Source organism: Mesorhizobium sp. M0437 (assembly GCF_040321335.1).
Classification (GTDB): domain Bacteria; phylum Pseudomonadota; class Alphaproteobacteria; order Rhizobiales; family Rhizobiaceae; genus Mesorhizobium.
The window spans coordinates 1-112,283 of the sequence record NZ_JAMYRK010000015.1; the positions used below are offsets into that span (position 1 = coordinate 1).

Annotated in this window: 89 protein-coding genes, 18 pseudogenes and 2 riboswitches; of the genes and pseudogenes, 58 read left to right on the top strand and 49 right to left on the bottom strand. The window is 59.6% G+C overall.

The genetic code is table 11. The annotated features are described in order from the left end of the window. Together NKI72_RS12040 and NKI72_RS12045 are read left to right on the top strand one after the other, a co-directional pair. Positions 1 to 255: type IV secretory system conjugative DNA transfer family protein (locus NKI72_RS12040; RefSeq protein WP_352850181.1), on the top strand; the 255-nt coding region annotated here is incomplete at its 5' end. Between the two features lie 641 nt (positions 256 to 896). Beyond that, positions 897 to 3,431, top strand: coding sequence for a two-component system VirA-like sensor kinase (locus tag NKI72_RS12045; protein WP_352693030.1), 2,535 nt, complete (start codon positions 897 to 899; stop codon positions 3,429 to 3,431). Positions 3,432 to 4,245: 814 nt separating this feature from the next. On the opposite strand, the pseudogene NKI72_RS12050 reads toward NKI72_RS12045, so the two are convergent. Both NKI72_RS12050 and NKI72_RS12055 read right to left on the bottom strand, forming a co-directional pair. After that, positions 4,246 to 4,985: pseudogene (locus tag NKI72_RS12050) on the bottom strand (oxygen-independent coproporphyrinogen III oxidase); the annotation flags it as partial. Positions 4,986 to 5,892: 907 nt separating this feature from the next. Next, the gene (locus NKI72_RS12055) at positions 5,893 to 6,051 is read right to left on the bottom strand and encodes a hypothetical protein (RefSeq protein WP_352480533.1); all 159 of its coding nucleotides are present in this window, start codon (positions 6,049 to 6,051) and stop codon (positions 5,893 to 5,895) included. A gap of 149 nt (positions 6,052 to 6,200) precedes the next feature. Between NKI72_RS12055 and NKI72_RS12060 the strand changes: the two genes are divergently transcribed. Beyond that, on the top strand, positions 6,201 to 7,412 hold the full coding sequence (locus tag NKI72_RS12060) for a Fic family protein (protein WP_352850182.1): 1,212 nt from the start codon (positions 6,201 to 6,203) through the stop codon (positions 7,410 to 7,412). A gap of 52 nt (positions 7,413 to 7,464) precedes the next feature. Here the strand turns inward: NKI72_RS12060 and NKI72_RS12065 are convergent, their stop codons facing one another. Continuing rightward, positions 7,465 to 8,958: an NAD-dependent succinate-semialdehyde dehydrogenase gene (locus NKI72_RS12065; RefSeq protein ID WP_352693034.1), complete on the bottom strand. Its 1,494-nt coding sequence runs from the start codon at positions 8,956 to 8,958 to the stop codon at positions 7,465 to 7,467. A 123-nt stretch (positions 8,959 to 9,081) separates the two neighbouring features. Beyond that, positions 9,082 to 10,461 (bottom strand): aminotransferase, encoded by a 1,380-nt coding sequence (locus NKI72_RS12070; protein WP_352693036.1) that lies wholly within the window; start codon positions 10,459 to 10,461, stop codon positions 9,082 to 9,084. A 98-nt stretch (positions 10,462 to 10,559) separates the two neighbouring features. On the opposite strand from NKI72_RS12070, the gene NKI72_RS12075 reads away from it, so the two are divergent. The 4 genes from NKI72_RS12075 (at position 10,560) to NKI72_RS12090 (ending at position 14,546) form a co-directional block, all read left to right on the top strand. Next, the gene (locus tag NKI72_RS12075; RefSeq protein ID WP_352693038.1) at positions 10,560 to 11,441 is read left to right on the top strand and encodes a transketolase; all 882 of its coding nucleotides are present in this window, start codon (positions 10,560 to 10,562) and stop codon (positions 11,439 to 11,441) included. Then, positions 11,438 to 12,418 (top strand): transketolase family protein, encoded by a 981-nt coding sequence (locus tag NKI72_RS12080; protein WP_352850183.1) that lies wholly within the window; start codon positions 11,438 to 11,440, stop codon positions 12,416 to 12,418. The genes NKI72_RS12075 and NKI72_RS12080 overlap by 4 nt, the downstream gene beginning before the upstream one ends. A gap of 42 nt (positions 12,419 to 12,460) precedes the next feature. Further along, entirely contained in the window at positions 12,461 to 13,774 is a 1,314-nt protein-coding gene (locus tag NKI72_RS12085) for an aspartate aminotransferase family protein (protein ID WP_352693042.1), read from the top strand. Positions 13,775 to 13,862: 88 nt separating this feature from the next. Continuing rightward, positions 13,863 to 14,546, top strand: coding sequence for a GntR family transcriptional regulator (locus NKI72_RS12090; protein ID WP_023737066.1), 684 nt, complete (start codon positions 13,863 to 13,865; stop codon positions 14,544 to 14,546). A gap of 44 nt (positions 14,547 to 14,590) precedes the next feature. On the opposite strand, the gene NKI72_RS12095 is transcribed toward NKI72_RS12090, so the two are convergent. The 7 genes and pseudogenes from NKI72_RS12095 to NKI72_RS12125 form a co-directional block, all read right to left on the bottom strand. Then, the gene (locus tag NKI72_RS12095; RefSeq protein WP_352850184.1) at positions 14,591 to 16,384 is read right to left on the bottom strand and encodes a hydantoinase B/oxoprolinase family protein; all 1,794 of its coding nucleotides are present in this window, start codon (positions 16,382 to 16,384) and stop codon (positions 14,591 to 14,593) included. Between the two features lie 30 nt (positions 16,385 to 16,414). Then, positions 16,415 to 18,475 (bottom strand): hydantoinase/oxoprolinase family protein, encoded by a 2,061-nt coding sequence (locus tag NKI72_RS12100; RefSeq protein ID WP_352850185.1) that lies wholly within the window; start codon positions 18,473 to 18,475, stop codon positions 16,415 to 16,417. Positions 18,476 to 18,492: 17 nt separating this feature from the next. Beyond that, positions 18,493 to 19,482, bottom strand: coding sequence for an ABC transporter permease (locus tag NKI72_RS12105; protein WP_352693046.1), 990 nt, complete (start codon positions 19,480 to 19,482; stop codon positions 18,493 to 18,495). After that, the gene (locus NKI72_RS12110; RefSeq protein WP_352693048.1) at positions 19,475 to 20,449 is read right to left on the bottom strand and encodes an ABC transporter permease; all 975 of its coding nucleotides are present in this window, start codon (positions 20,447 to 20,449) and stop codon (positions 19,475 to 19,477) included. Before NKI72_RS12110 ends, NKI72_RS12105 begins: the two co-directional genes overlap by 8 nt. Then, entirely contained in the window at positions 20,446 to 21,948 is a 1,503-nt protein-coding gene (locus NKI72_RS12115) for a sugar ABC transporter ATP-binding protein (RefSeq protein ID WP_352693050.1), read from the bottom strand. Before NKI72_RS12115 ends, NKI72_RS12110 begins: the two co-directional genes overlap by 4 nt. A gap of 74 nt (positions 21,949 to 22,022) precedes the next feature. Then, positions 22,023 to 23,093: a TMAO reductase system periplasmic protein TorT gene (torT, locus tag NKI72_RS12120; RefSeq protein WP_352719583.1), complete on the bottom strand. Its 1,071-nt coding sequence runs from the start codon at positions 23,091 to 23,093 to the stop codon at positions 22,023 to 22,025. Between the two features lie 476 nt (positions 23,094 to 23,569). Beyond that, positions 23,570 to 24,072 (bottom strand): annotated as a pseudogene (locus tag NKI72_RS12125) (ISNCY family transposase); the annotation flags it as partial. A gap of 367 nt (positions 24,073 to 24,439) precedes the next feature. Between NKI72_RS12125 and NKI72_RS12130 the strand changes: the two are divergent. Continuing rightward, positions 24,440 to 25,192 carry an SDR family NAD(P)-dependent oxidoreductase gene (locus NKI72_RS12130; RefSeq protein ID WP_352693054.1) on the top strand — a complete coding sequence of 251 codons (753 nt, stop codon included), beginning with the start codon at positions 24,440 to 24,442 and terminating at the stop codon, positions 25,190 to 25,192. Positions 25,193 to 25,203: 11 nt separating this feature from the next. Here the strand turns inward: NKI72_RS12130 and NKI72_RS12135 are convergent, their stop codons facing one another. Continuing rightward, complete coding sequence (locus NKI72_RS12135; RefSeq protein ID WP_352693056.1) at positions 25,204 to 25,881, bottom strand: GntR family transcriptional regulator; 678 nt, start codon at positions 25,879 to 25,881, stop codon at positions 25,204 to 25,206. A 376-nt stretch (positions 25,882 to 26,257) separates the two neighbouring features. Between NKI72_RS12135 and NKI72_RS12140 the strand changes: the two are divergent. The 9 genes and pseudogenes from NKI72_RS12140 to NKI72_RS12180 form a co-directional block, all read left to right on the top strand. Further along, positions 26,258 to 26,406: pseudogene (locus tag NKI72_RS12140) on the top strand (IS630 family transposase); the annotation flags it as partial. Between the two features lie 313 nt (positions 26,407 to 26,719). Further along, positions 26,720 to 27,931, top strand: a complete 1,212-nt coding sequence (gene hemA, locus NKI72_RS12145; protein WP_352719579.1) for a 5-aminolevulinate synthase — start codon at positions 26,720 to 26,722, stop codon at positions 27,929 to 27,931. A gap of 570 nt (positions 27,932 to 28,501) precedes the next feature. Further along, a complete protein-coding gene (locus tag NKI72_RS12150) occupies positions 28,502 to 29,806 on the top strand; it encodes an ATP-grasp domain-containing protein (RefSeq protein ID WP_352693060.1) in 1,305 nt (434 codons plus the stop codon). Positions 29,807 to 30,029: 223 nt separating this feature from the next. Continuing rightward, positions 30,030 to 30,146: riboswitch (TPP riboswitch) on the top strand. 103 nt (positions 30,147 to 30,249) lie between these two features. Then, entirely contained in the window at positions 30,250 to 32,085 is a 1,836-nt protein-coding gene (gene thiC, locus NKI72_RS12155) for a phosphomethylpyrimidine synthase ThiC (RefSeq protein ID WP_352850186.1), read from the top strand. After that, positions 32,082 to 33,083: a glycine oxidase ThiO gene (thiO, locus tag NKI72_RS12160; RefSeq protein ID WP_352850187.1), complete on the top strand. Its 1,002-nt coding sequence runs from the start codon at positions 32,082 to 32,084 to the stop codon at positions 33,081 to 33,083. The genes thiC and thiO overlap by 4 nt, the downstream gene beginning before the upstream one ends. Continuing rightward, positions 33,052 to 33,249 (top strand): sulfur carrier protein ThiS, encoded by a 198-nt coding sequence (gene thiS / locus NKI72_RS12165; RefSeq protein ID WP_352693067.1) that lies wholly within the window; start codon positions 33,052 to 33,054, stop codon positions 33,247 to 33,249. Before thiO ends, thiS begins: the two co-directional genes overlap by 32 nt. 1 nt (position 33,250) lies before the next feature. Beyond that, the gene (locus NKI72_RS12170) at positions 33,251 to 34,024 is read left to right on the top strand and encodes a thiazole synthase (RefSeq protein ID WP_352693069.1); all 774 of its coding nucleotides are present in this window, start codon (positions 33,251 to 33,253) and stop codon (positions 34,022 to 34,024) included. Continuing rightward, the gene (locus NKI72_RS12175) at positions 34,021 to 34,626 is read left to right on the top strand and encodes a thiamine phosphate synthase (RefSeq protein WP_352850188.1); all 606 of its coding nucleotides are present in this window, start codon (positions 34,021 to 34,023) and stop codon (positions 34,624 to 34,626) included. The genes NKI72_RS12170 and NKI72_RS12175 overlap by 4 nt, the downstream gene beginning before the upstream one ends. Then, on the top strand, positions 34,617 to 35,378 hold the full coding sequence (locus tag NKI72_RS12180) for a hydroxymethylpyrimidine/phosphomethylpyrimidine kinase (protein ID WP_352693128.1): 762 nt from the start codon (positions 34,617 to 34,619) through the stop codon (positions 35,376 to 35,378). The genes NKI72_RS12175 and NKI72_RS12180 overlap by 10 nt, the downstream gene beginning before the upstream one ends. A gap of 21 nt (positions 35,379 to 35,399) precedes the next feature. Here NKI72_RS12180 and NKI72_RS12185 read toward each other — a convergent pair whose 3' ends face one another. Then, positions 35,400 to 35,573 (bottom strand): hypothetical protein, encoded by a 174-nt coding sequence (locus tag NKI72_RS12185; protein WP_352693073.1) that lies wholly within the window; start codon positions 35,571 to 35,573, stop codon positions 35,400 to 35,402. Between the two features lie 224 nt (positions 35,574 to 35,797). Between NKI72_RS12185 and NKI72_RS12190 the strand changes: the two genes are divergently transcribed. Next, positions 35,798 to 36,073, top strand: a complete 276-nt coding sequence (locus tag NKI72_RS12190; protein WP_352693075.1) for a hypothetical protein — start codon at positions 35,798 to 35,800, stop codon at positions 36,071 to 36,073. An 8-nt stretch (positions 36,074 to 36,081) separates the two neighbouring features. On the opposite strand, the gene NKI72_RS12195 is transcribed toward NKI72_RS12190, so the two are convergent. The 3 genes and pseudogenes from NKI72_RS12195 to NKI72_RS12205 all read right to left on the bottom strand — a co-directional run bounded on the left by NKI72_RS12195 (position 36,082) and on the right by NKI72_RS12205 (position 37,921). Beyond that, a complete protein-coding gene (locus tag NKI72_RS12195; RefSeq protein ID WP_352693076.1) occupies positions 36,082 to 36,363 on the bottom strand; it encodes a hypothetical protein in 282 nt (93 codons plus the stop codon). Continuing rightward, a complete protein-coding gene (locus NKI72_RS12200) occupies positions 36,363 to 36,563 on the bottom strand; it encodes a hypothetical protein (protein WP_128290069.1) in 201 nt (66 codons plus the stop codon). Before NKI72_RS12200 ends, NKI72_RS12195 begins: the two co-directional genes overlap by 1 nt. A 402-nt stretch (positions 36,564 to 36,965) precedes the next feature. Next, a pseudogene (locus NKI72_RS12205) lies at positions 36,966 to 37,921 on the bottom strand (IS1595 family transposase). Between the two features lie 103 nt (positions 37,922 to 38,024). On the opposite strand from NKI72_RS12205, the gene NKI72_RS12210 reads away from it, so the two are divergent. The 5 genes from NKI72_RS12210 (at position 38,025) to NKI72_RS35430 (ending at position 40,338) form a co-directional block, all read left to right on the top strand. Beyond that, a complete protein-coding gene (locus tag NKI72_RS12210; RefSeq protein ID WP_352693078.1) occupies positions 38,025 to 38,267 on the top strand; it encodes a DUF6471 domain-containing protein in 243 nt (80 codons plus the stop codon). A 199-nt stretch (positions 38,268 to 38,466) separates the two neighbouring features. After that, positions 38,467 to 39,003 carry a DUF7931 domain-containing protein gene (locus NKI72_RS12215; protein ID WP_352693080.1) on the top strand — a complete coding sequence of 179 codons (537 nt, stop codon included), beginning with the start codon at positions 38,467 to 38,469 and terminating at the stop codon, positions 39,001 to 39,003. 30 nt (positions 39,004 to 39,033) lie between these two features. After that, positions 39,034 to 39,675 (top strand): hypothetical protein, encoded by a 642-nt coding sequence (locus NKI72_RS12220; RefSeq protein ID WP_352693082.1) that lies wholly within the window; start codon positions 39,034 to 39,036, stop codon positions 39,673 to 39,675. A gap of 226 nt (positions 39,676 to 39,901) precedes the next feature. Further along, positions 39,902 to 40,144: a hypothetical protein gene (locus tag NKI72_RS12225; RefSeq protein ID WP_352693083.1), complete on the top strand. Its 243-nt coding sequence runs from the start codon at positions 39,902 to 39,904 to the stop codon at positions 40,142 to 40,144. Then, a complete protein-coding gene (locus NKI72_RS35430; protein WP_502898264.1) occupies positions 40,141 to 40,338 on the top strand; it encodes a hypothetical protein in 198 nt (65 codons plus the stop codon). Before NKI72_RS12225 ends, NKI72_RS35430 begins: the two co-directional genes overlap by 4 nt. Here the strand turns inward: NKI72_RS35430 and NKI72_RS35435 are convergent. The 4 genes and pseudogenes from NKI72_RS35435 to NKI72_RS12240 form a co-directional block, all read right to left on the bottom strand. Further along, a pseudogene (locus NKI72_RS35435) lies at positions 40,314 to 40,912 on the bottom strand (IS256 family transposase). The gene NKI72_RS35430 and the pseudogene NKI72_RS35435 overlap by 25 nt on opposite strands. Continuing rightward, positions 40,846 to 41,166, bottom strand: coding sequence for a transposase (locus NKI72_RS35440; protein WP_502898265.1), 321 nt, complete (start codon positions 41,164 to 41,166; stop codon positions 40,846 to 40,848). The pseudogene NKI72_RS35435 and the gene NKI72_RS35440 overlap by 67 nt, the downstream one beginning before the upstream one ends. Before the next feature lie 622 nt (positions 41,167 to 41,788). Then, entirely contained in the window at positions 41,789 to 42,076 is a 288-nt protein-coding gene (locus NKI72_RS12235; RefSeq protein ID WP_081726247.1) for a hypothetical protein, read from the bottom strand. A gap of 598 nt (positions 42,077 to 42,674) precedes the next feature. After that, positions 42,675 to 42,962 carry a hypothetical protein gene (locus tag NKI72_RS12240; protein ID WP_352567760.1) on the bottom strand — a complete coding sequence of 96 codons (288 nt, stop codon included), beginning with the start codon at positions 42,960 to 42,962 and terminating at the stop codon, positions 42,675 to 42,677. A gap of 331 nt (positions 42,963 to 43,293) precedes the next feature. Here NKI72_RS12240 and NKI72_RS12245 point away from each other — a divergent pair, with 331 nt between their 5' ends. Further along, positions 43,294 to 44,949, top strand: a complete 1,656-nt coding sequence (locus NKI72_RS12245; protein WP_352693085.1) for an MFS transporter — start codon at positions 43,294 to 43,296, stop codon at positions 44,947 to 44,949. A gap of 32 nt (positions 44,950 to 44,981) precedes the next feature. Continuing rightward, positions 44,982 to 45,531: pseudogene (locus tag NKI72_RS12250) on the top strand (ABC transporter transmembrane domain-containing protein); the annotation flags it as partial. Here NKI72_RS12250 and NKI72_RS12255 read toward each other — a convergent pair. Beyond that, entirely contained in the window at positions 45,506 to 46,105 is a 600-nt protein-coding gene (locus tag NKI72_RS12255; protein ID WP_352492847.1) for a cold-shock protein, read from the bottom strand. The pseudogene NKI72_RS12250 and the gene NKI72_RS12255 overlap by 26 nt on opposite strands. A gap of 642 nt (positions 46,106 to 46,747) precedes the next feature. Here NKI72_RS12255 and NKI72_RS12265 point away from each other — a divergent pair. Continuing rightward, complete coding sequence (locus NKI72_RS12265) at positions 46,748 to 47,710, top strand: NUDIX hydrolase (RefSeq protein ID WP_352693089.1); 963 nt, start codon at positions 46,748 to 46,750, stop codon at positions 47,708 to 47,710. A 7-nt stretch (positions 47,711 to 47,717) separates the two neighbouring features. Here the strand turns inward: NKI72_RS12265 and NKI72_RS12270 are convergent. Further along, positions 47,718 to 47,993: pseudogene (locus NKI72_RS12270) on the bottom strand (transposase); the annotation flags it as partial. 655 nt (positions 47,994 to 48,648) lie between these two features. Further along, positions 48,649 to 49,418, bottom strand: a pseudogene (locus tag NKI72_RS12275) (isopentenyl transferase family protein). Positions 49,419 to 50,067: 649 nt separating this feature from the next. On the opposite strand from NKI72_RS12275, the pseudogene NKI72_RS12280 reads away from it, so the two are divergent. After that, positions 50,068 to 50,406 (top strand): annotated as a pseudogene (locus NKI72_RS12280) (PIN domain-containing protein); the annotation flags it as partial. A 227-nt stretch (positions 50,407 to 50,633) separates the two neighbouring features. Here NKI72_RS12280 and hemN read toward each other — a convergent pair. Beyond that, positions 50,634 to 51,974, bottom strand: a complete 1,341-nt coding sequence (gene hemN / locus NKI72_RS12285; RefSeq protein WP_352693091.1) for an oxygen-independent coproporphyrinogen III oxidase — start codon at positions 51,972 to 51,974, stop codon at positions 50,634 to 50,636. A gap of 517 nt (positions 51,975 to 52,491) precedes the next feature. On the opposite strand from hemN, the gene NKI72_RS12290 reads away from it, so the two are divergent. The 8 genes and pseudogenes from NKI72_RS12290 to NKI72_RS12325 form a co-directional block, all read left to right on the top strand. Further along, on the top strand, positions 52,492 to 52,857 hold the full coding sequence (locus NKI72_RS12290; protein WP_352693093.1) for a hypothetical protein: 366 nt from the start codon (positions 52,492 to 52,494) through the stop codon (positions 52,855 to 52,857). Between the two features lie 162 nt (positions 52,858 to 53,019). Further along, positions 53,020 to 54,180 carry a porin gene (locus NKI72_RS12295; protein WP_352693095.1) on the top strand — a complete coding sequence of 387 codons (1,161 nt, stop codon included), beginning with the start codon at positions 53,020 to 53,022 and terminating at the stop codon, positions 54,178 to 54,180. Between the two features lie 14 nt (positions 54,181 to 54,194). Then, positions 54,195 to 54,403 (top strand): annotated as a pseudogene (locus NKI72_RS35445) (bifunctional hydroxymethylpyrimidine kinase/phosphomethylpyrimidine kinase); the annotation flags it as partial. Between the two features lie 403 nt (positions 54,404 to 54,806). Further along, on the top strand, positions 54,807 to 56,339 hold the full coding sequence (locus tag NKI72_RS12305; RefSeq protein ID WP_352693099.1) for a Fic family protein: 1,533 nt from the start codon (positions 54,807 to 54,809) through the stop codon (positions 56,337 to 56,339). Positions 56,340 to 56,354: 15 nt separating this feature from the next. Then, on the top strand, positions 56,355 to 58,124 hold the full coding sequence (locus NKI72_RS12310; protein ID WP_352693101.1) for a prenyltransferase/squalene oxidase repeat-containing protein: 1,770 nt from the start codon (positions 56,355 to 56,357) through the stop codon (positions 58,122 to 58,124). 203 nt (positions 58,125 to 58,327) lie between these two features. Then, positions 58,328 to 58,414 carry an N-6 DNA methylase gene (locus NKI72_RS12315; RefSeq protein WP_352549373.1) on the top strand — a complete coding sequence of 29 codons (87 nt, stop codon included), beginning with the start codon at positions 58,328 to 58,330 and terminating at the stop codon, positions 58,412 to 58,414. Next, a pseudogene (locus tag NKI72_RS12320) lies at positions 58,399 to 58,890 on the top strand (phosphomethylpyrimidine synthase ThiC); the annotation flags it as partial. The gene NKI72_RS12315 and the pseudogene NKI72_RS12320, both read left to right, overlap by 16 nt. A gap of 3 nt (positions 58,891 to 58,893) precedes the next feature. Next, a pseudogene (locus NKI72_RS12325) lies at positions 58,894 to 59,388 on the top strand (FAD-dependent oxidoreductase); the annotation flags it as partial. 819 nt (positions 59,389 to 60,207) lie between these two features. On the opposite strand, the gene NKI72_RS12330 reads toward NKI72_RS12325, so the two are convergent. Further along, positions 60,208 to 60,678, bottom strand: coding sequence for a hypothetical protein (locus NKI72_RS12330; protein ID WP_352719565.1), 471 nt, complete (start codon positions 60,676 to 60,678; stop codon positions 60,208 to 60,210). Between the two features lie 326 nt (positions 60,679 to 61,004). On the opposite strand from NKI72_RS12330, the pseudogene NKI72_RS12335 reads away from it, so the two are divergent. Continuing rightward, positions 61,005 to 61,136, top strand: a pseudogene (locus tag NKI72_RS12335) (ATP-binding protein); the annotation flags it as partial. Positions 61,137 to 61,270: 134 nt separating this feature from the next. Here NKI72_RS12335 and NKI72_RS12340 read toward each other — a convergent pair. The 8 genes and pseudogenes from NKI72_RS12340 to NKI72_RS12375 form a co-directional block, all read right to left on the bottom strand. Further along, a complete protein-coding gene (locus NKI72_RS12340; RefSeq protein WP_352693105.1) occupies positions 61,271 to 63,430 on the bottom strand; it encodes a hypothetical protein in 2,160 nt (719 codons plus the stop codon). 636 nt (positions 63,431 to 64,066) lie between these two features. Continuing rightward, positions 64,067 to 64,789 (bottom strand): LuxR family transcriptional regulator, encoded by a 723-nt coding sequence (locus tag NKI72_RS12345; RefSeq protein WP_352549318.1) that lies wholly within the window; start codon positions 64,787 to 64,789, stop codon positions 64,067 to 64,069. A gap of 131 nt (positions 64,790 to 64,920) precedes the next feature. Next, positions 64,921 to 65,288: pseudogene (locus tag NKI72_RS12350) on the bottom strand (transposase); the annotation flags it as partial. 139 nt (positions 65,289 to 65,427) lie between these two features. Then, positions 65,428 to 66,516: a hypothetical protein gene (locus NKI72_RS12355; RefSeq protein ID WP_352693109.1), complete on the bottom strand. Its 1,089-nt coding sequence runs from the start codon at positions 66,514 to 66,516 to the stop codon at positions 65,428 to 65,430. A gap of 180 nt (positions 66,517 to 66,696) precedes the next feature. Further along, entirely contained in the window at positions 66,697 to 68,061 is a 1,365-nt protein-coding gene (locus NKI72_RS12360) for a hypothetical protein (protein ID WP_352693111.1), read from the bottom strand. 9 nt (positions 68,062 to 68,070) lie between these two features. Next, complete coding sequence (locus NKI72_RS12365; protein ID WP_352719562.1) at positions 68,071 to 71,625, bottom strand: S8 family serine peptidase; 3,555 nt, start codon at positions 71,623 to 71,625, stop codon at positions 68,071 to 68,073. Between the two features lie 203 nt (positions 71,626 to 71,828). Further along, positions 71,829 to 72,335: a lysozyme family protein gene (locus tag NKI72_RS12370; protein WP_352549327.1), complete on the bottom strand. Its 507-nt coding sequence runs from the start codon at positions 72,333 to 72,335 to the stop codon at positions 71,829 to 71,831. Then, complete coding sequence (locus NKI72_RS12375) at positions 72,292 to 72,987, bottom strand: acyl-homoserine-lactone synthase (protein ID WP_352549329.1); 696 nt, start codon at positions 72,985 to 72,987, stop codon at positions 72,292 to 72,294. The genes NKI72_RS12370 and NKI72_RS12375 overlap by 44 nt, the downstream gene beginning before the upstream one ends. A 393-nt stretch (positions 72,988 to 73,380) precedes the next feature. Here NKI72_RS12375 and NKI72_RS12380 point away from each other — a divergent pair, with 393 nt between their 5' ends. The 11 genes and pseudogenes from NKI72_RS12380 (at position 73,381) to NKI72_RS12430 (ending at position 82,495) form a co-directional block, all read left to right on the top strand. Then, a complete protein-coding gene (locus NKI72_RS12380) occupies positions 73,381 to 73,947 on the top strand; it encodes a hypothetical protein (RefSeq protein WP_352549331.1) in 567 nt (188 codons plus the stop codon). A 29-nt stretch (positions 73,948 to 73,976) separates the two neighbouring features. Continuing rightward, complete coding sequence (locus tag NKI72_RS12385; RefSeq protein WP_352719598.1) at positions 73,977 to 74,144, top strand: phosphatase PAP2 family protein; 168 nt, start codon at positions 73,977 to 73,979, stop codon at positions 74,142 to 74,144. A gap of 169 nt (positions 74,145 to 74,313) precedes the next feature. Further along, positions 74,314 to 74,524, top strand: a pseudogene (locus NKI72_RS35450) (IS1 family transposase); the annotation flags it as partial. A 31-nt stretch (positions 74,525 to 74,555) separates the two neighbouring features. After that, positions 74,556 to 74,849: a hypothetical protein gene (locus tag NKI72_RS12395; protein WP_352549333.1), complete on the top strand. Its 294-nt coding sequence runs from the start codon at positions 74,556 to 74,558 to the stop codon at positions 74,847 to 74,849. Between the two features lie 391 nt (positions 74,850 to 75,240). After that, the gene (locus tag NKI72_RS12400; RefSeq protein WP_352693132.1) at positions 75,241 to 75,513 is read left to right on the top strand and encodes a M10 family metallopeptidase C-terminal domain-containing protein; all 273 of its coding nucleotides are present in this window, start codon (positions 75,241 to 75,243) and stop codon (positions 75,511 to 75,513) included. A 690-nt stretch (positions 75,514 to 76,203) separates the two neighbouring features. Next, on the top strand, positions 76,204 to 76,557 hold the full coding sequence (gene tnpB, locus NKI72_RS12405) for an IS66 family insertion sequence element accessory protein TnpB (RefSeq protein WP_352693118.1): 354 nt from the start codon (positions 76,204 to 76,206) through the stop codon (positions 76,555 to 76,557). Positions 76,558 to 76,626: 69 nt separating this feature from the next. Further along, positions 76,627 to 77,022: pseudogene (locus tag NKI72_RS12410) on the top strand (transposase domain-containing protein); the annotation flags it as partial. Further along, positions 76,986 to 77,792: an IS66 family transposase gene (locus NKI72_RS12415; RefSeq protein WP_352693134.1), complete on the top strand. Its 807-nt coding sequence runs from the start codon at positions 76,986 to 76,988 to the stop codon at positions 77,790 to 77,792. The pseudogene NKI72_RS12410 and the gene NKI72_RS12415, both read left to right, overlap by 37 nt. Before the next feature lie 1,033 nt (positions 77,793 to 78,825). After that, entirely contained in the window at positions 78,826 to 80,163 is a 1,338-nt protein-coding gene (gene glyA / locus NKI72_RS12420) for a serine hydroxymethyltransferase (RefSeq protein ID WP_352693120.1), read from the top strand. Between the two features lie 54 nt (positions 80,164 to 80,217). Then, complete coding sequence (gene metK / locus NKI72_RS12425; protein WP_352693122.1) at positions 80,218 to 81,393, top strand: methionine adenosyltransferase; 1,176 nt, start codon at positions 80,218 to 80,220, stop codon at positions 81,391 to 81,393. A gap of 109 nt (positions 81,394 to 81,502) precedes the next feature. Further along, a complete protein-coding gene (locus NKI72_RS12430; RefSeq protein WP_352850189.1) occupies positions 81,503 to 82,495 on the top strand; it encodes an adenosine kinase in 993 nt (330 codons plus the stop codon). A 32-nt stretch (positions 82,496 to 82,527) separates the two neighbouring features. Here NKI72_RS12430 and NKI72_RS12435 read toward each other — a convergent pair whose 3' ends face one another. Beyond that, positions 82,528 to 83,190, bottom strand: coding sequence for a transposase (locus NKI72_RS12435; protein ID WP_352542143.1), 663 nt, complete (start codon positions 83,188 to 83,190; stop codon positions 82,528 to 82,530). A gap of 289 nt (positions 83,191 to 83,479) precedes the next feature. On the opposite strand from NKI72_RS12435, the gene NKI72_RS12440 reads away from it, so the two are divergent. Together NKI72_RS12440 and NKI72_RS12445 are read left to right on the top strand one after the other, a co-directional pair. After that, on the top strand, positions 83,480 to 83,731 hold the full coding sequence (locus NKI72_RS12440) for an MFS transporter (RefSeq protein WP_352458261.1): 252 nt from the start codon (positions 83,480 to 83,482) through the stop codon (positions 83,729 to 83,731). Positions 83,732 to 83,793: 62 nt separating this feature from the next. Then, on the top strand, positions 83,794 to 84,627 hold the full coding sequence (locus tag NKI72_RS12445; RefSeq protein WP_352515945.1) for a helix-turn-helix transcriptional regulator: 834 nt from the start codon (positions 83,794 to 83,796) through the stop codon (positions 84,625 to 84,627). A gap of 317 nt (positions 84,628 to 84,944) precedes the next feature. Here NKI72_RS12445 and NKI72_RS12450 read toward each other — a convergent pair whose 3' ends face one another. Then, complete coding sequence (locus tag NKI72_RS12450; RefSeq protein ID WP_352468275.1) at positions 84,945 to 85,199, bottom strand: hypothetical protein; 255 nt, start codon at positions 85,197 to 85,199, stop codon at positions 84,945 to 84,947. A 555-nt stretch (positions 85,200 to 85,754) separates the two neighbouring features. After that, positions 85,755 to 85,955: riboswitch (cobalamin riboswitch) on the top strand. Positions 85,956 to 86,050: 95 nt separating this feature from the next. Between NKI72_RS12450 and metE the strand changes: the two genes are divergently transcribed. Continuing rightward, a complete protein-coding gene (metE, locus tag NKI72_RS12455) occupies positions 86,051 to 88,396 on the top strand; it encodes a 5-methyltetrahydropteroyltriglutamate--homocysteine S-methyltransferase (protein WP_352850191.1) in 2,346 nt (781 codons plus the stop codon). Between the two features lie 98 nt (positions 88,397 to 88,494). Here the strand turns inward: metE and NKI72_RS12460 are convergent, their stop codons facing one another. The 3 genes from NKI72_RS12460 to NKI72_RS12470 are packed head-to-tail and all read right to left on the bottom strand — an operon-like array spanning position 88,495 to position 90,935. Further along, positions 88,495 to 88,713 (bottom strand): FMN-binding negative transcriptional regulator, encoded by a 219-nt coding sequence (locus NKI72_RS12460; RefSeq protein ID WP_352452617.1) that lies wholly within the window; start codon positions 88,711 to 88,713, stop codon positions 88,495 to 88,497. 34 nt (positions 88,714 to 88,747) lie between these two features. Further along, positions 88,748 to 89,650, bottom strand: a complete 903-nt coding sequence (locus tag NKI72_RS12465; RefSeq protein WP_352755793.1) for a dihydrodipicolinate synthase family protein — start codon at positions 89,648 to 89,650, stop codon at positions 88,748 to 88,750. 52 nt (positions 89,651 to 89,702) lie between these two features. Continuing rightward, the gene (locus NKI72_RS12470) at positions 89,703 to 90,935 is read right to left on the bottom strand and encodes a trans-sulfuration enzyme family protein (RefSeq protein ID WP_352755791.1); all 1,233 of its coding nucleotides are present in this window, start codon (positions 90,933 to 90,935) and stop codon (positions 89,703 to 89,705) included. 82 nt (positions 90,936 to 91,017) lie between these two features. On the opposite strand from NKI72_RS12470, the gene pdxR reads away from it, so the two are divergent. The 3 genes and pseudogenes from pdxR (at position 91,018) to NKI72_RS12485 (ending at position 93,677) form a co-directional block, all read left to right on the top strand. Further along, positions 91,018 to 92,514, top strand: coding sequence for a MocR-like pyridoxine biosynthesis transcription factor PdxR (gene pdxR, locus NKI72_RS12475; RefSeq protein ID WP_502896193.1), 1,497 nt, complete (start codon positions 91,018 to 91,020; stop codon positions 92,512 to 92,514). Between the two features lie 159 nt (positions 92,515 to 92,673). After that, positions 92,674 to 92,751: pseudogene (locus NKI72_RS12480) on the top strand (MOSC domain-containing protein); the annotation flags it as partial. A gap of 218 nt (positions 92,752 to 92,969) precedes the next feature. After that, positions 92,970 to 93,677, top strand: a complete 708-nt coding sequence (locus tag NKI72_RS12485) for a B3/B4 domain-containing protein (protein WP_352755788.1) — start codon at positions 92,970 to 92,972, stop codon at positions 93,675 to 93,677. A 1,039-nt stretch (positions 93,678 to 94,716) separates the two neighbouring features. On the opposite strand, the gene NKI72_RS12490 is transcribed toward NKI72_RS12485, so the two are convergent. Together NKI72_RS12490 and NKI72_RS12495 are read right to left on the bottom strand one after the other, a co-directional pair. Then, positions 94,717 to 95,772, bottom strand: a complete 1,056-nt coding sequence (locus NKI72_RS12490) for a cytochrome-c peroxidase (RefSeq protein WP_352850198.1) — start codon at positions 95,770 to 95,772, stop codon at positions 94,717 to 94,719. Between the two features lie 776 nt (positions 95,773 to 96,548). Beyond that, on the bottom strand, positions 96,549 to 96,797 hold the full coding sequence (locus NKI72_RS12495) for a DUF982 domain-containing protein (RefSeq protein WP_352542153.1): 249 nt from the start codon (positions 96,795 to 96,797) through the stop codon (positions 96,549 to 96,551). Between the two features lie 612 nt (positions 96,798 to 97,409). On the opposite strand from NKI72_RS12495, the gene NKI72_RS12500 reads away from it, so the two are divergent. Beyond that, positions 97,410 to 97,880, top strand: coding sequence for a Ros/MucR family transcriptional regulator (locus tag NKI72_RS12500; RefSeq protein WP_352452644.1), 471 nt, complete (start codon positions 97,410 to 97,412; stop codon positions 97,878 to 97,880). A 227-nt stretch (positions 97,881 to 98,107) separates the two neighbouring features. Here NKI72_RS12500 and NKI72_RS12505 read toward each other — a convergent pair whose 3' ends face one another. After that, positions 98,108 to 98,320 carry a cold-shock protein gene (locus NKI72_RS12505; RefSeq protein ID WP_023679670.1) on the bottom strand — a complete coding sequence of 71 codons (213 nt, stop codon included), beginning with the start codon at positions 98,318 to 98,320 and terminating at the stop codon, positions 98,108 to 98,110. 377 nt (positions 98,321 to 98,697) lie between these two features. Between NKI72_RS12505 and NKI72_RS12510 the strand changes: the two genes are divergently transcribed. From NKI72_RS12510 to NKI72_RS12520, 3 genes are all read left to right on the top strand, one after another. After that, on the top strand, positions 98,698 to 98,946 hold the full coding sequence (locus NKI72_RS12510) for a hypothetical protein (protein ID WP_352496304.1): 249 nt from the start codon (positions 98,698 to 98,700) through the stop codon (positions 98,944 to 98,946). A gap of 1,406 nt (positions 98,947 to 100,352) precedes the next feature. Continuing rightward, positions 100,353 to 101,699: a M16 family metallopeptidase gene (locus tag NKI72_RS12515; protein WP_352755844.1), complete on the top strand. Its 1,347-nt coding sequence runs from the start codon at positions 100,353 to 100,355 to the stop codon at positions 101,697 to 101,699. Positions 101,700 to 102,259: 560 nt separating this feature from the next. Then, positions 102,260 to 103,717, top strand: a complete 1,458-nt coding sequence (locus tag NKI72_RS12520) for an NAD-dependent succinate-semialdehyde dehydrogenase (RefSeq protein ID WP_502896195.1) — start codon at positions 102,260 to 102,262, stop codon at positions 103,715 to 103,717. Positions 103,718 to 104,090: 373 nt separating this feature from the next. On the opposite strand, the gene NKI72_RS12525 is transcribed toward NKI72_RS12520, so the two are convergent. From NKI72_RS12525 to NKI72_RS12555, 7 genes are all read right to left on the bottom strand, one after another. Then, positions 104,091 to 104,417, bottom strand: coding sequence for a hypothetical protein (locus tag NKI72_RS12525; protein ID WP_352755785.1), 327 nt, complete (start codon positions 104,415 to 104,417; stop codon positions 104,091 to 104,093). 129 nt (positions 104,418 to 104,546) lie between these two features. Continuing rightward, complete coding sequence (locus NKI72_RS12530; RefSeq protein WP_352850194.1) at positions 104,547 to 106,544, bottom strand: class I tRNA ligase family protein; 1,998 nt, start codon at positions 106,542 to 106,544, stop codon at positions 104,547 to 104,549. Positions 106,545 to 106,879: 335 nt separating this feature from the next. Next, complete coding sequence (locus NKI72_RS12535) at positions 106,880 to 107,659, bottom strand: phytanoyl-CoA dioxygenase family protein (protein ID WP_352755781.1); 780 nt, start codon at positions 107,657 to 107,659, stop codon at positions 106,880 to 106,882. Between the two features lie 45 nt (positions 107,660 to 107,704). Continuing rightward, positions 107,705 to 108,259, bottom strand: a complete 555-nt coding sequence (locus tag NKI72_RS12540) for an FAD-dependent oxidoreductase (protein ID WP_352850195.1) — start codon at positions 108,257 to 108,259, stop codon at positions 107,705 to 107,707. Continuing rightward, the gene (locus NKI72_RS12545) at positions 108,166 to 109,470 is read right to left on the bottom strand and encodes a lysine N(6)-hydroxylase/L-ornithine N(5)-oxygenase family protein (protein ID WP_352755777.1); all 1,305 of its coding nucleotides are present in this window, start codon (positions 109,468 to 109,470) and stop codon (positions 108,166 to 108,168) included. The genes NKI72_RS12540 and NKI72_RS12545 overlap by 94 nt, the downstream gene beginning before the upstream one ends. 246 nt (positions 109,471 to 109,716) lie before the next feature. After that, positions 109,717 to 109,866 carry a hypothetical protein gene (locus NKI72_RS12550; protein ID WP_352755775.1) on the bottom strand — a complete coding sequence of 50 codons (150 nt, stop codon included), beginning with the start codon at positions 109,864 to 109,866 and terminating at the stop codon, positions 109,717 to 109,719. A 730-nt stretch (positions 109,867 to 110,596) separates the two neighbouring features. Further along, positions 110,597 to 110,848: a hypothetical protein gene (locus tag NKI72_RS12555; protein ID WP_352755773.1), complete on the bottom strand. Its 252-nt coding sequence runs from the start codon at positions 110,846 to 110,848 to the stop codon at positions 110,597 to 110,599. A 64-nt stretch (positions 110,849 to 110,912) separates the two neighbouring features. On the opposite strand from NKI72_RS12555, the gene NKI72_RS12560 reads away from it, so the two are divergent. Then, positions 110,913 to 111,593 carry an OmpW/AlkL family protein gene (locus tag NKI72_RS12560; RefSeq protein WP_352618645.1) on the top strand — a complete coding sequence of 227 codons (681 nt, stop codon included), beginning with the start codon at positions 110,913 to 110,915 and terminating at the stop codon, positions 111,591 to 111,593. A gap of 377 nt (positions 111,594 to 111,970) precedes the next feature. On the opposite strand, the pseudogene NKI72_RS12565 reads toward NKI72_RS12560, so the two are convergent. Beyond that, positions 111,971 to 112,168, bottom strand: a pseudogene (locus NKI72_RS12565) (ArdC-like ssDNA-binding domain-containing protein); the annotation flags it as partial. Positions 112,169 to 112,283: the final 115 nt, after the last annotated feature.

Genomic DNA, 112,283 nt, shown 5'->3' on the forward strand with positions numbered 1-112,283 from the left:
CCGCTATTGCGTCCCGAACAGGTTCGGCTGCTCGATGACGACTACGAGATTGTTCTCATCAAAGGTCTGCCACCATTAAAATTGAGGAAGGTGCGATATTTTTCGGATCGCATTCTGAAACGCATCTTTGAACGCCAGACAGGCGCCCTCCCGGAGCCGGCGCCCTTGACGGGAGCAGAGGAGGCGCTCTCCGCAGAATCTCAACTCGATGACCCGCTGTGTGAATTGGCGCAGGACTTTGACGATACAGTTTGATGTGAGGCTAGTATGAACCCGCGAAATAGTAATCCATCGCGTGTAACAGCTTTGTCGCAGGTGCAGGACGCCGGCTTGGAAGACGGGCAAGCGGTCCAGGCCCGGCGAGTGGGCTTTGAGCAGCACGTGTCCGAGGCGCTCCGGCCGCTGTTCGATGGTCGAGCTGACGAGCCGCCAACCAATCCAGAGGAGCTTCTGCGACTGGAAAAGGGGTTTCGCGAGGTGCTTCAGCGAGGGCAGGATCATCAAGCCGCCTCGTCTTTTTTCAGCGATCCAAGGATGCCCGCTGGACGGGATGACCCCAAGGGAAGCGTGTCGGACGCTTTCGCAGCAGCCGGCTCTAGGCACGCCGGAGTTGAGGCCGCCGCCCCGCCAGTGTTAGCTGCCAGCCAACAGCAGATCCGGCCCTCGCCAGTTGCGTTTGACCGACCGGTATCATCCTCGGCTGCTGCAGGCGTGCGCTTGTATGCCCCTTCGATGATCTCTCGGAAGACCAGTTCCGAAAACTGCGATCAGTTGCCCGCCTTGTGCTGCCGCCTCGCCGTCGAGGTCGAAACGCCCGCGAATCAATGGAAGGTCAGCGGGCCATCGGGGCAGAGTGCAACGGCGTCTACACCGCCTATTTGAGGGGAGAGGTACACTTGGCTTTCCTGTTCCAGCAGCATCCGGCCGCACACCGACGCGATGGGGAGCTAGAATTCAAATCGGACCTTCGCAAGGCACGCACCGCGGATCAAACGCCGTTCGTTTGGGAAAAATGGCTCAGTACCGACAAAGCTTCTGTAATGGCCCTAGTGGCCTCGGTTGCGCTCTTGGTCGCGATACAGTGGCAAGACCCCCAGATCAACGAGGCGGTCCTAAGCGAACTGCGGACGATTCAGATCAACTACGCATTGCTCCAGCGAGACGTCGCCCGCGCCGACATGGTATTGGACTTCCGTTCCGTTGCTTCTACCGGGCAAGCATTAAAAAGGAACCTCCAAAACTACCAACGCCTTGTTGAGATTTCGCCCAATGAGAGCTCCGGGGTGCACTCCAGGTTGGTTGCACAGCTCAAAAATTCCCTCGAAAACACAGAAGCTGCCATCTCGGCCTCGGCCGCGCAAAATGAGCTTCTGCAAAGCTCTCTCGTACGCTTTGCTCGCTCGGCTAATCGCCTTCGGGGGGGAGTGTCGAACAGGCCTGAATTTTCCAATCTGATCCTTCAATTTTCGGCCAGACCGGGATTCAGCCTCGCATTACAAATCGATCAGTCTCTCCGCCGACTTCCTCCTAGCCAGGACCAAGTCACGGAGGATGTTGCCCGCGAGGGCCGCGCTATCCTGTCCTCAATGTTGAGGTTGGACCGCGCTGTCAATCGGATCCCATCCTTCGACACGTTCGCCAAGGCTGCCGAATTGGAGCGAGAACATCTGAAAGCCTACAGCTTCGCCAGCGCGCAAGCGCAGCGTACACGACTTTTCTTTGGCTTGGTGTCCATATGCCTCTGCTTGTTTGCGACCATTCGAGCCTCCACGCTGCATGTGCGGACGAACCGGTTGGAAAGGCGGTTAGAGCTTGAAGCGGCGATGAGTGAGATCGAAGCTTGTTTCATCGACAGTCAAGCAACGAAGGCTTCGCGGCGCTTCTCCACCGAAGCAGCGCTTAGACTCATTCAATGCGTTTTCGATGCGGATCAATGCGCGCTTGCTCTGGTGGATCCGAGTATCAGCAGGAATACCGAGTACTTTGTCGCGAACAAGCGCATGCGCGTCTGGAACGCCACGCTAATCAATGAAGTCGTCTCACTTGTACACCCGGAACAGCCAGTGTTTCGCGTCGTTCCCGCGTCGGAAGTGGTTCGGACTGCCGTAGGCACTACCGGTGTTTGTCAAATTGTTGGTTGCAGGGCCTCCGATCAGCAGGCTGCGGTTTGTATCCTTGTTTTTGAAGGAGATCGCTCACCACCCTCCACAGACGACCTCCTGGTTCTGGCGAGCGCTACTGTGCGTTTAGGCAACCATCTTGAAATGCAACGTGTACACACGGAACGTAACCTTTTTGAGAGTCGATGGGAGCATGCGGAAAGGCTGACGGCTGTCGGCACAATCGCAAGCGGCGTTACACATGAATTCAATAATGTTCTAGGAGCAATAGTCGGCTACGCAGAGATGGCTAAAGGTCTTGTGCGTCGCCCCTCGAGAATTCGGGGCCACATCGGCCAAATTATCTTGGCCAGCAACCGAGCCAAACTGATTATTGATCAAATTTTGTCACTAAGCCGAAATCGGAAGCGCGTGACGATGCCTTTCGACGTCTCGGAGAGTGTAATGGATCTCGCGCCATTGCTGCGGGTTGCACTTCGTGTGGATGTTCAGTTGAACTTCAAGATCAACGAGTGGCAAACGGTGATCGAGGGCAGCCCGACCGAGATACAGCAGATCCTTATGAATCTATGCAAGAACGCGTCGGAGGCTCTCTTGAATGAGGGCCGTGTCGAGATTAGCGTTTCTCGCGCTCACGTCTGTCAAACGAAGCCCGTGGCTAAGGGCACCTTGAAACCGGGAGATTACGTTCTCCTCTCCATCAGCGACGATGGCCAAGGAATCGCAAGTTCGGTGCTTCCGCATATCTTTGAGCCCTTTTTTACCACGCGCTCTCGCGTCGGCGGGACCGGACTGGGTCTTGCTGCAGTGGACCGCCATGTGAGCGCGCTCGCAGGATGCCTTGACGTCACCTCGGCTGTTGGCCGAGGTACACGCTTCGATCTCTACTTACCGGCCTGCGCTGAGGAGCAGGTCAGAGCTGATAGCGCTTTCGGCCCATGCGATGGATCACTTGGCAACGGAGAAATCATTGCAGTCGTTGACCCCGATCCAGCAGCGTTGGAGATCTACAAGGATAAGATCGCCGCGCTGGGTTATAAGCCGGTCGGCTTCGCGACCTTCGAGAGTCTTTGCGACTGGATCGAGAGCGGGAAGGCAGCCGACCTCCTAATTTTCGATAAAGCGACTTTCCTCGGGCCAGGACAGCCCGAAGCCGTACGTACCACCCTGATGACGGTGCCCATCATCGTCGTTGGTGGAAGCGACCCCATGCCGATCACATCTGGTAATCAGACCTTCGTCCTTTGGCTAGCCAAACCGGTCTCGTCCAGGACGATGGAGCATGCAATTCGTAGGATGATAATGGCATGATGCCGCCGACGCGCTCAGGATACCGAGCTACCGAGGCAGTCGGAGGCGGAGCCGGCTGGGATCCAGCAAATACAAGAGCGTCGGACGATCTCTGCGCACCCGGCTCATGGCGAGTTCCCCTCGAACACTGTCGTCGGCTTCCGCCCAAGGAAGGGCTCCCCGACCACGGCAAACCTGCCGCCGTGCTCGTTACCGTCAAGGACAAGTCGCCGCGCGATGGGGTCTGCGGGCCTCCATCCTTGACAAGTCACTGCGCGCTGGCGGCGACAGGCGACGGGTAATATAAGGTCGGGACGAGGAGATGGTCGCCAATCGGTCACGCAAGATGGTTGACGAAATGACTCGAGAGCAAAGCTTGACAATCATCGCCCCATTCACGCCAGACTTCTCCTGTGCGTTCATCATCGGCTACGGCTCCTCGCTGCCCCGACAAGGCTATCGCCGCCCGGCCGGGCAAGCGATATCCCAGGTTCCGACGTGTTCCTTTCATGCTAGATGGACCTAGGCCCGGCAGGGCGGGAGCATGAGGCTGGGTTCTCGGTCGCGGATCTGTGAGGCAAGCACGGGGTAAGCGACGGCTCGACCCACCATTGGGAAGGCCGGCTTCGGCACGGAGGTGCGGCCTCGGCGTTGAGAGGCATCGGATCGGGTGTAGCAGGACTTTCGAACTAACTGCCGACAACACACTGGATAGGCTGTTCTCGTCGTTCGGTCCAGTTCACCAACGCCTATGTCGACATTTTACGGCGCTTCACTACTAACCGGGCACCGCACGATGGCAGCTCGTTCTCTCCGGCAAAAGATACTCCCTGTGTTAGCTTCCGTGTGTGTGCTTGCCCTCACCTGCGGGATACGTAAGGCCATCGCTAAAAGCATCGAATGCGGCAGCGACAGCGCGAATCCCAAAGCGATGCTCCCGCCGTACGCGGACAAAACCGTTTTCGAAGTCCACTATTCCGTCCTTGGCCAGCATCGCCAAGCGCTCATCTGAACCGCGAAGACGGATCGGATCAGATCCGTGGGCGACACAGATTGCCGGCACGTCAGCCTCGAAATCGCACATTAATCGCTCGATGATTGCGGCTCGCACGCGGTCGTCGTCTGTGAGGCGATGGCCCTTCGATGTCGCCAGTCGGCCAGCTGCGATGTGCCGGATGTAGAAATCCCGTGTAACTTCGTTTTGAACGTACCCTGGCCGATGCGGCCGATAGCCGACGCGCCGAAACCGATCAGGGTTCTGCAGGTATCGGCAGAGTAGCCCAACGAGTTACGTCGCAGGCGACCTGTTTCCTGTGCCAGCGCGAGCTCGTCGTGCGGCAAGGCGAAATGGTCGAGCCCGATCTCCCGGTAGCCGGCGGCAACCAGCGTCACGGCGACAGCCGCATGCTGTTCAGCGCGGGCAGCGCTGTGGGGAAGAAATTCCGCCTCGATGAGGCGCTGGTTCTTTATTTGGGATGGGATATGCGAGTAGCCGAACAAGGCAAGCCGGTCGGGGCGCATGGCGACCGCTGCCCTCGCCGTCTCGACCCACGACACCACCGTTTGACGCGGCAGGCGTCCCATGGTGATAACAAACCACCTTGCCGCTGAGCTCGCCTGTGTCTTTGCGTTATGCCAGTCCGTTCCGCTTAGATGTCTTGGCTGTTCCCGCCGAGACCTCACGCGCACCGTTTTATTCCCACCATCCCTCCCCGTCAGCTCCGCCTGGGAAATTCTGCCAGCTTGCCGGATCCGACGAGATAATGCAGCGCTGGGACGGACTTTGCTCGCCAGCTAGCGACCGTGGTGATCTCTGCCAAAAGGACGAGGCCATGAACGCGATCGGCGCTAACGGTGGCGGTTTGTATAAGCCTTGGGGTGGGAACTGGGCCTTCTATGCTGGCGCCACATACAAGCTCAACGAGACAACTTCGTTCTACCTTCGGCTCTCCCGGTGACCAGCTCTCAGTAGCGTCGCGGCAAACGTTGCCTATGGGCTTCTTTTCGATTTCACAGCTACGGCCACTCCAAACTCAGCAGTCGGCAAGATGGAAGGCTCCAACGGGAACTGCCCAATGCGAACAAGAAGAGCAGTGTCGGCAGTAATCCTGCGCCTCGAACGCTCATCCTAACGCCGTGAAGCGTTGAGCTCCGAGGTTGAGCAGACCAAGCCCGCAACACGCTCCAAGAGAACGGCGCATAGAAGCCATACGAGATTGCAGCCTAGCCTCGGGGCCGGACGTTGTTTCATATCAGACCGGTGGGGATGAAGCCTGCCATCCAGCACCCGGTCAGTTTCAGGTCAAACTTGAACTCCCAGTCGGGTCAGAACGCGATCAACTGGCAGTCCGGGCACTTAAAAATGACAAATGGATCGCCTGCTTTTGGGCCATCCATGGGGAATTCGGGCGCGAGAGAACAAGCTCACACAGCATAAGCGAAGCTCCAGGCGAATGTTGCGCTGGCCGAGGCAGAACCATGTTTAAAGCTGCCTGTTTTCCACCTCGAACCTGTCTGAGTCCGGCCGATCGTCATGGATCGGCCAAAGCATCGGCCAGATGGCTCCCTCAATTACGGTTTGTGCATAGTTGTCAGTGCGATAGGCCTGCCGAACATCGGCCATGATCATCATCGGCAGCATCGATTTGTGTCCAAGCCTGGCAGCGGTGGCAGTGCCGAGGCCCGCAAGTCCGCATGCCGACGATCGGCCAGAAGATCGGCCAAACAATCTGGTCAACTGAAAATTTAGGTTAATAATCATGCATTTGGCGGAACCCAAGATCGGCCAATATGGAAGAGAGCGTACAGCGCATCGAACCGGCACGCCTACCCGATCTATCCGAAACTATCTCGGATGCGCTGGTAGAGCTGTCGGCGACGTCGGCTGTTTTGGGCAAAAGCCTGCACTCGCGTACCGCAGCCAACCTCGCCCATCTCGTGCGCATCATGAACACCTACTACAGCAACCTGATCGAAGGCCACGATACGCGCCCGCGCGACATCGAACGGGCGCTGGTCGGAAATTTCGATCGAGACGAGAACCGCCGCAATCTGCAGCTCGAGGCGGCCGCGCACGTTCGCCTGCAAGCCGAGATCGACCGCCTGGCTGCCGATGGGCAGTTGCCGGAACCGGCATCGGTAGGTTTTCTTCGATGGCTGCACGCGGAATTCTATCGCGATGCCGAAGCGCCCATGCTGACCATCAAGGGTGCCGGCCGTGAGTTCGTCACGGCGCCAGGTGAGTGGCGATCGAAGCCAGAGCATGATGTCGCCATCGGCCGGCATGAACCGCCTTCGAGCGATCGCGTCAACGATTTCATGCAATACTTTGCCATGCGTTATCGCTTCGTTAAGCTGGGCAAGGCCGGACGCATCCTGACCATTCCTGCCGCGCATCACCGCTTCAACTACATTCACCCGTTTCCGGACGGCAACGGACGCGTCAGCCGATTGATGAGCCACGCCATGGCCCATCAGGCCGGGATCGCCGCGCACGGGCTGTGGTCGATCTCACGAGGCTTGGCACGTGGCGTGAAAAGCCGAACGGATTACAAGAGCATGATGGATCATGCCGATATGCCCCGCCAGGGTGATCTCGACGGACGTGGCAACCTCTCCGAACGCGCACTCGGCGATTTTACCTTATGGTTCCTGCAGGCGTGTATCGATCAGGTGAGCTTCATGACCGGACTGTTCGATCTCGACACGTTGGCCAAGCGGCTGTATCGGCATGTGGAGCGCAGTGGTCTGAAGCCCGAAGCCGGCCGCCTCGTGGAGGAAGCGCTCACGCGCGGTGAGTTTGACCGCGGCGAGGCATCCCGTATTAGCGGACTACCCGAACGTACGGCGCGTCGAGTGTTCAATGACGTAATCGCGCTCGGACTATTGGCGTCGGAAACGCCAAAGGGCCCAGTGTCCCTACGCTTTCCGGCGGACGCTCTGGACGCGCTGTTTCCGAAGCTTTTCCGGAAACGTAAGAGCATAGGGCGCACACGATCTTAGGTCACTTCTCCTCGGAACCAGAAAGATTTTCACCGGATCACCCGCGGGTTCGTCATTCCGCGTTCTGAGACGCGGGAAAAGCCGGCGCACTAGAGCCGAGGCCGCCGATGCAGACATATTTGGTGTCGAGGTAATCCTCGATGCCCTGATGTCCGCCTTCCTTGCCGAGGCCCGATTCCTTGACGCCGCCGAACGGTGCCTCCGGCGTGGTGATGAGGCCTTCATTGACACCGACCATGCCATATTTCAGCCCTTCCATGACGCGGAAGGCGCGGCCGAGATCGCCGGTGTAGAAATAGCAGGCGAGGCCAAATTCGGTGTCGTTGGCAAGCGCGACGGCTTCCTCTTCGGTCTCGAACTTGAACACCGGTGCGACCGGGCCAAAGATCTCTTCCTTCATGAAGCGCATCTTGGGTGTCGCGTTGGCGATGACCGTCGGCTGGAAGAACGAACCGCCGAGCGCATGGCGCTTGCCGCCGGCAACGATCTTACCGCCCTTGGAAGTCGCGTCCGCGATCAGTTCCTCGACCTTCTCGACCGCCTTCTCGTCGATCAGCGGTCCCTGCTGCACGCCGTCCTCGAGGCCGGAACCGACCTTCAGCCCGTTGCTGGCGGCGGCGAGCTTCTCGACGAATTTTTCGTAGACGCCAGCCTGGACCAGGAAGCGGTTGGTGCAAACGCAGGTCTGACCGGAATTGCGATACTTGGCGGTGATCGCACCGGCGACGGCACGCTCGATGTCGGCGTCATCGAAGACGATGAACGGCGCGTTGCCGCCGAGCTCCATCGACACCTTCTTGACGGTGACGGACGACTTCTGAATGAGAAGTTTTCCGACCTCGGTCGAGCCGGTGAAGGTGATCTTCGACACCAGCGGATTTGCGCAGATCTCATCGCCGATCTCGCTGGCCGAGCCGGTCAGGACATTGATGACACCCTTCGGGAAACCGACCTCCTCGGCGAGCGCGCCCCAGGCAAGACCCGAGTACGGCGTCTGCGAGGCGGGCTTTACGACCGCGGTGCAGCCGGCGGCGAGCGCCGGGCCGAGCTTGCGGGCCAGCATCGAGGACGGAAAATTCCACGGCGTGATAGCGGCGATGACGCCGACCGGCTCCTTGGTCACCAGAATGCGGCGATCCGCCCAGGGTGACGGCACCACGCCGCCATAGGTGCGGCGGCCTTCCTCGGCGAACCAGAGGATATAGGCCGCGGCCGAGCCGATCTCGCCCTTCGATTCGAACAGCGACTTGCCCTGCTCGATGGTCAGCAGTTCGGCCAACACGTCCTGATTGTCCATCATCGCGTCATGCAGCTTGCGCAGCAGCTTCGAGCGCTCGAGCGCGGTCGTCTTGCGCCAGGTCTTGAAAGCTTCTGCAGCGGCTTCGATGGCGCGGCGGGTCTCGGCCTTGCCCGACTTCGGCACGGTGCCGATCTTGAGACCGGTGGCCGGGTTGTTGACGTCGACCGTCAGTCCGCTGTCGGCCTGCACCCACTCGCCGTTGATGAGATTGGCCTGGCGCATGAAATGGCTGGTTTTCTGAAGCATGGTCTGGCCTCCGTTCGGATAAGACAATCAGGATCCTGTATGCTGGCTGCGGCTCGCGCTTGCCCAAGCGCCTTTCGCGCGGCCGGCCCCTCCAGCGATGTCTCGCCGCCTCGCCGGGCGGGTTCATGCCGACTGGTCAGTCCGCGCATGGGCCGCCGCGGTCTCATCAAGAGCCGCGCGAATGCCATCAATCATGTAATCGATCTCTTTAGGGGCGATGACGTAGGGCGGGCAGATTGCCAGCACGTCGCCCATGTTGCGGATCATGACTCCGTGCTCGCGGCACCGCCGCTCGACATCGGTGCCAATTCGCAGCTCCGGCGCAAAGGCGCGACGGGTGGCGCGATCCTCGACGATCTGGATCCCCGCTATAAAACCGCGGCCGCGGACCTCGCCGACCAGTGTATGGTCGTTGAGCGCGTCCGCGAGCGCTGCATGCAGATAATCGCCGAGACGGCGCGCCTGGCTCACGAGATCGATCTCGCGGTAGATCCTGATCGCCTCGGCGGCGACGGCGGCTGTCACCGGATGGCCGGAATAGGTGAAACCGTGGCCGAACACGCCGACCTTGTGGGCCTCATCGGCGACGCACTGGTAGACCTTGTCGGAGATAATGACGCCGCCAATGGGCAGATGACCGGATGAAAGCCCCTTGGCGACCGACAGCATGTCCGGTTCCATGCCAAAAGTCTGGCTGCCGAACCAATTTCCGGTGCGTCCGAAGCCGCAGACCACCTCGTCGGACAGCATCAGGATGTCGTATTTGCGCAGCACCGCCTGAACCTTTGGAAAATAACCCTCCGGCGGTACCAGCACGCCGCCGGCGCCCATGACTGGCTCGGCGATCATCGCGGCGATCGTCTCTGGCCCCTCCGCCAGGATCAGGGCCTCGAGTTCCTGGGCCAGGCGCGTGGCGTAGTCATGCTCCGCCTCGGCCGGCAGACCGTCGAGATAGTGAAATGGCCGCGCCGCGAATATGACGGGAAGCGGCGGCAGGTTGAAGGACTTGTGCATATGCGGCAGGCCACTCAGCGCCGCGCCCATGATCGTACTGCCGTGGAAGGCGCCAAACCTGCTGATGATCTTGCGTTTCTCCGGGCGCCCCCGCGCGGCTTGGTAGTACCAGGCGAGCTTGACCATCGTATCATTGGCTTCGGAACCGGAGCCGACCAGAAAAACGCGCGCGTTGTCGAACGGCGCCAACGCGGTAAGCTGCTCGACGAGTTCGACGGTGGGCTCGTTCGAGCGGTGGTTGAAGGTGTGGTAGACGGCGAGCTTGCGCATCTGGCGGTCAGCAGCGACAGCCAGCCGGCTGTCGCTGAAGCCAAGCGAGGCGCACCAGAGTCCGCCCATGCCCTCGATATAGCGGTTGCCCGCGTCATCCGTGACGGTCGCGCCTTCGCCGGCCACGATCGTCAACGGACCATGATCCTCATGCAGGCGTGGATCGGTTTGGGAATGAAAGTGCCTGGCCATGTCCAGCACGCGCGATTCGTTGTTCATCAAAATTCTCCTTGCGACCAGATAGGCGGTTGCTTCAGCGACAAATATCTTATAACTTATAAGTTGTCGAGAAAAAATGATCCCGAGAGTGACGTCCAATGGCCAACGCACCCACTCCTTCAAACAACACCCTGCCACCCGACGCGGAGCGGATCGCCCTGTTGCGCGACAGGGCAGAGTTCGTCCGCCTCGAGACGCTGCGTCTCATCCAGATCGCCAAGGTGGGCCACTATTCGTCGGTGTTCTCCTGCGCGGAAATATTCGCCACGCTCTACTACGATGCGATGCGGCTGAGGCGCGGCGAGCCGCAATGGCCGGACCGCGACCGCTTCCTTATGGGCAAAGGGCACGCCGCGGTCGGCCTTTATCCGCTGCTGGTCGACTGGGGCTTCTTCTCCAAGGACGTTCTCGATGGCTATACCCGGCTCGGCAATCCGCTTGGCGATCATCCCGACATGCGCAAGGTGCCCGGCGTCGATTTCAGCTCCGGCTCGATCGGCCATGCTTTGTCCGGCGGCCTCGGTATGGTGCTTGGCGGCCGTGCGGCTGACCGGCGCTTCGATGTCTATGTCCTGCTCGGTGACGGCGAGATGCAGGAGGGCCAGGTCTGGGAAGCGGCGCTGTCTGCCGCCCACCATAAGGCCGGCAATCTGATCGCCATCGTCGATCGTAACGGATACCAGCTCGACGGGCAGGTCGACGACATCATCGGCATCGAACCGTTGGCCGACAAATGGGCGGCGTTCGGCTGGCAGGTGCACGAGGTCGATGGGCACGACGTCGTCGCTCTCGCGACGCTGCTGCGACAGTTGAAGGCCGAGGCAGACCGCACCCGGCCCGTCTGCATCATTGCCAAGACCTCCAAAGGCAAGGGCGTTGGTTACATGGAAACCGAACCCGGCTGGCATCTGGGCTATCTCGCGCCATCGGACGAGGCCCTGGCCGCCGAAGAGATCAAGCGTGGAGGCAAAACACAATGAACGGCCCGATCGATACCAACTCCTGGCAGTACCGCCAGATCAACGCGCGCGCGCCTGGCCTGAGTTACCTGGCCAATGCGCTCATCGATCTGGTCGAAGACGGTTATCCGGTCGTGGCCGGTACGGCCGACCTTCAATATTCCAACGGGCTGGTGCGGTTCGCGCAACGCTTTCCCGAACGCTTCACGCAATTTGGCATTTCCGAGCAGAACATGGTTTCGGCTGCTGCCGGCATGGCCAGCACCGGCGCCATGCCGTTCGTCGCTACATTCGCTTCTTTCCTGGCGCTGCTGTGCTGCGAACAGATCAGAACCGACGTCGCCTATTCGGCGCTGCCGGTGCGGCTGATCGGTCATCATGCCGGTATTTCACTCGGCTTCTACGGCACCTCCCACCATGCGACGGAAGATCTTGCCATCATGCGAAGCATCGCCGACCTCACGGTCGTCGCGCCGGCTGACGGCCCGCAACTGGCGGCCGCCGTCAAGGCGTCTGTCAATCATGCCCAGCCAATCTACTTCCGCATTGGCCGCGGCCAGGAACCGCTGGTCTATGAAGACGACGGCGTCGACTTCCAGTTCGGCAAGGCGATCGTTCACGGCGAAGGATCGGACCTGACCATCATCGCCTGTGGCTCGATGGTCCATCCCTCAAGGGAGGCTTACCGCGCGCTGCGTGCGGCGGGCAAATCCGTCGGACTGATCGACATGCATACGGTGAAGCCACTGGATACGAAGGCAGTGCTCTCGGCCGCGGCTCACTCCCGCTTCATTCTAACCATCGAGGAACACAATATCCTGGGCGGTCTGGGCGGCGCCGTGGCGGAAATCCTGGCGGAGGCGGGCAGCCCGGCACGGTTGATACGCCATGGCATCCGCGACGAATACAGCCTGATTGCGCCGCCAACGCATCTCTACAAGAACTACCGGCTGGACGCGGCGGGAATCGAGGCCACCGTTCTTGAAGCCCTCGGCTGAGCCGGCGGACAACCATAGCCATGCACGGACACGGACATTCCGATGACCGATCAGAATAACACGGCCCGACTCATCGAGCGCGCCGGTGCGGTGATGCCGGGCGGATTGCTCAGCCCGAGCCGCAGGCTCGGCGCGCCGCATGTATTTGCCCGGGCGCAGGGTGCGTTTCTCTACGACGTCGAGGGACACCAGTACACCGACTTCCACTGCGGCTTCGGCGCCAACGTGCTTGGCCACTGTCATCCGGCGGTGCGTGAACGCATCGCTGCGGTCTCCCAGGACATCGATCTTGTCGGCGCGGGAACGATGCGGCTGGAGATCGAGGTGGCGGAGGCGCTGGTCGACTGCATCCCTTGCGCGGATCTCGTCGCCTTCTGCAATTCCGGATCAGAGGCGACCTATCACGCCCTGCGCCTTGCCCGCGCCGCCACCGGTCGCAAGCGCATCATCAAGTTCCAAGGCGGATATCATGGCTGGCACGACTATGTCGCCATGAACGTACAGTCGCACGCGCAGGCGATCGGCAAGTACGATCCCATCAGCGCCGGCATCCTCGAGGATGCCGCCCGTCACACCATCGTGCTGCCTTACAACGATGCCGGCGCCGTCGAGGATTATCTCAAGGCCAATCCGGGCGAGGTCGCGGCGATCATCATCGAGCCAATCGCTCACAATATGGGGTCGGTGATCGCGACGGATGTTTTCCTGCGCGAGCTGCGTCGCCTGACCAGCGATCATGGTGTCGTGCTGATCTTCGACGAGGTCATCACCGGCTTTCGCCACGCGCTCGGCGGCTATCAGTCGATCGCCGACGTCACGCCTGATCTCGCGACCTTCGGCAAGGCGGCCTCCTCAGGCTATCCCGTTGGCGTGGTGGCCGGTCGTCGCGATCTCATGGCGCTCGTCGGCCGGACCGGGGAAGGATCCGTGTTCATGGGCGGTACTTTCAACGGCACGCCGTCGACGCTCGCCGCCATGCAGGCGACGATCGAGGAGCTGTCGAAACCAGGCTTCTACGACCGCCTGTTTGCCCTCGGCGCTTTCATGCGCACGCAGCTGGATGGCATTATCGATCGCCTCGGCCTGCCCGCGCAGAGCGCCGGGTTTGGCTCGGTCTGGCTGATCTATTTCCTCAGCGGTCCTTACCGCGACTACCAGGACTTGCTGGGCAACGACGATGTCTTCGATCTTGCATTCCGCAGAGAGATGGTGGCGAACCGGCTGATCGGCCAGCCGCTTCCGCTCAAGCGTCTCTACCTGTCAGGGAGCCATGACCGGGCGACAGTCGAGAAATCGCTGGATATCATCGAGACAATCCTGCGCAAGCTCTCCGCTGGGAAACCCGCCAGCTCCTAGCCATGTTTCGCAACGGACTTATAGGATATAAGAGCGTCTCGCACTATCCGTTGTCGATTCGGTGCGGCCAAGATTGCAGCGGTGGACCATGAGCACGATGCAGCCAATCGAGCAAGGCAGTCTGTCGGCGAGAACTTATATCTCGCTGCGCGAAGCCCTGATCGCCGGCAATTTCCGGCCCGGCGAAAGACTGTTGATGCAGGATCTGGCGCAACGGCTGGGCACCAGCGTCACGCCTGTGCGCGAGGCCTGTTTCAGGCTCGTCAGCGAGCAGGCGCTGGAACTGCGGTCGGGGCGGTTCATCACCGTTCCAGAGCTGACCCGGTCGCGTTATTGGCAGGTCCGGCTCATTCGCATCGCGCTCGAGGGACTAGCGGCCGAACTCGCCGTCGAGCATGTTTCGGAGAAGGACATTGCAAAACTGGTCGAGATCCATCGCGATTTCGTGGCCGGCGAAACGTCCGGCGACGCTGACCGCGCCCGTCGCGCCAATCGTGAATTCCACTTCGGCGTCTACCGCCTGTCCAAGATGGATATGCTGATCGCCCAGATCGAAAGCCTGTGGGTCTCGATGGGCCCTATCCTCAACGTGTATTATCTGCAGGCCGAGAACGATTACATCGGCGCGGAGGAGCACGAGACGCTGATCGAAGCGTTCCGGACCCGCAACAAGAAGGTGGCGCGTAAGGCGATCGAACGCGACATCGTGCGCGGTGGCATGAACCTGTTGCGGTACTTCGACGAGCAGGACGCGGCCGCCAAGCGGGCGTGATCGAAGCCGCCGGTCATTTGCTGGCGACCTCTCTTCGCGCTGGCTCAGGCCGCCCGAAGGCGCGCGGTGGCATCCTGGTCGACGACCCAGACGCCCTGTTCGGCGTCCAGCACCAGGGCCACCTTGTAGGATTGGCGAGCCGCTTCGCTCGTCAGCCAGCCGCGGTCAACGCTGGCCGCGACACGGCGGACATCGCGCTTGGTCGGGTCGCCATAGCCACCGCCGCCACAGGCAACGAACTCGATGCGCTCGCCGGCGCGACACGCCTCCTCATGGAACGCAGGCAATTCCACCAGCTTGCCGTCCGTGCCGCGCTTGGCGCTGCGACTGGCCTTGGCGTCACCGCCGCCGAGCACGCCGCGCGGCGGAAAGGTTGTGCCATCGGCCGAGTAGACCAGTGTCATCTCGTGGTCGACGGGATAGAAGACACCGCCCACCGCGGGAGCACCCTCGAACTCGCCAATGCCTTGGGTATCCGCCACCACGCCGCGCGATTCAATGATGATGGGATACATGGATTCGTCCACCTCCACGGAATCCAGCGCGATCAGGCCGCCATTCGCCGGCCCGCAATATGTCAACCAGCCGTCATAGCCGTGACGCGCCCCGCCGCCGGCGTAGCCAATGAAGACCTGGTTGACGTAGGGCTGCCCGTCCTTGAACGGATCCTTGCCTGAAATCACCCCGATCCCCGCCGGCAGGTGCGAGCCGCTCTCGGCCTGGCCATAGGGTTCTCCCATCGTCGAGAACACGCAATTGCCGGCGATGATCAACCGGTCGTTGACATTGGTGGTCGCCACCGAGGTGCCTACGGGGTAGCGGGGTTTGCCAACCACGCTTCCCTCCCGCATCAACACCTTGATCCGGCTCTTGGCGCCCTCGTTGTGCGGGATGCCGTCGTCGAGATTGTTGAAGACGCCAATGCGGCACGAGCCCGTGCAGGTGTTTTCCGACAGATTGAGACCGCCAGGGACGTTGTCCATGTTGTCACGCACATCGACCGTGATCTCGCCGGCTTCAGGGTCGACATCGATGGTGATCCTGACCGGGATGCCCTCCTCCGCCACGCCGGGGACCGGGTCATGGCGGACCTCGTAGGAGAACTTGCCCTTCGGCAATTTGGCGATTTCGGCGATGGCGCGACGTGCACCGTAGTCGAACCAGTCCTCGACAAAATCCAGCAGCGTGTCGCGGCCGTATTTTTCAAGCAGTTCCAAGAGACGGCGTCGACCGGTCCTGCAGGCGCCGATCTGGGCTCGCACGTCGCCCAGCCAGATGTCTGGAACACGGTTGCGCATCATGCCGATGCGCAGGATGTCCTGCTTCTCCCGGTGCTGTTCGACCACACGCACGCAGGGAAAGTGGATGCCTTCCTCATAAACGTTCTTGGCAAATGGCAGATAGGTCGAAGGTGTCGGCGCGCCAGTATCGGCGTGATGGGAAAGCGCCACGGCCCAGAACAGCGGCTTGCCGTCGAAAAAGATCGGCATCGCCATGATCAGGTCGGCATGATGGGTGCCGCCAGTGTATGGGCAGTTGTTGAGGAAGATGTCGCCGTCGGCGATATCGTCGAACAACTCCGTTATCGGACGGGTCGCCAGATCCATCGACATGACGTGGATCGGCAGCGCGTCCTCGGTGGAAACGAGGCGGTGATCATAGGTCAGGATCGCACAGCTCAGGTCGCGGGCGTTCTTGATCACCGCTGAGCGGCTGGCCCGCATCACGACCAGCGTCATTTCCCGCACGACGGCCTCGAACCGGCTTTTCAGAACCGACATCAGAAACGGATCGACGCGGCGCGTTGGTGTCTCCAGGCGAATGACAGGTGAATTCATTTTGCGGTGCCTTGTTAGCGAAGGTTGGAGTCAATCGACTGTCACGACAATGTTGCCTTGCGGGTCGACGCGCCCACGGTGTCCGTCCTTGAGGAAGGCGGTGAACGTCGTCGCCTCCACCAGGCAGGGGCCGTCAAGCGCCGCCCCCGCGCCCAGCTGGTCCATGTCGTAGACGGGCAGAGAACTCGTCCGCCGGGTTTCATGCAAATAAGCTGGCCGATGGGCCTTGGCGACCGGCGACGTCGCCTGGTCGGCCAGCCTGAAGTCCTTCCAGGCATCCTGATTAGCCCGCTTGCCGACCGCGCGCAGCTTCCAGTTGGTGAATTCGACGACGTCGCGATCGGATCTGATCGAATAGATGCGTTCGTGCATCTGATGGAACGCTTCGACCAGACTTGGGAGTTTTTCCGCTTCGAGGCGCGGCTCATTGGCCTCGAAATGGACCTCGATCTCCCAGGACTGGTACTCGTAGCGACCAAGAAAGGAGAACTCGAAACGCCGGAGATCTGGCTCAACACCAGCCTGTTCGAGGAATGCCTCGCCCGACACCTTCAACCGCGCCAGGATGTCGGAGACGCCAGCGGCGTCGAAGCGCCGGGTCGAGGTCAGGAAAACCGCGCTTTCCTCGCGCGTGATATCAGAGATCAACCCGCCGAACGCGCTCAACCCAGCCATGAAGCGCGGGATCATGTAGCGTTTCAAGCCCAATATGTCGGCCATCTCGGCGATGTGGATGGCGGTCGCGCCGCCGCCGCAGACAAAGAAACTGTCGTGTGGGTTTATGCCCTCGCGAATGGTGATTTCCTCGATGGCCCCGACCATGTTGTGGTTGCTGGTGGTCTGGATGGCGTAAGCCGCGTCGAGCAGCGGGATGCCGAGCCGCGTCGCGATGCTCGCGACCGCTTTCTCGGCCAGTTCGCGGCTGATCTTGATCCGCCCGCCAAGAAAATAATCCGGGTCAATGATGCCGAGCACGACATTGGCATCGGTGACCGTCGGCGCGGTTCCGCCCGCTCCGTAGCATGCCGGCCCGGGCCGCGCGCCAGCGCTCTGTGGACCGACCCGCAGCAGGCCGCCATCATCGACCCAGGCAATCGACCCGCCGCCGGCGCCGACCGATCTCACATCCACCTTCGCGATGCCGAGCGAGTCGTCGTGGATCATGCTGTCCGGGGTGACGATGATCTGGTGGTCACGCAAAGCCGAGACGTCGAAGGTGGTGCCGCCCATGTCACCGACGATGACGTTGGCTTCGTCGCTCAGCGCCAGCGCCGCCATCGGCGCCAGCGTCGGCCCCGACATGACGCTGTAGATTGGCCGCCGCAGCATCTCGGCGGGAGGCATCATTCCACCGACGCAGTTGGCCAGCAGCAGCTCGCCCTGGAAACCAGCCTGCGAAAGTGCTTGCCGCAAGTCCTCGATATAGGTTCGCACGATCGGATTGATCGACGCGTCGATAGCGGCCGCGATGATGCGCTTGTACTCGCGCGACATCGGATTGACTTCATGGCTAAGCGTCACCGGGATCTCCGGCCATGCCTGCGCGATGATATCGCGCACCGTCGTTTCATGGATGGGATTGACGACCGACCAAAGCAGACCGACCGCTATCGCTTCGACCCCATAGCGCCGGAAGTCGGCTATCGCCGCCTCGACATCGGATCTCGACAGAGGCGTGAGCTCCCGCCCGCGCGCATCGACGCGGCCCCGCGCCGTCTTCGTCAGGTGGCGCGAGACGTAAGGCTCCGGATAGTCGAGCCGCCACTGGAAGGCGCCCTTGCGCGGGCCCTCGCGCAAGACGAGGATGTCCTGATGTCCTTCGTTGAGGATCAACCCGACCTTGACGGTCTTGCGCTCGACCAGCGCGTTGGTCGAGACGGTCGAGCCGTGTACGATCAAGTCGATCTTGGTCATGAACGTCGCGGGATCGAGCCCGTATCCGGCCGCCGCCACGTGCAGCACGTTGATGAACCCCTTCTCGAATTCGCCGGGCGTCGTCGGCGATTTGAAGATCGAGATTTTCCCACCGGGCTCGGAAACCAGGCAATCGGTGAACGTTCCGCCGATATCGATGCAGACTTGATAAGCCATTTATAGGTCCGAAGCTGTTAGCGTTTCTTGTGATCGCGGCCCAGTATCAGGCTGGCCAGAATGATGAGGCCCAACAAAACCTGCTGGAGATACCCGTCGACCTGCATGAGGTTCATGGCGTTGGAAATGACCGTGATGAACAGGGCACCCAGCAGAGCCGCGGTGACGCCTCCCTCGCCGCCGGTCAGCCGCACGCCACCAACCACCGCCGCCGCTATCGATTCCAGGGTCAGGTTGCCGCCGAGATTGGGCTCGCCCGATCCGGTGCGCGCGGTGAGCAGCATGGCGCCAATCGCGGCCAGCAGCGAGCAGACCACGTAGTCGATCGCAACGACACGTCCGGTTCGAACGCCCGCCGCCTTCGCCGCGCGAGGATTGGCGCCGATGAGATACAGGCCGCGGCCGAACACGGTGAAGCGCAGGACCAGGAACAGCAGTGCGAAACACAGCGCGGCGAACAGGATGGGCACCGGAATGCCGATCAGCCGTCCCTCCGCCAAGGCGTCCGTGAAGGCCTCGGGAATGCCCGGCACGGGAAAGCCGCCGCTGACGGTTGACGCCAGTGCCATGACAATGTTGGCCATGCCAAGCGTCGTCACGAGTGGATTGATGCCGACACCGGCGATGAGGAAGCCGTTCAGCCCGCCGATAAGCAGCCCGACGCCAAGGCCGGCGACGATTCCCCACAGGATCGGCATATCGCCGCTTCCGGTCATCACCATCGCCGATATGACGCTGACGAGCGAGACGGTAAAACCAAGCGAAAGGTCGAAGCCGCGCGTCAGCAGCACCATGGTCTGCGCCATGGCAAACAGTGCGAGATAACTGGTCTGGATCGCGATGTTCCAGAGATTGCCGCTTGAAACAATACGCGGGTCGAGCAGACCGAGAACCAGCAGGGCCAGGAATACAAGCCCCGGCAGCTTGGCCTGCGCCGCGAACTGGCGGATGTCCGGGCGAGCGCGGTCAAGAACAACCGGAGCCGCCATGTCTGGACGATCAGACATTGGCCCGCCTCCCCTGAACAATTCGGTCGAAAGCCAGTGCGCCGATGAGCACCGAACCGAGAACCAGCGTCTGGAATTTGCTGTCGATCTGCGTGAGGTTCATCGCATTGGCGATGATTGAGAGGCACAGCGCCGCCATGGCGACGTTCTCGGCGCGGCCTGAGCCGCCGCGCAATGAAACGCCGCCGATCACCGCCGCTGCGATCGTCTCCAGTCCCAGCGTGCCGCCGATCGTCGACTGGCCAGAACCGATGCGAGCGGTGATCAGGACGCCGGTGAGCGCGGCCAGGAGACCGGAGACCACATAGGCGGTAATCAACACGCGGTGAGTCCGCACGCCCGACAGCCGGGCGGCGCCGACGTTGCCGCCGACGGCGTAGAAGTGGCGCCCGAGCGCGGTCCGACGCTGCAGAATGATGGCGATGGCGATCACCGCGATCGCCAGCAGCAAGACCGGCGGCAGGCCAAGCACCTGGCCTCGCCCGATGGCATCGACGAAAGCGTCGGAAACGCCATAGATCGGGATGCCCTGCGTGTAATAGAGCGTAATTCCTGCGACGATCGACAACGATGCCAATGTCACCATGAAGGGTGAGAGGGAAAGCCGCGCCACCAGCGTGCCGTTTACCAGGCCAACACAAGCGCCGCTGGTCAAGGCCAGCGCCACTGGGACCAGCAGTTGGACCCCATTTGCGTCGGGCATCGCGGCCATCGCCGCGGCCGTGACCACGGACGCCAAGGCCATGGTGGCGCCGACCGACAGATCAAAGCCACCGGTGGTCATGACGATCATCTGGCCGATCGCCGGAATCGCCAAGAAGGAAAAATTGCGCAGGACGTTGAGGATGTTCAGGCGGTTCAGAAAACGCGGTTCGACGATCGCGGCCACGGCCGCGACCGCGACCAGAAGCAGGATGACGATCCCGCCGGTTTCCAGAAAACGGCGCCGCAGCGTGTCAGGGCTCATGCCGCCTCCGTGGCGCCGGTTTCGGCGTCGAAATAGTGACGCAGCACCGCGGCCTCGGTGATGCCGTCGTCTTTGAGTTCGGCGACAATGCGCGCTTCGCGCATGACGTAGACGCGGTTCGCCAGGTGAACGAGTTCTGGCAGTTCGGACGATGACAGCAGAATGGCCGCGCCGTTCTCGACCAGGGTCTTCATAAGCCGGTAGACCTCGCTTTTGGCGCCGACGTCGATGCCAACCGTCGGTTCATCGAAGATATGGACCGAGACCGGGCGCATCAGACCGCGCGCCAGCACGAGTTTCTGCTGGTTTCCTCCCGAAAAGGACGACGCCGCGCGTTCGGGCGCCATCGGTCGCAGACCCAGGGTCTTCAACGGCGCGGCTATCGCCCGGCGCTCGCGCCACGACTTGAGCAGTCCGGCCTGGGACAGTCTCGGGTCGTCGAGCGCCGCCATGGTCACATTCTCGCGGCCTGGCCGGCCAAGCGCCAGTCCCTCGGCGCCGCGATCGGCCGGGTAGTAACAAAGTCCAGCACGCAACATGCTGTGCGGCACTGGCGCTCTGACCACCTCGCCATGGAGTTCGATCTCACCGGACGTCACACGCTCCAGGCCGAATACGGCTCGGCAAAGTTCGCTACGACCGCAGCCAACCAGGCCCGCCAGGCCGACGATTTCGCCAGCTCTGACCACGATGGAGGCATCGGATAGGGTGCCGGAGACACTGATCCCCCTGGTCGCCAGCACTATTTCGGCGGGGCGCTGGCTGATTGACGGATAAAGTCGTTCGACCGGCTGGCCGACCATCATCTCGATCAGCGTCGCGTCCGATGCCGCGGCGATGGCCACGGTGTCGATCTTGCGCCCTCCTCGCAAGACCGTGACACGGTCCGCGAGCCGACGGATCTCGGCCATACGGTGCGACACATAGATGATCCCGACACCCCGTGCCTTGAGGCCCGCGATGGCGGCGAACAATTTTTCCGCTTCACCGTCGGTAAGCGACGCGGTCGGTTCGTCGAGGATGAGTATCTTGGCATCCGAAAGCATGCCTTTGGCAATCTCGACCATCTGCTTTTGCGCCCGGGTCAGCGTTTCGATCTTGCTGTCCAGCTCGACGTGGAAGCCAATGTCGCGGAAGCGTTCTTCCGCGCGGGCACGCATCGCGCGCCGATTCAGGAAAAGCCTTCCTTTGATCTCGCGTCCAAGAAACAGGTTCTCCTCGACCGTGAGGTCGGGGACGAGACTGAATTCCTGGAACACAGCCGCGACGCCCGCATCGCGGGATTTCTGCGGGGTCAGCGCGGAAACGGTTTGGCCGTCGATACGGCACGAGCCTTCGGTCCAGCCATAGGTTCCCGCTATCAGATTGATGAGCGTCGACTTGCCGGCGCCGTTTTCGCCGAGAAGGGCGTGGACCTCACCGCTCAGCAGTGTGAAATCAACGCCGTCAAGCGCCACCACACCCCCGAAACGCTTCGTCATACCCGTAAGTTCAAGCATCGCTGACACCACCGAACTCGAAGCTAAAAGGGCGGCAGGCCAAGGCCGAGGTCTACCGCCCATCGAAGATGCGACTATTGTACCGAAAATTCAGGCTTCCACCCATCGGGCGCGAAAATCTGCGTCGGGTCGATTTTGTCGACGTTGTCCTTGGTCACGATACCCGGCGCGACCAGCAGAACCTTCTCATAGTCCTTCTTTTCCAAGGCGCGCACCGCGAGGTCGACGCTGATGCGGCCCATCATCACCGGATACTCGGCGGCAAAGCCAAGCACCTTGCCTTCCTTGACCAGCTTCAGCATCGTCTGGTTCTCGTAAGACGACATGATCACGACATCGTCGCGGCCAGCGTCGGCGACGGCGCTGACGGCCGCTTCCGCCGCAGCAGCCCCGCCCCAGATGACATTGAGATCGGGATAGGTCTGCAGGGCGTCCTCGACGAGGCGCAGGCTTTGCGGAACGCCGGGCTCACCATAGAGCTCGGCCGCGAGCTTGATGTTGCCGGTTTTGATGCTGTCGCGAAAGCCCGCCATATAGCTCTCCGCCCAACCCGATCCCTGCGGACCTGGCAGGCCGATCGCGGTCGTCTTTTTGTCGCCGAGGTACTTCTTGAGGTACTCACCCTCCTGAAAACCCTTCTGGTAGGTATCGGGAGTGATGCGCGCGGTGATCGGAGTTTCCAGAATGGGATTGGCGACGGCGATCTGGACAAGGCCTGTGGCGTCGCCCTCCTTCAGCTTGGCCGCCAGACCGGCTTCCGAGATGGCGGCGACGAGGATACCCTGGGCACCGGATGCGACGCAATCGTCGTATTGCGACAGCTGCTTGGGCAGCGCGTCATAGCCGCCAGCCTGCAGGACCGTCACTTTGACACCCAGGCGCTTTGCTTCCTCAACAATACCGTAGTCCACCGAGACCCAGTAGCTGTCCTTGAGGTGCGGAAACAAGACGCACAGGTTCCAGGGCTTCTCGGCCTTTTCCAGCGGCACATAGTCGAGTGCCTCGACTTTTTTCAGATCGCCGCCTCTGGCCGCGTTGATCTTGAAGGGCCACCAATCCTTGGCCTGCGCGGCGTTGGGCAGGACGGCCACGCCGGTGACGAAAGCCGCCGCGAGGATGGATCGGAAAGCGTGATTCTTGGTCATGTGATTCCCCATTTTCGTGTGTTCCCGGGTCCGGAGCCGGCGATTTCGCCGGCTCCGCGGTCTGCCTTGGGAGCAGAGGCTTGCTGGCGGATCGTAGTACCGTCTAGGCGAGTTCGCCTTCAGGGCCATCCGCGCCGTTGTTCATTTTCACAGTGCTACTGTACTACTTATAAGTTATAAGTCAATAGGGTTTTCATTAGCCGGTGCTCAGCCGGGAAGGTGTCTTCAATCGCGGTTTCGCTGCCTCGACCGGGATCACAATCCATTTGACGAAAGACGAGGTCGGAGACAGCAGCCATGCAACTGGCCTCGGCGATGTGGGCTTCCTCGCGACCGACCGGTATGCGGCTTGTCGATCGAGTTGCCTGACATCAAGCGCCGGCGAATAAGTCAAAGCGATCAGCGTGGCCTTCGAATACAGAGCCATTGGTCAGCAGCCGCACTTCGCTATCGACCAAATCGTCATAGGGTCTTTAGGGAGGAGATGTGCCCAGTGCATTCGCGTGCTGCAACAGCCGCGCTGAACCGCACGGCAGCGTGCCATAACACGCTGCGGTCGGATGATTGTTGAAATGACGGTTCCCCGCGCACGACCGTGCCGCTTTCCAACTTCTCTCGTCTGGCGCTTGCCAGCCTGAGTTCTTCCTAGAGGTCGGCGCCCGGATTGCGGGTGTTGTCTTGCGACTTCATTCTCCCGGCAGCCGGGCAAAGGCCCGCAACGTGGAGGCTTCTAAATGGAACGCGGGTTCCCGATGCTTAGTGGGTGGTGCTGCTTGAGCAGGGGCAGGGCAGCACAGCCTCCGCCGGCAAGCCGTCGCGGCCGGTTCCCTTGATAGCGTGCCGGCGCAAGGTCCCGCGTCACCAGGCTCGCAAATCGCGATGCACGTCCAGCCATTGCGACATGGTTTTGTCAGCTGAGAGGCCGATCCCGTGTGCCGCGAACAGTCGAAACACTGATTGGGGGTGTGCGTTCTTGGCGTTGTGCAGCACTTCTGGCATTACTGGCCTTGCGGGGATGACGAGTCGGTCATGCGACAGTATGGATGTCCCCATCGGAATAGCCGGTCCGCCTTATCGGTCGTCACACCCGCATATCGCTCCGCTTCTAGGGAACACCCCATCACGCGAGGAAAGACATGGCCACATGCGCAGTGTCGCCAATCTAGCCGTTGGACCGACGGCCCGGCGCTTGGGCCAGTCCACCGGCTTTAACCTGCGTCACAACTTGATCCACTGATCCTAGGAGACGACAACGTTGTTCGTCATGATTTGATGGGGCGGGGATTGGCCCAAAAGCGAGCCCCACAAACTGTGCGGTTGCCAAATGCGTAATGGAGTGAATTGGAATGATCATCGTAACAGGCGCCACGCACGGGATTGGGCGGGCCTGCGTGGAGAAACTTGCGTCTGCCGGTTCCAGAGTGGTGGCGACCGGCCGAGATGCAGAAGCGGGCGCGGCGCTCGAACGCGCCAATCACGGTGTCACGTTCGTTGCCGGTGACATCATCCGTGAAGACGATTGCCGCCGTGTCGTCGACCGTGCGCTTGAACTTGGCAACGGCCGGCTCGCGGGGCTCGTGAACAATGCCGGCATGTCGAAGCGCATTGCCTTCGCCACCGCCACCCAGGACGATTGGGATGAGGTCCTTGCGGTTAATGCACGCAGCGTCTTTTTCTTCATCCGTCATGCGCTGGACGGCTTGCGGCATGGGAGGGGTTCAGTTGTCAACATGGCCAGCATCGCCGGAAAGACGGGCGAAGAAGGGCTCGCTGCCTACTGCGCCTCGAAGGCCGCGGTCATCGGGCTGACGCAGGCACTCGCGCTGGAGTTCGGCGAGGAGATCCGCTTCAACGCTGTCTGCCCCGGCCAGATCGAAACACGCATGATGGGCAACATCATAAGCGATGCACTGCGCAAGAAGCAGCTCGAACTGCGGATCCCTGCCAACCGCTTCGGTGCCCCTGAAGAGATCGCTGATGTCGTCGCTTGGTTACTTTCGAGTCAATCGAGCTATGTCAACGGCACGGTGGTGACTGTAGACGGCGGGGAAACAGCCGGCCTGCGCACACCGCGCGTCGCGCAAATCGATGGTGCTTAGGGCAATTCAGCTCAGCCGGAGCCGCGCTCGTCGAAATAGCGCAGAAAACCATGTGAGCCTCGCTGGATGTCGTTCTCGATCGCCTCGCGGGCCCTCTTCCTGTCGCCAGCCCTCAAGGCCTCGATGAGATGGTCATGTTCTTCCGCGCCGGTGTACCCGCGCGGAATTTCCCGATCGTAAACGTTAAGGATTGGACCCATCGAGGCCCACATGCTTTCGATCTGTCCGATCAGCATCGGCATACGCGACAGGCGGTAGACGCCGAAGTGGAAAGCGCGATTGGAGGATCGCGCTTCCTTGATATTACCGGCCTTATTGCTCTCTACAAATGAGGCGCGGAAGGTCTCAAGCTGTTCGAGATCGGGGGGGGCAAAATGGTCGGCAGCGTGTTCTGCCGCAAGCCCTTCAAGTGCCACGCGGATCAGCTTGATCTGAATGTAGCGGGCGCGGCTGAGGTCTGGCACCGCGGCGAACCTGCCGGAGCGCAACTCGAGCGCCTGCTCGCTGACGAGCCGCAGACAGGCTTCGCGCACCGGCGTAATGCTGGTTCCGAGCTGCCCGGCAAGATCCTGCATAAGGAGACGGTCGCCCGGCGCGAAATTGCCGATGATCAAGCCATCCCGCACCTTGCTGTAAATCCGCGCGGACAGGCTGCCCATCTCCTCAGGCTGCATCTTCATAGGGCCCATGGGACTCCCCTCGCCTCTGCTGCAGATGTACGGAAATGTCCGATTGACGCGTTTTATAAGTTATAATCGCTGTCTATATTTTGTTATTCAGCAGCAGACAAGTACGTGTACGTTAATTGTCTGCAGCAAACATGTCCGTTTTCATAATTATTTGTGAAATTATTGTTTCAGCCATATAAAAAACAAGGAACCCCTTCTTTTCCGATCCTGATAATGGAATGTGACCAAAGAAGAAGGCGCGATCTCATCTGCGTGGCATGAGATGGTGTGCGAGAGATGATGACATCTGAAGGAGCCGGGAAGCTTACATGTCAATTTCCAGTCTGATGGGCAGAAAATTCCGATTCTGAGGCGACTCCGAACCGGCTGGACCGACGATGACGTCGGCACCGTCGAGATGATCCGGCAGGCCAGCAAGTCCAAAAGCTGCGTATGGCGTTGGCAGAGCGTTTCGCCGCCGAAGGGCTTCAAGGGCTGTTGCGCGACAAGACGCGGCCCTCGCGCATTGCGGCTCTTGGGCCCGAAAGCCCGCCGAGCGCAGCTCTGACAAGGCCGCGACAGGAATCGAACGACGACTGGCCAGAATTATGAAATCCCTTGCGACACTATGCAATTCAGACATTTCAGTAACAAATGGATTTAACATTCTCTTCACTTGCACTTTGGGGCGCGTTACCCGAATTAGCTGGAGCGCCCGAAACCCCCGCAAGATCAAGCGCGTAGTCGAAATCCAATCTTGCTGGTGCTTGTCGAGGGATGCGACGCGATGGGCCGGCGCAGGTGCGCTGTGAAGCAGCACTGAGCGCGCCGAAGAACGGCTTCCCAACAGGAGATTGATTTGGATTATGTGCAGTATTTCGCCGGAAGAATCGAGCAACTCAAAGGCCGTGGCGGGTATCGTGAATTTGCCGATCTGGAGCGTCAGTCTGGCAACTTCCCAAAGGCCTGGCTCAATAGGCCCGACGGCCGAAAAGAGATAACCATTTGGTGCACTAATGATTATCTCGGTATGGGGCAGCACCCCAAAGTGCTATCGGCAATGAAGCGCGCCATCGATGCCAACGGCGCAGGATCGGGAGGATCCCGCAACATTGGTGGCACCAACCATTATCACGTGTTGCTCGAGCGGGAGCTTGCAGGTTTCCACAATAAGGAAGCAGGATTGATTTTTGTTTCCGGCTTCAGCTCAAACGATTCATCATTGAGTACATTGGCATCTTTGATGCCGGACACAATTATTTTTTCTGACGAGCACAACCACGCTTCAATTATTAGTGGATGCCGCAACAGCCGGGCCGAAAAGCGCGTCTTCCGGCATAACGACGTTGCGCATTTGCGGGAGCTTCTGCGCAGTGTAAATCCTGCAAGACCCAAGATCATTGTTTTTGAATCGGTATATTCAATGGACGGTGACATTTCACCGATCAAAGATATCTGTGACATGGCGGACGAATTTGGCGCAATGACGTTTCTGGATGAAGTTCATGCATCGGGAATGTACGGTCCGAAAGGCGCCGGCATTGCCGCGGAACTTGGCATCATGGATCGTCCAACCATCATCGAAGGAACGCTAGGTAAGGCGTTCGGCTCGATGGGGGGTTATGTGACCGGACCTGCCTCCATTGTTGACAGCATACGAAGCTTCTCGATAGGTTTCATTTTCACCACGGCGCTTGCGCCAGCCCTAGCGGCTGGTGCGCTGGAAGCGCTGCGCCATCTTCGCGATTCAGATTCAGAACGAATTGATCTGCACCGGAAAACGAAACTTTTAGTCGGATTGCTGAAAGAGGCGGGCATCCCCGTCATGCCGACCCGAAGCCACATCATTCCTGTGCTTATTGGTGATCCATTCCGTTGCAAGGAAGCGTCCCGCCAGCTTCTAGATCAGCATGGAATATACGTTCAGCCAATTCTGGCGCCGAGTGTTCCGGTGGGAACCGAGCGGTTCAGGGTGACGGTTACGCCTGCCCATAGTACGACAGATATTCGGACGTTCGTCGATGCGCTCAGGCAGGTTCTGCAGCGGGACAATCTTGGCAAGGCTGCCTAATGTAAATGCTGGGAACGACAGGGCGCGCAGCCTCAGACCTGATTATATCAGCCGGGCTCGCCGAGGTGGAAGCGGCGGTCCGCGATCCGGTTCTGACGCCCGATCGCATCTTCGAATGTCATCGGAAAGCAGTTCCGTAACCCGCAATGACAGCTTTCGCGATCTTAAATGATGTGACTCCATGATTGAATGGGGCCGTTTGACGACTCGCTGCTTACACATCGGGCCGGTTCCAGATTCAGGGCTCACCATGAGCCGGTATGACCAGAGCGCATGTTCTTGTGCTGCGAGTTTGATGTGGCTTGGCGTGCCCTACCCGAGGGGTAGGTCACGCCCAGGCCCACGGGATCACACACCAACCCCAGCTAACCTGGTTTGAACGGAGCAAGCCTCCGACGCCGCCCTAATCAACAACGCTGCAACAGATCCTTCAAATCAATTTACAAGATTTTTACAACCGTCAGTCGTTGACAATGGTACGGCACCGCGAGTCTGAGGTCCGGCACGGCCATAAAAGTGACGCCGGTACCCTCGGACCGCCGCCAGCACGCAACATCGGGATTAACAGCAATGGTAAGAAGAAGAGCGCTCATATTGGTCGAAGGCCATAGGGGTACTGGTCAGCTATACGTCCAAGCGGCTCAGTGTCTTGGTCTTCATCCAATTACTCTGACGGCTGATCCACCTCGGTACGACTATCTTTCGGCGGAAAACGTTGAGGCAATCCGTGTCGACACTGGCAATCTCGAAGCGTTGGTCCGCGAATGTTCGCGGCTGCGTGCTACCCACGACATTGCTGGCATTACTGGCTTTGCCGGGGACCATGAATCGATCTATGCGACAGTTGGCAAGCTTTGCCGGCATTTCGATCTACCGGGACCGAACCCTGAATCGATTGAACGAAGCTGCGACAAATTCAAGCAACGCCAACTCCTCGCGCAGGCCGGCGTTCCAATACCGGCCTATCGGTTGGCAACGAATGCGGCGGAGGTAGAAAGCTCGGCTGCAGAGATCGGCCTGCCCGTGATTCTTAAGCCGGCAGTAGGCAGCGGCAGCATCGGTGTCCGATTGTGCCGCAGCCTCGAAGACGTAGCCGAACATACGACTTATCTATTGGGCGGAAAGCACATATGGCGGTCTACACCGAAAATACTCGTCGAAGAATTCGCACAGGGCCCGTTCTATAGCATTAATGTTATGGGGAATGAGGTCGTTGCGATTTGCGCCAATGACTTTGGTCCCCTCCCCCATTTCGTCATTCGTGAGGTGACCTATCCGGCCCTGCTGACTGATCAGGAGCGTGAGCGCATCGCCGATGTTTCGCTGAGCTGTTTGCGGGCTCTCGGCCTTGGCTGGGGGCCAACTAACATTGAACTCCGGTGCACGAAACGCGGTCCAGTTGTCATTGAAATCAATCCGCGTCTTAGTGGCGCGCCCGACCCTCAGCTGGTCCAGTTAGCTTACGGTGTCGACCTCGTAACCGAGCACATCAAGCTTGTCATTGGCGAGGAATGGGATCTGCGCAAAAAGCATTCGCATACTGCGGCCGCGCGATTCCTGCTTCCTGATCAAGATGGCACCCTCGACTGGATTGGTGGCGACACTCAGGCAGCTGCTATATCAGGTGTGGCCGAGGTCAAATTGAATGTTGAACCCAAGACACCGATCGTCAGGAAGGGGGATTTCCGAGACTGGATTGGACATGTCATTGCCACTTCGCCCAGCCGTGCTGAAACCGAGGGCGCCCTTCAGCGAGCGGTCGACTTGATCGATTGGTCGATCACCCCTTTTCCGGCGACAATAAGAGGTGATCGAGAGCACGATGTTTGTGGGGCGTTCGGGCGGCCCACCAGTTCTGTTCCGATCAGGCGTTGACGGCTTAAGATCCTTGAAACGCAGCAGTTCCGTCTACGTCAATGTCACATCAAGTTTGACGAGGCAAATGCAGCTTTGGCCACACCTGCCCTATCTCCCGCGGAACTTCTCCGCGACCCATGGCGAGGCCGTCGGCCCAATTTGGGCCCAATTTGATTGCCGCCCACCGCCGCCGCAGGACGAACATGCGCTTGACAAGACAACGCCGGCCCGTTCAACTTGAGGCATTCACCAGGGGAGTCCCGGCAAGGGGCTGAGATACTGCTGGCTTTCGCGGCGCAGTGACCCGTTGAACCTGATCCAGTTCATACTGGCGTAGGGACGGTGCAAGCGCTCTGCGGGAGTTCACGCCCGAGGTCCTGTTTCGGCAGGTCGACAGAAGCGTCTTTTCATCCTTCCGGCACAGAACTGGGTCTCCAATGCATGAGCAAAGGAGCCTCAAGATGAATGCCCTCACCCCAGCCGTCTCAACGGGACCGCTGCCTGCTTCGCGTAAGATCCACAAGCCCGGTGCCATCCACCCGCAGATCAGGGTGCCGATGCGCGAAATCTCCGTCCATCCGACAGCCGGCGAACCGCCCGTCACCGTCTACGACCCGTCGGGCTCCTATACCGATCCGGCTGTCGAAACCAGCATCCAAAAAGGCCTGGCCCGGCTTCGCCACGAATGGATCTTGGCGCGCGGCGATGTCGAGGACTGTGACGGCCGCCACGTCCGGCCGGAGGACAACGGATTCGCGACGGGCGAACGCCTGACGCCAGAATTTCCCATCCGCCACCGACCGCTCAGAGCCAAAGCAGGCAAGAGGGTGACGCAGCTTGCCTATGCACGCGCCGGCATCATCACACCCGAAATGGAGTTCGTCGCCGTCCGCGAGAACCTTGGCCGCGAGATCCGGCGCGGCAAGCTCGAGCGCGACGGCGAAGCCTTCGGCGCGGCGATCCCCGACTTCGTCACGCCGGAATTCGTGCGTGATGAGGTGGCGCGCGGACGCGCAATCATTCCCGCCAACATTAACCACCCAGAGAGCGAGCCGATGATCATCGGCCGCAATTTCCTGGTCAAGATCAATGCCAATATCGGCAACTCCGCTGTCACCTCCTCGATGGCCGAAGAGGTCGAAAAGATGGTCTGGGCGATCCGCTGGGGCGCCGATACGGTGATGGACCTGTCGACCGGCCGCAACATCCACAACATCCGCGACTGGATCGTCCGCAACTCGCCGGTGCCGATCGGCACGGTGCCGCTCTACCAGGCGCTCGAGAAGGTTGGCGGCATTGCCGAGGATCTGACCTGGGAGGTGTACCGCGACACGCTGATCGAACAGGCCGAACAGGGCGTTGACTATTTCACCATCCATGCCGGCGTGCGGCTGCATTACATCCCACTGACCGTTGACCGGGTCACGGGTATCGTCTCGCGCGGCGGCTCGATCATGGCAAAATGGTGCCTGCACCATCACCGGGAAAGCTTCCTCTACGAGCACTTCGCGGAGATCTGCGACATCTGCGGCGCCTATGACGTCTCCTTCTCGCTCGGCGACGGCCTTCGTCCCGGCTCGATCGCCGATGCCAACGATGCGGCGCAGTTCGCCGAGCTGGAAACGCTTGGCGAGCTGACGAAGATCGCCTGGGCGAAGGATTGCCAGGTGATGATCGAGGGGCCTGGCCACGTGCCGATGCACAAGATCAAGCAGAACATGGACAAGCAACTCGCCGTTTGCGGCGAGGCGCCGTTCTATACGCTTGGCCCGCTGACGACCGACATCGCGCCGGGCTACGACCACATCACCTCCGGCATCGGCGCGGCGATGATCGGTTGGTTCGGCACCGCCATGCTCTGCTACGTCACGCCCAAGGAACATCTCGGCCTTCCCGATCGCAACGACGTCAAGACCGGCGTGATCACCTACAAGATCGCGGCGCATGCCGCCGACCTGGCGAAGGGTCACCCGGCGGCGAAGATCCGCGACGACGCGCTGTCGCGGGCCAGATTCGAGTTCCGCTGGGAGGACCAGTTCAACCTGTCGCTCGATCCCGAAACAGCGCGGTCCTTCCACGATCAAACCTTGCCCAAGGAGGCGCACAAGCTGGCGCATTTCTGCTCGATGTGCGGACCGAAATTCTGCTCGATGCGAATTTCCCACGACATCCGCGCCGAGGCACAGAAAGAGGGCATGGCGGCGATGGCGGCGAAATACCGCGAGGGCGGCGATCTCTACGTGCCGGCGGACGTGACCGGCGCGCCGCTCATACCTCAGCCACGTGAGCCATCATGAAGGTCTTGGTCAAAGGGGCCGGCGTTGCCGGCCTCACCGTCGCCTTCGAGTTCGCCGCACGCGGCGCGGTGGTTACCGTTGCCGAGACAAGGCCTGCCCTTAGCGGCAATGCGTCGTGGTTCGCCGGTGGCATGTTGGCGCCGTGGTGCGAGCGTGAAAGCGCCGAGCAGCCGGTGCTGGATCTCGGACGCGACGCCGCCGACTGGTGGGACGCCGCAACGCCCGGCTTGGTAGCACGACGGGGAACGCTGGTCTTGGCCGCGCCGCGCGATGCGCGCGAGCTCGACCGGTTCGCCAGCCGCACGACGGGCTATCGGCGCGTCGAGGAAGATGAAATTGCCTTGCTGGAGCCCGACTTAGGCGGCCGCTTCCGCCGCGGATTGCTCTTCCCCGACGAGGCTCACCTCGACCCACGCCCGGCGATGGCGGCACTTCATGACAAGCTTGCGACCATGGGTGTCAAATTCCACTTCGGCTGCGACGCCCGGCCTGTTTCGGGTTTCGCCCGTCAGATAGACTGTATGGGAATGGCAGCGGCCGATGACAGGCTGCGCGGTGTTCGCGGCGAAATGCTGATTCTTCGCACGCCTGATGTCTCGCTGTCGCGGCCGGTCCGTTTGCTGCATCCGCGCTTTCCGCTTTATGCCGTGCCCCGCACCGATCACCGTTTCATGGTTGGTGCGACGATGATTGAAAGCCAGTCCGCCGGACCAATCACGGCGCGCTCCATGATGGAGCTTCTGGGTACCGCCTATGCCCTCCACCCGGCCTTTGGCGAGGCCGAGATCGTTGAAACCGGTGTCGGCGTCCGCCCAGCCTTTCCCGACAATTTGCCGCGCGTCGAAACGAACGGTGAAATCATCGCGATCAACGGGCTCTATCGTCACGGTTTTCTCCTGGCTCCCGCCATGGCGCGCCGGGCTGCCGACCTGGTTTTCAGTCAAGACAGAACCAAGGAGCTTGCTCATGAAACTGATGGTCAACGGCGAAGCGCATGAGGTTGCCGCCACCACGCTGGCCGGGCTGCTTGCCGCGCTTGACTATGAGGGCGATTGGCTCGCGACCGCCGTCAACAACGACCTCGTGCACAAAGCCAGCCGGTCGGAATTCCAGTTGAACGACGGCGACCGGATTGAAATCCTCTCGCCCATGCAGGGAGGCTAGCATGTTCGACCTTCTTGGAACGACGCTTCCCTCCCGACTGCTTCTCGGCACGGCTCAGTATCCTTCGCCGGCCATCCTTGCCGATGCGGTCAGGGCATCGGGCACGGCGGTGGTGACCGTCTCGTTGCGCCGTGAGATGGCAGGCGGCAGGGCCGGCGAAAAATTCTGGTCGTTGATCCGATCGCTCGGCGTCAGAATCCTGCCCAACACTGCTGGCTGCCACTCCGTCAAGGAAGCTGTCACGACTGCGAAGATGGCGCGCGAAGTTTTCGGTACCAACTGGATCAAGCTCGAAGTGATCGGCAACCATGACACGCTGCAGCCGGATGTTTTCGGCCTGGTCGAAGCCGCCCGCATCCTGTGCGAGGACGGCTTTGATGTATTCCCCTACACCACCGACGACCTCGTCGTCGCCCAGCGGCTCCTTGCGGCGGGCTGCAAGGTCTTGATGCCCTGGTGTGCACCGATCGGTTCCGCCCTCGGGCCGGTCAACATTCCGGCCCTGCGCTCAATGCGCGGGCATTTCCCGGGCGTTCCGCTGATTGTGGATGCGGGGCTCGGACGGCCGTCGCACGCGGCGACTGTCATGGAACTCGGCTTTGACGCCGTGCTCCTGAACACGGCGGTCGCCAGGGCGGCCGATCCGGTCGGCATGGCGCGCGCGTTCGGCAAGGCGGTCGAGGCCGGTCGTGAAGCTTTCAGCTCCGGAATGCTCGAACCGCGCGACGTCGCCATACCATCGACACCGACCATCGGCAGGGCAGTATTTTCATGAAGCTCGATCCCTTCTACCTGATCCTCGACAGCGCCGCCTGGATCGTACGGCTGGTGCCGCTTGGCGTTAAGCTGGTTCAGTTGCGCATCAAGGATAGGGACGAGGCCACGTTGCGGACGGAAATCCGCCGCGCGAACGGCGTCTGCGCGGTCCATGGTTGCCAACTGATCGTCAACGACCATTGGCGCACGGCAATCGAGGAAGGCTGCGACTTCGTCCATCTCGGCCAAGAGGATTTGGCTGCGGCCGACCTGCTGGCGATTAAGTACGCCGGATTGAAGCTCGGGCTCAGCACGCACGATCATATCGAACTGGAAACGGCTATCGCTGCCGAGCCCGACTATATCGCGCTCGGCCCCATCTATCCCACCATCCTGAAGCAGATGAAATGGGCGCCGCAAGGGCTCGAGCGGATCAGCGAGTGGAAGCATAGGGTGGCGCCGATCCCATTGGTCGCCATCGGCGGCCTCAACCCCGACCGGCTCGACGGTGTCTTCGAGGCCGGTGCGGACACCGCGGCGGTGGTCACCGACATCACGTTGAATGCCGATCCCGAAGCGCGCACGCGAGAATGGATCGAAAAGACAAAGCCATGGCGCTGAGGCGAGAACCGCATGTGCTCGTGGTCGGCGGATCAGACTCCAGCGGTGGGGCTGGAATTGCACGCGATATCGAGACGCTCTCCTCCATGGGCGTGCGCACCTGCCTTGCTGTCACCGCGCTAACGGTGCAGACGCACCATGCGGTCATGGAAATCCACTCTATGCAACCCGGTCTGGTGGCCGGTCAGATGCGTGCGGGGTTGCAGGCCAACAAAGTGGCGGCCATCAAGCTCGGGATGCTCGCCACGGTGGAGATCGTCATTGCGGTTGCCGGAGTGCTGCGCGAAAATCCGCAGGTGCCGGCAGTGCTCGACCCGGTGCTGGCGTCGACGTCAGGCCGGGCGCTCCTGGAAGCCGGCGCCATCGCCGCCCTGAAATGCGATCTGATGCCATTTTGCCGTCTGGTCACCCCCAATCTCTTCGAGCTGGCACTCCTTGTTGGCTCGGAGCGGGCAGTGGATGAGGACGGCGTAGTGTGGCAAGGCCAAGAATTGCTGGCAGCCGGCGCGCGGGCTCTGCTGATCAAGGGCGGCCATGCATCGGGACCGCAATCAACCGATATTCTGTTGCGCCCCGATCACGAACCAGTCCGCTTTGACACGCCGCGTCTTGCCGCATCGATGCGCGGGACGGGCTGCATGCTGGCCAGCGCGATTGCAGCGCATCTGGCGAAGGCGCAATCAATCGAGTACGCCGTGCGCCAGGGCAAGCTCTTTGTGTTAGAAAAGCTTCGGAAAACCCCAGCCGAATAGCCGTAGAGCCGGCTCAAGCGTTCAGCGGCTGACGCTGAAATGGAAGCCGTAGCCCTCCTGCCCTTTTTTCACAGGGCGTGACGGGATGAGGCCGCTTTGCAGATCGGAATTCAGCGGCGCCGAGACAAGCTGCCCTGCCAGGCCGGGAAAGTCACGGGACTCTTCCTGCGGCGAAGCGCACTGCCAGTCAGGCATGGGGATGCACTTGTGCGGTCTTATGTAGCAAACGCACCAACTTCCCGCACGACTTAAAGGGTCGGTTCCCATAAAATCCGGGGATGCCGAGAGTAGCGCCCACCGTCCGTTCCACCCGATACCAACACGCTATCAATACGCTGGTAGCCAAGCGATCCGAGATATCCGGCGCGATCCGGTTCAAGGGTGCGGACCTGGCTCACCAACTACAGCACATTGACGCGGTGCTGCTCATCCTTGGCTACAAGGGCGATCCGTCGCTTATCGTGCCGCTACGGCGCACGCCAAGCCGCTTCCGCAAGGGCGAGCTTTACCGGCTGATTCTCAGGCATGAAGCGGAAGGCAGCGCGTCGAACCGGGAAACCGCAACGCGTATCGCTCAGGCGAAGGGATGGGATACCGCGCTTGTGAAGCCGCTCATGAATAACATCAAGACGGCGAAGGGCTGGCGACGGCGGCGGGCCGAAGCGGTCGGCCATGACAGCCGACCGCAGGAGTAGAAACTATGTCAAAGTTTCATATCGCTGATGAAGCGATAGGTGCGATGTGGGACGGGGTTGCCAGAGAACTTGACGTTCTTGCTCCCTCGGAACGCGCCGCTCAGGCTTTTCTGAAGACCGCGCGCCATCGCTTCCTCGGCATGCTTCGTGACTTCCCTCACGACGTTTTTGAGTGTGTCACTGCGCCCGCACCGGGGACACGCAATCACGTCATGGTCCTTCGCATTCGCGGGTCCTTCAAGGTCGACCTTGCAAGAGCCGCAAAGAAGTTTCACGGAACTACTAGCCATTAGGCAGCCCTCCTTTTCGAAGCGGCGACCTGTTCGGCACCTGCGTGTTTCCGCCCTTTGAGAACGTCATTCACGCGGCCCGGATTGACGCCATAGACGGCGGCAATGTGATGCTGATATTGCCCAGCCCAATGACGTAGCCAAACGTCGACTGCATCATCATATGTGAGCTGGTATGGTGGTTTATTGTCGGTCGTCATTATCCTAAACTCCTTTTAGGACGCTTGGACGACTTGACAGCGAGTCGATTGCGAGTAGGGTCCCGCGTGTACATACGACTAGCCGCAAGCCGTCCAAAGCACTGCGGTTACCGATACGGAGCCGGGGTCGGAAGCCCCGGCTTTGTCGTATTGGGCGAAAGGATTCTTCCCCTCACGAGATGGATAAGAGTCTCGCGGCCTGCCGGAGTCAAGGCAGCGGCAAATGCACCCTGCCACATAATAGTGTGGGTGCAAAAAAGCTATCTAGATTCAAAGGCTTGGCTGGTTTCCTCCCACCGCGCCCGTTTTGCGATCTTCGCATATTTTGCGCCGTATAGCCTGATTCTGGCCGACTCGTCTAGATTGTGCATTGCACAAAGTGCAACCTGATTCGACGCCAGTCTAGCGTTGCCAGTAGCCAGCCCAAACGCGACTCACGGAATGATTGAGCGCACCACCAAGCAGAGCGAAGGCATTGCCACCATTTGACCGGCGACGGTGATCTTCAAGCCATGCGGCATGATTGGCGTACTGGTAGAGGTAGCGGTGCGAAACGTGGTGGTGCTGACCGGCGACCATCCGACGAAGGCGGCTGAAATAGCTCTCCACCATGTTCGTATGCTTGCCGTGGCCGTCGCTGTAGCTTTCCGAGTGATTGATGCGGGTCGAAGCGTAATCAGCTTCCAGCGCGTCCCAATGATTGGCTTCGTCCGCGAACAGCTTGGAACCGGCCAGCATACGAGCGCGGGCGATTTCGACGCCTTCGGCTTCGCGATGACGGACAAACGTCAAGGTGCGGCCAGCGCGCTCGCGCAGGGCGATCACAACGCGGCGGAGGTCTGACTGGTTCTCCTTCATGCGGCGGTCCTTGCGGTCCTCTACGCGGTTCTCAGGGCGCACCACGCCGCCGAATAAGCGCCATCAATCTCGACCTCGCCTTCAAGGGTTTCGTTCTTGGTTTCAGCCCACAGGACTTCGCGCAGCTTGTGAGCCAGCACGAAGGCTGTCTTGTATTGAACGTCCAGATCGCGAGAGAACTGGACCGCCGACATGCCTTTGGCACCGTTGACGAACAGGCAGATCGCGGCGAGCAGATCGACAAACGACAGCTTGCGCGAGGCGAAGATTGTGCCGCTCGTAACCGAGAACTGCGCACCGCAAGCGGCGCACTTGAACTTGCGACGGGTCGGAATGTCGTAATGATCCAAGCACCCGCATTTCGGGCAAACAGGCTCGCCTTGCGTCGAAGCCCAACGAAGGCGCTTGAACGTGTCGTAAGCCTTTTCCTCGCCACCCTTGTAAATCTCCTTCAGGGAGAGGGTGCGGCTTTCGGCGGAAAGGAGGAAGTGTTGGGCCATTGTCATCATATCTGGTGATATTGGCCACCGTATATGCGGGCTTGTATCGCCAAATACATGGGCTTACATCATCGAATGTGATGATATTTTTTGAGGCGAGGCTATGGCACGTAAGGACGACCCGCAGACCGTCGAATACGAGACGAAAGCCAAGAACCTTTTGAAGTCAGAGTTGAAGCGGAAGGGCGTCACCTATGCACAGCTTGCCGAAAAGCTGGCGGCGGTCGGCATTCATGAAACGGAACGCAACCTGAATAACAAGATCAGCCGTGGCGGTTTCACCGCCGCATTCCTGTTGCAGTGCCTAACGGTCATAGGAGCCGACACCATCCATTTCGACTGGTGATTTCCCTGAGAATCTGTCAAGCGGTCTTTTAAAGTTTCCCACAGCGTTCGCGGCGTTTCGCACAGGGACCGTCTAACCTTCTGTATTTATTGACGAAAAGTTAACAACTCGTCTGTTGACAAAGACTCAGTTTGAATTATTCTCGCGGAGCGCGCGGCGGAACAAAAGACCTTCAGCCTCGTTGGGGGTGGTTATCACAATGAATGCTTACCGAGCACGCCTTAGACTAGCGGCCGCCCTTAGGGACGGCAAGCCAATTTACAATGGATCGCAGGACCATGCGTCAGCCATAGTTGAAGCTATGTTTGAACACGCAAATGAATCTGTGTCTATTCTTTCTGGCAAGCTTAATCCGCGCGTTTACGGGCAGAGCGAAGTTATAGAGCAGGCCTCTCTATTTTTGGCTGAGCCCGACCACAAGCTGAGGGTTCTGGTCGAGGACGGCTCTGAATCAAGCATTCAAGACCATCCGTTTTTTGAAAAGTTCATTGCCTATAAGAATGTTGAGGTGCGCGAAGTTCCCGCTGCTTATCAAGACTTGTATAAATTCCATTTTCTAGTAATGGATTCGGACAGCTATCGATTCGAGGCGGATAAGAGCGAGTGTGTCGCCGTTGCCGTCTTCGGAGATAAGGCTGGGGCGAAAAACATTGCAAATATTTTTGAAAGTTTGTGGGCCCCATCCACACCCATTGGCGCCTCTAGCCAGTCAGAAGCCATTAGGTCCGTCGCCTAGTAGCTGCTTGCACTGTGGGGCGTAGCTTTGTTGGCAGAGTGCGCCGCAGCAACTTCACTCGCACCAATGCTAGAGCCGGTTGCCGGCACTGCGTTGGCGGTAAACGTTGCATATCTGGCCCTTGTTAGATTCCGCTACCGAAGCAAAATACGCGATCACGCCAAGCAGAAAATTGAGAGCTTCCGAGGCGAGGACGGGCAGATTGCTGCAAACATATGCGACAACTTGTGGTTCCAGCGCGTAGCGCGGCTTGGTAGCCTATACGACAACGATGAGGACATTCCGGAGCCAAAGAAACGGCAAAAAATGCCAGATGGCTTTTGGGGTAAGTTCTATTCGAGCGTTTTCGAGTTTCACAGAGACGTAAAGGCGGTATCCGCCCTAGGATGTTTCTGTGCTTTCGTCCTCGCCGCTGGGACGGCCACCACGGTCAACCAATGGCTGTGGATGAACTGTTTATTTTCTACAGACTGGATCTGGATTTCGTTTTACCTGACGCTCCTAAGCGGCTTAGTCCCGGTTATGTGCGCACTCAGCGGGAAGAGAGTTGTTAAATGGGCTGCTGGCTACACGAACGAATGTGTTGGAGGCATAGGACAGCTTCTCAAAACCGAAGTGCAACAAGCTAAGCTTCCAGTGCTCCCGGTCGAGAAGGCAAAGGGCCCACGCTAAAGGCGCTTGGTGCGTTTGCTACATAAGACCGCACTTGTGCCTCCTGGCGAGTGTGAGGCCGCAGGAGCGAGGCATTTCAGCGCGGCGGGGGCCGCCGGATCTGGCCCCGCAGTGCTGGAGCAAAGCAAAGGCCGGTTTGAGACGATTCCGGGGATTTCTACGAGGCTGCTCGCGACGCCGGCATTGAGTTCAACAGCTCCTGAGCGGCATACGCGACCAAACCCGGTTGAGTGTCACCGCAGGGATGTTCCACGAGTGGGACAAACAGCTGCGGGACTGGCTGGTCCGCGAATTACGAAACTGGCATCGAGGGGATACGGCAGCTGCGAAGGTCTGGTCAGCGGATTTCGCCGAGATTGCAGACCTCCTGGAAAGTTTCGGCTGGAAAGTCCGAAGCACGGACTACTTCAAGACGCTCGATTCGCGCCGGTTGGTGGTCAACGTCTACAAGCACGGCGCCGGAAAATGAGCTATGACGGATTTTGGGTGACGGGGTTGATCAAGCGGCGCTTTGCGGCTTCATTTGATGACCTCGATCCCGTCCTGGAACCTCGCAACTGCGAGCAGTTTCGGCAACTGATTTTGTCCCTTCAATCGATGCCAGTATTTGGCGGCGGCCATGACGAGCTTGAAGACCATCAGCCTGGCGGTCTTCGACGATAGGGAGCCGTTCGTGTGTACCGTTCGGCGGCGAACGGTGCAAAGACGCTCTCGATCGGGTCCGACGTTTGCAGTTGATCCCAGTGTTCGACGGGGGAATCGTAGAACGCCAGCAACGTCTCGCGATCCTTCTTCAGGCAGTCGACCGCCTTGTTGTACTTCGCGCCGTATTTCTCGGCGAACACTTCGATCGCCATTTCGGCTGCTGAGCGTGCCGGCGCGCCGTAAATCTCGCGCAAATCCGTCTTCATGTCGGCCTGCACCGAGAGCGGCACCTTGTTCAGGACGTTGGCGGTCTTGTGCACCCAGCAGCGTTGGTGCCTAGTGCCGGGAAAGACCTCGTCGAGCGCCTTCCAGAGCCAAGCGCGCCATCGCCGACGGCAATATCGGGCGCGATCTTCAGGCCACGCCGCCTCACGTCGACCAGCAGCTCGCGCCAGCTTTGCGCACTCTCGCGAATGCCGGTCTGGAAGCCGACGAGTTCCTTTTTGCCCTCGGGCGTGGCGCCGATCAGGACCAGCATGCATTCGGCTTGGTCTTCCATCCGCGCCTGCAGGTAGACCCCGTCCGCCCACACATAGATATAGCGGCGCGCCGAAAGATCGCGCTTTTGCCAACGCTCGTAATCGGCGTTCCACTCAGCCGCGTGATCACCGAGGGTGAAAGGTTCGGCGCGTCCTTGCCCACAAGCGCGCTCAGCGCTTCCTGAAAATCGCCCGTCGAAACACCGCGCAGGTAGAGAACGGGAAGCAGCGCATCCAGACTTCGCGCCCGACGCGCCGATTTCGGCAGGATCGATGAGGCGAACCGCACCCGATCAAACCTCGCCATTCGCGCCGCGATCCCGGATCTTCACCCGCCTGACTGGCACCAGACCGATGCCCGTCTGGATGCTCCGCTCCGGGGCTTAGGAAACTCTATGCTCACGCAACAGGCGATGACCGGCCTCGCGAATATGGAAGTCCTCGTCCTCCCGTAAACGATGTGCCCAAGTAATGATGTCGTTTCTGCCCAGGAAGGGCTCCTTCAGCAGTGAGATTACCCTTTCTCGCTTTCCCGCCACTGGGCTGTCGTACCACGTCAGAAGTCGCGCAAGTCGATCAGGCGTTAGTAATTTTGGCCGTTTCAGCAGTAGGTCTAGAGCGGATAGACCCAGTCGACCATCGACTATCGCCTCAAATATGCGCCCGGCGGCCATTGGATCTGCTTCAAGGCGCTTATCTAGATGTTCACGCGCCAAAGTGGACACTTCGCTACGGCGATCCCCACTTAGCGCAATCAATCGATCAAGCTGTGGTGGCTTTAGAGAGCGAAGATCGCCCTTAGCAGGATGTGTCTCGGCGTGGGCGGAACAACGTTGTTTTCCTGTGTGGGACGCTCAGTCGTGACCCAATGTTCATATCCCGCTTCAAGCGTCTCGGTAAGTTCCGTGCAACCTTGTTCGGCGCCGCAGTTATTGAGGCGGCCGGCTTGGAAGCAGTTCCTTATGGCCCTCATGCATAAACCAGAGCACCCGTTTGAGATGACTGCGAAGGGCCTTACGGGCGCGGATGGGCTCTTTGACCGGATCGATACCCAGTACATCCAGCGCCATCTCCTCTTCGCTGGCACTGTCGGCGCAAGCGTCCATGAGCTTCAAATAGAGCTCGAAATGCTTGTCATCATATGCGGTTAGGCTTTCCGACCAGGGGACTTCCGTTGCAATGGTTGGATCAGGCGTTGGGCGCGATCTGCTTTTCATCCATGTCTCGCTTTGGCGATGAACCAGGCCCCCGTTCCAATTCAGAATATCTCCATCTAGCGCACTTTCAACCGTTCTCGGCCTTCTTCGGACAGTGCCCAATCGTTGCATATGGTCGTGGGTTCCAAATTGGCGCGCGGCTGCTCGCGACCAATACATCCTCAACTTGGCGAGGCGATGTAACGCCCGGCTGAACCAGAATGGCGCGGCTATTGAGCATCGCCGATTGGATCGAACCTCTTATTTTAGCTTCGCGATAATCTTGTCTGGATGCTTGCAAGCGTCCATCATGCCGCCGTACATACGCTTAAGGATCTCGCCCATCACCGTACGAGCAGCAAACATTTCCAAACTCGATCTTGCAACTTGAGGCTTTGCGTTACTGCATAGCTGCATTGCACAAAGTGTGTTTGCGCATTGCACAACTTTTAGCCATTAAGCTTACAGCTGATGCACGCGATGGTTTCCTCCCATTCCATCGTATCAGCTGTTCCCCTCTGAAGGTTTTGACTTTACACCTAAAGGGCCTCGGTTTTCCGATGGCCCTTTTTTTTGGCGGTCGCCACGTCGTCAATTGCAACGCGGCGCGATCGCCGGTTCAGCCATCAGACTTTGGAACCATTTCTGCCCGGCCAATCCCTCCCGACAAAAGTCTGATCTTCACCAGCCTTCTACGGGCAAGCGTTCGCGCCAGGAGTTCAAAGCCGCGTCCGTAACATTCGACAATGAAAGCCAATGTCATCAGGTCGAGCAGAAACTCGTCAATCGCATGTGTGAGCGCATCAGACTTTTGTTCGAATTGAAGTAGCAGGGCGCGGGCGTCTTCGATCGCGGCGTGGCAATCGTCTGCGTCAAGCAGGGAATTGATCCTGTCAAAGATCTGCAAGCGTCCTCACTTTTCGGAAGCCACACTCAGCATCGAACGCCGCTGATGAGTGAGTTTCCAACAAAAGAACAGGGTAACGTTTCGCGAAAAATCGCTCGGCAGCGCGTCGAACGAGCATGATGCCTCAAATGACATGTGAATTCCGGCTCACCAACATGTCGTCGAAGGCGAGTGAGCCGGCCCATGTCTGCGTCCCGGCCGCCAGACCACTGGTCAGGAGGAACTGTGGCCACATCGTCGGAGACAAATGGGTCCATCTATTCTTCCAGCCGCCACGGTTCAGCCTAGATTACATGGGAAGCGACAATAACGGAAAGCAAAGGATCGCAAAATGAGTAGGGTGGCTGGATCAAACGAAGATTTGGCTGCACCAACGACCTTTGGGCCACTTCTGCAGCCCACCTTTCGCTCGATCTGGCTCGCCACGCAGGTTTCAAGCCTCGGCTGGTTGATGCAGACTGTCGCCATCAGCTGGCTGATGGCAACGATCTCGACTTCCGATCTGATGGTTGCGTTGGTTCAGGCTTCATCGAACCTGCCCGCCTTCGTCTTGTCTGTCTTCGCCGGGGCTCTCGCTGACAATTTCAGCCGGCGCCGGGTCATGTTCGCCGGTCGGTGCCTTATGGTGACTGCCTCCGCGATGCTGACCGCATCGGTGGCGCTGGGCTTTGTCAGTCCGTGGATGATCCTCGGCTTCAGCTTCTTGATCGCAAGCGGCGGTGCTCTCAATGATCCGGCCTGGCAAGCGTCGGTTGGCGATATTGTGGATCGACGAGATGTTCCCGCTGCCGTCACCCTGCTTTCTGTTGGATTCAATACCGTCCGGACTGTGGGCCCGGCGCTCGGCGGCATTGTAGTTGCCTCGTTTGGCCTTATGGCGGCATTCGCGGTGACCACGCTCACCTATTTCGTACCCTTGGCCACTATTTGGCGCTGCAAGTGGAAGGTTCGTTCTTCCCCTCTTCCACGCGAGTCGATGAGGACGGCGATCTATGACGGGCTGCGCTTCACGGCGATGTCATCGGAAATCAAGGCCGCGATCGCGCGCGGAACCCTCTTTGGCTTGGCGAGCATCGCCATACTCGCGCTGCTGCCGGTGGTTGTCCGCGACCAGCTGGGAGGAGGCCCGCTCGCCTATGGTGCGCTCATGGCCGGCTTCGGGACCGGAGCCGTCTTCGCTGGCCTCTCCAACAGCCTGTTCAGACGGAGCTTGTCGCAGGAGCGGCTGATGAGGCTCTCCTGCGTCGCCTGCGCGGCGTGCTCACTTTCCCTGGCACTGACAACTTCGATCGGGGTGGCGGCAATTGCACTCGCTTTGGGCGGCGCGGGCTGGGTCACCGCCTGGTCAGGGGTCGGTGTGAGCGTGCAGCTGGCAAGCCCGCGCTGGGTCGTGGGGCGCACCATCTCGATCTACTATGCTTTGATAGATGGTGGCATCGCGCTCGGCAGCTGGGTGTGGGGCACGGTGGCCGAAAACCATTCGCTGGCCCTGGCGCTGGAGGGTTCCGCTGCCTCCCTGATGTTCGTCGCTGCAGCCGGCGTTCTGTTTCCTCTTCGCGAGCGCCGCGACTCAGAGCCCGATCCTCTGGAGGAATTCGATGCCCCGGCTGTCGCTCTCAATCTGAAGCCGAGAAGCGGCCCGATCGTGGTCAAGATCGAATATCTGATAGCCGAGAGAAATGTCGAGGCCTTCCTCGACCTCATGCGGCAGCGGCGTCATGTACACAGCCGCGTCGGTGCTCGGAACTGGACGCTCCAGCGCAACCTTCAGAAGCCTATGCAGTGGACAGAAACGTTCCGAACGCCGACCTGGACCGACTACCTTCGCCTCAATCATCGTCTCACGGAAGTAGACAAGGAACTGGACGAGCGTGTCTTCCAGTTACACGCGGGAGAGAAAGCGCCTCAAATGACGCTTTCGATTGAGCGGCCGACAAGCTCGGCCCGGAAACCCGACCAGTCAATCCTTCACCTTCCCCGTCATTGAAGCCTGACCTTCCCATATCTGGGCATCAGCGATCGTTAAAGATCCGGGTGATGGATGAGAATCTCGGCGGCATCCGTGTCGTGCGTGCCTTCGCCGCGCAGCCGCACGAGCTGGAAAAGTTCGACCGCCCCAAGCAGGACGCGCCTTGATCTCGCCAATGAGCGCGTTGACATCCGTGTCGGCAACACCAGCGCCATGAATTTCTCGTTCCTGACCGCCATGGGCCTGGTGCTCTGGTTCGGTGGCCAGAAAGTGATCGCAGGTCAAATCAGCGTCGGCACGCTGGCCCTGTTGCTCCCCTTCATGACCATTCTACAGATGCCGGTGCGCTAGCTCGGATTGATGGTCAACTCGTTCGCGCGCGCCTCGACCTGCGGCACGCGGCTGTTCGAGTTGCTCGACGCCGAACTTGACATCGAGGACGCGGCGGGCGCCAGGGATCTCGTCGTCACCGACGGCGTGCTGCGCTTCGACAATGTCGGTTTCTGCTACGCGGGCTCGGGCGACCGCCCGACGCTCTCCGGCATCTCCTTCGAGGCGAGCAATGCATCGCCGTCTAGGCAAGGCGAATGCTCCGGACTTCCCAGCCTTTCTTGCCTTGCCCGCATTCGACAAACACCTTCTGTCCCGCCACCAGCACGCTGAGCCCTGAGCGCGTCAGGGCGCTGGCATGAACGAAGACGTCCTTCTCACCGTTGTCAGGAGCAATGAAGCCGAAGCCCTTTTCGGGTTTGTACCACTTGACCGTGCCCCCGCTCTCCAGCTGCGCACCGGTTTCAACGAAGGTCCCTCCAGCGACGCGCGTATGTGACGGAGTTTTCGCGCGGTGATCGCCGATCTCCAGCACCTGCGCGACTTGATGACCTTTTGGACTTTTTTCGACCGTGATCTTGAGAGGCGTTCCCGCGGCAACATCCCGGCTTCCGGCCGCCTCTAACACTCGCACGTGCAGATAGGCCTCCGTGCCGTCCGACAGTTTGACGAAGCCAAAACCCTTGCTGACTGTGAACCACAATACCTCCGCATCGACAGGATCTGCCGTCACGGTCGGCGGGCGCTGAAAATAGCTTGGCTCGGAAGTCCGTTCCGAAAAGGAAACGGGGTCATCGTCATAGCGATGCCGGCGTGGCTCGCGATGGTCTCGATATTTGCCCATGATCATCTCGAGTGGCATGGATGGCGCACTGCGCTACCGTCAAGATAATCTCAATCGGGCGACGCGTTTATGTCAAAAAGGCCGTGAAGACCGCAGCTGTGCCCGGCCTATCGGCCGAACCCTTTGAAACTAGATTCATTTCCCCTGAAACAATAGTGCCGGCGAGTCGATTTACTGACTCGCATAGGTTGTGTTGGAGCGAGAGTGCGATGATGCTGGCGCGGGCGCACTGGAAGGGCTTTATCAGGCATTGCGGAAAGCCTGCTCCGGGTTTCTTCAAAAGGAACCGAACGGCGGTCGACGACCATTTGCGCCGGCTCCAGGCCACGGGGCAGGCCTGACCGTGCATGATCATCATCTCCAGCGTCACGCCCAGCGTCGACGCCAAACCGTGGAGAACCATGCCGCGCTGTCGCCGACGAGAACAACGTCGCAATGTCGATCGACGAGCTTTGAATCGGCGCACTCAATGGGCCTCCTTCCCCAAGCACGGATGTCGCGTTGGCACTTTTTGTGCAACTGCGAAGAGCTAAAATCGCCACGACGGGTGGTGTTGACGCGCCGACAATTATCAGACAAAAACGGAATTCAATCGGTTCAGCCGCCTACGCGGCAGGGCTCTGCTCAACGACGTCGGGGACCATGGACGATCGCGCAAAAGGGATTAGGAAAGGCGGAGCTGGAGGCAAGGCCAACGACGTCAATGCGGACTTGATCGCCGTTGTGGTCGCCATGGACAGCAGCGCCCCCTGCGTTCTGACCATCCCGCAGGCAAACGCCCTGCCCTCCGGCCCGTTCGAGCTTGCTCACCGTTCGCTGCAGTCGGGCCTCAGGGGATGGGTGGAACAACAGACCGGCCAGCCGCTCGGCTATATCGAACAGCTCTACACCTTCGCCGATCGCGACAGGGTTGGCGCTGACGACCGCGTGGTCTCTATCAGCTATCTGGCGCTCACCCACCAAGACGAAGCTGGCGACCCGGCCGGGCGACACTGGGGAAGCTGGTACGACTATTTCCCGTGGGAGGATCACCGCTCCGGCACACCGGCGGTCGTGTTGGACGAATTGCGGCCGCGCCTGATGGAATGGGCGGATGGCACTGACGACGGTACGACACGCCTCGACCGACGACGGCGGGCGGCGATCGCCTTCGGCTTTGACGACCGCCCTTGGAACGAGGAACTCGCGCTTCAACGTTATGAGCTGCTCTACGAAGCCGCCCTGGTGGAGGAAGCAATACGCGCCGGACATTCCGCTGCGCCCACCTCGGTGTCGGGCAGATCGATGATCGCCGATCATCGTCGCATCCTGGCGACCGGCATTGCGCGGCTGCGCTCCAAGATCAAATACCGGCCGGTCGTATTCGAACTGATGCCGCCGGTCTTCACGCTTTTGCAGCTGCAGCGCACCGTGGAGGCGCTTGCCGGCAGGCTCGTGCGTAAGCCGAACTTTCGCCGGCTGATCGAGCAGCAGGAGCTGGTCGAGGAGACCGGTGAGACAACCTCGGAAACCGGCGGCCGGCCGGCGCAACTTTATCGCTTCCGTCACGCCGTTCTCGACGAGAGGGTGATAGCCGGAACAAAATTGCCGCTCTCGCGGGCTTGACCCGCCTTGCGCCAGCAGCCCTGAGGATGTCGCGGACGGCTTGGCCCTTGTGAGAACCGGGATTGTCGAGAATGACGATGTCGCCCGGCTTCAGTGTTTTGTTGAGTTCGGTTTCGACATAGACGCGAAAGGCCTGCGTATTGATGGGTCCGTCAATGACCCAAGGCGCCTCCACCCGATCATGCCGCAGCGCGGTGATGAAGGTCATCGTCTTCCAATGGCCATATGGTGCGTGGGCCATCAGCCGCTTGCCGCGCACACCCCAGCCGCGCAACGGCGCCATGTTGGTCTTGACCCATGTTTCATCCAGGGAGACCGGGCGCGTAGGGTCAATGCGGGTCTGATAGTGCATCCATTGCGCACGCCCGCGCATCAGCTTTGGCTTGAGCTGCTCGGCCGGCAGAACGGTTTTTTTGAAGCTCTTGCCCTCGCGGTGCAGGAAGCGACCGACGCTCGCAGGAGACCACGTTCAGCCAGTGCCGCCGTCAATTGATGAAGCGTCATGTTGGCATCTCGCTCAACCTCGCCCAGGACGAAAGCACGGTGCTCCCCGTCGATCAGGCCGATGACCACCCATCTTGCCGGGTGCCGCACTGCCACGGCGACGCTTGCGGCCTCGGGCGTTTCCTGGGCGAAGGCGGTGGCGATGAAAGCCGAGACGACGCCACAGACTGGGCTGGCGGATAGTAGTTCGCGAGTCAGCCACGGTAGCGGTCGCTACGAAGCGCGCAGCACTTTGTCATCGGTACATTCCGTCCCATGCCTGAAATGAGCAGTGCAGCCATGTCGCCTCCTCCGCAGTCACCGTGGCGAAAGCAATCCTTCCGCTGCCACACGGACCTAATGTCGCCTGGCACTAGCTTGCTTCAGCAAACCACTTAGCGCAATTCTCAGGAGCTACCGTGCCCGCACCGCAGGCGAGGTCCGGGGAGGCTTGCTCACTCAGTTTCCCATTCTGGAAAGTCGCGTTCTTGCCAACGCGCATATTCGAGATATTCTCTCGCAATCGCCTCTACAAGATCTTGTTGGAGCTCTTTGCGAAGGCACGGCATTTCGCTGATTGCCAAGCTGTGCTCTCTCGCAAAACGAATGGCGCAACGATATCCGTCAACGTCTTCCAAAGTGGGACGGACTGCATCTTCCTTCCACTGATCCGCAAGTTCCTGCAGCAATGAAGGTTGTCCTTCTCTTGTGACAAACATGTCTGTGACCCGACGCTTGGCTCTCTCCAGAAAGGCGTCCGAGTTGCCGAGCCGCAACCGCCTTACATGCCACCGAAAAGCGCCATCCCAATGCTGACTCGCGCCATTAAATTGAGAAGGGAGATCGAACCGCCTTCGAGGATGAGCCCCGGCTGGGAACTACGCTCATCCACTTGCATTATCAGCTTACGATGGGCGGTCTCGGCGTCGATTATGCCCGCGGTTAGCGGGCGCGAATCCAAGTAGATCCGCTGGGTAGATTGCAGTTCGGAATCCGAGGGACGCCCGCTGCCGGTGGCGATTTGAGGACAGCATTGTACACGATCCAGCGCAATGACCGGCCATCCGGTCTCTCGTGCAATTTGGATTGCCGCGTCTGTTTTGCCGCTGCAGGTCGGCCCGTAAATCAAATAGATTAGCATGTGTATGCCGCTTAGGTTATCGGAACTAACCGCCCCCCAAGCACAAGATACTCGGTAGGCTTTCACCGGACTTGTCGCAAACATTTTGACAAGCGGCGATTATGCCCTGAAACGACGCCATTTTCGAACTTTGTGAAGTCCGAAAGGGCGCAAGCAGCCCGTTCTGGTCGTTCAGTCCAGTCACCAACGCCTCTGTTTGACGTTTGACGACGGTCCACTTAGCACATCTCATGCCGACCGTGACGCAACGCGGCACCGCAGGATGGTGACCTCGTTGTCTCCGGCAAAAGATCCTTGCGCGTCTTGGGTTAATCGAGGCGGCGGCGCACGGGCGCCTTATTGTCTCGGAACATGGCCAGGAAGGCGGCTGATCAACAAAAGTGGAAGACGGTGTCCCGACGACCTCACCGATTTGTGAGGCGACCGAGGATCTGCCCGACATCGTCGATCTCGTCCTCGAGGTGGGCCGTGTGCCGGCCGCGCCGCCAAAGCCTCCTCCCCTGCCGGTCCGGCTGGAAGCCTCGTCGAAACGGCACAGGAGTACACCAAAGCCGCCAGCGCGCAAACACACAGACCGCCGGCGGAAGGATTTGGCGCTTTTTGCGTGGCGTCCGCTCCGATTCCCCGGAAGGGCAGCTGGCTGCTGTTTTCTGGGCACTCGCTGCGCATCGCCGCTGCGCAACGCCGAACTGGACATCGAGCGGCTACGCGATGAACCGCATGGTCTGCCATTGTGAGGCTCTTGCTCGACACTAATGGCCTCTCCGAGGTGACGAGGCCGAGCCCTGACGCGCGCGTGCTGGAATGGATCACGGGCTCGATGAAGACCGCTCATTTATCAGCGTTGTGTCGATCGCCGAGATCCGGCGCGGCGCTGCCCTCATGGACAAAGGTCGGAAACGTGACGCACTGGCCGGATGGCTCGCCCGGGACCTGCCGCAGCGCTTCGAGCCGAGAGTCCTGCCCGTGGAAAACTGGTTGTCCTGGCCTGGGCGACCTGACGGGCCTCGCGAAGCGGCGTGGCCGCGGTCTGTCATCGATGGACGGGCTGATTGCAGCCACCGCGATTTCCTGACCCATCACATGGCGGGGATATTCATGCGCTGACGGCGAAACACCCAGATGCCCCGCACCTACCACGATCAATATGGAAACGCCTCGGTGGCAGCCACGAGGTCGATGTCATTGAAGATGAGATGAAATAGGCGGATCAGCTCTGCTTTTCGCATCCTTGACGCGCGCTTCATGACAGGCCTCGGCCGAGGGCGTCGAGTTTAGCTTCCGGTTGGATGCTTGCCCTCACCTGTGGCTATGCCTACGGCCATCCCGATCGAGAAAAGCATCGAACGCGGCAGCGACAGCGCGAATTACAAAGCGATGCTCCCGCCGTACGCGGACAAAACCGTTTTCGAAGTCCACTATCCCGTCCTCGGCCAGCATCGCCAAGCGTTCAGCTGAATCGAGAAGACGGATCGGATCAGATCCGTGGGCGGCACAGATTGCCTGCACATCGGCCTCGAGATCGCACATTAGTCGCTCGATAATTGCGGCTCGCACGCGGTCGTCGTCGGTGAGGCGATAGCCCTTTGACGTCGCCAGACGGCCAGCTGCGATGTGCTGGATGTAGGAATCCCGTGTAACTTCGTTTTGGACGTACCCCTCGCCGACGCGGCCGATAGCCGACGCGCCGAAACCGATCAGGGTTCTGCAGGTGGTGGCCGAGTAGCCCAGCGAGTTACGCCGCAGGCGACCCGTTTTCTGTGCCAGCGCGAGCTCGTCGTCCGGCAAGGCGAAATGGTCGAGTCCGATCTCGCGGTAGCCGGCGGCAATCAGCGTCGCGGCCACGGCCGCATACTGTTCGGCGCGGGCAGCGCTGCCCGGAAGAACTGCCTCCTCGATGAGGCGCTGATTCTTTATAAGCGACGGGATGTGCGCATAGCCGAACACCGCAAGCCGATCGGGGCGCATTGCGACCGCCGCCCTCGCGGTCTCAACGCAGGACTGCACCGTTTGATGCGGGAGACCGAAGATGAGGTCGAAGTTGATGCGGCTTACTCCATGCCGGCGCAGCATTTCCACGGCAGCCGACGTCTGCGCCTCACTCTGAACCCGGTTGATTGCTTTTTGAACAATGGGATCGAAGCTCTGCACGCCGAGACTCACACGGTTCACGCCGGCTGCTCCTAAGGCCTCGGCCATCTCGGCCGTGAACGTGCGCGGATCAATCTCGACGGCAACCGTAGCTGTTTTCGTGAGAGCGAAGCGGCGTCGCAGGAACTCCATCAGAGCCAGGAACTCGGCTGGTCCTATGAGAGACGGCGTTCCGCCGCCGAAATGCATGTCGCTCACGGGCAGCGTCTGCGGCGCTCGCTCCGAGACCAAACGGATCTCGTCACGCAGGGCCGCCAGATAGTTGAGGATCGGCGCATCATGGCGGGTGATGGTGGTGGGGAAGCCACAATACCAGCAAGCTGATCGGCAGAACGGAACGTGGAAATAGAGCGACACCGGATGGTCAGCCGGCAGGTTCCTGAGCCATTCCTCATAAGCCTCGGCGCTGACCGCCCCAGAGAACTCCGACACAGTCGGATAGATAGTGTACCAAGGCAGGCCGGCCTCGCGATATTTTGTGGTCTGCAACAGTTACCGTCCCATGCTGATAACCGCCAACCTTACCGCTGCGCTCGCCTGTGTCTTTGCGCTATGTCAGTCCGTTCCGCTTTGGGCTCGAAACTTGTATTTCTCAGCAATAGCGGCCGTTCAGTCTTGGCTGGACGGTCAGCGACTGGCCATGGCTGTTCCCGCCGCGACCCTCACGCGCACCGTTTGGTTCCACCATCCCTTCCCTTCAGCCTGGGCCTGGTCGACTAGATTCTGCTGAGCGCGGCTGCCGCATCCAACGAGATAACACGGCGTTGGGACCGGACTTTGCTCGCCAGCTAGCGCAGCCCCATAGTGATCTCTGGCATCTCGATGAGCTCGTTGTGTGAATTGCTGGCAAAGAGCACTAGCTGTGGCGCGCCGTCTATCAGGACGAGAGGCTGCTCGACGCGACCGTCAGGTCGGCCGCAATGCCAAGGCCGGCGCGCCTACTGACTCCGTGGTGGAGGCAAGGCTGCGCGTCAGCGCGTGATTACCGATCATCGCGCTCGCCAAAATGACGGCGTCGTACCGAGCGGTGCCGCCGCATGATGTCTCAACGTCGGGGCTCACAGCAAACAAAGCTGTCGCCATTGAACGAAACTGTCGCGAAGCGAACAGACGAACCGTAGCCGAAACGTTTGCCGTTCGTGCTTGGGTTGATCCGCAAGGCAAAAAGGAAGGAAGAGCGAACCAAGGTCCGCCGGCACACTTGAGCTTCAAGCCGCAGCTGCGTCGTCAGGATGGCACGTCATTTGCAGTAGAAGCCTTTGTGACGGCCCGCCCACAACTAGCGGAGATGACGGGGATGATTTGTACAGAAATGTTGGATGGAGTCGTTTCGGCGATTATTATTTTTGTAATAACAATCGCATGTTTGTAACAATAACACCCAATAATATTCTCAATTTCTGATGAATATCTGGCGTGACGAGCGCATCAAAACTGCTCAAATTCAACTCGATGCGCATCGTTATCGACTGTTTCCTTAGCAAGAGTTCATCACTGACGTCCATTCCTTTTACTCTTTGAACGGAGATCAACAATGAACATTAGGAGCCTCCTCCTCGGCTCAACTGCGGCACTGATTGCCGTTTCCGACGCTCGCGCCGTGACCGCCGTTGCCGAGCCTGACCCGACTGAGTACGTTAAAGTCTGCGACGTCTACGGCTCGGGCTACGTCTACATTTCAGGCACTGAGACCTGCGTGCGCATCGGCGGCTATGTCCGTTACGACGTCGGCTTGGGCCATGTCGGATTGGTTGATCACGCAAGAACCTCGGATGTGAGGACTGGTGAGGATCAGGGCACATGGCAAAACAACACGCGCTTCACATTGAAAACTTGGACCGGCCAGGAGACCGAACTCGGCACGTTGAAGACCTACACCGAAACCCGCATGAACTTCGGCAACCGCGGCGCTTCGGTTTCGGACAGTTCTCGGCCCTATGCCTTCAACGGAGACAGCACCTTGACTTTCGCCTGGATTCAGCTTGGTGGCCTCCGAGTTGGTAAGGACTGGTCGGCCTTCGACATGTTTATTGGCGGCGCAGGTGACGTACTCAACCAGACGCCGGTTCCGTACGGCCCTTTCGATACCAATGTGGTTCAGTACTACTTCGACGCCGGGAACGGCTTTTCGGCCGTGGTTTCGCTCGAAGAAGGCTCGGGCGTGGTCGGCACAATCGACAGCTACGCACCGCACGTAGTCGGCGGCTTGAAATACACACATGGCTGGGGCGCGATCACCGGCGTTGCCGCTTATGATAGCAACTACGAATCGGTGGCCGCCAAGGTCCGTGTCGACATCAATGTCACCAACGAACTGTTGCTGTTCGGAATGCTCGGCTACGGTTCCAACGGCAAGCTCAACGACGACTCCACGAACGCCATCGACGCTCATGGTCGCGGCTTCTATAAGAGTTGGGGCGGGAACTGGGCTTTCTGGGCTGGCGCCACTTACAAGCTCAACGAGACAACTTCGTTCAACCTTCAGCTCTCCGGTGATCAGCTCAAGAACCATGGTGTCGCTGCAAACGTCGCCTATGCGTTTCTTCCAGATTTCACAGTTACGGCGGAACTCGACTATGGCCGATACGGTAACTTCGCCGTCGGCAAGGTGGACGGCGCTTCCAACATGAATTGGACCAACGCCAACAAGAAGAGCAGTGTCGGCGGAATCCTGCGTTTCGAACGCTCATTCTAACGGATGAAAGGGCGCTGAGGCAGGCATCGCATGTACTTGTCGTCGGCGGATCGGACTCCAGTGGGGGTGCCGGAATCGCGCGCGATATCGAGACGCTCTCCTCCATGGGCGTGCGCAGCTGCCTTGCCGTCACTGCGGTGACGGTGCAACACACGACAGCGTCACGGACATCCTTCATCTGCAACCCGGTCTGGTGGCCGATCAGATGCGTGCAGCGATCTCGCGGGCGTCGCGGCGTAGTGAGCGCGGGCGCGGCCGTGATGATCGTGGCGGGAGGGAGAGGTAAGGAGCGTCTTTCCTTTGAGAATTCGCGTTTACGGGTACCCACGATGCACAACGGGCGAGTTTTTCAAAGAGGCGCGTCCTCCTTCGAAGCGCTTCGGAGGGCCAGGCTCTAGGCTCGCCCCGAGCCCCTGCGTAGCCTGCGGGGGAGCTGGGTCTCGGCCCATCCGGGTAACGATCCTTCGCGCGGCTATGGAAACGATCGCATTTGCCGATTATCGCATAAAAAACTTGTTATCGCACGACTAAAAAAACTTGCAACTCCACAGCATCATTGACTTGTCGCCTATCAGCACTATACACTTGTAATCGCACAGCTCCTAAAAACTTGCAAAGGCACAGCCATGGCCAAGCCCCATGAAAAACTCGCTGTATCACTGGCCGTCCTCAAAGAGCTGCAGGAGGGTGGGCGGCGCATATTCAAATCAGATGAGCTGACCCGCGTCCACCGGGAGCGGCTGCTGCAGAACGGGTTCCTGCGCGATCTTATCAAAGGCTGGCTCATGTCGACCGGCCCGCAGGCACAGCAGCAAGACACCACCCCCTGGTACGCGAGCTTCTGGGAGTTCTGCTCCCTTTACTGCAATGACCGGTTCGGCAAGGACTGGTTCCTGTCACCGGAGCAGTCGCTGCTTCTGCACGCGGAAGCGCCCACTATTCCGCCTCAGGTGGTGGTGAACACCCCCAAAGGCACGAATAACAAAATCGACCTGCTGTTCGGCACTTCGCTCTATGACCTCAAGGTCAAGGAGATGCCGGCCGAACTGACAGAGAAAAACGGCCAGCGCGTGTTCACTGTCGAGGCCGCCCTTACCCGGGTGCCGGAAGCGTTCTTCCAGCGCGCCCCTGTCGAGATGCAGATCGCCATGGCGTCGGTGCGCGACGTATCAACCGTTCTGGCCCTGCTGCTTGATGGCGGCCATTCCGCCGTGGCGGGACGGCTTGCGGGGGCCTTCCGTCGCGTAGGACGCGACTCCTTTGCCGATGAAATCGTGGCCGCCTTCAAAGCCGCCGGCTATGACGTGCGCGAATCCGATCCGTTCGCGGGACAAATTGGACTGACAACCATTGCGGCGGGCGTACCGCCGTTGGTCGCCCGCCTGCGCGCGATCTGGCAATCGCAGCGCGAAGCCATCATCGAGATATTCCCGAAGGCACCCGGACTGCCGTCCGACAAAGACGCCTATATGAAGTTCGTCGAGGATATCTACGAAAGCGACGCCTACCATTCGCTGTCGATAGAAGGGTACAGCGTCACCCCGGAACTCATCGACCGGGTGCGCGAGGGGAGCTGGAATCCGGAGATTGATGAAGAGGACCGCAAGAACCGGGATGCGCTTGCCGCGCGTGGCTACTACCTCGCATTCCAGAAGGTCAAAGACTCTGTTGCCGCGATCATCAACGGCAAGCCAGCCGGCGCGTTGACGCGGGACACTCACCGGGAGTGGTACCGGGAGCTGTTCGCGCCGTCAGTGACCGCCGGCATCCTCAAAGCCAGCGCGCTTGCGGGATATCGCAATCACCCTGTGTACCTGCGCGGCTCGCAGCACGTGCCGCCGCGTACCGAAGCGGTGGCCGATGGTATGAATGAGCTGTTCGACCTGCTGGAGGCGGAGAAGGAGGCCTCCGTGCGTGCCGTGCTGGGGCATTGGCTTGTGGGCTATGTGCACCCCTATCCGGACGGCAACGGACGGATGGCGCGGTTCCTCATGAACGCGATGCTGGCTTCAGGCGGTTACCCCTGGACAGTCGTCAGAGTCGATGACCGGAAGGCCTACCTCGCAGGGCTGGAGGAGGCGAGCGGCAATATGAATGTGAAAACATTCGCCGCCTTTCTCGCCGAACGGGTGAAGTGGTCTATGGAGAAGGCGGCGTGAGGTCGGTGGTGTGCCATGTTTAACTTGCTTGTCTCGGGCCACGGCGAGTGGTGGGAAACGCCGCCGTTCACGTCAACCATTGACCGGTTCAAGGAATATAGCGGCGCCGAGGCCGAGGCTATCGACCTCGCGCGCCCTGAAACATTGCGCCGGCTGGAGGAAATGCCGGCGCTGTTGATGTACGAAGTCGGGGCGGGAGGCCCGCACGCGCGCGTGGTCCGGCACGGCCGCATACGCAATATCGTTCGGCGCGGACACGAACTGGCCTTCACCTTCGAGCCCGATCCGGAACATGCCTTTCTCGACCGGTCAGCCGTGTTGAGAATTGCGGACCGGCTGGGCATTCAACAGTTCGAACAGCACCGTACGCACTGGGCGATCAAGGATGGTGACATTCCGGCCGAGCTGATTGCCACCGGCACCGCTGAACGGGCGCAGCGCACCGTTGCCGTGGTTGCGGCAGAATATGTAGAAGCGCGCCGCGAGGGACGAAGGAGAGAAGCTGCCGAACTGGCCGAAGAACTGGAGGATTTTCCTCCCTCGCTGGAGAAAGCACTGTCGCTCGTGCCGGCGCGTATCCTTCAGCAGCCGACACCCGAATTATACCCGATCCTTGGGATAGAGCCCCGCACGCCCGAAGGCCGCAACGCCGTCGTGGCCGTCGTCGCAAGGGATCACAATGGGCAGGACTTGCCTGCCGACTGGTCTTATTCGCTGGCGTGGTTCCTGGACCTTTACGGCAGCGCGACGGAAGCGGGGCGCCTTGACGGCGCGCTGGCCGAATGCGCAACGCATATGATCGCGCTCGGCACTGGCGAGGGAGAAGCCGCCGCCCCGGTTGAAGATATCGGCTACGCACTCTGGCGCTGTTCGCGAAGCCCGAAACTTATCGGCGATCTGCGCCGGGAAATTGCGGTCCTGACTGATCGCCTCGTGCGCCGCCAGGAGGGTGGGGGCTACTGGAATGAAACTAGAGAAGGGGTTCCCCGGCCCGGCCTGCGCGCCACGGCCCTTGCGACAGTCGCCCTTCAGCGGCTTGGCGATGACCGCTACCACGACGCAATTCGGAAAGCCGTGTCATGGCTGATCACACAAGTTATTCCTGACACGGGCGCGCTTCCGCGCGACGCGGGCGACGACGATCCCGAGGTCATCGCCACGACACTCGCGATGGAGGCTATTCGCCGGTCTGATTTTGTCGATCACGTGCCCCACGTGCTGGCGGCTGGAGATGCCTGGCTGGTCTCCGGTCAGACCGTGCTGGGAGGCTGGCAGGCAGAGCCGTGGGCAGAGGATTTTGTCGCGGCCTTGGTGCTTGAATATCTTGCGCGCCAAAACGAGATGCTGCCGCAGGTCGATGGCTTTCTCCTGATGGCGCGCGACTTCTTCCGCAAGGCAGAAGAGCTGCAGCTGGAAGGCGGCGCCAATAATCGGCGGCTTGCTGCAATAGCGACCGTGCATGCTGTGGAAATGTTCCTTTATGGGCTGTTTGAGCGGCGGGAAGATTTGGCGCTGTCAGCCTTCCGCGAAAACGGCACTGAGACGCTCGGCCCCCGGGAAGCGCTCGGCGCTCTGCAGGCTGCGTTGCAACGGATCGGGGTGCTGCACGCGCCGCAACGGCTGTCCCACCGCGACAATCTGAGTGCGTTGGTCGGGCGGCGTGACGGGATCATCCATCGCGCTCACGAAATTAGCGAAGCGGAACTCAGAGACGGGATGAAGCATGCCCGGCGCTTTATTGAAAAGTATGCCCGGTCGCTGCTCGACTTGAATCTGTTGCAGTGAATGTACGTGATTGAGGGGGATGATGAAAAGAAGCGATATTCCAAAGGATGTTATGCCGGCTATTCCGCAAGGCCGCGGAAGAATATGGGGGCAGCGATGCCCCGGCGACATGGCCCCGGATGTGCTGATGACCGGACGTTACCAGTTCGGCAGCAACGAGCGCCGATGGCGACGACATTCTCGGCGATGCCTACGAATATCTGATGCGCCATTTCGCGACTGAGAGCGGAAAGAGCAAAGGCCAGTTCTACACCCCCGCCCAAGTCAGCCGCATGTCGGCGCGGCGATGATCGGTTGGTTCGGCACCGCCATGCTCTGCTACGTCACGCCGAAGGAGCATCTCGGCCTTCCCGATCGCAACGATGTCAAAATCGGCGTGATCACCTACAAGATAGCCGCCCATGCCGCCGACCTGGCGAAGGGTCACCCGGCGGCAAAGATCCGCGACGAAGCGCTGTCGCGGGCCAGATTCGAGTTCCGCTGGGAGGACCAGTTCAACCTGTCGCTCGATCCCGAAACAGCGCGGTCCTTCCACGATCAGACCTTGCCCAAGGAGGCGCACAAGCTGGCGCATTTCTGCTCGATGTGCGGACCGAAATTCTGCTCCATGCGCATCTCCCACGACATTCGGGCCACGGCGCAGAAGGAAGGCATGGCGGCGATGGCGGCGAAATGCCGCGCAGGCGGCGATCTTTATATGCCGCCGGTGGAAACGCCCGCGGTAGAAAAACAGGCCTCAGTGCAGGAAGATCAGGGGGCGCGCTGAGCCATGCGCCGCATTCTTGTCAAAGGCGCCGGTATGGCAGGCCTCACCGTCGCCCATGAATTGGCCGCGCGGGGTGCATCCGTCACGGTTGCTGAAATTCGCAGCCAGATCGGCGGCAATGCCTCCTGGCTCGCCGACGGCATGCTCGCCCCTTGGTGCGAACGCGAAAGCGCCGAGGAGGCGGTCGTCACTTTCGGCAACGTTGCAGCCGACTGGGGCGTCGTCTTCCTTTTCGAGACGGGCGAGGTCGGCCTTTCCGGCTTTGATCAGGTGATCGACTGCGCTCATCCGGCGTTCGGTGAGGCCGAAATCGTCGAGACGGGAGTGGGTGTGCGCCCTGCCTATCCCCACAATCTGCCGCGGGTGAAGCGCTGGAAGGACGGCACGATCACGATTAACGGCCTTTGCCGGCATGGTTTCCTGCTTTCACCGGCCATGGCCGAGCAGGCTGCCAGCGTTCTCTTCAATTCATCTGCCGACAAGGAGCCTGAAAATGAGCTGATCGTCAACGCTGAAGCGCTTGAAGCCAAGGCAACGACGCTCGACGCTCTTTTGAAGGAGCTTGACTATGAGGGCGGCTGGCTCGCCACAGCGCTCAACGCAAGCGATCCGCGCTTGACCTGGTCTCGGTCCGTGCCGCCACCGCGTCACCAGCCTTTTCGACTTTCTCCGCCAGAGCAATATCACAGAGCGATGAAAGCGACGCGAGCCAAGTCACTGCTTCACGCTACTACCTTCGCCTTCCCTCACTGATCCCCGAAAAGGTATCCCGAGGTTCACCCAGCGCGATTTGTCCTCGTTCTGACAAGTCCGCTTTCAGCCTATCGAGCGCAACACGGGCCGCAGGCAGTGCCGTCTCCGAACCGTCTCCGAACAGACAGTGCAGCGGCCGCCATGCATTTGGCTCTGCGAGATGAAAGTCACCTTCCGTCGCGCTTGGGACTCCGATAACAAGGTTCTCGGGCGAACCGAGGCGCGGGGATAAAAGCACCGGCGCCCACAATGCCCGGATGTGATGAGCTCGGCGAGGAAAGTCACTACGGTCGTGTCCCATAAGGTGGTGTAGCTCGGCGGTTACGAAGCTGCTCGCGAGCGCGCCGTTAGTAGCGCTGTAGCGAGTGAGCGGCGTGTCGGTGGTCATCGGCGCTTTCCGGTAGGGTTTGGTTGTTGACGCCAACCCCATTTCGGAAGGACCACCGATGACCGACGACATGATGAACCTGCTCACGCTCGTGGAGAAGACCCCGGATGTCGCGAAGAGGAGACCCATCCGGAAGATATCCTCGCTTTGATATCTAAGTCGAGATCAGGTTTCTCTCAGTCGAGCCCGAAATACTTCCGCAGGGAACGGTGCGTCATCTCGCGGACCGCATAGCGGCCGACGGCGCGATTGCCGTCCCAATGCCAGTCATCGTTCCAGCCGAGCATGAACGCCCGCTTGTTCTTGGTCACCGTCCGAGTCCGGATCGTTGTCCTTGACTGAAAATGGGAGATGTTGTCGATGCCCGCGTCGTTTAGGAGCGAAGCGTCGAGCACAGGACCGTGCTCTGCGATCACACGCAGGCCCAGCTTGGTCTTCTCTTGGGCCGCCTCCATCCAAAAGCGGATTTGTTGTTCGTCTAGTTCTACAACATCGGTCATGTCGATGCCTTCATAGTCTGAGACAGCCGCGGCTGGATTGTCGACGATCAGCGAATCTAGCCCGTTGAGATTCAAACGGGCTAAAATTTCGGCGCGCGCTGAGACGCTCAGCTTGGCGAAGTCGGCTAGGTCTAGTAAGATTTGCATGTTGTACCTTGTGGCTAGTTTGGATTCGCCTTTGGTCGGGCAAAATAGAATCTAGCTACGGCAAGATCCGCTGTCAACAGCTTTGTGCCGAGGCATGATGGATTTTTGGTATGGCAACTTTGGAGCCTTGTCCGGCTTCCGGACAGGGCTTTGGAATTTCTGACATTCAAGATCCGTTTGCAAGCGACAGGGCTGTCACGCAGTGAGATCCGGTTCTCGGACTCCTCCATGGCCCAAAGAGGGCAACATCCAACCGGCGGGCGATTCATGCTGATGTAGTAAGGCATTAAAAACTTTAATCGAGCACATTATCCTCTGGTCGGGCGCCGGGGTCAGGAAAGTCGATGCTCGCCGAGCGGCTGCCGTCGATCCTGCCGTCGCTGGCGCCCAGGGAATTGCTCGAAGTCTCGATGATCGCCTCCGTGGCCGGCGAGCTCGGTCGAAGGCAAGCTGACCGACCGGGGGGACGGTTGCGTGCTTTGGTTATCCAGTCGACGTCGTAACCGTGAGTTTTGAATACATTAGGGGAAGATGGCGAAGCTGCCGGATTTCGCCTGTAAATGACCGCTGGTGGGCAAAACTCCGACTACGACTAGGTACATTTCGCCGGAAACCGACAGCGTGACGATAAACGGTCTAGTCCCGCCGTTTTCGAAAACTCCGGAAAAGGTCGTGTAAGCGCGCTGGCAGAGTACAGGAACCATGAATCCAAGATACCCCCTCGCCCCGCTGATTTCCATGAAGGAGAACTGCCAAGCCCAGCAGAAAGCCGGCAGCCGGTCCGCTGTCCCTGTTCGCGCTGCTGCTGCTGCAAGCAAAGATTAAGATTCTTAAAACAGCGAACCAAAAACCTTCCTTCCCCGACTTGGTGGTCCCGCTGAAAGCAAAAGGCAACATCAGGTGGGCTCTCGGCCCAGCTAGCTAAATCCGGAGTCGCGGCTGTCGAGAACTGAACCCATCCGTATCGCCATTCAGTATATTCGTCTTTGAACTTTACAAAGGAATATTCGCCTGTCTCAGCAAGTATTCCCTGAATATATCTGACATCTGCTTTGCCGAAGGCGGCATGGTCCCCGGGGGAAAAAAATAGCTCCAGGGAACCGGTACTCGTCAAACCAGCCGTCTGTCGAAATGCTTCGCCACTCATTAGCCCGGCAGCACTTCCCACTGTGGCGCCCTGCACCTGCGCGGCTTCCTTGGTGAGGCTTTGCCAACTAATCCCAGGCCGGAACAGGGACATATATAAAATATGAGCGGGATAAACATAGTTCGCCTCACTCGACGAAAGCCGTTTCATAAAGCCCCTCGCGGCGGCTAGAGCTGTAGGGCCTACTGGACCGACACCTTTCGCCCTGTTGAAGTCCCCATTTATAGCAATAAGCGCCCGCGCATAGTCTAACAACGCAACATCCACTCTTAAGCTGGCGGGCAGGCATCGAGTCGCAGCCACACCATCGGCGTATGCGGTGTCAATCTCAAGATCATCCGCCCTCGACGTCTTTTTTGCGTAAAATTTATCCGCCACACGGTTGTAATAAAACTGGAGAGCGCCATACCTAAAGTACTTGAGCCTCTCGACGCTTTCCGCGTCGCATGATTGTGAGAATAATTGGCCCCCTTCAATTTGTTGAAATCCGAGAGCAAATCGATCAACAGGAAATCTCTGGGTGAGGCGCCTTGCTTGATAGCGCAGCGTAGGGTCGGGGGAATTCAAAAAAGAAATCAGCAACCGATAATCGGAGTCATCAAATAGTCTAATCAATTGGCTAAGATCTCTGATCCTGTATCCTGGTGTCAACTCGCGCTGCTCGCTATTAATTAGCTCCACTAAAATGTCCAGGACCGCCGCGCGGGCTCGATCCGTGAGATGTGTGTCCCTTAGACTTTTCCTCAACTCCGTGCTGTAATGCGTTCCGTCCTCGCTCAATCCCTTTTTTGCTTCAGCGGCGTTCCTTTCGTCGCTCCCGATCAAATCATTCAGCAGAGATTGATAGTCCTCTTCGGCTGCATATGCGGATCCAATCCAAAATCCGTGAACCAGAGCGAATGATTCAGTTCCTGGGGAAGAAAGGCTTCCCAGTTTCTCCGTCTCTAGAGGAGGAGGAATGGGAAACTCCGACGGTTGACCAACGAGAGGCTCAACGAGAGGCGCCAATTGCTTCAGCCTCGTAAGGCTCAACATGACGCCGTCGGATTCGATTTTGTTCTCGACCGATTGGCTAGGCGAGCCCGGATGGGTTGAAGATCTTAGGCAATTTGATACGGCGTAGCGGGCTGCTTCGGCATCTCCGACGTACTCAGGGTTAAATTTGACGATTATCTTTGGGCTTGCTTTCCATTTCTCGAGAAATGAGGTTTCCTTGAGCTCCTCTTCTTTTGAAGCAATTTCATTGTGCTGGTATTCTACAACATCTATCCGACATTCCCTCGATTTCTCGAAGCGCAGCAATAGAGTAGAGTCCCGCCGGCCGAGCGGAGTTTCATCAAACCTGATGACTAGGATATCATTTCGCCGTTTCTGCACCCAAAAATCCGCTGGAAGCTCTGTCGCTACCAAGCTTTTAGGAATATCCTGAATCTCAAGTTGAAGACCCACCTGTGCCCCACCGCGACAGAAGGAATCATAGGTAAAAAAGGAAATTAGGAACACTGTAACTAAGCCGGCTATACCGCCAACTGCGGCGTAGCCAAATTGCCCAATTGGGAGCGTGCCTTTCGCCCCAATTTCTCCGCCTATGAATGCGCCCGCCATAGCTGTACCCAAGGCGAAGAACGCAGTGAGTGGGTAGAATGCGTTACAGACAATCTGCGGCCCTCCATCTGCAGCCCTAACAGCAATGTAGAAGAAGCCTAGGAGAACAAGACCACCGAAAACTGCTCCTACAACGAGGCGCCAAGGCGGTCCTGCTGGCAAAGGTCCTCGTTCAATTGCGTCAAGAGCGGGATCAGTAGACTGGTCGTGGTCCGGATTTGTCATTTCAGCCCCCTTGCCAAAACGTATTTCCGCTCACGAACGCCGGCGGAAAATACGCTTGGCGGCCTAAGGTATATTAGCATCCCGTTATTTTATTGTCGATACGAGAACTGTCCTTCGCATCTTTGACATAGTGGGCGATGACTCTCGCCTGTCCGTTCCTGCTGCCGCGTCGTGAGAATGCCGGCAACCAGCCCCTTGGTTCCGAGGGCAGGATTGAGAAAGATTCTCGCTGCGTCTGAGCAGGCGGCGAAACAGCGATTCGACGGGGGACGAAAGACGTAGCATAGAGATGCTTGTTCAGCGCATTGACGATATGGGCTTCTATCATGGCGCGATCCCCCGATCGTTCTCGGAGGGATAGTCGCAGTCGCGCTAATATACGTCACCTGTCCGATCGGACAGTTGACGCGCTCAGGGATGGATCAAACGTCGCCGCACCGCCTCAACGACAGCTTGCGTTGTGGTGCCGACGCCAAACGCTTCCCGAGCCCTTGTGGCGTGCCATTTGACGGTGCGCTCGGCGAGGCCAAGTATCTGGGATGTTTCCGAAGAAGTCTTGCCGGCTGCGGCCCACAAAAGCACCTCCCTTTCCCGATCGGTCAGAAGACCTTCGTCGCCTTCATCGTCGTTCGACAAAGCCTGGATCGACATGCCCGCGTATACCGCCATGGTCACCAGTTGCACCTGATGGCGCGGCGACAGGGTGCAGGACTTCGCGGAAGACGCAAACGAGAGCACGGATTGCCAGTGATGAACGCTGAGCATCGGCACGGCGAAGCCGCTCGAGATGCCAAACTCCGTCGCCTCGCCGGCAACGCGACGTGAGCCCTCCGTATCTGACCACTTTGCCGGGACTTCGGCCCAAAGAAATGGCTTCAGCGTTTTTGCTGAATAAATGCAGACGCCGTCGACAGACGCATGCTCGGCTTCGATATAGCGTTCGAACCAGCCGGCCGGCCAGCCATTCAGTTCCACCATCGGCGCAAGTTTCTGCCCGCCAAGGGGGACGCCGCTCAGGATGAGATGTTCGAAGCCGAGCTTTCGCACGGTCTCAAGCAAATCGGCCAGCAGCGGCCCCGTTGCCGTGTGTTTCCTGCAGCGTTCGATAAAGTCGAACACGTCTGAATCGAGCATGCCAGAGACTCCCGCCTCTATGCCACGATGGAAGTGTAACCTAATTTAGAAGCGCCGAATATACTATTATGACGTGCACCGTTTTGTCAGCATCAAAGAGAATTGAACTGCGTCCATTGATGAAATTGTTCAAATTGTCGTGGCTGCCGTGGGGAGCGAATAGCTTGGATGGCTCGCAGGATCGACACGTCCCACTCACCGCATGTCTCCGCCACCAGCGTTTGCGGCCAGACCTCACAGTTTCGGAGGATCGCGTCCTGCAGCATCTCCTTGTCCAATGACAGGTCGGCGACCAGCTTCCTCAGCTTGCCGTTCTCGTCCTCAACTGCTTCAGCCGCTTCATCTCCGTCGGCAGCAGTCCGTCGTATTTCTTTTTCCAGTTAATGTACGTCGCCTAGCTGATTCCCGCCCGCCGACAGATCTCGGCAACAGGAATCCCGTCCGCTCCCTGCTTCAGAATAAACGCCTTCTGCGCGTCCGAAAACTTCGATGCCTTCATCGTTTTCCGCTCCTCCCAGCCAAGGGACATTACCGCAGAAAACTCCACTTTCGAACGGTCCAGTTTTCAGGAGTCACAGCAGACGAAGAAAAGCAACTGATATGCTGATACAAGGATCTATCTTTTTGGCAGCAGCAATCTACTCGTGATCTGCGGCCTTCGCGCGCGCCTCTGTTCTGTCGAGGGTGTCCGGCACAAGCCGTTCTGAGAACCCGGCAAGGAATGACCAGACAAGAAGTTTCGCGAGATCGGCAGTTGGGCCTAGAATTGTTAGTCCGCTTGGATCCATTATTTTGCTATGTGTGGAAGAAGGAGAAACTCCACTCTCAGATGCTTGCCATACAACATGCTCTCCAACGGAGATGTTTCCCAAATCTGGAAAGGCGGCACCGCCGATAATGCCACTTCGTAGGAGAAAATAGAAGATGAATGCGCCAATCATGCCGTACAGGAGACGCACGTATAGCATCCGTGGCTGATATTCAGTCATGACGTCCTCAAACCCAAATGTCTGGATATTCATCTGGAACCTCATAACTCTACTAAAGTATGCACCGAGGATTCCAAACGCGGAAACCATGCCAAGACCGAAAATCGGGCTAGAGGAGAATAGCCTGTGTCCTTTCGCGATATCGCCTAGCGCCATGGGGTTACCGTCGGATTGCAACGAGAAGATTAGGAAATAGAGAAGCAATGGCAATACCGATATAGCCATTACGCACAGCCCGAAAAAGAAAAGGCGCGATGCCGTCTCGCCTCGAAGCCTTCTGTTAAATCGATGGTTGATAAACCATCTCTGGAGATCGTCAAGAAGCGCGATATAAGCTGCTCGCTTACGTTGCAATGCAGTATCGTTTTCATCTGACCCATCGAATATCCTTGCATTATTCTCGTGTTGAGCCAGAGTTGCTAACTTACGCGATCTCGCCAACTGAATCAGAATCAAGAATTCCGTCGTTAGTTGCGGCTCAGCAAGCACCAAACCAATCGTCTGTTCGGCGGCGTTCAGCTTGTACCATTCCTCCGCACCCGACTTCCAAACCAGAGGGTCGGGAAAAAGTTCGTCTATTGCGACCTGTGCTGCGGGATCTGCCACGTTGGATCGCGTGGCCTTCCAGATCGTCTGAAGCGATAGCCATTCGTGGGCGAGAATTTCGTTCTTCTCCTCTGGAGCGCTGCCCAAAAGCTTGTGTTTGATGCCACGTAAGGACTGAAAGTTAATAGACATTCGACCACCCCTTGCCTTGAACAAACCGGGTAATATCTCGTTGCCCGCACCTCGGCGACTGCCTCTGCCTGGCTAGTTCCGCCAGCGATCCGGCATAAGCCGTTCGCCCGTCGCAGCATCGGCAAATCAAATTCCCAGTGAGGCAATTCCGTCCTTCGCCGATAACGGTCATGCCGACCGCTAAATCGAGATATCAAAGTAGAGGCCAGTGCTGGCGATGCCTGGAATTGGCCGCGCCGGCGTTTCGTCGATACGCACCACACCGACTTTTGCCATGGCTTTGAGCGCCTCTAACAAGGCCGGGAGCGGCATGTTGCCCCAATTTTTGTCCAGGGCCATCTGATGGTTGACCGGAACTGCCGCTACAAGCAGGTTCTTCATTAGGTCGAGGCCTTTGTCGCGCAGAGTGGCGTTGTGGCTGCCGTGATGGCCGACCTTATAAAAGATTGTGCGCGCCAGCAGATCCGGGCCTGTAACCCGTTTCCCGTCCACGTTCCATGAGAGGTCCTGCCACGACAGCCAATTGCCCACTTGGGCGTCCGCGACGAACAGAAGCACTTCCCGATCGGCAACGAACTCGATGGCCAGCACCAAGCTTGTGTTGTTCGTGGCGCTGTCGAGCGCCAGCGCCAGTTCCGAAGCGCCGTCTAGCCAGGCTGTGTCGACCATGCGCCACGCCGGTGCGTCCTCGCCCCGCCCCCAATAGCGCCGACGAAAGAAGTCCATGCCCCTGGCACTGGCAAACGGGATGGGGCGCAGGCCGTCGAAAGGCGAATTGCGGTCCTCGGCGGAGAGGGCGCTCGCCACGTCAGCGGCCGGCAGATGCGCAGAAACGCCATAGGTCTCGGGGTTTCTGGTCGACGGCAGGGTGCGACGGATCTGCTTGGCATCGGTGGGTGGGCCAAGGATGTAGAACCGAACGTCAGGATCGGAAAGATGAACTGGATCGTCAGCTGGGCGGCAATAGCGCACATCGGCCTTCGCCATAGCTATTTTCAGGGCATCCTCGGTCGAATGGCCTCCCGCAGCCCCAAAAAAGCCCACCAACGCATCGATCTCGGCCGCTTGGTCGGCGTCTCCTGCCATGGTCATGGCCGATCCGGCCAGTCTGAGGGCGCTGATGGCCCTCTTGCGCTCATCCCGGAGCTCGTTGGCGAGGCGGTCATTGGGATCTTCTGTCCATGCCACCCAGACCTTATCGACGTTCAGTTTGGCAAAAGAGTCTTCTGCCTGGATAAAGCCGGACAGATGGTCCCAGTGCTGGTGTGTCGCCACTAGCAGATCAATGTGGGAATCGGTCTCCTCAAGCACATTGTCCATCACTTGCGTCATGATCTCGCCAGCCTTTTTGGTGCCGAGTATCACCCCGCAATCAATGAGAATCCGGTAGGGGTCGCCATGCTGCCTCGCCAGCGTCACGAGGAAGCAGTCTCCGAGACCCTGCCGATACATGCGAATTTTGCCCCGCGCAGCCGTCGGCGATCCGGCCGCATCGGCCCCCTTGGGCGGGGCGGCACTGAGCTCTGTGGTCGATTTCCGTGCCATGTCGCGCCCCTAGCTCATGCCGTGAAGGAAGGCGAACGGCTCCCTGCCCGCCGGTGGCCCACCGAAATAGCAAGCCCGCAGGTTCTCGTTCATGCGGCTGCGATAGTCGCGTTGGGTTGCGATCCGGCCGGCGCCCATGAGTTTCTTGGTAACAACGTAGCGGACCGTGGTGGACTTGAGGTCGATAAGGAGCGTGCAGCCTCCGCGATAGCTGGTGCCATCGCGAATGGCTGGGCGCCAGGTCTGAGTGATCTCGACGACAAGATCGGTCTGGCTCTGTCCGTCTGGTCCGACACGGCGTGCCGGTCGTACCGAATGCACCTCGATGCCCCCGATGGTGCCGTCAATTGAGATGCCGTCAGCAAGCGGAATGGTTTTGGGACTGGTCTCTCGAACGAAACCGAGCGCCGTCAGTTGTTCATCCGAGACGTGCTCGCGGGAAACAAGCCAAGCGTGAAAGATCGCTGCGTTATGTTGCGACGCTTCGTAGGCTTTCTCGCGGTCACCGTCCAAGTTCCAGGTGAGTTCCATCTTGCCGAGCACGCTCGCAAGATTGTCAAGGCCCAGCACTGGAGGGTCCCATACCAAGTTGGCGGGGGATAAATGGCGAACGCCAGGTGGCAGAATCCCCCGGTCGCGGAAAGCAGCTGCGAAGGCCGTGCGGTATCCGCGCGGGTCGTCGGGTACCAGGTCGCGGTCGGCGGTTATGAGCGCCCTTAGGTAATCGCCGAAGGTGATGTCTACCGGCGGGCAATAATCGAGCGCCCGGATACACATAGCTAAAACCTGCCCGGCAACCTTGCTAGCCTCGTCGGCCATCCGGTCGGCAAGATCGACCGGAATTTCGCCAGGCGGCAGGATACCGGTGCCACTAGTAGCGAGGCGAACTAGGTCGGCTGTGCGTCCCTGATAGATGGAGAGAAAAGCGGCAAAAACTGCCGAAACCAGCACCGAACCGAGCGCGTGCGGCTCCTTGCTTGGATCATAGTCGCTGCGCATGACCTTGGCGGGATTCCATTTGCCGTGCTTATCAGTTCTGCCAATTGCATCGCGCAGCGCCCCATAATTGCCATTCATGGCCTGGCCGAACTCTACAGCGAGCTGACTCAGCAGACTTTCCTGCGACAGGTCGCCAGCGGTCTTTCGAATTTGATGCTTCAGGGCCTCCGGCAAGTTGAAATGCTGGAACAGCGCGACGATGTCGGCGAACGCCTCATGAAAGGCCAGGACATCCGGATTGGTCGGCTCGCGAAACCGCCGGTGCAGACCATCGAGCAGGGCGTGAGTGGTTTCGTGTGCGATAACATCATGCGACAGTGCTGCGAAGTAGACCCCGTGTGGCAAGCCAAGGCCGGCGCTGTCGCCGGCGGCGGTAAAATAGCCAAGCAGCAGCGCCTTACGATCTGGACTATAGAATGCGTTCGCGGCGCGGATGGCATGCGGATAAATCCGTAGTCGCTGGATGTAGCTGTCCTTCATGCCCCTTATTTCGCCCGGTTGCGGCGCCCATAGGGCAGATCGACCCAGCGCCCGCTCGAAACGCTCGATGGTCCGCATGGCGACTGCGTACGTCATCTGCTGGTGAAATTGTGGATCGCCCTCGGAGGGCGTCAGCCCGTCCTGCATCAAAAGGTAAGGGTGGTTGAGGTCAACCGGCGCATACGCGCAGCGGCTCGCCGGATCGACATCGACCACTTCGATATATTCGCCCACCGGCCCCGGCAGCAGGTCTCTCTCCCATCGTACATCGATTACTGCGCGATTGATCGCTGCGGTGCCCATATCGGTGGCGAGCGACGGATCGACGGCAAAGACTTGCAACCGACGGCGATTTGGCGGCCGGACCACGGGCGCCATCGCCGTATCGAGCCGTTTCCTCGCGATCGCATCGCCGGCCGGCGTTGGGGACGTGACTGGAGCAACGAGGGATACCGGCACTGACGTCCTGCCGCCATTCTTCAGTGCCGTGCAAAGTGCCCTGGAGACACCCGGCTGCGCCATCAACGCGTCGGCAATGTTCAACTTGTCCCTCGGCGTCAGCGAACGCGGATCCACGGCGGGATCAGGGAGTAGGACCTCGACAGCGGCGGACTGCGAGAGTTGAAGAGCCTCGAGTTCCAGCATCCGGCGGCCCTGTGGGGGCACGGCGCCGAAATCGCCGCCGGTGAGAACGTCCAAGAACGGGAAATTGGCACTGTCGGACGGCGCCTTGACCAGGTCGGCAGGCCTCGGCGGTGCGATTCCCAATGCCGCAAAGGCCTTGAGTTCGCCGCGTCCCAGCCTAGCGGCATCCGGGCTGCCGGCAGCGGAACGAAACAAGGCCTGCCGTACCGCTTCTGCGCGCATCCAGTCTTGGCCATAGGCCGCCAGCTTGGCTGCATTCAACTGTATCCAAAGGGCAGCGGCCGCAGCAATTTGCGGCGTGGCCGAAGAGGTGCCGTTCCCATCGAAATCTATGATTTCCGGACAGCCACGTCGGGCCCAGGTGGTATTTGGCGTGCAGGCGGCGAGGGCCGTTCTCATCTTGGATGGCGGTCCGTAATTGCCAGCCATCAGATTTAGCGCCAGGTCGGCGTAGGCCCGGTGGTCCGCCATCACCCCGCAGGCGGCGACGACGCGGCCAAAGCGGGCCGGATAGACAATGTTGCGCGTAGGCAAGTTGGCGTAGTTGTTGCCGGCGGCGGTGACGATGAATACGCCTTGCTCATACAGGGCATTGACCGCCTCGGCCCAAGCCTGGGAGGCGAGCCCGCCCATGCTCATAGTGACGACGTGGACGAAAGTGGCTGGATTGACCGAAAGGCCGTGGACGTAATCCAACGCTTGTGCGATGGCGCTATTGTAGAATAGCAGCACACTGTTGGCGACGCGGATCGGCACTACCTCAACCTCCGGTGCGCCGCCGAGGACAAAGAACGCACCGAATCCCTTGCCCGCGAGCAAGCCAAGTGTGCCGGTGCCGTGGCCTGGATTGGCGAGGCCCCCGCTTGTGCCACGTTCGGTAGCATCATCGGACAGGTCTGAGTCGACGAAGTTGTGTTGGAGGGCAAGGTTCATATGTGCGGGGAGAGAATGATGACCAGGGTCGTAGCCTGTATCGAGGTGCGCGACACGTACCCGGCCGGCAGCTGCCGGGCCCGCTTTCGCGATGGCCTCATCGAACTGCGAAAACGCCCGCTTCCGCAACCAAAAGCTGTCGGCATTAGTCGGGTAGGACGTGTCCTGCTTGGCCGCGTTACTGCAGCCTCTAGCTAGCGCGAGGCCCATGGCCTTTTCGTCCCCGGCTAACCAACGCTGCTGCAAATCCGGTTCCGCGAATTCTATGCCGCCAGCCAGACGGAACTCATCCGAGAGTAACTGATGGCAGGCGTCCCAAGGATTGTCGCCGCTATCGTCCGAAGACAGAACGTGCCATGCGACGCCTGCGGCCATTCCTTGGCCTGTTTGAGATCCAATGCTGCGAAATAGCGGCACAGCCTGATATTTCCGCTGCGCTTGGGTCAGTGTCTGTCCGGTAAGGGTGGAGTTCGCCTTAACCAACAGTCGCAGCATTGCCAGCTCCATTCTTTCGGGATGTCTCAATCGCGATCCACAAGTTGGTACGGTCCTGACAGCGGCCGAATTGCAGTTGTTAGACTTCGCTCCTAGCTCGACGCGACGAAGTCCTTCCCCGCGTCGTTCCGGACCCGCTCCTGCGCTATTCGTATTTCCTTGGGCAGTATAAGAAGCCGCGGCACGGAAGCGCCCGCGCCGCCGACCGTCGTCACCTAACCGCGGAAGGTATCGCTTAGACCGCGTGTGAGTTTATTCTGTACTCTCGCTGCCGCTTCGCCCTTAGTCACGGCACCATCCTTGTTGCTGTCCAGACCGTTGTTCTGCTGGTACTGGACCGTCGGCACCCTGAACATCACAAAAGCTTCGGCCTTGCCAACGGCTGCCGGCCAGAGGATCGCCATGTACACGTCGGATAGAGTCTTGAGCCTGCCTCTTTGCGGCTTAAAATACTGCGCCACATAGTCGAGTTGGCCGACTTCGGTCATTGCTGCAAGTTTGCCGGTAGTTGTGCCCAACCCCTTTGCCGTGCTTGGCATGAACTGGATCAACCCTGTCGCGCCGCTCACCTTGTTTACAGTGTTCGAGCGAAAGCGTTCGCCTGTCTCGAAGGCCATACACGCCATCAAAAAGCTCGCGTCACAGCCCAACTCATCACAGATCGTGATCACCTTGTCCTTAAATGCGGCGCTGACTTTCTTTCCGAAGGCTATCTCGGTCATGTTCTCTCCTCCCCATTTCGGCCTTCCCAACAAAGGGCAGCTGCGTTCCTCTCCGCACGAGAAGTGAGTGATTGATCCCGAGGATCTTTCGGACACTGGCCAGTGCCGCCTCATTCACTTCGATATACGCGACGATGTACCACTCGCCGTTTTCTTCCCTTGCCATGCCCATGGGCTCGACCCGCCATTTCAGGGCGCCATGGTGCGGCATGAAGTAGGTTTCCTGGATGCCGCCCACAGCGCTGACCCCTTCGTCGAGAGCGTATTCCATCACCGCGCAGCAGAGCTGTGTCAGCGTGCCCCGCAGTCCGGCAGAGCGCCTGTCAGGAACAACGAAAGTGCGTGTCCACTCGGCCCAATCCGGGCGCCTCGGGACCCCTGAGTTCTCGCACATGTGGGGAAAGACTTCCGACACCATATGCGGTTCGCTGGTCGGGATCAGCCGCGCCGACGTTACCACCCGGTCGTCGTCGATACCCAGGAGATACGTCGCAGCATCGGTATCGAACTGGTCTAGTTCGCGACCATCCGGGCTTGGCGGCCGCCACCGCTTCTGGTGCACAAAAAAATCGTGCCGACGGCGCAGAAATTCGTCGAACTCATTTTCATAGAGATGTCTGTTCTGCGCATTGACGACATGAGCCGTAATCATGGCGCGATCCCCTGACCTTCTCGGGGATAGTTGCAGCCGTCCTAAAGTACGTCACCTGTCCGATCGGACAGTTGACGCGTTTTAGGGATGGATCAAACGTCGCCGCACCGCCTCAACGACAGCTTGCGTTGTGGTGCCGACGGCCAGACGTTTTGCCCGCGACAAAGAGGATTTCGCGGAGTTCATTGCCGAAATTTCTTAGGCAGCGGTAGGAAATGGCAAAAGGTCTGATCTTGCTGTTGAACAGATTTAAAACAAAAGATGGGTGCTGAGACCATCCATACACGGCAGTATTACTCGCAATACTCAAGACATCACTCTTATGGCGACATATGCCTCACTATGTAGCAATTTTTATCCCATTGGATATATCGGGCATTTAGGAGGTAATTCGTGGCGGAGCAACCATCAAATGAATCGAGAATGCAGGCCCGACTGAACGCACTATTGGCAGGTCCTGGGGTGGGGTTGGCCATACTGTATGCAGCCGCGATAGGAGCTTATTTTCTATTTAAAGACCTTCAAACGCGCGACCTGTCTCAGACGAGTTCGCAGATTTTTGCGCTCGGTAGTCTGGCCGTTGTCCTGATTTTGCTTTTTGTGGGCGTTCGAATTGTCAACTCATCTTCAGCCACACAAAAGGACGTCATTCCGGACAAAGACCGAAAGCTCCTGGAAGCGCTTATATCCGATTCAAACGAGAAGGCGATTGATCAATACGTGCGCTTGAGCAGTTTGACGGGAGGAACCGGGCTCGCCACCAAACTGGGACTCACGGGATTGCCGTTGCTAACAGTCGCGCTGACGCTAATTTTCTGCAGTCTTGAGCTCTACAAGCCCGGCACAGGTTTTATGGACCTGACCAAACTGACTTTGGGTGCTTTTATTGGGTCGTTTGTCCAAAGAGTTGCGACCTCACAATCGGCCGGTTCGGCAGGTCGGGTGCCGCCCGTTGCGTAAGAAATATTAGGGAAAGCGGGGTGGCCAAGATGTACTTGCTAGCCGTTGCCATCATACTTACCGGTGTAATTGGCGCAAGCAGGGCGTATCTTGGTGTTCATTGGCCGAGTGATGTGCTGGCTGGATGGGCAGCTGGAGCCTTTTGGGTTACCGTTTGTTGGATTTTGAAGATCCTGGTCCGAGGTTCGGAAGAATGACGGCAGGGACGGTCAAGATCTGCAGTTCATCCAGTGGCCGGGCTTTCTGAAGGCCGCGCAATCGACGCCTCAGTTCCATTCGCGGTTCGACAGGACGAGATTTCTCATACGGAGGTTGCTTTGATCCCGTATGTGTTAAATACCGGTTCAGCCTAGGGTATGTCCGCCGAAAGTAGAGGCTCACGCCAACGCAGTTGCCTGCGGTTCATGTACTATAATTTCATCCGCTTGCTTCACTGCGGATGACCCCGGCGATGGCTGCCGGCGTGACCGGCAAGCTTTGGGAAATCGGGGATATCGTCGCGCTGATCGAGGCGAAGGAAGCTGAGAAGCCAACGGCACGCGGTGCGTACGAGAAAGACCATAGGCATGCAACCTGAAACCGAATTGCTTAGCCGACTAGGACTATGTTTGACCATCATGGTTGTTGTCGTTTCTGTATGCGCGACCATTATTGGAGGAATCGCCTTTTGGAAGACTGAGAAGGGAGGCGCTAAGACGTTTAGCCTACTTGTTCAAAGAGCGTCTGCTATTCAGATGGCGACTGTTGTACTCATCATATTGGGCGCCTGTTCACTTCGCATGTTGAACCTAATTTCATCCGAAGCAGTCGTCTCCATCCTTAGCGGGGTTGCCGGATATGTCCTCGGCGGCGTGTCGCGTTCATCGGCGAAGAATGATGTAGCCGACGAAAATTCAAACTGACCACTACCAGGCTTTGCAGTTCTTGTGCTGGGCTCACTGCCGGTCCTGTGACGGTTTCCTTGGGGACCTGCTGTACAGGTAGCTGCTGGTCGTCACGACACACAGCGATGCTGCGACACGGGGTGGTCCATTTATGCGATACCCTTGTGGAGGTCCGGTTTTCGAGCTTACGGAATGCGCGCCTGCAACAGTCTGGCCAGGGTTCCCGTGTCAAAGCTTGCCGTTACGGCATAGTCTCCCTCGATCACCAGGGGGCGTCCCAGCGGGACAACACGAAAATGCAGCTGAACCAGCCGCAGCAGCCAGAGCGGATTCATCTCGATGATGATCGTGTCGATACCACGAGCCAGACCCCATTCGACGATTCCTGGGCGGCAACGGCAATGACACGCTGAATGGCGGCAGGAGCGCAGATGTACTGACCGGCGGGCAAGACGCCGACAGGTTTCTGTTCACAGCGATAACGGACAGCAGCCCGGGCACTGCGGACGTCATCACCGACTTCGTGCGCGACGTGGATATCTTCGACTTCTCAGCCATCGACGCGAACTCGAAGGCAAGGGCGATCAAGCCTTTGCCTTTGCGGGTCATAACTCCAGCACCCTCGCCGACAGCGTGTCGTGGTTTGAAAGCGGTCTTAACACGATTGTTCAAGCCGACGTGAATGGCGATACGACGGCGGACTTCACGATCGTCCGATCGTCCTGGCCGGTGTCAATCATAATTTGGCCGCGTCAGATTTCCTTCTCTAAAGAATATTCAGCGGCCGAGCCGGTGGCCCAAAGACGGTACGCGCTTTGCCTTGGTCGAAAGAAACTTGCGAGCTGGCGGGCCCATATTGCCCCCCACCCGCCTGCCGACAAACTCCCGCGGGGGCACTACCGGCGACCAGACGCTGCTGGCGGCAATCGTAAGCGCTACGCCGCTCCCCTCGTGCGGGGCATGAGGTGAATGTGCGAAGAATCCCCCCGATCGCGAGAGACGTAGGGCCCACATGGGAGTAGACGGCAAAATGGACGTCGATTTGGACGTCCCAACAGCTGGCTACGCAGGCCGGCTCGAGGTTCTGGACGGTCCAACGGGACGGCGGGTTCGCTCGGAGGCCGAGAGAGCCCGGATTGCGGCCGAGAGCCTGGCGGCGTCGCCTTCGTCAGGGACAACTGGCACTGCCAGAAAGCGTGGCGCCGATGTTCGCGCAGTTGATGGTGAACGAACCATCGGCGCCTCAGCGGACGATGAGGCCATCGAAATCGACGCCAGCGAAGGTGGAAATCGTGATCGACGACATGGTGATCCGAACGGCGGTTGACCTCTAGCAGCTGTCGCAGGTGATCCGAGCGGTTCGGGCCTCGCGATGATTGCACCGGGTGCCGATCTGAAGATCTACGTGGCGACCCGGCCGGTTGACTTCCGGCGCGGCATGGACGGATTGGCATTGGCTGTGCAGGAGATGCTAGGCCTCGACCCATACTGTGGGGCAGCCTTCGTCTTCCGCGCCAAAAGGGCTGACAGGATCAAGATTTTGGTGTGGGATCGCATCGGCCTTGTGCTCGTTCACAAACGGCTCGAGGGCTCGAAGTTCGTCTGGCCGGAGGTTCGCGACGGCGTGATGCGCATGTCGCCGGCGATGTTCGCTGCCATGTTCGAAGGGCTGGATTGGAGACTGGTTCGCCCCGAGCGGGCACGGCGTCCGCAGCTTGCCGGATGAGTGTGGCACAGTGACTCAGGTGCCTTGTCTCCAATGGCGTTATCGGAGATCATGTGGTTGATTTAGTGCATGAATCTGACGGTTCTCCAGGAAGAGAACGAGCGTTTGAAGGCGCTCCTCGCCGAGGCGCAGGCAGCTTTGGCAGAGTCCGAGGAGGCGCGCCGCCGCCTGGAGAGCGTCGTCAGCCAGCTCAACCACGAGAAGTTCGGCGCCAAGTCCGAGAAGCTGCATCCCGATCAATACCACCTGCCGCTCGAAGACGTGGAGATCGCGCAGGGCGTGCTCGATGCCGCGCAGGAAAAGGCGCAGCGGGTCATCCGGGGGCGTTCGGACGGCTCGTCCGGTTCGCGCCGCCGCAATCGTGGCCGCTTACCTGCCCATCTGCCGCGGGTGAAGCGGATCATCGAGCCCGAGAGCACGCTGTGCCCGTGCGGCTGCGGCGAGATGGCCAGGATCGGCGAAGATGTCAGCGAGCGGCTCGACGCAATCCCGGCGCAACTGCGCGTTGGGTCACGCGCCGCCCGAGATACGCTTGCCGGCGCTGCTCGGGCGCCGTACGCGCAGGCGCATGCGCCCGAGCATGTGGTGCCCGGCGGCCTTCCGACCGAGGCGCTGATCGCCCAGGTCATTGTCGCCAAGTTCGGCGATCACTTGCCGTTCTACGGCAGGCCGAGATCTACGCCCGCCAGGGCATCCAACTGGATCGCGCGACACTGGGCAATTGGGCTGGCCGGGCCCGCTTCCATCTCAAGCCCATCGCCGACCACATGCGCGGGCTTCTGGCTGCGGCCGAGCGCCTGTTCCTGGACGAGACCACCGCGCCGGTGCTCGATCCCGGACGCGGCAAGGTCAAGAAGGGCTTCTTCTGGGCAATCGCCTCCGATGACCGCGGCCATGGTGGCCAAGGCCCGCCCATCGTGCTGTTCCACTATGCGCCCGGGCGCGGCGGCGAGCATGCCGAACGCTTCCTTCAAGGCTTCGGCGGACAATTCCTGCAGGTTGACGCCTATGAGGGCTATGATCGGCTGACACGCCTGGAGCGGCCACAAGGGCCGTGGCTGCTCGTCCATTGCTGGAGCCACCTGCGCCGACGTTTTCCGCAATCCCATATGCCGGCGTCCCAGGTCAAAATCTATCGCTGTGCCGCCAGCGACCAACCCGCCTGGGCGTGGCACGGCGGCGGGCGTAGTGGGCGCGCCATATCAGCCTTCAAGTTCCCCTGCTTCGCCGCCTAACAAGGCAGCGCACATCCTCCCCGTGTCCCAATTCAGCCGTTGCAACAAAATCTTTTCAAACTCACCAACGTAAAAAAAACCGCCTCGGTTATACCGAGACTGTTGCGTACTATGACAGACGTGGTTGCGGGCACTGGATTTGAACCTGTGATTTTCAGGTTATGAGACCACGACTACTTGGCCAGGAAGAAGATCGGGTTGAAAGGGAACCTTCCTGTCATCTTTGCATCACCGTCAGTCTGCTCGAGATTGACCGCTCCAAACCGGGAGCACGAGCGGGCTGGGCAAACGTCGCAACAGATCCTTCAAGGAAATTTATAGACTCTTAGCAACTCCGGTTCGCTGTGAATGGTAGGCTTATTGCAACGTCTGAGGTCAGTGGGGTCCAAACCGTGGCGCCGCTTATTCTCCGACCCGCCGAACTGCGTGCAATTTCCGCTAAAGGCAATGGAAAGAAGAGCGCCATCTTGTTTGTTCGACACAGCCATATCGGCTCAAAACAGTATCTTCACGGCCACCGAGATTGTCCGGTCGGTGGACAATCAACCATATAATTCGGTTCGAAAGCCGCAACATCTGTGGAGAACGCGAAATGACAAATTCAGTAGGACGAGTGCCCAGGCTTTCCAAGTGGCTTGGTCCTGACCAATGCTGACACTGGTCAGTCGCCTTCGGACGGCAGCGCATCTAGATCGCCTTCGAATCCTAGGCCTTTGCGCGCATGCGGACCTAACTGTCTGCCAGCTAGCGGAGATTCTGGGTCTGCGTCGTGAGCACGTTGTACGACACGTCCGGCTGCTGGCCAGAGCCGACTTTCTTTACTGCAACGAACAACGTCCGTGGTGCTCGTACCATCTCAAAGCAGGAGGTAAGGACGGCGGGCTGGTTCAACTGTTGGTTGATCTCCTGCCCCACGGCGATGGCTATCACAAACGAGACCTTCAACGGCTCGAAGCCACACAAGACGCGCCGTCGAAGGGGATCGCATGCTTGACCGTGAAATAGATCAGTCCAATTGGAGCGCGAAACCACCATGGACAACTCCGCCGACGGCGCCATCGCGCCGCGCGACACTTACGGACGGTCTCGATTGGCCGCGGTTGATTGCCGCGTTCACGAACTGCTTCTGAGACAGGAGCGGCAGGAGCGGACGACCCTTAAGCTCATCGCCTCAGAGAACTTTGCGTCCTCGGCCGTGCTGGAAGCGAACGGCTCGATTTTCACGAACAAGTACGCCGAGGGGTACCCCGGTGCGCGCTACTACGCTGGAAATGAGATCGTTGATGAGCTTGAGAATCTAGCCATTGAGCGCTTGAAAACACTATTTGGCAGCGAGCATGCCAACGTCCAGCCTTATTCCGGCTCGCCGGCCAACCAGGCTGTCTATCGTGCGCTTTTGAGCCCCGGTGACAAAGTGATGGGCTTGCCCCTCCCGGAAGGGGGCCATCTGACTCATGGTTGGGCCATCAACTTTTCCGGAACTGACTATCAACGCGTCCCCTATGGACTAGATGAAAAGACACAGCAGATTGACTATGACCGCTTGCGCGAGACAGCCAAGCGGGAACGGCCGCGGCTCATTTGGGTCGGCGGAACTGCTTACCCGCGTGTCTTTGACTACGCGGCAATGGCAGAAATCGCCCTGGAAGCGAACTCCTATCTCGTAGCCGACATTGCGCACATCAGCGGACTGATTGCCGCGGGAGCGCACCCGAATCCCGTGCGCCATTGCGACGTGGTCAGCAGCACCTCCCACAAATCGATCCGCGGTCCCCGCGGTGGTTTCATTTTGTCCAGGAACGAAGATCGCTATCAGGCCCTGTATCATACAAAGAGCAAATACAATCTCTCCAGACGAATAGACCGGGCGGTCTTTCCTCACCTGCAAGGCGGGCCTCATATGAATGCCATCGCTGCGCTAGCAGTTGCCTTGCACGAAGCCGCGAACCCGTCCTTCCGAAGCTACGGCCAACAGACCGTCAAGAATGCCAAGGCTCTTGCACAGGCACTGATCGAGCGAGGGTATGACCTGGTTACCGGGGGGACGGACAATCACATGCTGATCCTTGATCTGCGCGATCGACCACTATCGGGCAAGGCCTATGCCGAGCGGCTAGCAAAGGCAGGCATCATCACAAATTTTAATATGGTGCCTGGCGACCCGCGGGATCCGGCGGTCACAAGCGGAATTCGCCTGGGGTCGCCAGCAGTGACGTCAATGGGCATGCGCGATGTGGAAATGGTGCAAATTGCTGGCTTCATTGACTGCGTCCTCCGGCGGCCTGATGACGAAGATCTCCATGCCTGCGTGCGAAGAGACGTTGCCGATTTGTGCGCTGCGTTCGAGGTCCCGGGCATCACCAACAGGTAAGGTGGGCTAAGCAAAATGCACCATACAACTCCAACACCCGAAACGAGGCATTTCATGGCTAGGCAGTTCGTGTTCTCTTCCGAATCGGTTGGCGCGGGACACCCGGATAAGTTGGCCGACAACATCTCGGATGCCATCCTCGACGCCATCCTCCGCACCGATCCCAAGGCACGCGTCGCCTGTGAAGCGTTGGTAAAATCGGGGATAGTCGTTGTGGCTGGCGAGATTACTAGCGATGCGCGGGTGGATTATAGCCAAGTTGCGCGCGATACGATTATCGATATTGGATACGACGATGAGGCTGTCGGCTTTGACGGCCGGCGTTGCTCCGTCGTTCATGCACTCACCGAGCAGTCGCCCGACATTAGCCAGGGCGTTGACGAGGGACGAGGGCAGGACCTCCAGCAGGGAGCGGGAGATCAGGGCCTCATGTTCGGCTACGCATGCCGCGAAACCGATACCCTGATGCCTTTGCCGATCCAGCTCGCGCATCGCTTGACGAAACGACAGGCAGATGTCCGGAAAGCACGACAGCTTGGCTGGTTGCGTCCTGATATGAAATCCCAAGTCTCAGTGCGCTATGAGGGGTTGCGCCCGGTCGCCCTTGATACCATCGTCGTATCGACCCAACATGACGAGCAGGTCTCGCAAGAGACGGTCCGCGAGGGCGTCATTGAGGAAATCATAAAGCCTGTCCTGCCGACCCACCTGGAGACGGAAGGCATCAGAATTCTGGTCAACCCGACGGGGAGGTTCGTAGTCGGCGGGCCGCGCGGCGACTGCGGTCTCACTGGACGCAAGATCATCGTCGATTCCTATGGTGGGATGGGTCGTCACGGCGGTGGCGCCTTTTCGGGCAAGGACCCGTCCAAGGTTGACCGCTCAGCTGCCTATGCGGCCCGGTATGTCGCAAAGAATATCGTCGCTAGCGGACTTGCGGACGTCTGCGAGGTGCAGCTTGCTTACGCAATCGGCGTGGCCAGTCCGGTTTCTGTCATGGTCAACACGTTCGGAACAGCGAGGGTCGAGGAAAGAAGGATCGAGCGCCTCATTCTTGAGTTGTTCGATCTCAGACCGAAGGGCATTATCAAGATGCTTGATCTCTTACGCCCTATATACCGCAAGACCGCGACCTATGGCCATTTCGGCCGTGAAGAGCCTGATTTCACCTGGGAGAAGACAGACAGGGCCGACGAATTGCGTCGCGAGGCAGGACTCGCCGCCCCGTGAAGGCCGACGCCGAACGGATTGGCAAGCGCAAAGCCCATTCCCACTGGCCAGACCCGCCCGCGCCCGGCGTGGCAGAAAGCCGGTGGGTTTTTGGCGGAGACATGAATTGATGCCGGACTATGACGTGCTTTGTATCGGAAATGCCATCGTCGACATCATCGCCCAGTGTGACGAGGCGTTCCTGGAGACCAACGGCATCATCAAAGGCGCGATGAATTTGATCGACACGAGGCGCGCCGAACTGCTCTACAGCCGCATGGGCCCGGCCATCGAAGCCTCGGGCGGCAGCGCCGGCAACACGGCGGCGGGCGTCGCCTCCTTCGGCGGCCGCGCCGCTTTCTTCGGCAAGGTCTCCAACGACGCGCTCGGCGAAATCTACGCGCATGACATCCATGCCCAGGGCGTCGCCTTCGACACCAGGCCGCTTAACGGCGAACCGCCGACAGCGCGCTCGATGATCTTCGTCACGCCGGACGGCGAGCGCTCGATGAACACCTATCTCGGCGCCTGCGTCGAGCTCGGCCCGGAGGACGTCGAGGCCGACAAGGCGTCGGGCGCGGCCGTCACCTATTTCGAGGGCTATCTGTGGGACCCGCCGCGCGCCAAGGAGGCGATCCGGCAGACGGCGAAGCTCGCCCATGCCGCCGGGCGCGAAGTGTCGATGACATTGTCGGACTCGTTCTGCGTCGACCGCTACCGCGTCGAATTCCTCGATCTGATGCGCTCCGGCACCGTCGACATCGTCTTTGCCAACAGCCACGAGATCAAGTCGCTCTACCAGACCGCGTCGTTCGACGAGGCGCTGGCGCAGATCCGCAAGGACTGCAAGATAGCCGCCGTCACCCGCTCGGAAAAGGGCTCGGTGATCGTGCGCGGCGACGAGACCGTGACCATCAATGCGACCAGGATCCGCGAGCTGGTCGACACCACCGGCGCCGGCGACCTCTACGCCGCCGGCTTCCTCTACGGCTACACGCAAGGCCGCAGCCTGAAGCAGTGCGGCGATCTCGGCTCGCTGGCAGCCGGCCTGGTCATTCAGCAGATCGGCCCAAGGCCACGCCAGAATTTGCGCAGAGACGCCGAGCAGGCGGGGCTGCTGTAGGTGGCGAGCCAAGAACCAGCTGCCCACCCTCCTTAATCCAGCCCGAGCCTTTTCTTCAGTTCCGCATTCTCCTTGCGGAGACGATCGGCAAGCAGGCTCTTTAGCCGCTTGTTTTCTTCCTCGAGCGCGACGAGATCCTTCAGCCCGTCACTGTCCGCCGCAGGCGCCGCCGCCTTCTTCCAAAGATAGTATGTCTGTTCCGAGATGCCGGCTTGCTTCACCGCGCTCTTGAGAGTAGCGCCGCCGCCGATCGAGGTCTCGATCTGCGCCAGCTTCTGGGCACGATCCTTCGCGGAGTAGCTCTTTCGGCCCGTTCGCGCTGACGGCGGTGCTTCAGTGGTCGCGGATATCGGCTTGGCAGGCGCGCTCGCCTCAGCTTCTGGCTTCCTCGACCGCCGCGCTCTCGTCTTCGGTTTTGGCGTTTCCGTTTTGTCTGCCGGTTCGCTATGAACTACTGCTGACTCGGTCTCCAGGGGATTGGCCATGAAATGCTCCACTCGCGGTTTGTGCAAAGGTTCAGCATCAAGGGCCACTACAGTAGAGTCAACAAGCTGACGATTTAACGGCTCGACTTCCTTTGTTGTCTCGGCCATCGCCGCGGCGATGTCGAAATTGCCCCAGATGGAACGTGCGGATTTTTGATAATTGCGCTTTTGTTTGATTTCCACGGTGAATGGTCGCGTCTGCCGCCTCATAGTTCCTTCCTGAATAGGAGAATGAAGTCGCCGCTCGAATTTTTTGGCGCTTCCTGCTTAGCGCGGAGCATTATCGTATAGCCGCTCAACGGGCAAGTGATGCCGGTCTTCGATGGCTGACCATCTGGGGAGATTTGAGCGGCTTCGCACGTCCTGCGCATGCCTGTAAGGCCGCCAAGTTTTCTGGGTTAGCAGGCGCGCACTGTGGCAGCTTGGCTTGTACGGCGAGGCCATAGTTGAGTGAGGCGAAACAAATCCAGCCCCGCGGTCAATCCCGAGGCTTCCCACAATGGCGAAGAGAACATCTTCACTCGTTCCTTTTGAGCACAAGACCTTCCGTTCGCTATGGTCGGCTGCACTCATTTCGAACCTTGGCACCCTAGTGGAAGGTGCGGCGGCAGCTTGGCTGATGACGAGCATCGCAGCAGTAATTTTTGATCGCCCATTCGTGCTGTGTACCAGCCCTGTGTCTTGCGCAAGTGGTCACGAACGGCTGCCGGAGCCTCGAAGACGCCCTAAAAACACATGTTGCGATTTTTGAACACGCTTGACGTGTTAGATTAATTCATCCACGATGCGTGTGTTGAACACGCGAGGTGAGTTATGAACATGAAAGAGCTTAGGGTTCGACTGGGCATGACTCAAAAAGATTTGGCAGAGCAGATGGCAACGACGCAACAGACTGTGGCCCGTTGGGAAACAGGCAAAACGCAGTTGAACGTCGAGCAGATCAAGGACCTTTGTCTCACGTTGAAATGCACGGTCGAGGAGCTGCTGGGCTGGAAGATTGATGTCGAGGAGTGGCGCACGAGCCCGTTTGCAATTGCCGATGCCGAAACGCGATACGGCACGCTCAGAATCAAGACGACTGTTGGCAGCCGCCAATATCCTATCGATGAAAAGGCGCGTGAATCGATTTTACGTCAGTTGAAGGAACTTCATAATCTGCGCAGAAATAACACAAGCAGGCCATGGCTGTATTGTTGGAGCCTTGACAACAAAATACTCTTGATAAATCCGCAATATGTCCGCACCATTGAGCTTATCGGTGACGATGTAGAGGAGATGCCAGAGTATTATCATCCAGAAATCTATCGGGCTTTGGATGACTGGGATAAGGGTGAGGTTTCAGGAAAGCTGAAGAAAGAATGCGATGCCATCATCGCAGAGATGGGTGATCAGGAAGCCGTGCGCATGGCCTCCTATGTTCGCGTCACATATGACGACGGAGAAGATGAGTGGAACTTCTTGGATGAAGAAACCGCTACGACTTTCTTCGGATTGGAAGCTGCGACCTTTGACGTTCCCCAGTGTAGTTTCGCCGAAGTGGAGGAAGAAGGTTACTACCGAGCGCGATACGCCAACCTTGATCGCGTCGCGGTGATGGAGGTTCCAAGCGACCGTTATCACAGATTGACCGCGCCCGAGGAAGCTTAGAACCATCCACGAAGGGCGCATGTTACATCTCGACCTTGCGTGGTGCGTTTTCAGTACGAGATGACGTTAAGCGTAGGTAGTGGCAGGTAAGAGTGCTCGACCAGAAGCTCAACTGCCTCCTCAATATCGCTGCCGATGTGCCGCAGGACACGTCCACGGGAGCGTGGATAGGCGTGAAGTTCCTGCACTCCACGGTCCGCTCTCCCATCGCCGGTGTGTGCCCGACGCCATCTTGTGGACGAGCTTGGCCGCCTGCACCCGGTTGTATTCCGGCTTGCGGTCCGCCTGGGCGGTCCGCCGCGATGGCTATCTCCATGTCAATCGGCGCCGAACTTTGACTGCCCGCTGCTTTTGATGAATTTGGCGAGGTCCCGCGCATAATCACTCTTGGTCTTCTCCTTGAGGCCCTGTGTCGCGAACTTGTGGTCCAGCAGGGCAAACAGGTCCAAGTCCCCTTCCGCCTGTGGCGCTGGCTTGCCCTCACCGCCCTCGGCTTCCCAATTGGGGACCGCTTCTGCGCGCTGCACCGTGGCGATTGTCCGCCCAAGACGCATCACAAGATCGAACGCCAAACCGTGCGCGTGCACGACGATTTGCCGCTCAGGCCTCATTTGGACAGGACTTGAGCTAGCCCGGTGGTTTGAGCCGGGTTACCTTGAGCCGGTGGGCTGCGAACAAGCAGTTCGAGACATTGGCCTCGATCACTTCGCAACACGCCGCTGCGCCTGGCCTCGGTGTGCTCCCCCCGAAATCGTTGTGTCATATCACCGAGGGCATCACGGCCAACAGCTTCCACATGGGCAACAGCCTCGCCATTGAGCCGAATATGGTCGCGAGCAGATCACCAACGAAGCGGTCGGAACCTCAGAGCCGAAGTTCGACGCCGAGGTGGTTCGCGTGATGCGCTAAGCAGCACCACGGCGCTTGCCGGTATGTTTGCTGCCGGCAGCCGACGAACTCCTATCCTCCTGGACAAGGGCGCCGTGCGTCATTGCTTTGATTTACCGGCCGCTCAAGGCTTCCACAGTTTTCGCTTTCGAGGCGACCTTTGGAACATGCCAACGGAAATTTAACATAACGACATAAACATTTCTTTATGCGGCGTTGACAATGAAGCGAACTGCTGTAATTGTCTCCCGCGTCGTGGTTCTCCGTACGGCGCTGCCGCAGCGGAGCTAAGAGGGAAGCCGGTGCGATGCCGGCGCTGCCCCCGCAACTGTTAGCGGCGAGCCAACCCCACTCATGTCACTGAGGCGAATAGCCTTGGGAAGACGGGTAGAGGCTATGACCCCGCGAGCCAGGAGACCTGCCACGGCGAATTACGTCCACGGGCGGGGTGTCTCGGTGGCCGCTGCAGCCTGGCGTTCGTGCCGGCCTGCTAGCGCCTTCCTTGTCACCGACGCCCCAACCATCGGGGTCTGGCATGACTATCTCTCAGCAAATTCCTGTAGCAACGCTCGGCGTGCCCCGCTTCGGTCGTCGGCGAGAACTGAAATTCGCGCTTGAAAGCTACTGGTCCGGAAAATCGTCCGCTGCCGACCTTCTCACGACCGCGAAGGCGCTCCGTGCCGCTAGCTGGGAGGAGCAGCACGATCGCGGCGTGTCGAAAATCCCGTCGAACGACTTCTCGCTCTACGACCATGTGCTCGACACCGCAGCCATGGTCGGCGCCGTTCCATCCCGTTACGGCTGGAATAGCGGCGAGGTTCCACTTGACATCTACTTCGCAATGGCGCGGGGCAACCAGGGTCAGACGGAGGATTGTCGACACGCTGGTCACCAGCAGGCGGCTCATCGGTCTGATGTAACCGCGATGGAAATGACCAAGTGGTTTGACACCAACTATCACTACATTGTGCCGGAACTCAACGATGATCAGACGTTCGCCCTCTCGTCGACGAAACCGGTCGATTACTTCATCGAGGCTAAAGCTCTCGGCGTTCACACACGCCCAGTCATCCTTGGACCGATCACCTTCCTCAAGCTGGCGAAATCGCCTGCCGAAGGATTCGATCCCATCGCGCTCCTGCCGCGGCTGCTGCCCGTCTACGAGCAACTCCTGCAGAGGCTGAAGCTGTCTGGAGCCGACTGGGTGCAGATCGACGAGCCAGCGCTTGTCCTCGATCTGAACGCGAACGAACGAGCTGCGTTCGAATTCGCCTATGGCCAGCTGTCGAAAGCCGCGCCCGAGCTGAAGATCATGCTGGCTACCTATTTCGGGCCGCTGGGAGGCAATCTCGAAACCGCGGTTTCTCTGCCCCTGGCCGGGCTGCATATTGATCTCGTGCGCGCTCCCGAGCAGCTGGAAACGGTGGGGCGGCTCGCACCGAAGGATCTGGTGCTCTCGCTTGGCTTGATCGATGGCCGCAACGTCTGGCGTGCGAACCTGCCCGCCATTCTCGACCGCATCAAACCGATCGTCGCCGGCTGGCCCTTGGACCGCGTCGAGATCGCGCCTTCTTGCTCGATGCTGCATGTGCCGATCGACCTCCGCATGGAGACGGAACTCGACGCGGACATCAGGTCGTGGCTCGCCTTCGCGGCCCAGAAGACCGACGAGTTGGTGTTGCTTGCCCGGGCCCTGTCCCAAGGCAGGGATGCGGTGGCAGGCGCGTTGAAAGCGTCTGCCGAGGCTGCCGCCACTCGCGTGACATCCACGAAGATCCATGACCCGCTGGTTGAGGGGCGGATCGCCAGCATTGACGACAGCATGAAGCGACGAGAGAGCGCTTTTGCCGAGCGCTCCAGAGTCCAGGCCGGCACGCTCGGGCTGCCGCCGTTCCCGACGACGACCATCGGGTCCTTCCCGCAGACGCCGCAGGTACGCAGGGCGCGGGCCGCTCATGCGAAGGGCCAGCTGAGCTATGTCGACTACGAGACCTTCCTGAAGAAGGCGATCGAGGCTGCAATTCGCTGGCAGGAAGAGATCGGGCTGGACGTGCTGGTGCACGGTGAGTTCGAACGAAACGACATGGTACAGCATTTCGGCGAGCAGCTGTCCGGCTTCGCCTTCACCCAGCATGCCTGGGTGCAGAGCTATGGGTCGCGTTACGTGCGCCCCCCCATCATCTTCGGCGACGTATCGAGGCCCAATCCGATGACGCTGCGCTGGTGGCAGTTCGCCCAGTCGCTTACGGAAAACCCTGTGAAGGGAATGCTCACAGGCCCAGTGACCATTCTCAACTGGTCATTTGTTCGCGACGACGTACCCCGCTCCGAAGCATGCCGCCAGATCGCGCTCGCCATCCGCGACGAAGTGACGGATCTCGAATGGTCCGGCGCAAGGATGATCCAGATCGATGAGGCCGCGTTTCGCGAAGGATTGCCACTGCGCCAGTCTGATTGGAACGACTATCTCGACTGGGCTGTCGAATGCTTCCGGATCGCTTCAACGGGTGTAAAGGACGCGACTCAAATCCATACCCACATGTGCTATTCGGAGTTCAACGAGATCATCGACGCGATCGCTGAAATGGATGCGGATGTCATTTCGATTGAGACGTCGCGCTCGAAAATGGAACTGCTGGACGCCTTCACGAGCTCCAAATATCCGAATGAAATCGGGCCCGGAGTCTACGACATTCACTCACCACGGGTCCCGGAAGTCGGCGAGATTTCGGATCTCGTCATGCTTGCCCGCGAGCGACTGTCCGATGCCCAACTGTGGGTAAACCCGGACTGTGGCCTCAAAACCCGCAAGTGGGAGGAGGTCCGCCCTGCCCTCATGAACATGGTTGCTGCAGCACGCGCGCTCCGGGAGAAAGTGTAGGCCGGAAGGTTTCCTGGTTGCTCACCATGTGGTGAGTTACCGGCTGCCGCATGTCGGCTGTGAATGTGCCAAAACGCGATCACATCCTTTGAAATAAGTCACTCGAGCGAGAAAGTGCACTTTCCTTCGGCACGTGTACTAATCGCGCAGGAATAAAGGGAACCGTTTTCTCCCTGTGACGTGTCGAGTTCGAAGGGGATGTGATTGGCGTCGAGACCGCTCCGGCCATGGGTTATCAGCATGCCAAGTGCGCTGTTCTCGATCAGTTCGTAAAGGACTTCTCGGCTCGGTTCATCGAAATGCGCGGGTACATACATGACAGGTTCCTTCACTGGCCGCCGGGTTCGCTGTTCACCGGTTGACATCCGATCGCAAGCGTTCCAACGCGGCGGCGATCTGGCGCTTCGCTGCTGAGGGCAGAGGCAGGATGGGACGCGGGGGGTCGGCACGGCAAATGTCGAGCAATTCGGCAAGTGCATAGACGACGCGAAGGCTCGAGAACTCCTTGAAGAGGCTCCAGAGCGGCGCAAGCGTGGCATCGATCCGTCGCGCTTCGGCCGCATCGCCCTGTTGCGCCGCCGTGACGATCTTCACGCAGACCTCGGGCAGGATGCCGGCGAGGACGCTGTACCATGTGTCGGCGCCGGCGATTATGGCCTCTGCAGCGTTCCAGTCGCCGCTGTAGCCGATCGAGAACCCTTCCGGCACAGTGCGCCTCTGGTCGGCCAGATGGCTCTTGATCGCATCGCCCTTGTCTGTCGGATTCTTGATAGCGACAATCCCACCCACCTTTGCCAGGCGGCTGACGAGTGCTGGGGTGAAATGGAAATGCGTCGTTCCTGGATTGTCGTAGACGACGATCGGCAGGCCGCTCTCGCACGCCACCGTCGAGAAATGTTCGAACACCTCGTCCTCAGTGAGCGGGGTGTAGGAGGCGGCCGCAAGCAGCCCCGCGGCAACTCCAAGGGCCTTGGCGTCCTGCGCGAACCTCACTGCTTCATCGGTGCGCAACGCGCCCACACCCACCACGACCGGCGTTCGCCCGGCGATTTCGTCCAAGGTCTCGGCGAGCGTCCGTCGCCGTTCCTCGCGCGACAGATACATGTAGGTGCCGGTGCTGCCGAGAAGACCGATGGAGTCGACCTGAGCGGCGCCAAGCCGAGCAATCAGCCTGCGCAGAGCAACGGTATCGACGCGGCCGTCACGATCGGCGGGCGTGATGGGAAACGCGGAAAGACCACTCAGGAATGCCATGGCAAGGCTCCAGGTTTGTGCGTGAGCGCAGGACTGGCCGGACGACAGGTCATCACAAGGCGTCCAGAGCCCGCCGCAGGTCGGCGATTAGGTCATCGGCGTCTTCAAGACCCACCGAGAGACGCATGAGGTCCTCGCCGACTCCATCGGCCAGATGGGCATCCTTGCGGATCGGCTGACGAGCACGGGTCAGGCTTGCCGGATGATAGATGAGGCTGTCGGCATCGCCGAGGCTGACAGCCCGGGTGATCAAGTTGAGCCGGTCCATCATCCGGCGCGCGCCCTCGAACCCAGCGTGGAGGCCAAAGGCCAACATGCCCGAGCCTTGGGACATCTGCTTTCGCGCCGTCACCTGATCAGGGTGCGAGTCGAGGAAGGGATAACTCACCCATGCCACCGCCGGGTGCGCCTCGAGCGCCTGAGCCACCGCAAGGGCAGTGGCGCTGTGCCGTTCCATGCGCAGCGTGAGCGTCTTCAGACCGCGCAGGATCAGGAAGGCTGACATGGGCGAGAGCGCTGCGCCGGTGATGTAGCGCAGGCCCGTTTCGTGCAGCGTGCGGAGCGTTTGCGCGTCGCCGAGAATCGCCCCGCCAAGGGCGTCACCATGCCCATTGATGTATTTGGTCAGCGAGTGGAGCACGAGGTCGGCCCCATGTTCGAGCGGCCGCTGGAGCGCGGGGGAGGCGAAGGTGCTGTCGACTGCAACCTTTACACCGCGCGCGTGGGCGCGCTCGGCAATGGCAGCGATGTCTAGGATGCGGCTCAGCGGATTCACCGGCGTCTCGAAGAAAACAAGCCGGGTCCGCTCGGCAATCGCGGCATCGAGATTTTGAGGATCGGACAGGTCCACCGCGACGACCTTGATGCCGAAGCGGGGGACCGCCTGTTCGACCATGGCAAGCGTGTTCGCATAAAGTGTCCTGTGGACGATGAGTTCATCCCCTTGGGACAGGAGCGACAGGATCAGCGTCCCGAAAGCCGCCATCCCCGAGGCAACGACCAGACCTGCCTCGGCTCCTTCCAGATTGGCAAGCCGTTGTTCTAGGATCTCCGTCGTCGGATTGTATTCGCGCGCATAAAGCCTTCCGCCAAGGGCGGCGGCGGCCTCGTTCGCTGCCACGCTTTCGAATCCATAGGTCGAGGTCAAGAAGACTGGCGGCTGAACGGCATTGGAAAAGCCGGCCGGATCGTAGCCATGATGGATCGACCGAGTGGCGAATCCGGGACCGGTGTCGTTGAGCGACCGCGTGAGAGCATCGGTTTCGGATTGATAGGAGCGGGTCATTCGGCCTCTAGATCTTTCTTGGGTTTCCGAAAGATTGACGGCAAACTGGCCAATGTGAAATATCCAGTTGGCGATGAATGAAATGGTCCAGTCTTCAAGTGCCGGTTCTGCAGGTCGCTCGCACGCGATGGGTGCACGCCAGATCTACGAGGCTCTTCGCGAGCAAATCCTCGGCGGCGTCTATGAAACCGGCAGTCAGCTGCCGTCCTCCCGAGGCCTCGCAAATGACCTTGGGGTTTCGCGAACGACGGTGACGGTCGCCTATGACCAACTGACCGCGGAAGGTTTCATCGACGTCCGTCAAGGCGCACGACCCCGCGTTGCATCTTCGTTGATCGGTCCTGAGACAAGCCGCACGCCTGCGAAACGGGTCGGCCAGGTTCTTCTGTCCGCCTATGGGGGACGACTGCGCGCCACACCGCCCTGGCCAGATTATCTGCCGAACGCGCTAAAGGTCGATTTCCGCTATGGTGACCTGGCGCCGTCGGATTTCCCTGCATTGATCTGGAAACGCGCGATGAACGAGGCGATGGCGCAGCGCCCGTTGCGTCTTGCCTATGACGATCCTCGCGGCTCGCGCCGGCTGCGCCAAGCGTTGCAGGGCTATCTCTGGCGCGCCCGAACCCTGAGCTGCGACCTCGAGCAGATCATCATCGTCAACGGTTCGCAGCAGGGCCTCGACCTGTGCGCGCGCCTGCTTCTCGATCCCGCCGACAGCTTCGTCATCGAAGATCCGTGCTACAGGATGGCGCGTCAGGTCTTTGCCAGCACAGGCGCCTCGCCCATCCCCGTCACCGTCGACGAGGACGGGATGAAGACGGAGTTGCTGGCGGGGATCGGGGCGCGACTGGCCTATGTCACGCCATCGCATCAGTTTCCGCTGGGCGGCGTCATGCCGATCACGCGCCGCCACCAGCTTCTGGAATGGGCGCGGCACAACAACGCCTATGTGATCGAGGACGACTACGACAGCGAATATCGCTACGACATCAATCCGGTCCCTCCGCTGCACAGCCTCGAGGACCACGGGGCTGTTATCTACCTCGGCACGATCTCCAAAACGCTCTCGCCAATGCTGCGCATCGGCTACCTCGTCGTCCCGCCGGAATTGCAGGAGGTCTTCGCAACCGCCAAACAATTCGGGGACCGACATTCGCCGGTCGCTGAACAGGAGGCTCTGGCCTCTTTGATCGAGAGTGGCGGCTACGAATGCCATGTGCGGCGTGTGCGCAGGCTGAACGGCGAGCGTCGGGAGGCGTTGTTGGGCGCCTTGCGGCGCAGCTTCGGAGATCGCATCGCTGTCCAGGGAGCAGAGGCCGGTCTGCACGTCGCCGTTTGGTTCGACGAACTGCCGCGATCGCGGGAAACGACCCTGGTCGAAGCCGCCCGAGGCGCGGGCCTGGGGCTGCACCTGATCTCGCCCCTCTACGAGCGGCAATCGGACGAAGGCCACATCGATCGCGTGGGGCTTGTCATGGGCTATGCCGCCTTGAGCATTCGGCAAATCGAGAAGGGCGTTGAGGTCCTGCGAGCGGTTGTCAAGCAGGTGCAAGACGCGTTGCCGGGACACGGTGGCTAAAACGGCGGGGACGTGGCGTGCTGGCGAAGAAACCGACCCTTGGGCTGAACCGCATTTCGTTGCAAAGCCAACTGGACTGGGAAAACGCTATGCAACTGGTGCTGTTGATCAGGCCAGTTTGCGCGCAGGATTTTCGTGCGAGACGAATTTTAGCGATGCATGACCTGGCAAGGAAAGCTGCTTCACATCCATATCGCGCCCGCTGCCTTTTATGAAATGGAGGATCTGGCGGAGGCGTAGCTTGTTGCCGGCCGAGGCGGGCTCGAGCACCCGCAAGAGATAATCGACGATCTCTACCAGGCCTTGTCCACGGCCGAATGATGGAATTATCCAGCGCATGGTGCGGCATGCACCATGCCGATGCCAGAAGATCTGGACGCTCGACAAGCACCTTTCTTCAAACATTTCCCGAACGACCCGCAGCGCAAAGCCTCCCCATGAGAAAAGAGCATCCCATGTCTTTCACGCCATTGATTGCCCCCGAGATCAAGGCCCGCTACCCGGATTTTCATCTGATCAGCGTTGTGGTGCGGAACGCTGAAATCGACGTGCCGGATGCACAGGCGTTGAACGACACGATTGCGGCGGCGGAACAGGCGGCGCTTCGCGATGACGCCCAAAGGGACGCGCATCTTGCGGCGTGGGCCGTTGCCTACGAGGCTTTCGGCACAAAGGCCAATCGAACGCCGTGCTCGGCCGCCGCGCTTCTCAAGCGGGTGCGGAAAGATGGCTCTCTCCCGCGGATATCCCCACTGGTTGATGCCTACAATGCCGTCAGCGTGTTGTATGGCGTTCCGATTGGCGGGGAGGATCTCGATCTCTACCAAGGGGTCCCGAGACTTTTAATTGCGAAGGGAGCGGAGCCATTCGACACGATCCAGCAAGGTGAAATGGTAACCGAGCATCCTGAACCGGGCGAAGTCATCTGGTGCGATGATGCCGGTGTCACGTGCCGCCGCTGGAACTGGCGGCAGGGGCGGCGCACCATGGTCACGGTCGATACCCGCGCCATGTGGCTCGTGCTGGAAGCCCTCGGCCCAATGTCAGCTAAACAGATGACGGCCACCGGAGAGCATTTGATGGGACTTATCCAAGCGTTGTGCCCGGGTGCGCGAATCGAAACCGCGCGAATCGACGAGTCCACTACATCTCGTGTTCCTTAGGGCATGGCCCCATCTTTCGGAGAAACACCCCACTCAGCCCTGTCCGGATCTGGCGCTCCTTGCTCGCTCCGCTGGCCTACACAGTTGATTGCGAACGACCCAGAACGGCTCTCGAAAACGAGCGTCGAATGAAATCAGATCACTGCTTGTTCTCCCTTAGCGTTGTTTGGCGTACTTTTATCGCGATGCCTTAGTGGGGATGGTCCAAATTGCGCAAGCTCGGTCGAGTGATCGCGGAGAAGCTTAATGTCGACTACATCGAAATTCATGGAGCGGTACGGACAACGGTGCGAACCCGGGACGTCGTCCCGGTGTCGTCAGGCTCTCCCGTCCGACTGAGCGTCGGTTTTCTTCACGGCGCGAATACTCCTGAGGCCGCCCGGATTCTCGTTAAGAGACAGCTGCCGCTCAGGACGGCCCACGCGATACTCACGGAGATGGTCGTGCAAGGCGTTCGTGACGGTTCCTTGCGTCGACGACCTGTTGGCACTGAAGAATGAACTGTCGTCCGCAGGCGTGATCGCGAAGGTTCATGCGCCGCGGCCGATAAGTGTTCGCGAAGTCCGGGATCGCACGAAGCTCTCTCAGGAGGCATTCTCCGTGAGGTATGGCCTCGATCTGGCAACGCTTCGAAACTGGGAGCAAGGTCGCTCGAAACCGGATGCAGCGGCGAATACTCTCCTTTGGACCATCGCCCGGAATCCGGAAGCAGTCGAAGAATCGCTGGACATGGAGGACGGAGTGGCTGCCCCTTCGCCCTAAGGGGGCCGATCACTTCGGCGCGCGGCAATTCGGCCGCCAGCGCGATGGCCGGCCGCCGCGCGGTATCGCCAGCGCGCGAGCCTCATGCGTCAGACGCCTTCCTTGGCATGTCGCACGCCAGATCCCAAACATGATTCCATCGCAACGAGCTGGTGACGGAAGCAGTGTCTGCACTTTGGAAACGAGCCATTTGCGTTCTCATGGACGTCGCGACTCGTCTCGTCCAGTAAAAGTCGCAATCATTGTCAATTGCGATGTTCCGCAGTCAGCTGGCCGTTTATTTTCCTAAGATCTGCGTTACAGGCCGGGGCGTTGTCGCCGTTTCGGCGGGTAAAATGGGATAGGCGAGCTCGGGTGCCTTTCCGGTCAGCGAGTTGAGGAAGGCAACAAGCAGGTCGACTTCTTCGTCGGCCAGTACCACGCCAAGCTGGGTTGTTCCCATGATGGCAACGGCCTGTTTCAGATCCCAAACCTTGCCCGAATGAAAGTATGGCGCGGTGAGTGCAACGTTGCGCAGCGGCGCCACGCGGAAAACATAGGAATCGTCGGCTGCATTGGTGACCGCAAATCGGCCCTTGTCTTTTTCCGGCAGGACCTCGGCGCTGGGCTGTTCCACGAGGCCGAATGGGTAATAGGCTTGCCCACCAACGTTGATACCGCCATGGCAGGACGAGCAGCCTTTGTCCATGAAAAGCGCCAGGCCCTGTTTCTGTTCGGAAGTCATGGCGGCGTCATCGCCATTCAGGAAGCTGTCGAAGGGGGCCGGCGTGACCAGTGTCGCCTCGAAGGCTTCGATTGCGTTGGCGAAGTTGTCGAAGGTGACCCGATCGGCTTCAGCCGGAAAAGCTGCATCGAACCACTCGACATATTGCGGCATGGACTTGAGCGTGGTGATGACTTGGCCCGGTGTATTGGCCATTTCGATCCCGGCTTGGACCGGTCCCTTCGCCTGAGCCTTCAGGTCTTCGGCACGACCATCCCAGAACTGGGCGATGTTGAAGACAGCATTCAGTACAGTCGGCGCGTTGCGCTGTCCCTTCTGCCAACCATGGCCGATCGAGGTTTCATGATTGTCGTCGCCGCCGGTGGCCAAGTTGTGGCACGAGTTGCACGACAAGACGCCTGACGCAGAGACGCGTGGATCGAAGAACAGTGCCTTGCCGAGAGCGATCTTTTCCGGGGTGATCGGGTTGTTGGCGACTGCCGGCGTGGTGGGTGGCAAAGCCTTGAAAGTGGCCATTGCCGTTTCTCTGAGGTCTGCGGGGATCGAATCCGCAGCAAAGGCGGTGGCCGTCAGCAAGGGGACAGCCATCGTACTGAATAGGATTTTCATAAATGATCTCGCTGCGTCGTGCACGCAGCCACTCTGGGATATGCGGCTCATGAACGCCCTGCGCTAGATCAGTTGCGGGAGAGGACCGGGGGTCTGACACCTGTTTTTGCGGCAGAGCTTGGACCGTCCCGGAATTGAACGCTCTTCTCGATTGGATTTCAGGGAGGCGGAGGATCGCTGCTCGGCAAGCGGCGGCGCCGGAGCCCCGAGCCGTGCTTCGGTTCTCTCTGGGCCTTCAATATGAAGAAATCGGGGCCACCGTGTCCGATTCGGTTTGGGGCCGGTTATCTGTTCCGCAGCAGGTCCTGCTCGACTTCCGCCTGCCTTCGCCAGATCGACGTGGGCCCAAATCGATCCGCGATAGTGTCTTTTAGCACCTTTGCGGGACGATCTTATTTCGACTGTAGAGGGCCGTTTCGGGTGAGCAAAATTACACGAATTTCAAAGGGCGCCCGAGTAGCTGTTTTGATTGGCTTGTGACGCCTATAGCCTCCATCGAGCGAATATTGGCAGACGACGGAGCACAATTTTGGCCTCGTTTATCAGCTTCAATGGGACAACTGCTTTGCGATAATAACAGGGCAATTTACCGTCATGAATTTGAGAGAACCAAGTCCCACGCAGTGATTTTCACACCGGAAGCGTTGCAGTCCTGTCGCGAGAAGCTCTAGCGCGCAAAATATTGTTTGTTTATACCACGCTCTAGATGCCGGCGAAATCTGGATACAATAACCTCGTCGGCGTACCCGCTCCAGCCTCACACACGACTGCGACGCCTATACTTGCGCTTTTCCACTGTCCGACATGCAGGCAGCGAGCCATTGCATCGCGGAGGTTGCATCTTCCAATATGACGACCTGTTTCGCAAAGCGGAAAAAACTCTTGCGCGCTGCGCTCGCAGGTTTTCGTCCGTTGTATGCATCAAAGCACGCCCTGAGGGCGGCTTCGTGGATCCGGTCTCTGCGATCTTCTGGCCATTCGTTGAGAAAATCGATAGCATCCGCAGGACGGGCAATCTCTTGCACGATGTGCGCTGCACGCCTTACGAAAGTGGGCTGCTGAAAGTTCCTGAGCTCATTCGTTCCTCCCGACCTGCTGAACCGCTAGTTTGCGTGAACAGGCGCCTCCTCTACACCCGCCCACCATTGCGGAATGTGTTGTCACAGCGATAGCGGTTCAATAGCAAAGCAGCGGCGTGATGTCCTCGGTTTACCAGCGGGCCAATCCCTAACATCCTGCTGCGAGAGCGGCTCACCGGATGAATCTACATCGTTTCGACCATTGCGAATCAACGCTTGATAGTTCCTCCACGCGCCACCAGGAAGCGGCCACTGCTCTGCCACCGACTTCACAGCCAAAGAGAGGATGGCGAACAGAAACAGCCCGCTTCGTTTCGAGATTACTGGTCGTCTGGCGCAAAGCTTACGGCCGAGACGCGCCTGAAAATGCGCAAGCACCGCGGCAGGTCGCCAACAACGGAACGCATCAACGGTCATGACGGCGCGATACCGCGCTATAGATCTCGCTGCTGGACGAGCATCGCAATAACCCTGTCGAGACCTTGGTTGCTTTCAGCGGCGACCGCCACTATGAAGCGACGCTTCGCCGACTGTGTTTCACGCCGCCTGGAGAGTTTCATGACAGAAGAAGCCGAAAAAAACATCAACACCCTCATCGAGCTCACGGCCGATGTCGTCTCAGCCTATGTCTCCAACAATCCGATCCCGGTGGGGGATCTCCCTGCCCTCATCGGCCAAGTGCACGCGGCTCTGAAAGGGACGGCGGAAGGTGTCTCTGCAAAAGAGCCGGTTGCCCTTACGCCTGCAGTCCCGATCAGGAAGTCGGTGACACCGGACTACATCATCTCCCTTGAGGACGGGAAGAAATTCAAATCGCTAAAGCGCCATCTGTCGACCCACTATGGGCTGACGCCGGATGGATATCGGGCCAAATGGGGCCTGTCGGCGGATTATCCCATGGTCGCGCCGAACTACGCCGCGGCGCGCTCGTCATTGGCCAAGACAATGGGGCTCGGCCGCAAACCGAAAGCGCCGGAAGCGCCGGAGCCGGCGCCGACGAAGCGAACCCGCAAGAAGGTCGCGGCTTGATTTCGGCAATCGCAGATTCGTTCTGGAGCGTTGCAGACATCGGCTTAATCTGCGCGTCATATAAAAAGGCGGGCCAACCCCGCCTTCCTTTCAAACAACTTTGTTTCATGAGGAATTCGCGACGCCTGCAGCAATCTGCTGCCCTCAGTTTTTGCTCGCTCCTATCGAGCGGCCGTGAGGACCTCCGGACCTACGCGCCCACTCTTGCCAAGACGCAGGAGAAAATTTCAACCAGCTTTGCTGAGGCTGCCAGCGGAGGATTTGCCAGTGCGGCGATCCTGCTCGATCTCATAGTTGATCTTCTGGCCGTCAGCGAGGGTCGAGAGGCCCGCGCGTTCGACAGCGGAAATGTGGACGAAAACATCCGGACCGCCATTGTCGGGCTGGATAAATCCAAACCCCTTGGTGCTGTTGAACCACTTTACCGTTCCAGTCGGCATATACGTGTTCCTTTTTAACAATTGCAACGCGGGCAGGCCATTAGGGCCAGCCCGATTCATAGCCGAAACTTAGGCGCAGCAGAACGAAAAATTTCAAGGCCCGGCTTGATTGATCGGCGGCAACTGGCGCACTCCATCGCGACCGCCTACAGCCAGCAGGCTCTGGCATCGCCCAAAGCACCCGATCTTCGAGCGCTCCCGCCACGTGCTACGGCTGGTCCTTGGAGACGGATGCGCTGACGTCGACCCAACTACATCGCGCACTAAGCGCCCTCGCCGCGTGACGCCTTATTCGTCGGGCCACGGTCAACGGCTGGGTGGTTCACGGGCCTACCTTCGTGCATAACCCCTTGGCAAGCGCTTTGAGGAGTTTCGCATTGGATTGTTTCAAGACGATCGAGGGTCTAATCGATGCGGCCAGCGCGGATGCGATCGATAAGGCGCGCGTTTTGCTGGATCAGTTCAAGGGTAAGTCAGAAACAATCGCCCAAGCGATCGACGACTTCCTGCTTGATTTGATGACCTTTCTGTTTGTGGTAGAAGCTACCCACGAGCGGTTCCACAATCCGGCGCGGCGGTTGGCGCGCATCAGAATGAGCAGGATCAGGCTATTGTTGACTGGATAGCCTTAAGCTCAGAGGCCGCCCCGATTAGAGAGGCCTTTGCAGCAGGCGCCAGGCCATCTTGCCGCATGAGGCCGGCGGAACATGCGGACTGCTGAAAATAGACGGTAAGCTGCGATGCCTACCTGCCGCAAGGGCATCGCCGTTCAAACACGCGAACCCGCTATGCGGATCAGTCTGATCGGCCCTATGCCGCGCGCTACATAGGCCGATCCGCACAGCAAAGCGATGACGGCCGAAGACTATTTTGATGTCATCGGATTTCAAGATGGCCACAATCTCAAAAGCCCATTTGACGAACCTGCGATGTTGACGGACCTTACCTGTAATCAGCCTCCGACAACGGGTCTGTTTGAAATCAATGACGGTGGCTTGTAGGCGGCCGGCAAAACTTTTTCGTGACGTTGCTATATTTGCACGTCTCAGCTTGGGATCGCAGATGGCTCTGACAAAGTCCCGTTCTCTTGGAGTCCTGACGCTCGAACGAGTGCTGGCCTCCAGCGACACGCCGTCGCTAGGACCGCCCGGTTCGCTGGTGAATCCGTCAACATTTGACTTTCGGATCATCTGGGAAACTGTGTCCGGCGCTTGGGCGGAATCTGTTTTCTCCTCAAGTTCGACCAAGGCCCCACGCAAACGATCCCTGTTCCGCAGCAACTCATCACGCGCAACGACTTCGGGCAAGCTCATCCGCCAAAAGCGCTCAACGCATCCTTCTTTCTCGCCTGATGTCCTACGATCTTCGTTTCCAGCGCCTCGCGAATATTCCCTAACTGTTGCAGATCCTTGATGAGATCCGTCTTCGCGCGCGCGAAGGCTCCACGCGCTCGAACCCGCCACGCTCCTGTCTCCTCTGCCGTTCAGCCTCGACCCTGGCGTGCCTGTCGAGGACAGCCTTCCGCTGGGGCGACCAACAGCTAAATTCTCACTCACTCAGTGCAGCGGCTATTCGAAGCGCATCCTATGCCGCTCCCCCGGCAGCGGGCCCAATCGTCTTCCGAACGTGGAGATATCGTCCCAAGCCGCGCGCGCGTCGCGTTCGGCCCTGTCCGATGTCCGACGATGTCGAATACGCAACATAGCAGCGCCCGATTTATCGCATGCCTCGAACGGTTTTCTGATCTGGCGCAGTTCATGCCTAGTCATCCGCAAACGCGTCACGCACCAAGGAGAAGTCGCCCCCCATGATCAAATCACCAAGAAATACCGCTGCAGGTCTCCTGGGTTCATCCAAAGACGAGGCTCGAGTAAGGCCTAGCACCATGAAGCCGGTTGCTCATCTGGCTCGGCGCTGCCCGCCGATCCTCCCACGGGGGGAGACGAGGACGCAGCGCCTTCATCAAAATGAGGAACAAATCACTTTGCCTCGAACCTTGCCTTTCGACCAGCCAGCACAACCGGAGCCATCGATCAAACTTCGGTCCCCCTGGCTGCGCAAGGCATTCATTGCCACCGCGCTGGCCCTGGTGACGACCGCTCCGGCTCCGGCCGCCACCGACGACTGCAAAGTGACGGATTTCCTGCTCGACAACGGCATGGAAGTGGTCGTCATCCCCGATCACCGCGCGCCGATCGTCACTCATATGGTCTGGTACAAGATCGGCAGCGCCGACGAGCCACCGGGCAAATCCGGCATTGCCCATTTCCTCGAGCGTCTGATGTTCAAGGCGACGACCAACCACGCCGCCGGCGAGTTCGACCGAGCCGTCTCAGCCATCGGCGGCTACAATAACGCCTTCACCGCCTATGACTACACCACCTTCCTCGAGACGGTGGCGCCCTCGGCGTTGGGTGAGATGATGGGCTTCGAGGCCGATCGCATGTTCAACCTCATCCTCAACGACGATGATATCAAGACCGAGCGCGACGTGATCCTGGAGGAGCGCCGTTGGCGCAGAGAGACGAACCCGCAGGCTCTGCTGGACGAGGAGGTCAACGCGACGTTGCGGCAGAACCAGCCCTACCGCATTCCGGTCATCGGCTGGATGCAGGAGATGGAGAAGCTGAACGGCACCGACGCATTCACCATCTACAACAAATACTACCGACCGAACAATGCCGTGCTGGTGGTGGCCGGCGACGTAGAGCCTGAGACGGTGAAGGCGCTGGCCGAGAAGACCTATGGCAAGGTTGTGCGCGGGCCGGACCTGCCCCCGCGCAACCGCCCGGTCGAGCCGGAGCAGAACACCAGGCGCACAGTGACGCTGACCGATGCGCGCGTTTCGGTGCCGAGCTTTTCCACTCAATGGGTGGTGCCGTCCTATCATACGGCAGAGCCCGGCGAGGCCGAGGCGCTCGACCTGCTGGCCGAGATCCTCGGCGGCGGCAACCGCAGCCGGCTCTATCAGGAGCTTGTCGTCAAGCAAGGCATAGCCTCGGCGGCCGGCGCCTTCTTCCAGGGCACCATGCTAGACGACACCAATTTCACCATCTCCGGCTCGCCGCGCGGCGATGCAAAGCTCGTCGATCTCGAAGCGGCGGCCGTTGCCGAAGTCGCCCGGATCGCCAAGGATGGCGTCACCAGCGACGAGCTGGACAAGGCCAAAGACCGCTATATCCGCTCGGTGATTTGTGCGCACGACGAGCTGGACCAAATCGCCAACATTTATGGCAAAACGCTCACCACCGGTGGCAATGTGAAGGACGTGCTCGAGAGGCCGGACCGCGTCCGCAAGGTCACCACCGAAGAGGTCAAGGCGGTCGCCGCGCGTTATCTGGTGCTCGACCATTCGACCACAGGCTATCTTTTGCCGTAGCAACAGGCGGGGAATTGATCATGAGCTCCATCCCCATGCGCATGCGCCGCCCGGTCTTCCCTTCACCCCTTGTGGAGAAGGGAAGACCTGGCGCGCCTTCGCCACCCTGTTCCTCTCCATCCTCTTTTTCATCTTGCGGGCGCTCGCCCGGTAAACGGGATCTGTTTAAAGCCGCGAGGAGCGGTTTTCGCGGGCCTTGTCAGGCATTTGCCGGTTCAGGCGTCATTATTGGGGTGCGCTCCTCTCAGGCCAGCCTCTCTTCGAGTCTTCGAGTCGATAGAGTCGCCGATTCGTGGTCCGCAGATTGTAGGCGCAGGCCACCAGCATCCACTCCGCGGGGCTGGCGAAGCCGATGTCCGTTGTTCAATCGTTCGACTAGTAGAACCGCGAGGCATCTTCTAGCGAATTCAGGTATTCTCCCTTTCCAGTTGGGTACCGTGGTCTACTGGCTGTCTGGCCGAGCCCCTATAAGGAACCCGGACGTCGCGGAGTACACACCGCACCTGCTATATACACCTGCTGCGTTGAGGAGGAATCCGGTATTGCCCCTGTTCCTGCCGATGATCCGTCACCTGAGATCCCCCGACCTGTTTGGACCCATTGATCGCCTGCCGGCACTTGGCACGCGGATTAGCGACCGGACATTCGAGGTCCTCAACCCGTCGACTTGCGAAGTGCTGGCAGAACTACCCGACATGGGTGTCGAGGAGACATGCGCTGCGATCGACAAGGCCTATGTCGCTCAGCCTGTATGGGCAGGGTTGACCGCACGTGAGCGCAGCGACGTCCTATGGCGATGGCATCAGTTGATCATCGACCACGCCGACGATCTCGCCGCGATTCTCACCGCGGAGATGGGCAAGCCGCTTGCCGAAGCCAAGTCGGAGATATCGCATGCTGCGGCGTATCTGCAATGGTACGCCGAGGAGGCCAATCGCGTCTATGGCGAGACGATCTCCGCACCATCGATGGACCGCCGAATGCTGGTAATCAAGCAGCCCATCGGAGTTGTTGGCACGATAACGCCATGGAATTTCCCGGCCTCGATGGTGGCGCGCAAAATCTCGCCAGCCTTGGCGGCGGGCTGCACGATCGTCCTCAAGCCCGCTGAACAGACGCCGCTCGTGGCGGGAGCAATGTTCGCCCTCGCCCATCAGGCTGGCTTTCCCGAAGGCGTCGTCAACCTGATCTATGCGTCCGAAGGTGACGCGGTCGGCCGCGAACTTTGCACCAATCCCAAGGTCCGCAAGATCAGCTTCACCGGGTCGACTGAGATCGGGCGCCTTCTCATGCGCCAGTGCTCGGACCAGATCAAAAAAGTCAGCCTTGAGCTCGGCGGCAATGCACCTTTCATCGTCTTCGATGATGCCGATATCGATGCCGCGGTTGACGGTGCGATCCAGGCGAAGTTCCGCAATGCCGGCCAGACCTGCGTTTCGGCGAACCGCCTTTACGTCCAGTCGGGCGTTCACGACGAGTTCGTCGAGAAATTCGTGCAACGGGCTCGCCAACTTCAAGTTGGTGACGGTTTCGCTCCCGGAGTGGACATCGGACCGCTCATCGACAAGCACGCTTTGGCCAAGATCGAATCCCATATTGCCGATGCCGTCGCCAAAGGCGGCGCAATTCGATGCGGGGGCAAACGCATCGGCACGAATGGCACGTTTTTCCAACCGACAGTCCTGACCGGCGTCTCCAGCGAGATGACCGTCGCGCAAGAAGAGACATTCGGGCCGCTGGCACCGATTATTCGCTTCAAAGATGCGGATCAGGTCGTGCGTGAGGCCAACGACACGATCTACGGCCTCGCGGCCTACTTCTATGCCTCCAACCTGAAGCGTGTCTGGCGTGTGGCCGAGGCCTTGGAATATGGAATGGTCGGGGTAAATACCGGCCGGATGTCTTCAGAAGCGGCGCCGTTCGGTGGCATAAAACAGTCCGGCATCGGGCGGGAGGGATCCCGCCATGGCCTCGAGGACTACCTCGAAATGAAATATCTCTGCATGGGCGGCATCTGAATTTTCGGCTTGCAGGGTTCACAGACCGGGTAACCTAGCGAGCGATCTCCAAATATGTGAATTGTAGGATCGCTCCTCGATTGGGAACTGAGGGGCGGCTCCGTACCCGAGCAAACACGCAATCCTGAAGGAGCACCCTGGTTGGACTTATCTCTCGACGAGACAAGCGTCTGCATTGTCGGCGAAGACGGCGTGCATGTGACGGAGGATACGCTTGCGAGGGATTTGGCGGCCCTCGCCGACTATCTTCAGGCGACGGGCTGTCTTTGCGCGGGTCTGGTTGGAAGCTAGTGCACCATCGCGATCGTGAACGCTGGTTGTGCGCAATATCCGGTTTCTGGGGCAGAATTTTGAACCTGCTACCTTCCGATTGTCAGTAGCTCAGTTGTTCTTCGGCCGACTGCCGCGCCAGTACAGGCTCGGACAGAATCGAAGATACCATCAGCCAGGCATTCGCATTCGACATTTCCGGTGATCGGCGCACGATCCAGGGCGCGCCAGGTTGACCAAGCGCCTCGAACCGCATGACAGTCTTGACCGGCTGGAGGACGGAAATCCCGCGATGCCGAAGAGGTTGGTCAGCGCAGTCGAGCCCACACGGCATTTGCGGCACGAAACAGCAAGGGCTGGGAAGCGATCGGCCGAGCGGTCCTCGAAGGCGGGCCAGGGTGTCGACGATGCGTCGGTTCAGGTCCGCCAATCTGGTCTCTACGATCTGATAGCGGCTTCGGTCGCCAGTGACAGCGAGTAAAGATATTTGGCATCATCGGCTTTGATTGCCGCGCAGATCTGGTCGAGATTGGGATAGCTCACTGGTGCACCTTTGGGCTCATTCCTCCTCATCGAGATGAGGATTGCCGGATTTGGCGTAGAACACCAACACGGGTCCGAGATCAAAGCGTGTCCCGGGCGCAAGGCGCTGGACGGACCGGGGCCATGTTTCGGTTGAGACGCCATCGATGCCTCGCGCCAGCGTTCTGGCGAATCGGGGCAGCAGCGGAGCGAGTGTCGGTGCCAGGATCGCAGCGGCCGTCGTCTGAAGGGCTAGCGAAGTCCGATTGCGGGCGGGATAGAAACGTCGCGCCGCCGCATAGTCTTGCGCCCGACGGTAGATCACGCAATCGCGCACGAAATCGCAGACCTGAGCGGCCGCGCGCCGGAGCGAGAAGCCTTCGTCCGAATAGGCGCGTTCCATCGCCGCGCGATAGATCTCTATCCGAGCAAAGAAGGCGCGGTCGGCCGGGCTCCAGTCGCCTGCATCGGGTACACGGCTGCCAAAATCCTGCTTGATTTCCTGGTTCAACGCATCAAGCCAGTTCAGCCAAATCCCTTGGAACACCTCGTTCTCGGTGCGGCGCAGCGCGTCCAGCGTGAAATCCGTCCGCTCACTTTCGGGGCGTGTCAGGCCCAAATGGAGGCGCACGACGTCGACTGTCTTTGGGCTCAGAACCTCCTTGCCCCAGACCGCATGGCGGCAGCTGGTTGAGAACTTCTTGCCGTCGAGCAGGTAGAACTCGTTGACGTGATAGCGGATGCGTGGCGTCCAGTGGGAGAAGACCTCGGCGTAAAGAGCGGGGTAGAGTAGCGCGTGGTAGAACGAATTGTCGAAGCCGAAGAAATGGACAATCTGCCAGTCGTTGCCGGGCATCTCCGCCTTCCAGTCGCGACCCAGCAAGCGGCCGAGCGCCTGGATGTTGTAAAGAAAACCGAAGGCCATTTCCGGCCAGACCCAGATCACTTGCCCCGGGAACCCTTCGGCCGGCAGGCCCCAGTCCGAGGGGTGGGTAATGGGCACTGAAAAGTTGCCGCGTCGGCGTAGGCGCGCGAAGAGATCCAAGATCCGTAGCGGGACGCCCGACGCCCTTAGATGCCGGTCGATATTGTCGTAGCATCGGTCCAAGGCAAGTTCCGGGCGGCGGACGGAGCCGACCAGCGGCGCCTCGGCAGACTGCCGTGACCGGGCTGCACCCAAGTCGTGGCAAAGGTTTGGGGCGCCGCATTCCTCGCAGATGTTGCCACCGGCGGAGCCGCCGCAATCGGGGCAGAGGCCGCTAACATCCGGTTCGTAAAGATAGTGGCCTGTCACAGCATCGAAAAGCGCAGGGCTCTGGCGCAGATCTACCGCCGTGCTGCTCAGAAGACTGCGGAAACACGCGGCTTGAAACTCGCCGTAACCGTCATCGTCCATTGTGGGTTGGAAGCTGTGGACGTCACAATCGAGAAGTGCAAGCGTGGCGCAAATCTCGTCGGCGTAGTAGCGCGCCACGTTTGCAGGCGTCGATTGATCGGCATCGGCGCGTATCGTGACGTAGCTCTGGTAATCGTCGCTTCCTGTCAGATGATAGGCTTCGACCCCTTTCATGCGCAGGAAACGCGTGTAGACGTCGGCGCCCAAATAGGGGCCAGAAAGATGCCCCAGATGCAGATCGCCATTTGGCGTCGGTGGCGTGGAGAAGACGAAGGTCGGCCCGCGGGGAGCCGTGGTCTTTGCAGCGGCATCAAGGGCGGCCTCGCCGTCTCGCCAGTAGACATCGACGAAATCTAGGTCTTCGTTTCCGTCGTTGCGCAGCACATGCGCTTCAAAAGGGTGGAACAGAACGACATCGCCCGCCTCGACCGAGATTTCCCCAAGGTCGGTCCTGACCTTGCCCGATCCTGACAGGATCACGAAGGCCTCGATTTCGTCGTGCCGATGGGGCTCGGATGTGATGCCGGGTCCAACCTTTCCGAATGAAAACCCAGTGCGAGCGCTTCCCGTTCCAAGCGTGGCCATGTCGATACCGAACGCCCGCGACAGCTCCGTTCGAGAAAACGTGTATTTGCGCATGACAACGAACCTAAGCTGTTGAAGCCGTGGGATCTTCGGCTGCCAACGCAACAGCCTCCCGTGCAATTCGTGGAGAGAAACGGCCCGACCCGTTGGCGGCCCCGGCCAGGATAATGCAGCTCTGGGCCGCTAGGCGGGCGACGAGGGGGGCGCCAGTCGGGCTGTAGGCGTCATAGAAGACCGCCCTGCGACCACCTTCACAATCCACGTGCCGAAGCGTCTTAACGGGCTGCGGTCGATGCTCCGCGAGCCCGCAAATCAGAACGCGATACTCTCCGCGCATTTTTGAGCGGTCGATCAGTTTCGTGTGCATGCCTCCGCCTGGCTGCGTGAGCTCAATCGCGATAGAAAATGCCATTTGGGGGCTTGAGTTTGTCGAGATCGGCCACTTTGCCCTCGGGCGGGTTAACGGCGCGCTTAAGCACGTTATATTCAGCGCGGGTCGGTCCACCGGTTGAAGCACGCTGGAACACCAAGTAGAGTGTCCGCCGCGAACGATTGCTTTTGTTCGGTCGTGAGTAGTGCGGTGCGTAATCGTCGAAGATGACGATGTCGCCAGCCTTCCATACTACGGGTTCCCAGGAGAACATTTCGGCGACTTGAGGATCGATCACCCCACCGGCATCCATGGGAAACACCCCCTTCTTGTGGTTGCCGGGGCTGAAGAAAAGCCCGCCGTTTTCCGGGTCGGAGTCGTCGATGCCTATGGCAACCACCGCATGGACCATCCGGTCGGGGAGTTTGTGTGGGATGTGATAAATGTCCTGATGCGGGAGATAGCCGCCGCTGTCGGGGTAGTGGAAAATCAGCAACTCCTTGAGCCTGCGCGAATCTTCGCCAAGCAAATCCTCGACCGCTGACTTTATGCGCTGATCTTCTAAGAGCAAACGACGCAATGGATCATGGAAGTCGAGAAAATTCTCGATCTTGGAGGTGATCTTTCGATTGTCCGTCGTCTTCTCGAACCACATGAGCCATTTATCATCGCTGACATCCCAGCGTGACATATCTTCGACAAAAATAGAGATATCTTCCTGAGCCGCTGGAGCGAAGAACCTTTCGAGCCTGACGTATCCGTCTTTCTGCCACTTTTCTCTTTGTGCATCAGTCAACATGCGAAAAGCCTCCTGTTGGAAAGACTGGTTGGTCGGACATCCCAATTAGGGCAGTCGGGCGCTGGTCAAGTTGCGGGTCCACGGAGACGGACTCACGTCATGTGGGACGGCGATGCTAAGTGCGTTCCGCTCCGGCGGATATTGTCCGCAGAAGCTCGGCGCGAGACTGCCTATGTCAGGCTCAGCCGGGTCCAGGGGTTCCGTAAACTGGGCCGGATCAATCGCTTCACCCGATCCAGCCACGACACGCATCGCTAAAGGCCGGCACCATCCGCTGACCGCCGACCCAGCCATGGCCGCCAAGACCACGGCGCTCTTTCGAGTGAGCGCCCTGGTATGGTCTTGACAACCGTAGGGGAAATGCACGCCCCCAGAATAATGCGATGCGCCGCTTGGTCCAAGGGCTTGTTCGGTCACGGTGATATCGGAGAAGCCTCCGGCCTTCGCCGCAGCGGAGGCGGACATCATTCCTAGGATGCCACCGCCGATGATCAAAAGTGTACGAGTCATATCCCGCTGCCCATTTCTTCGGCTGCGGGGGCGGGCCAGCTCTCGATCGAGGTATGGCTGATGAAGCCAGGATGCTCGGGGTTCGCGCATGGCGCGCGCCCAAGAAGGCTATCGAGGATGCGGCGCGCGCGCCAGGCCAGCAGGCTTAGGTTCGGATCGGCCAGGCCGCGCTGCCCGAGGCTCGCGTTTTGTACGAAGATGCGTCTGTCACGCGGTCCGTCCCAGCTCACCGAAAAATCCTCGCGAATAGCTAATTCATTGTCGATCTGCTCCAGCCGGTGCGCGATGGGTTCCAAGAAGTCTGGCACCGCGTTCTCGTAACCGGTGGCCAGGATGACGATGTCAGCCGTGACTTCTTCGACCTCGACCATGCCGTGCTGCAGGGTCAGCCTGTGACCCGCGCCGGCGTTGATGCAGTGCGAGACGGTGCAGCCCGGCCGCAGTGTGATGTCGGATCGGTTTGGCTCGAAAAATGCGTGGCGGTACAGCGCCTGATAGATCGCGCGCAACGTGCTTTCCGAAATGCCGTCCGAGGCAAGCACGAAACGCCGAAGGAGCAGCTTACGCTGCGACTCGCTCATCGCCGCGAAACGATCCGAAAAGCAGGGCATGAACAACTCGTTTGTGAACGGGCTGTCGTCGAGAGGCAGGTAGTTCTCACGCTGCGAGACCCAAGTGATCGAGGCAGGCCGCCGTTCTTTCGGCAGGCCGACAAGGTGCAACATCACCTCGGCTCCCGACTGGCCTCCGCCAACCACGCAGACATGTTTTCTCCGCACCTCAGGATGGATGTGCAGTAAAACAGATGAGTGGAACAGGTTGCGTCCAGTCCAGCCCTGAAACTGAGGCGGAATTTGCGCCTGCTTGCCAATGCCGACCACGACGTTTCTGGCGCCGAGAACCGCGTTATCGGTCCGCACCCGAAACGAGCCGTCAAAGCGGATTTCGTGCACGGTCTCGCCGCCATGGACAAGTGGGTTCCTGTGGAAGGCCCAGTTCAGGTACTGCTCAAACTCAGCTCTGAACACAGCCTCGAACTGTGCGTTCAGGAAGTGGTACAAACGCCCGTTCTCGTGCAGGAAGTTTACGAAAGTGTAGGCTGATCGCGGATTCACCAGTGTGACCAGATCCTTGAAGTGGCTGACCTGGAGCTCTGAGGAATCGAAAGCGATGCCTGGATGCCAACGGAAGTCGACTTGCCGATCCAAGAACAGCGCCCCTTGCCCAATTTGCTCGTGTATCTGACACGCAAGACTCAAATTAGACGGCCCAGCACCGACCCCAACGCAAGATAACTCCACTGCTTCCTCCTATAGAGTCTTCCCACTAGGCGGCTTGTTCGCGGCGAATATCGGCCATAGCCATTAGGTCCCCTCGCGGACGTTTCGAGCCCCGGTCCCGACCGGGTTTGCGAGAATTTGTCCAGCGCGTTCGGGTCGTCGAATGTAGACCCGAGCATTCCAGCGCGGTGACAATCGACGGGTCATGCCGGCGACGTGGGGCAACGACGTATGTCCTTTCCGCCCGTCTGGATGCCCGCGTCGCCGTCACGCGAGGAGCTTTCCAGGCCCATTAAGGTGTTTGAAGCCGGCGCAATCGCCCGCCTCGACCAAGACGCGCCGGCCTTTCGGCGGCTTGATGGCAGGCGAGAGCGCGGTTTTCACTGCGGCGACGGCATTTTCGGTGCGCATGATCATGGACGACGTCTCGCTGATGCGTTCGCAGAGTCCCATGCATGGGCCGTGCCAGAGAAGGAAATTTTATTAAACAATGGGTTAGCGGATTTACGATCCTGTCCGAAATCCGACATTGAGGGGGAGGCCTCACGGCGGCGCCCGATTTGCACGTCGATGTCGCCTTTTTCCGAATAGCTAATCGGGCACCTTCTGCACCAGAATACTTCTCTTATGGGGACCAGCACAGTCTTCATGAACGGACAGTGCAGAACCCTGTGTCTCTGCCGGACAGATCGCGATATGCCTTGTCCATCGAGGTCGGCAGTTGCAAGAGCTGCCAGATCCTTCGCCCTATCGTGCCGTTGCACTGGCTCGATCCCGACATCCTCGGAGGCCGCGATCATGAAGAGTGACGCAATCTCATGTCCGCCGCGAGGCCTCTCTCATGGGGAAGCAATTCACCACTCTGCCGGTCCAAAGCACGACGCCATTCGGTCCCTGCGACTCAATCCAGGCGGAGGGATGAGGCCGCAAAGCAGTCTTTTGCGCGCCCACCGGTCGGCCAGGAATGGGAGCCGTCGTAAACGAAGTTATTTGATTATCGCCGCCGCGGAGTCCTCAGGCTGTGCCGCGCCCGACACTGGCGACGTAGTGGTCGTCGATCGCCCCGTCGCCGATGTCGATCGGCCAGTTTCGCGGTGAGCTTCACTGCTTATTCCGCAGTGCCCACCGAGTGGCACAGGAGGTTCTATCAGGCGGTCACGGCTGCGTTCGTTGTCGGATCTTCGACGATGTCGGACATGAGACACAGCGCCATCAGGGTGATCGCATTGTTCTGAAACGATCTTCTCATTTGGCACGACACCTGCAGCGCAGTCCGCAAAACGCGCTGCGGCACGGAAAGAGGAGAAATCATCCCATGATCATGCGCGCCGAACATGCGGTCGCAGCCGCGAAGCAAACTGGGCATGAGCGCTCCGCCGATATCAAGCAATTCGAGCAAGATTTTTCGTAATTCAGTCCACATTTCTGAAGAGTAAGGAGAGAATATCATGGCGAGAAACCAAATGCGCGCTGCGCGGGGAGTGGCAGCGGCCGTTGTCCTCATCGTGATGGGACAGCAGGCCGTCGCGGCGGACCTTGCGCAAGCGGCGAGCGTCCCGCAGGCGGGAGCCTCGGTCACGGAAGCGCCAAGCCCTTGGCAGATCCGCCTGCGTGCGTTGGGGGTCGTCACTGAGGATTCGGGCTACGTCAATGCAGTGCCCGCCTCCGATCTTTCCTATTCGAACACCGTGACGCCGGAACTCGACATCTCCTATTTCTTCACGGACAACATCGCCGCCGAGCTCATACTCGGCACCACCTATGCAAACATCGGGGGCCAAGGTACGATCGGCGGGCTGGGCAATATCGGCAAGGTTTGGCTGCTGCCGCCTACGCTCACATTGCAGTATCATTTTACCGATTTCGGCGCGTTCAAGCCCTATGTAGGCGCCGGCGTGAACTACACGATCTTCTATAACCAGGGTGCCGGCCGTGCCGATGCTCTCAAGGTTAAGAATACGTTCGGCACCGCGCTGCAGGTCGGATTCGACTACATGGTGGATCAGCACTGGGGCGTCAACTTCGACGTGAAGAAGCTTTTTCTCAAGCCAGACTTCGACGTCACGGTCGACGGCGCGAAGCTGACGGGAAAGGCGGAGCTCGATCCCTGGTTGATAGGCGCAGGTGTCACCTACCGCTTCTAACAACGAAAGGTGAAGGCGGCTGCTGATAGCCGATCGGAAATGAAGGGCGCCTCGTGCGCCCTTTTTTACGGTCGTCCCTGCACGGGCGACACTTAAAGAAGCCTTTGTCTACGGGCGGCCGCCTTCCTCCAGCGGACCAAGAAGGTACCCCTGGTCAATGCGGCCTCGACTACCGCCTGAAATGGACGTGCTTAGATGCGCTTCGGATCAGGATGGCTGTTGGGTGTTGTTGATGGAATGCCCGGCATCAGTCTCCCGGACATCATGTCAGAGCATGCGCCTGCGTAAGGCGAGCACGGAGCTCCTCGACGCCGACAAGATGCCCCTTGTTCAGCCATGCTGCGACAGCTGCTGTTCTTTTGCTGCAGGAGCGGTGGCTGGCGCCCAGTGGACGCATTCCTCGGCAGGCCAAGGCCTGCCTTTGCGCTGCCCCATGGCTTGACCCATGGCACGGTGCCGCGCTCCAGTTCGGCAATGATGCGGTCGGTGATCTCCTGATAAGGGCTGGCGCCGGGGCGCCCGCCCTTGCCTGCGCCAGCCTCTCCGCTGGCGGCACGCTTGCTGTTTGCATGCATCGTTTCATCCTCCGCTCGCCAATCGCCGCGCCTTTCCCCGGAAGCGGGGTGGGCGGCGAGTCGCGACCGGAAAGGCCCGCCGTGGGAGGCGGACCGCATCCGAAGGACCGGAACG

Bases quoted from the DNA above. Each gene is read 5' to 3' on its own strand.
- NKI72_RS12195 (WP_352693076.1), bottom strand. From the start codon at position 36,363: ATGGCTAGTAGTTCCGTGAAACTTCTTTGCGGCTCTTGCAAGGTCGAC.
- NKI72_RS12295 (WP_352693095.1), top strand. From the start codon at position 53,020: ATGAACATTAGGAGCCTCCTCCTCGGCTCAACTGCGGCACTGATTGCC.
- NKI72_RS12290 (WP_352693093.1), top strand. From the start codon at position 52,492: ATGACGGCGTCGTACCGAGCGGTGCCGCCGCATGATGTCTCAACGTCG.
- NKI72_RS12095 (WP_352850184.1), bottom strand. From the start codon at position 16,384: ATGAATTCACCTGTCATTCGCCTGGAGACACCAACGCGCCGCGTCGAT.
- NKI72_RS12170 (WP_352693069.1), top strand. From the start codon at position 33,251: ATGTTCGACCTTCTTGGAACGACGCTTCCCTCCCGACTGCTTCTCGGC.
- tnpB (WP_352693118.1), top strand. From the start codon at position 76,204: ATGATTGCACCGGGTGCCGATCTGAAGATCTACGTGGCGACCCGGCCG.
- NKI72_RS12490 (WP_352850198.1), bottom strand. From the start codon at position 95,772: ATGAAAATCCTATTCAGTACGATGGCTGTCCCCTTGCTGACGGCCACC.
- NKI72_RS12460 (WP_352452617.1), bottom strand. From the start codon at position 88,713: ATGTATGTACCCGCGCATTTCGATGAACCGAGCCGAGAAGTCCTTTAC.
- glyA (WP_352693120.1), top strand. From the start codon at position 78,826: ATGGACAACTCCGCCGACGGCGCCATCGCGCCGCGCGACACTTACGGA.
- NKI72_RS12370 (WP_352549327.1), bottom strand. From the start codon at position 72,335: ATGACCGAGATAGCCTTCGGAAAGAAAGTCAGCGCCGCATTTAAGGAC.
- NKI72_RS12060 (WP_352850182.1), top strand. From the start codon at position 6,201: ATGGAAGAGAGCGTACAGCGCATCGAACCGGCACGCCTACCCGATCTA.
- NKI72_RS12500 (WP_352452644.1), top strand. From the start codon at position 97,410: ATGACAGAAGAAGCCGAAAAAAACATCAACACCCTCATCGAGCTCACG.
- thiO (WP_352850187.1), top strand. From the start codon at position 32,082: ATGAAGGTCTTGGTCAAAGGGGCCGGCGTTGCCGGCCTCACCGTCGCC.
- NKI72_RS12330 (WP_352719565.1), bottom strand. From the start codon at position 60,678: ATGCAAATCTTACTAGACCTAGCCGACTTCGCCAAGCTGAGCGTCTCA.
- NKI72_RS12385 (WP_352719598.1), top strand. From the start codon at position 73,977: ATGTACTTGCTAGCCGTTGCCATCATACTTACCGGTGTAATTGGCGCA.
- NKI72_RS12200 (WP_128290069.1), bottom strand. From the start codon at position 36,563: ATGACGACCGACAATAAACCACCATACCAGCTCACATATGATGATGCA.
- NKI72_RS12470 (WP_352755791.1), bottom strand. From the start codon at position 90,935: ATGACCCGCTCCTATCAATCCGAAACCGATGCTCTCACGCGGTCGCTC.
- NKI72_RS12175 (WP_352850188.1), top strand. From the start codon at position 34,021: ATGAAGCTCGATCCCTTCTACCTGATCCTCGACAGCGCCGCCTGGATC.
- NKI72_RS12210 (WP_352693078.1), top strand. From the start codon at position 38,025: ATGGCACGTAAGGACGACCCGCAGACCGTCGAATACGAGACGAAAGCC.
- thiC (WP_352850186.1), top strand. From the start codon at position 30,250: ATGAATGCCCTCACCCCAGCCGTCTCAACGGGACCGCTGCCTGCTTCG.
- metE (WP_352850191.1), top strand. From the start codon at position 86,051: ATGACTATCTCTCAGCAAATTCCTGTAGCAACGCTCGGCGTGCCCCGC.
- NKI72_RS12215 (WP_352693080.1), top strand. From the start codon at position 38,467: ATGAATGCTTACCGAGCACGCCTTAGACTAGCGGCCGCCCTTAGGGAC.
- NKI72_RS12355 (WP_352693109.1), bottom strand. From the start codon at position 66,516: ATGTCTATTAACTTTCAGTCCTTACGTGGCATCAAACACAAGCTTTTG.
- metK (WP_352693122.1), top strand. From the start codon at position 80,218: ATGGCTAGGCAGTTCGTGTTCTCTTCCGAATCGGTTGGCGCGGGACAC.
- NKI72_RS12100 (WP_352850185.1), bottom strand. From the start codon at position 18,475: ATGGCTTATCAAGTCTGCATCGATATCGGCGGAACGTTCACCGATTGC.
- pdxR (WP_502896193.1), top strand. From the start codon at position 91,018: ATGGTCCAGTCTTCAAGTGCCGGTTCTGCAGGTCGCTCGCACGCGATG.
- NKI72_RS12560 (WP_352618645.1), top strand. From the start codon at position 110,913: ATGCGCGCTGCGCGGGGAGTGGCAGCGGCCGTTGTCCTCATCGTGATG.
- NKI72_RS12090 (WP_023737066.1), top strand. From the start codon at position 13,863: ATGAGCACGATGCAGCCAATCGAGCAAGGCAGTCTGTCGGCGAGAACT.
- NKI72_RS12305 (WP_352693099.1), top strand. From the start codon at position 54,807: ATGGCCAAGCCCCATGAAAAACTCGCTGTATCACTGGCCGTCCTCAAA.
- NKI72_RS12345 (WP_352549318.1), bottom strand. From the start codon at position 64,789: ATGCTCGATTCAGACGTGTTCGACTTTATCGAACGCTGCAGGAAACAC.
- NKI72_RS12520 (WP_502896195.1), top strand. From the start codon at position 102,260: ATGATCCGTCACCTGAGATCCCCCGACCTGTTTGGACCCATTGATCGC.
- NKI72_RS12085 (WP_352693042.1), top strand. From the start codon at position 12,461: ATGACCGATCAGAATAACACGGCCCGACTCATCGAGCGCGCCGGTGCG.
- NKI72_RS12180 (WP_352693128.1), top strand. From the start codon at position 34,617: ATGGCGCTGAGGCGAGAACCGCATGTGCTCGTGGTCGGCGGATCAGAC.
- NKI72_RS12505 (WP_023679670.1), bottom strand. From the start codon at position 98,320: ATGCCGACTGGAACGGTAAAGTGGTTCAACAGCACCAAGGGGTTTGGA.
- torT (WP_352719583.1), bottom strand. From the start codon at position 23,093: ATGACCAAGAATCACGCTTTCCGATCCATCCTCGCGGCGGCTTTCGTC.
- NKI72_RS12430 (WP_352850189.1), top strand. From the start codon at position 81,503: ATGCCGGACTATGACGTGCTTTGTATCGGAAATGCCATCGTCGACATC.
- NKI72_RS12150 (WP_352693060.1), top strand. From the start codon at position 28,502: ATGGTAAGAAGAAGAGCGCTCATATTGGTCGAAGGCCATAGGGGTACT.
- NKI72_RS35430 (WP_502898264.1), top strand. From the start codon at position 40,141: ATGAGCTATGACGGATTTTGGGTGACGGGGTTGATCAAGCGGCGCTTT.
- NKI72_RS12485 (WP_352755788.1), top strand. From the start codon at position 92,970: ATGTCTTTCACGCCATTGATTGCCCCCGAGATCAAGGCCCGCTACCCG.
- NKI72_RS12070 (WP_352693036.1), bottom strand. From the start codon at position 10,461: ATGAACAACGAATCGCGCGTGCTGGACATGGCCAGGCACTTTCATTCC.
- NKI72_RS12530 (WP_352850194.1), bottom strand. From the start codon at position 106,544: ATGCGCAAATACACGTTTTCTCGAACGGAGCTGTCGCGGGCGTTCGGT.
- NKI72_RS12255 (WP_352492847.1), bottom strand. From the start codon at position 46,105: ATGGGCAAATATCGAGACCATCGCGAGCCACGCCGGCATCGCTATGAC.
- NKI72_RS12235 (WP_081726247.1), bottom strand. From the start codon at position 42,076: ATGAAAAGCAGATCGCGCCCAACGCCTGATCCAACCATTGCAACGGAA.
- NKI72_RS12440 (WP_352458261.1), top strand. From the start codon at position 83,480: ATGGCGAAGAGAACATCTTCACTCGTTCCTTTTGAGCACAAGACCTTC.
- NKI72_RS12315 (WP_352549373.1), top strand. From the start codon at position 58,328: ATGCGCCATTTCGCGACTGAGAGCGGAAAGAGCAAAGGCCAGTTCTAC.
- NKI72_RS12105 (WP_352693046.1), bottom strand. From the start codon at position 19,482: ATGTCTGATCGTCCAGACATGGCGGCTCCGGTTGTTCTTGACCGCGCT.
- NKI72_RS12535 (WP_352755781.1), bottom strand. From the start codon at position 107,659: ATGTTGACTGATGCACAAAGAGAAAAGTGGCAGAAAGACGGATACGTC.
- NKI72_RS12540 (WP_352850195.1), bottom strand. From the start codon at position 108,259: ATGCGCGAACCCCGAGCATCCTGGCTTCATCAGCCATACCTCGATCGA.
- NKI72_RS12435 (WP_352542143.1), bottom strand. From the start codon at position 83,190: ATGAGGCGGCAGACGCGACCATTCACCGTGGAAATCAAACAAAAGCGC.
- thiS (WP_352693067.1), top strand. From the start codon at position 33,052: ATGAAACTGATGGTCAACGGCGAAGCGCATGAGGTTGCCGCCACCACG.
- NKI72_RS12375 (WP_352549329.1), bottom strand. From the start codon at position 72,987: ATGATTACGGCTCATGTCGTCAATGCGCAGAACAGACATCTCTATGAA.
- NKI72_RS35440 (WP_502898265.1), bottom strand. From the start codon at position 41,166: ATGGCGAGGTTTGATCGGGTGCGGTTCGCCTCATCGATCCTGCCGAAA.
- NKI72_RS12310 (WP_352693101.1), top strand. From the start codon at position 56,355: ATGTTTAACTTGCTTGTCTCGGGCCACGGCGAGTGGTGGGAAACGCCG.
- NKI72_RS12135 (WP_352693056.1), bottom strand. From the start codon at position 25,881: ATGGGCCCTATGAAGATGCAGCCTGAGGAGATGGGCAGCCTGTCCGCG.
- NKI72_RS12075 (WP_352693038.1), top strand. From the start codon at position 10,560: ATGGCCAACGCACCCACTCCTTCAAACAACACCCTGCCACCCGACGCG.
- NKI72_RS12265 (WP_352693089.1), top strand. From the start codon at position 46,748: ATGGACGATCGCGCAAAAGGGATTAGGAAAGGCGGAGCTGGAGGCAAG.
- NKI72_RS12130 (WP_352693054.1), top strand. From the start codon at position 24,440: ATGATCATCGTAACAGGCGCCACGCACGGGATTGGGCGGGCCTGCGTG.
- NKI72_RS12365 (WP_352719562.1), bottom strand. From the start codon at position 71,625: ATGGAGCTGGCAATGCTGCGACTGTTGGTTAAGGCGAACTCCACCCTT.
- NKI72_RS12080 (WP_352850183.1), top strand. From the start codon at position 11,438: ATGAACGGCCCGATCGATACCAACTCCTGGCAGTACCGCCAGATCAAC.
- NKI72_RS12065 (WP_352693034.1), bottom strand. From the start codon at position 8,958: ATGCTTCAGAAAACCAGCCATTTCATGCGCCAGGCCAATCTCATCAAC.
- NKI72_RS12055 (WP_352480533.1), bottom strand. From the start codon at position 6,051: ATGCTGCCGATGATGATCATGGCCGATGTTCGGCAGGCCTATCGCACT.
- NKI72_RS12115 (WP_352693050.1), bottom strand. From the start codon at position 21,948: ATGCTTGAACTTACGGGTATGACGAAGCGTTTCGGGGGTGTGGTGGCG.
- NKI72_RS12465 (WP_352755793.1), bottom strand. From the start codon at position 89,650: ATGGCATTCCTGAGTGGTCTTTCCGCGTTTCCCATCACGCCCGCCGAT.
- NKI72_RS12445 (WP_352515945.1), top strand. From the start codon at position 83,794: ATGAACATGAAAGAGCTTAGGGTTCGACTGGGCATGACTCAAAAAGAT.
- NKI72_RS12245 (WP_352693085.1), top strand. From the start codon at position 43,294: ATGAGTAGGGTGGCTGGATCAAACGAAGATTTGGCTGCACCAACGACC.
- NKI72_RS12550 (WP_352755775.1), bottom strand. From the start codon at position 109,866: ATGATCATGCGCACCGAAAATGCCGTCGCCGCAGTGAAAACCGCGCTC.
- NKI72_RS12360 (WP_352693111.1), bottom strand. From the start codon at position 68,061: ATGGCACGGAAATCGACCACAGAGCTCAGTGCCGCCCCGCCCAAGGGG.
- NKI72_RS12340 (WP_352693105.1), bottom strand. From the start codon at position 63,430: ATGGCGGGCGCATTCATAGGCGGAGAAATTGGGGCGAAAGGCACGCTC.
- NKI72_RS12110 (WP_352693048.1), bottom strand. From the start codon at position 20,449: ATGAGCCCTGACACGCTGCGGCGCCGTTTTCTGGAAACCGGCGGGATC.
- NKI72_RS12185 (WP_352693073.1), bottom strand. From the start codon at position 35,573: ATGCCTGACTGGCAGTGCGCTTCGCCGCAGGAAGAGTCCCGTGACTTT.